This is a genomic window from Enterococcus sp. HMSC072F02 (assembly GCF_001837725.1).
In the GTDB taxonomy this organism is placed as follows: domain Bacteria; phylum Bacillota; class Bacilli; order Lactobacillales; family Enterococcaceae; genus Enterococcus_B; species Enterococcus_B lactis.
Map to the genome: position 1 here is coordinate 1 of NZ_KV833968.1, position 115343 is coordinate 115343.

Below are 115343 nucleotides of genomic sequence, written 5' to 3' on the forward strand. Positions count from 1 at the left end.
GTAAAAGAAGCATGACAATTTATGACAAATCCACGTTTTTTGTAACAGAATGATGTTCATCTCATGTGAAAAATGATGAGGAAATTCACATAATGCAGAAATAATAGGTTTAGAACAAGAGTTCTGATGAGAACAGAAATGTATAAATAACTTGAAAAAAATTGCTATTAATCATCATTTTATTTACACATTGCGTATATTTTTTGTATTTTTGCTTGAGATGTTACAATAAAAGAAAAAGGAGGCGGTTCCAATGAGTAAGAGATACCAGAACATCATGGTAGCAGTTGACGGATCAAGACAATCGATCAAAGCGTTCGCTGAAGCCCTTGACTTAGCAAAGGACAATGAAGCCCACTTATTTATCGTGTCAATCATCAACAAAGTTGAGCTGACCCATAGTGCCTATGCCTTTTCAAAAATCTATGCAGATGAAAAACAAAGAACAGAAGTAGCCATGCTGAAAAAAATCAATGATGCCAAAGAGTTCGGTATTGCTGAGATCCATGCAATAGTTGAAACTGGAGATCCAAGAAATTTGCTTGCCAATGTCATCCCTGGACAAGAAAATATTGATTTGATTGTTATGGGAGCGACAGGAAAAGGAGCGATACAACAAGCACTAGTAGGATCGACCGCTTCTTATGTCGTTTCACATGCCCCTTGCAGTGTATTGGTTGTGAAGTAATTAGATAAGGGAGGAATAGAAAATGGTTCGCCCTCAAGAAGTTCGTGCACCAAAAGAAAAAATAGAAATTTTAGCAATTATTGAAGACGGCACACAAACAAAAAAAGGATACTCGATTGCTTTAATAAAGTGGAAAGGAAAAAAAGGTGTTGCTGTAAGGTGGGATGGAGATAATCAACAAGACAAAGGATTCCCAATCACTGCGAACGGCTACCATCCAGCGTGGTTTGTTCTGCCTGATAAATTTACAGAATTATACAGCTATGATTATGCGAAAACCGTCACATCCCTCAAAGCATTAGACAAATTAGCAGAAGAGCAGCATAAAATGGATGAAAAATAAAAAAGACGAACCAATCAGTCTTTAGAAAACTGACTGGTTCGAGGAGTAAAAAATGAAAAAAGGTTATTTGGGATGAATATAGAATAATGCGTATAGCTTAAATCAAACTTAAAGCCATAAAAAAGGCAAGAGGGTGAGGTAAATGGAAGCAGGAAAAGTTTTACAGGAAGTAAAAGTATTATGTGCAGATAAAAAATATGAAGAAGCAAAAAGTCTGATTGAAAAGAACAAAGAAAATTTGGAAGAAAAATATCCGATTGCACAAGAATTTGTAGAATTAAAACAAGGAACGCTTCTTCACCGATTCAAACATTTTTTTGGTATCACAGAATAGAAAAAAACGATTAAAGATACAGCAAATCTCTGCTGATCTTTAATCGTTTTCTTTTGAAACTGCTAGGATTCAATTCTGATTTTTATATAAAAAATAAATCCAAATGATTAGAAAAACTACTGCAAGCGTCAATTCGATGATGTGTATCACTAATACAGATGTTGTTCCCCAATGTCTAAAAGAAAAAATCTGATAAGTAAAATATACGGCAGGTAAAGAGGCCAGTAAAACTGAAAACTTCTTTTTCGTCCATTTTATGTAATAGAAAAGAATGCTTAGCATAATAAAAAAAGGAATATAAAAAACGAACTGACCGATCGCAATCATACTATTGCCTCCAATAAATAAAGTCCAAGATACAAAATAACACTTTGTGCGTGAAGGCGCAAGCAGTTCTATGGATTTATCCAGTAAAATATGTATTGTTTTTGAATTTATAGGGGAAAATTGCTATAATCAAAGTGAAAGAAGGAGTGGAATTTTCATGGATCATGTAGTGTTAGAAATCGATTTGCATTTAATCAATAATATTCGGGTGATTTACTATGTTGTAAGCAATAGTGTCGAACAACGTGTACTGACGAATAAAATCAATGGTATTTTAGCAAAGAAAGACGTTCACCGATTCAATAACGGTGAAGGTAGTTATTATAGTATCCCAGTAGAAAAAATCATTTATACGACAGTCAAAGTCAGAGAAGATCTGGATACTAAAAAGGCATATGAACCTATTTTTACAACTTATTGATTAACAGCAAATGGAGGAAAAAAATGAATCCATATGAACAACTTATCCAAGATTTGATTGATGGAAAAATCGAAAAAATTGATGTAAAAAGAGAAGAATTGATGGCTTTTCGAGAAGCATGGCTGAAATTGGAGAATCGTAAATATGTGGTAGGAAAAGCATCGCTGAACGGCAATGTGACTTATCATTATGATCCAACACGCTTATTTTAGTAAGGATGATTCAGAAAGAAGAAGGGACTGTGACAAAAATCGTGTCACAGTCCCTTCTTCTGGACAAACGGTGTTCAAGAGACAGCCTATCGGCAATAAGGCTGAACGTCTCTTTCACAACTTCTGATTCCCGGTGTTCCAGAAATGAAAATTCCTACTTATTAAATAGATTTTTGAATTTGTCTTTCACACTGTCGATATTTACGTCTTTTAGAAGATTTTGTGCTTTCTCTTTGTAAGGACCTAGTTGTTCTTTATGTTCTTCGGTAAATCGTTTTGCGCCGTCGAAGTTGCCGCCTTTTATCATTTCCTTGACTTTTTGAAATAATTCTTCTTGATTCATTTTGAACACATCCTTTGCCATCAACTTGATTTTTTAACATGGATAAAGTGAGAAAAACTACATTATCCACACCTCCATAATATCAAATAACGATCATTTTTACTAAAAAAACACTTGTTTCTCGCTTCTAAAGTAGGAGAAAAATCTCCAACTTAGGTCGGATGGAATTTTTCTAATTGCCCCATATACTGAATATATAACAAGGAGGTAGAAAGATGAAAGTGATTAAATATTTGATAGGATTGGCGGCGATTAGTGGTATTTTGCTATTTGGACTGAAATACTATACTGAAGGAAGTTACGGGGAAATCCCTGGTATACTTGATCAACTAAATCCATTAGTTGAAAAAGGTGAGGTCTATGTAAAAACACAAAAACCAGAGGAAGTAAATGAACATGGAACGGCAAGGTATGTTCAAAAAGCTGCTAATGTCGATGGGGAAGAGCGTACAATTGAATTTAATGGACTTTCTGTGTTAAAAGAAAATCATTATTTGAAAATCAGCAATAAAGGAGCGCACATAGAAACGTATGAAGAAGTTCCTAGAGAAAAAGTTCCGGAAAAAGCATTAGCAATTATTGGCTAAATTTACTGTATGAGTGCTACAGATTTAATTGTTAATTATAATAAAATTATGTAAACTATATAATAAATAATAAAAATATTCCAAAAACCCCTGAAAAAAGATTAATCTTTTTTCAGGGGTTCATTTTTTATCAACAAGTCCATCAAATTGGGATGGCAGGGTTCGAACCTACAATTGCTTGATTCAGAGTCAAGTGCCTTACCAGTTTGGCTACATCCCATTTATTCAACAAAATAATCATAGCACTTTTCTAAAAAAACGCAAGTTATTTTTCTTGATCAGATAGTTGTTGTTTTACTCGTAAAAGGCGGCGCACCAGTTTCTTTTCCAATCCAGCAGGAAGGGCAATCCGCTCTGCTACTGACAAGACGGAGTCAAGCAAGTGATATTCTTTGACAGGTTCATTCATGATATGGTAAATGTTTGCTAAACGTTCGATATATTCAAAATGGGTGTACTCCGTTCGAGCGATCAGAAATTTTAATAAATCGATTGCTTTTCCATACTCTTGGTCTCCATAATAGACAAGAGCTTGACGATACAGTTTGATTTCTAGTTCATTGAGGGTAGCAGGTCTGCACCGTTCGTTCCACTCATTAATAGAAACTTTACCTTGAACATTTCCTTTGCGGTCACGGACAAAAATAATCGGAATTTCATTTGGATCCATTTTTTTATGAGTGAATTTTTCCATTATCTGTGCTCCCTTCAAAGGTTCGGTATCTAGAGTATAAGGGATTTTTACTTTAATTACTAGCTTTTCTCCAAAGTTAGCATTTGTCCACCCATTGCAGTGAAAATGGCCGAAAAATCATTGATCGGTACTGCTCGATTTTTTACGCCATAGGGGTCGTTGACGTAAATATTTTCTTTGTCGTATCCAGTGACTACACAAGCATGAACAAGTGGAGTGACTCTTACTTCTCCGTTGTTTGTTGTCCAAGTCATAAAATCAGTTTCATCAGGGACTTCAAAATTGATAGTCACGGAAGTCCATACAGGATTTCCTTTAGATAGAGCTTTTTTGATATCATCTAGTTGAGCGTCTGTTTTTGGAAAAGTATGATAATCCGTTTGGACGATTTGTTGAGCAAGAGAGGCAACAGGAGGGACATAGACGCCCATAGCCCAGTCTCCGCCACTGATATCTCCAACAAATCCTTCATTAGGATCGCCGTGAGTCCCGTCTGCATTGAAAACAAGGACGTAATCCAATTGTTCAGCTAACTGGTTTTTAGTCGTTTCATAACCATAAAAAGATAAAAGCATGGAAAGCGAAGTGACCTCGCAGCCATTTTCTAGAGAAGGAGAGTCAAACTGGCTCTCTAATGGAACATCTAGCAAAACTTCTGCTTTCTCTTTTGTCTTTTTCGTTTTTTGTGTTGAACTTTTTTGTGTAATATTCATTGTATGTTCTGGAGAATGGATATGTAGGTAATAACTTGTACCGCTTAATAAAAGAGTAGCTGTACCTCCTAGAAACAATAGTTTTTTAAATGTTTTTTTCTTCATTGGAAATCTCCCTTTTCAGCTGTTTATCTTTCCTATTATAAGTGTATTTTTATTGGGAAGGGAAGTATTTTATTTAAATATGTAAGAAATAATCAGTTTTTGAGGAATATTATTTATTATTCTAGAACAAATTCTTCTAGATACAACAGCTGTTTTAATTGTGAAAACGAAAACAGTACGCTATAATGCCTGTAAGGTTGATTTTTGACTGTAAACAAAAAATCAAATAATTAAATCTCCAAAAAATAGCAGTTGTAATATGGAGAAAAGTTCCAGCAGTTTAGGAGGATTTTGATGACGGAAGAAATGATTAATTTAGGAGAACAATATGCATGCAAACCAATTGGCTTTACAAAAACGGTCATTGGTGAAGTTGTATCAAAAATGACAAACTGTGCCGTGGTCAAAGTTGCCCAATGTGCTGCAGAGGATCAAGAGTTATTAGATGAAAAAGCAAGCATGGTTGTTGCAAAATATGATACATTTGAATAAAGAAAATAATTGGACGTGCGGCGTGCTGCAAGTCCAATTTCTTTGAGAAGGTAAATCAGTATTCTTTTCCTGTTTTCAGGAGAAGAAAAAGCGAGGCGAGTTGTCATGGTAACATTTTTTACGGTTCTATTGTTTTTATTCGTTGTTGTTATGTTCTTATTTCTTTGGCTGGTTCGAAAAGAAATTATTTATCGGACTGTTCGGAATCGATGGGTTTACTTGGTCATACCATTCTTAGTAGTACTAGTCGTTTGGTACACACTCATCAGTCAGCCTACAGCAGATGAATTGGCAAAAGGGATTTTGTCAGCGATGATTTTTATTAGTTTTTTGTTGGACAGTCGAGGAATTACAGAAGAAGGGCTTGTCTTGAATAGCTTTGATAAAAAAGGTGTTCCTTTTTCTGAAATCAATAAAATCGTGTTGTACCAACCAAAAGGTTCTAAAATTGTAAAAATGAATTTTTTCCGAAACGGATGGCGGGGACCAATGCTGAAATTTTCTGCATCATTAGAAGAATTAGTTCCATTTTTGTCCCAACGCTTGAACGATGAGGCGGAGATTGATATTATGATCGATCCAGAATAAAAAACAGAGGTTACGACAAGATGTTTGTCACAACCTCTGTTTTTTTCAAGTAAAATTATCCGAATACACGGAAGCGATCTGCATCGTTCATATATTCTTTTTCCCCAGCTGGTGTTTCTGGTGAACCGAATACTAATTGTGAACGTAGTTTCCAGTTTGAAGGGATATTCCATTCTTTTGCAACTGCTTCGTCAATAACTGGGTTGTAATGTTGCAAGTTTGCGCCCAATCCTTTATCAACTAATGCTACCCAAGTGTTCGCTGTTGCGATTCCGTTTGATTGTTCTGACCAATCTGGGAAGTTGTCTGCATATAATTCAAATTGTTCTTGTAGACCTTTTACCACGTCAGTATCTTTGAAGAATAATACTGTACCATAACCATTTTTGAAACCAGCTAATTTGTTTTGTGTATTTGGAAAAGCTTCTGCTGGAGTCAATGGGCGAAGTGCTTCTTCAGTGATTTCCCAAAGTTTTTCATGTGCATCTCCGAAAAGAATAACTGCGCGTGTTGATTGAGCATTGAAAGCAGTTGGGCTTTCTTTAATTGCTTCTTTGATCAAAGCTGTCAATTCTTCATTAGAAAGTGAAACGTTACGTCCTAGATGATAGATTGAACGGCGGTTTTTTAAAGTGTCAGTAAAAGTTGTCATATTAAAATTTCTCCTTTGATTTGCGTTTTGCATTTTTTTAATTGATTACGAAATGAAGTATATCATCTTACAAAAAGTAAGTAAATAGATATGCTCACAAAAAATAAGCGAAGTTCAAAAAACAATTTTGATAAGGGAAATCGTTAGAAAAGGATTTCCTTGGTTATCGCTTTCATTGTTGTGTTTGAGGAATTTTTGCTTATTTGAAAAAAACGTCTGATATATAATTATTAAATCTCTATCTTCTTTTTTTTATGATATTGCCATTAAAAATTACTTGTTTTTATAGAAAATTAGTTTATATTTCTTAAATAAGTTTTTTAGTTAAATTTTTCGGTAAAGATGTATAATATTTTCTGAAAATTTAAAGAATTGGGGTATAGATTATGGAAAAACAGCAAGACAAGGGCTTCTTCGGGCAGCCGAAGGGATTGTCAACTTTGTTCTTCACTGAGATGTGGGAACGATTTAGTTATTATGGTATGCGTGCATTACTTATCTATTATATGTACGATACAGTTGCCAACGGGGGACTTGGATTACCACGAGCAACAGCATTAGCTATCATGTCGATATACGGATCTCTGATCTACATGTCTAGTATCGTCGGCGGATGGGTATCTGACCGAGTGTTAGGAGCAAAACGCACTGTATTCTTTGGTGGAGTCTTCATTATGCTTGGACACATCGTCTTGGCTTTACCATTTGGTGTAAGTACATTATTTGTTTCAATGGCATTGATCATTATTGGAACCGCCTTTTTGAAACCGAACGTTTCTGGCATGGTCGGACATCTTTATTCAAAGACTGATTTGCGAAGAGATGCAGGATTTTCGATTTTTTACATGGGTGTCAACTTAGGGGCGTTATTAGCACCACTAATCGTTGGGACAATCGGTCAAGAATATAACTACCATTTAGGGTTCTCTTTAGCTGCTATTGGGATGTTCTTTGGATTATTACAATACATCATCCAAGGGCGCAAGACATTAGACGGAGTGGGTACAACACCACCGAATCCTTTGACAACTGAAGAACGTAAAGGATTCATCCGTAACTTGATCATCGCACTTGTTGTTATCGTTGCAGTATTCGGTGGCGCACAATTAACTGGTCATTTGACAATCGACTTTTTTGTCAATACAATCAGTGTATTAGGGATTATCTTACCGTTGTATTACTTTATCAAAATGTTGACTTCAAAAGATGTAACTGCTGAAGAAAAACCAAGAGTATGGGCGTATATCCCATTATTCCTTGCAGCAATCATTTTCTGGTCATTACAAGAACAAGGTTCATCTATCTTAGCTTTATTTGCTAGTGAACGTACGCAATCTACACTATTTGGTGTGACGATCCAAGCAAGCTGGTATCAATCATTGAATCCGATTTTCATCTTTATTTTGACGCCGGTATTCGTAACAATGTGGACAAAACTTGGCAAACGCCAACCATCTACAGTAGTGAAATTCTCTCTTGGTCTTTTGTTTGCAGGATTATCATACTTACTATTGATGTTGCCAGGTATGCTTTACGGAACAAGTGGAAAAGTAAGTCCATTGTGGTTGTTGGGAAGTTTCTTCATCGTGGTTATTGCTGAATTGTGTCTTTCACCAGTTGGTTTGTCTGTGACAACGAAATTAGCACCACGAGCATTTGAATCACAAACAATCGCTATTTGGTTCTTAGCTGATGCTTCTTCACAAGCAATCAATGCACAAATTGCACGCTTCTACACACCAGGAACAGAATCTGCCTACTTCGGTATTATCGGTGCAGTAGCAATCGTCGGTGGTATCTTGCTATTTACTGTGAAAGAACCAATCAAAAAACTAATGGGATCTATCCATTAATCAACTCATGAAAAGACAGGAATTGCTTATTTGTAGCGATTCCTGTCTTTTTGCGTATACTCAAAAAAGATAGAAATATCAGAACCAAAAAGTATATAATTTGAAGAATATAGAACAAATGTTCAGTATTTTTTGATATAATAAAGAAGCACCGTATCATGTGTTGAAGGAGGAAAAGCATGTCTTTACAATTTATTCTTGGAAACGGGAAAAAAGATCACCGTCAAGTCTTGATTGACGAAGCATCAGCTTGGCTCGACCAAGATGCAAGCAACCAAGTATTTTTCCTTGTTCCCAATTACAGCAAATTCGAACAGGAACAAGAAATTTTAGCGGAGATGCGAAGAAGAAGCGGGAAAAAAGCTTTCAGCACAACAAATGTTCAAGTATTCAGTTTTTACCGTCTGGCTTGGTATTTGCTGCAACAGACAACCCTTCTTACAGGAAATGAATTATCAGAATCCGGATCTGCGATGATCTTGCGACAGATTTTAGAAAAACATGAGGAAGAATTAACGATCTTTCGCGGAGAAATCAATAAAAGAGGATTTATTCGCCAATTGCAAGAACTCTATAGTGAGTTGCGCACAGGGAATATTCAACCGGAAGACTTGATGCTTTTATTTGGTGATTCACCGAATGCAGAAGACCAGCAACTTAAAATGAAAGACTTGAAGCTGATTTTTTCAGCTTATGACAGCGAATTGACCGAACGTGCACTATCAAATGAAGATGCACTGGCTATACTAGCAAATTATATGCAGACACAAGATTTCACCAACGTCCAATTTATCGTCAGCGGTTTTTCCCGAATCAATGGGCAAGAGTATCAATTACTGCAGGCAATGATGGAAAAGGGGCAATTAGTTGTCGATTTATTGTTGGATCGTCCTTATACAGCGGATCTTCCAGAAGTACTTACGCTCTTTCATGAGACTGGAAAGCTTTATTTCCGTCTTTTTCAAAGTGCGAGAGAACGGAAAGTTCCTATATTAGTAGATCGTTTTGCGCCAGAGCAGAATCGTCCGACAGAGCTTCAGTTGCTGCAAACGATGTGGGAAGAGACTTCCAGCCAAAAGAAAGCAACCGTCCGCAAATTAGGGGAACAAGAGGCTCTCCATTTGTGGGAAGCTGAAAATCCAACTGAGGAAGTCCGACAGCTAGCTGTTGAAATCAGACGGCTAGTCAGTGAAGAAAACTACCGTTATCGTGATATCCAAGTACTGACAAAAAATATGTCCTTATATGGAAATATTCTTCGACCAATCTTTCAAGAAATGGCGATTCCTTTTTATATCGATGAAGAACAAATGATGGAAAATCATCCGCTGATTGAATGGGTCAACAGTCTGTTCGCTCTTGACCGATATTCTTATCGACTAAGTGATATTATGCGTTTTTTCAAGACGGAATTGTTCCTATCGATGGAAACAGAAACCGAACTGGATGAATGGAAACAAGAACGAGATGAATTCAGGAAAAAATTGGACATCACAGAAAATGTTGCACTTGCTTATAATTATCAAGGCACTTACTGGACGCGTGAAAAAGACTGGCAGTTTGTGGCGTATGATTTTGAAGCAGAACAGATTGAAGACGTACAGTATCTGGAAGAACAGTCAAATACGATTAGACGATTATTTCAGAAATCTGTACCTGCATTTTTTAAAAAAATAAAGAAAAGTAAAACAGGTCAAGCGGCCGCAAATGTTTTTTATCAATTTTTGATTCAAAGTGGTGTACAGCAACAATTATTGTTTTGGCGTAATCAGGAAGTAGACAGAGGAAACTTAGAAGCGGCAAGAAACCATGAGCAGACATGGGGAGCGCTGATTGATCTGCTGGATGAATATGTAGTCATTTATGGTGAATCGGCTTTTGACTGGTCTCTGTTCCAAGAAATCATTACGAGTGGTCTCGAAAATCTAAGTTATGGTAAAATCCCTACCGCAATCGACCAAGTGCGAATCAACCGTTTGGAATTAGTTCGACCGAATCAAGCTGCCGTCACTTTTGCATTAGGTTTGAATGATCAAGTGTTTCCAGACCGTAAAGAAACAAAAGGATTGTTGTCCAGTGAAGAACGAGAAGTATTAAATCAAGCTTTGCCAGATGGACAGTTTTTATTCGACCCATCAAAAGAAAGTATCTCTTTTGAGCCTTTCCAAGCCTACCTTGTTTTTCTTTCCGGAACGGATCGATTATATCTTAGCTATGCACAAAGCTATGACACAGATGGTTCACTGAAGATGTCTCCTTATTTGCGCAGAATCACAGAATATTTATCAGTTCCCGTCGAGAGAAAAGAGCATTTGACAATCGAAAGCGATCCTGATTGTTATGTAGGAACTTACAGAAGCGGAATCAATACAGTCAATAGGATTTATCGATTAGCTTTAGATGAAAAGAAACCTGTACCAAAACATTGGCAAAAGCTCAAAGAATTAGTACTGAATTCCTCATGGCGCAATTTTGCTTTACAAATCTTTGAAAGTCAGGAACATTTGAATGTGCCTGTTTCGATGCCAGAAAAAATGGCGGAAGAGCTTTATGGAAAAGAAATTTATACTTCGATTTCACGTATGGAGAATTTTTATAATTGTGAATACAAATACTTCATGCAATTTGGGTTGAAATTGAAAGAACGAACTGTTTATGGTTTGACTCCAGCAGCAACAGGTGATTTTTATCATGAATCATTGGATCGTTTCTTCAAGCTACTGTTTTCAAACCAATTATCCTTAGTGAATATGACCGATGCGCAGCGTAAAGACTTTACTGAAAAAGTGCTGCAAGAAGTGTTCGGAGAACTTCGGTTTGAGATATTGGATAGTTCCGCAAGAATGAACTATATCCGCTATCAGTTAGGACAGACGATCCAAAAAGTAGCATGGGCTTTGCAAAAACAGAGCAAAAATACGGGCATGCATCCTCTTCAGACGGAGATTTTATTTGGTCAGATTGCTGGAGCAAAAGGTATCACAGGTCTGGAATTACCGTTGAGTAATGGTGGAAAACTCCACGTTCGAGGAAAAATCGATCGGATCGATGTAGCTTCTGAACAAGAAGATACTTGGTTAAGCGTTATTGATTACAAATCTAGTGGACGTTCATTCGATGTCACAGAAGCTTATTATGGCATGGCTATGCAATTATTGACGTATCTGGACGTAGCATTGATGGATGCGGTACGTTTGACTGGAAAGGCGGCTGTTAAACCAGCAGGATCATATTATTTACATGTTCATAATCCTGTATTGACGGAGACCGATGATGTAGAGAAGAATACATTGAAAAAATTTAGTTATGATGGCGTTTTTGTCGATGATCCCGCTCTTTTAGAAGTACTAGATCATTCACTGGAAGCAAAAGAACAATCACTGATCTATCCAGTGAAAAAAAATGCGAAAGATGAATACCAAAAAGGTAGTTTCAGCAAAGATAAATTTTTCACGGAAGAAGAACTGCAACTGTTCATGGCGCATAATCGGGAAAATATGCGGTTAGCTGGAGATGCAATCACTTCCGGAGAAATCAAACTGAACCCAGCTTATAAAGATAAACAGCGAATTGCCTGTGAATTTTGTCCATTCAGAAGCATCTGTACGTTTGATGTGATGCTGAAAGAAAATAATTACCACCGTCTGGAGAAAATAGATAAGGAAGAAGCACTGCGCAGAATATTGAAAAGGAGTGAAGAAGAGTGAATCAAATTCCTTTAAAACCGCAAAACGAACGATTTACAGATGATCAGTGGCAGGCGATTTTCGATCAAGGAGATAATTTGTTAGTCTCTGCGTCTGCCGGATCAGGTAAAACTACAGTGCTTGTTCGAAGAGTGATTGAAAAATTAAAAATGGGTTTTGATATCGATGAATTACTGATTGTGACATTTACTGAAGCAGCTGCAAGAGAAATGAAAGAAAGAATTCAAGAGGCATTACAAGAAGCGGTCAACAGCGAAAGCGACCCTGTACGAAGACAGCATTTTACTAAGCAGTTAGTTTTATTGCCCACAGCGAATATCTCAACCTTACATGCTTTTTGTCTAACAGTTATTCGACGTTATTATTACTTAATTGATATTGATCCGGTCTTTCGCATGTTAACAGATGAAACAGAAACGATCTTGATGAAGGAGGATGTGTGGGACGAGCTGAGAGAAGCACTTTATGCAGAAAATGATGAACGATTTTTCCAATTAACAATGAATTTTTCTAATGATCGTTCAGATGACGGCTTGACGAATCTGGTATTTTCGCTTTATGAGTTTGCCCGTGCCAACCCTGACCCCAAAAAATGGCTAGAACAGTTAAGCGCTAATTATCGTTTGACTGAGGGGCTAGCGAAATCTCGATTATATCAAGAACAAATCCGTCCTTTAGTTTTGGCAGATGTATACCAATGTGTACAATTATATGAACAGATGACTCAGTTAGCACAAGGTGAAGGATTAGAAAAAATGCATGAGCAAGTAGCTGGAGAACAACAGCAGATCAAAAATATCTATGAAGCTTTCTCGCAAGATCGGTTAGAAGATGCTTATGCTAGTTTGGAACAACTGACTTTTTCAACTTTTAAGAGCAGTCGTAAAGCAGAATTGAAAGAAATATCCAATGAAGTCAAGGGCATGAGGGATAAAGCAAAAAAATTGATTCAGCAGATAAGTAAAAGTTACTTTCCTGTTTCACCAAGCCAAATGGAAGAATTAACGGAAAAAGCACTACCGTTAGTCGAAGAAATGACAAAAGTCACGCAAAGCTTTATGGACGGTTTCAGTATGCGTAAACGGGAAAAAGGCGTATTGGACTTCAATGATCTGGAACATCTAGCGTTGCAGATTCTCACAGAAAAAACGAAAGATGCATGGCTGCCAAGTGAAGCTTCAAAACATTATCGAAAAAAATTCAAAGAAGTAATGGTAGATGAATATCAAGACGTGAACCAATTACAAGAAGCCATTTTATACTGGCTAAGAGAACCTGATGATACAAAAGGAAATATGTTCATGGTTGGGGATGTCAAACAATCCATTTATTCTTTCCGTTTAGCAGATCCTAGTTTATTTATCGGGAAATACGAGAATTTTTCAAAGAAAGAAGGCGGACGTCGGATCGTTTTGGCTGAGAACTTCCGCTCTAGAAAAGAAGTCCTTTCTTTTACGAATCTTATTTTTGAACAACTAATGGATCCAGCAGTTGGTCAAATCAATTATGACGAAGCAGCCAAACTGATACAGGGATTTTCAGACTTTCCAGAGAATGAACAGTTTGAGCCAGAAATCATGATCTATGAAAAAGAACAGGAAGAATCAGAGATCGAGATTCCCACTGACGATATACTGGAGGACAAAACAGAAGGCGAACTTTTTATGACAGGACTGAAGATTCGTCAATTGATTGATTCTTCCTTTATGATTTATGATAAAAAATCAAAGAAAGATCGTCCGATAGAATACAGAGACATTGTTCTCTTGACACCTACAAAAAAGAACAACTTAACAATTTTAGAGATTTTCAAAACATTGGATATTCCTTTGGAGATGAATGATGCTCAAAATTATTTTCAAGCGACAGAAATTCGCACGATGATCTCGTTGCTACAATTAATTGACAATCCCTATCAAGATATTCCGCTTGCAGCTGTATTGCGTTCGCCAGTCGTGGGTTTGATTGAACCAGAATTAGCAAGTATCCGATTAGCCGACCGTGCACATACTTACTATGATGCTGTGCTTGCTTATCAAGCATCAAACGAAGATGAATTAGCGGTTAAGCTGGAACATTTTGGCAAACAACTAGATCATTGGCGAGAACTTGCTCGCCGTTCTTCGATCACTGACTTGCTATGGGATATCTATTATGAGACGGGATATCTAGAGTATGTGGTCGGTCTGCCAGCAGGGGCACAGAGACAAGCCAATCTCTATGCATTGGTCGATCGTGCCAAAGCATACGAGCAAAGTTCTTTCAGAGGATTATATCAGTTCGTGCGTTTCATTGAAAAAATGCAAGAAAAAGACAAAGACTTAGCAGAACCAGTCATTTCAATAGAAGATAATGCTGTTCGCGTAATGACGATCCACGCAAGTAAAGGCTTGGAATTTCCAGTTGTATTTTTGTTAGATATGACGAAAGAATTCAACTTACAAGACTTACGCAATCGGTATGCTTTTGAAGAAAAACTTGGAGCAGGTATTCGCTATATGGATCCTGAAACACGGGTACTGTATGATACGTTACCATTTCAAGCCATCAAATTGGCAAAGCAAAACAAATTGTTATCGGAAGAAATGCGTAAATTGTATGTAGGATTGACTCGGGCAGAACAAAAGCTTTTCATTGTCGGTTCCTATAAAAATAAAGAGCAAATGATCCAAACATGGTCTGAAGCAGCTGATCATGAGGAGTTGGTTTTTGATCCTGAGCTACGTTTGAAGGGCAGAAGCAGCTTGATGAATTGGATTGGTTACGGATTGATCCGTCATCCTGAAATGCAGAAATACTTAGAGGAAGAAGTTTCGACTTCTCTCCTTCAATATTCAAATGCACAGTTTTCCATTTCATGGATGAATCAGCAATCAATCATTGAACAAAGACAGTTGCTTGCTGAAAAAGAACTGGTTAACTTAGATCAGCAGGTGAAAGAAAAGGAAACTGTATTAGCAGATTCGTTACAAAAACGTCTAGCCTATGAATATTCTTATCAGGCTTCTTCGCAAACCACAAGTTATCAATCTGTATCTGAGATCAAACGATTATTCGAAGATCCAGATGATACACAAGAATCACGCTTGACTCTGGAAAGTAGTCAGACAAAGGCAGCATCTCGTCAATTCCGTTATACGCAAGAACAACTAGCAGAACCAAAATTTTTACAAAAAGATCGGCAAGTGTCGGCAGCTGCTGTTGGAACAGCTACCCATGCTTTATTGCAATTGCTGCCATTAGAGATGCCAACTACAGAGAGCATCAATCAAAAGTTGCAGGAATTAGTAAAGAAACGTTTAATAGACGAAAAGGTCGCAAAAAAAGTAGATGTTTCTTCTATTATATGGTTCTTTCAAACAGAACTTGGGCAACAGTTGATTGCCAACAAAGAAAACGTAAAACGGGAACAACCTTTTTCCATGCTGCTTTCTGCTGATGAAGTATTTCAAGACTATCCAAATCAGGAAGATGAGCTATTGATCCACGGAATCGTCGATGGATACTTAGAAGAAAAAGATCATCTCCATATCTATGATTTTAAAACAGATTTCATTTTACATCCGGATGATCCAGCAGAAATAGACGCGATCGTCCAAAAATATCAGGGACAGCTAAGACTTTACCAACAAGCAATGACAGAAGCACTGAATAAACCTGTAGAAAATGTTTTCCTAATTTTACTTCGAGTGAAACGAATCATAAACATTAATAAATAATTATAATTGAGCAAACTTGACTTATATTTTGTAAGGATTATGCTATACTCTGGGAAGAGGTGAGTATGATGGAGCTAACACAGACAGAATTCGTTTTGTGTCCTAAATTTGAAAAAACGTTCTCTATTTTAGGAAAAAAATGGAACGGATTGATTATCGATGTACTACTCGAAAATGGTCCGCAACGCTTTGTCGAGCTTGCGGCAAAAATCCCGATGGTTAGTGATCGGGTATTGGTCGAACGCTTGAAGGAATTGGAAAAAGAAGGAATAGTCACTCGAAACATTGCCTGTAGTGAAAAAAGCCGTTCAGAATATCTCTTGACTGAAAAAGGAGCAGACTTGCAAAAAGCAATGCGTCAAATACAAGTTTGGAGCGAAAAATGGGTCACAGAGGAAGAATGCGGTTGATTTTGTAAAAAAAATCTTGTAAACTATAGTCCATACGAATAAGTAAAAGAACGATGACGAAAAAGAGTAGTTTGGCTAAACCAGTTCAGGGAGATCTGTCACAGACTGAAAACAGGTCCTGTGTTTGAAAAATGAAGTTCACTTTCCGAGTTCGTCTGATCATTATCAGACCGGCAACTGTCGTTAACGAAGTAAGAGTGCGATGTAAGTTTATTTATCGCAAATTAGGATGGTAACGCGAAGACCTCGTTCCTTAACAGGAATGAGGTCTTTTTGTTTTGTATTTGGAATTTAAAGGAGGAACAAGCACATGTCTTTACAAGCACAATTAGAGAGCTTGAAAGAAGAAACAATCGTCAAAATCACGGCGGCACAAGATTTAAAAGAATTAAATCAAATACGTGTTGAAACGTTAGGAAAAAAAGGACCGATCACAGAAGTATTGCGTGGGATGAAAGATCTAAGTCCAGAAGAACGTCCAAAAGTCGGAAGTTTCGCAAATGAGATCCGAGACCTTTTGACAGAAGAAATAGAGCGAAAAAAACAAGTGTTAGAAGAAGAAGCGTTAAATGCGGCTTTGGCAAAAGAAACAGTAGACGTGACATTGCCTGGTAGAAAAGTAAAGCATGGTACACGTCATATCGTGACACAAATCATGGAAGAAATTGAAGATATTTTTGTAGGTATGGGGTATCAGATCGTGGAAGGTTACGAAGTAGAGTCTGACCATTACAATTTCGAACGGATGAACCTGCCAAAAGACCATCCGGCAAGGGACATGCAAGATACTTTCTATATTTCAGACGAGATATTGATTCGGACACATACTTCACCAGTCCAAGCACGGACAATGGAAAAGCATGATTTCTCTAAGGGTGCTCTACGAATGATCTCGCCTGGAAAAGTTTTCCGCAGAGATACAGATGATGCGACCCACAGCCATCAGTTCCATCAAATTGAAGGGCTAGTTGTTGATAAAAACATCACGATGGGCGATCTTAAAGGAACATTAGAAGTCGTAATGAAAAAAATGTTTGGGGAAGATCGTGAAATCCGTTTGCGTCCAAGTTATTTCCCATTTACGGAGCCATCAGTAGAAGTAGATGTCAGTTGTTTCAAATGTGGTGGTGCCGGTTGTAACGTATGTAAATACACTGGATGGATCGAGATTTTAGGAGCTGGCATGGTGCACCCGAATGTGTTGAAGATGTCAGGAATCGATCCAGAAGAATATTCAGGCTTTGCTTTCGGCCTTGGACCAGACCGCGTAGCTATGTTGCGGTATGGAGTGAATGATATCCGTAATTTCTATCAAAATGACTTACGTTTCTTAAGTCAGTTCAAGGGGGAGTAAGAAGATGTTAGTTTCATATAAATGGCTTAATCGTTATTTGGATTTATCGAATGTAACACCAAAAGAATTAGCGGATAAAATGTCTGTAACAGGAATCGAAGTCGAGGGAATCACGGTTCCAGAAGAAGGCTTGAAAAAAATCGTTGTCGGTGAAGTCAAGGAATGTGTACCACATCCAGATTCCGATCACCTTTCTATTTGTCAAGTCGATATTGGCGAAGACGAACTGTCTCAAATCGTTTGTGGAGCGCCTAATGTGAAGGTCGGAATCAAAGTGATTGTTGCGCTTCCTAACTCACGGATTGCTGGAAATGTGAAGATCAAAAAAGGGAAAATGCGTGGTCAAGTATCAAATGGCATGATTTGCTCGTTACAAGAAATTGGCTATTCAGACAGTGTTATACCGAAAGAATACGCTGAAGGTATCTATTATATGCCACAAGAAGCTGTAAATGGCGATCCAGTTTTTTCTTATTTAGATATGGATGATTCGATCATTGAATTGTCTATCACACCAAATCGTGCAGATGCATTGTCAATGCGTGGCGTAGCTTATGAAGTTGGAGCAATCTATCGTCAGACGCCTACATTCGATGACGAGAAATTAGTAGAATCATCACAACTTGCTAGCGATAAGATCCAAGTGACAGTTGAAGATAAAGAAGTCGTTCCTGCCTATCAAATCCGCATCATTGAAGGAGTAAGAATCCAACCAAGTCCTCAATGGCTGCAAAATCTTTTGATGAATGAAGGCATCCGCCCAATCAACAATGTAGTAGATGTGACGAACTATATTTTGCTTTTATTCGGACAACCACTACATGCATTTGACTACGACAAATTGAAATCAAACGAGATCCTTGTCCGACATGCAAAAGAAAATGAGACATTAGTCACGTTAGATGGAGAATCTCGGAAATTGACAACTGACAATCTTGTCATCACTAATGGCAAAGAACCAGTTGCTTTAGCTGGTGTCATGGGTGGATTAGATTCAGAGATCACGAATGAAACAACAACAGTGGCACTGGAATCTGCTTTGTTTGATCCAATTTCGATCCGTCGTACAGCAAAACAATTTAATTTGCGTAGCGAATCTTCTGCACGCTTTGAAAAAGGGATCAACCATGCAACTGTTGGAGAAGCCAGTGAGGTTGCTGCAGCAATGATCGTTTCTCTTGCAGGTGGGGAAGTTCTACAAGGCGCGGTCAAAGGTTCAGAGATTAAAGCAGAAGACGTATCAGTGAAGATTTCACTTGAACGCATCAATCAATATTTAGGAACATCTCTTGTCGTTAAAGAAGTAAATGAGATTTTTGAAGCACTTGGATTTGGCTATGAAGAAAAGGATCATGTTTATTCCGTAGTCGTACCACCAAGACGCTGGGATATCCAAATCGAAGCAGACATTATCGAAGAAGTTGCTCGTATTTATGGATACGACCAGTTGCCATCTACACTTCCAAGTGGAGAAACGGTTGCTGGAAGCTTGTCAAAAGAACAAGAAACTACTCGTAAAATTCGTACAATCTTTGAAGGAAGCGGATTGAGCGAAGCAATCAGTTATGCATTGACAACAGAAGAAAAATCAAGACAGTTTGTTATAAAAGAAAGTAATATTACACGTTTGGACTGGCCAATGAGCGAAGAACGTTCTGTATTACGAATGAATTTGATCAGCGGACTATTAGATGATATCAGTTATAACACTGCTCGAAAAAATACAGAGATTGCTTTATATGAAATCGGTCGGGTATTCTTCCAAGAAAATGATCCGCGCGCACATCTGCCACAAGAAGTAAAACATGCAGCAATCGCTATTTCTGGTGTTTGGGAAGAAAAAGATTGGCAGACGAAAGCACAAAACGTAGACTTTTTCACCATCAAAGGTCTTTTAGAAAACTTATTTGAACAACTAGGTATCCATGAAGATATCCATTATCAAACAGTGACAGAAATAAAAGAAATGCATCCTGGAAGAACTGCTGCGATTTACCTTGGCGAACAATTTATCGGTTTTGTCGGTCAAGTGCATCCGACAATTGCCAAAAGTTATGATATTCCAGAAACATATGTAGCTGAGTTTGATTTATCTGCTGTAGTGGAAGCTGCTCAAAAAGGAATCGTTTTTGAAGCAGTGACAAAATTCCCAGCAGTCAGCCGGGATATCGCTTTGCTTGTAAAAGAAACTGTGACAAATCAGGAATTAACAGAAGTTATCGATTCTGCTGCCGGAAGATTTTTAACAGATATCCAATTATTTGATGTCTATCAAGGAGAAAACATCGAAAAAGGACATAAATCCATGGCTTATAGCCTGACATTCGTCAATCCTGAAGCAACATTGACAGATGAAGAAATCAATAAAGCAATGGATAAGGTAACAAAAGCTTTGACAGAAACGCTTGGAGCAAGTATTCGTTAAAAGTTAGAAGCAAAATAGTTATCAGTCGTCCATGCTTTTGAAAATGTTTTTTTAAAAACACTTTATATAGAGTAGATACTTGAGCAGATCCATCTTCGGTTCTGCTCTTTTTTATTTTTCAGGTAGATTCCATAAATTTCTAAAATCAGAAAAATAGGTAGGTATCGAGCCGTCGTATTCACAGTGAAAGACTATCAATAACACTGCTATGTAAGTATGATAAAAAAGAGAAGATGAAATTGAAAAGGGAGAGTTTTATTACACAAGTAATTAGATTTTAAATGAACAGGAAAATCATTATTTTTATCGCTAATTTTCAAAGAACAGTTTTGGCTATATACTAATAAGAGGTTTATTGGATAAGAAATCATGACATTTAATCTGCTGAATATGGAAAAATGACCGAGGTGGTAATCCCAACCATTTTTTCTTAGTGTATCATTAATTGAATTTCAGACGTTTTGCACATGGCTACTTCAGAGATTAAAGGAGGTGGTAGTGGTGTTCATGTTAGTTGTTCTTGGTCTTTTATTAATAATCGTTGGTATTCAACTTAGAAGAGGCAAATGGTATGGAATAGTTGCTGGGAATACTTTTAAAGATAAACCGATTGAAGTTCAAAAAAAGGTGCATTAGGAGCTTCATCTATTGCTTTTTTTGTAGGAGGCTTTTTACTAATCGTTTATATTTTAATGTTTTTTGATATTCAAACTAGATTTTTAATCATTCCAGTAATTGTAATAGCGATAGTATATTCTTTGTTTACCTTATATAAATATCTTAAACACTTCATTAAATATGGAGAATAAAGGAACTATTTAGTAAGAAAAGAAATAGTAGAAAATCTATAAAAAACTACCAATAAAAATGAGGGGGACACAGCTTTTGGCCCTTCTTTGACGACAGTTGAACAAAATATCCGCACTTGAAAAAGGGAATGTCACTGAAGCTGTGGTCGCCACTCAGCCGATCAATGAATACGAAGATGCATTGAAAAAACTGATCAACTGTGAAAAGCAGTATACGACACTTCTTGAAGAAACCACTCAAGTGATCGACAAACAAGTCGTCACGGACTAAGAACTGGCCAATTATTTCAACTAAAGTGAAAGTCTCTGATTCTGATTTTGAACATCAAAAAACCGAACGATAGAGAGCGTACGCATGCAAGTAAGCAGCTACTCAACTATTGTTCGGTTTTTTGAGTTTGGTAATGATGTCACTAAGATGGATTCACCGGTGTATTAATGGAAGTAATTGATCCCCATTGCTGATTTTACTTCAGAAAGTGTTTGTGCAGCTACTTTAGCAGCTTCTTCACTACCTTTACGTAAGATTTCCATAACAGCTGAAGGATCTTTTTCCAATTCTTCTCGGCGCGCGCGGATCGGTGCAAATTCAGCTTCCAATACATCAATGAGGTATCGTTTGATCTTTACATCACCAAGTCCGCCGCGGCGGTAATGAGCTTTCATTTCTTCAATTGCTTCTTTATCTGTTCCGAATACATCCAAGTAGGTGAAGACCATATTCCCTTCTACTTGTCCAGGGTCTTGTACATGGATGTGGTTTGGATCAGTATACATACTCATGACTTTTTTCTTTAAGACATCGGCAGGATCGGAGATATAAATACCGTTTCCTAACGATTTACTCATTTTGCCATTTCCATCGATTCCAGGTAATCTACCCATTCCTTTTGGTGGGAATACGCCTTTTGGTTCCACCAAGACTTCACCATATGTATGATTGAAGCTTTGTACAATTTCCTGTGTCTGCTCTAGCATTGGTTTTTGATCCTCGCCAACAGGAACGAGATTCGCTTTGAATGCAGTGATATCTGCTGCTTGAGAAACAGGATAGATAAAAAATCCTGTAGGCACGCTTTCACCGAATTTCTTTTGTTCGATTTCTGTTTTGACAGTCGGATTGCGACGAACGCGTCCTACGCTGACCAAGTTCAAATAATACATGGTTAACTCAGCTAATTCCGGAATTTGTGATTGGATAAATAAAGTAGATTTTGCAGGATCTAATCCCACGGCTAAATAGTCTAAAGCAACTTGCAAGACATTGGATGAAACCTTCTCAGGATTTTTAGCATTATCGGTCAGTGCTTGCATGTCAGCAATCATGACAAACAGTTGGTTGTCTTCATCTGCTTGCATAGCCACTCGGGTTTTTAGAGAACCGACGTAATGCCCTAAATGCAGCTTCCCAGTTGGTCGATCTCCCGTTAAAATAATATTTTTCAAAAAAGACACCTCTTTACGATTTGTAAGTCTGAGCACTTAATATCTTACCGTTTTTCCTGACAAGAAACAACAGTTCCTAAGGAAAAAACAAGGAAAGAGGATAAAATAACTAATAGATTAGAAATGAAAGAAATATTTATGGGAGAATAAACGTTCTAAGAAACTTTACAAATTACTAAACTATCAGATATAATGTATTTTATTATACATCTTTAAAAGAAATCTTACTAAATAATAATGGGAGTGTAATTCTATGGCAATGATTAAATTTGATCACGTGGATAAATATTATGGCAAGTTCCACGCATTAAAAAATATCAATCTCGAATTCGAGAAAGGAGAAGTTGTCGTTGTCATTGGTCCTTCTGGTTCAGGAAAGAGCACGATGCTTCGCTGTATCAATGGATTAGAGACGATTTCTTCAGGCAAGCTACTAATTAATGATGCTGACTTGCATGATAAAAGGACAAAATTGACAGAAGTCCGAAAGAATATCGGCATGGTTTTCCAGCATTTCAATTTGTATCCTAATAAAACCGTTCTGGAAAATATTACATTAGCACCAATCAAAGTGTTAAAGCAAGACCAGGCAACTGCAATCAAAAACGCGGAGAAATTTCTGAAAACTGTCAATATGTTAGATAAGAAAGATTCTTATCCTTCCATGTTATCCGGTGGACAACAGCAACGGGTGGCAATCGCCAGAGGTTTAGCGATGAATCCTGAGATGCTCCTGTTTGATGAACCTACTTCTGCTTTGGATCCGGAAATGATTGGTGATGTATTGGACGTCATGAAAAAATTGGCGCATGATGGTATGTCAATGATTGTCGTGACGCATGAAATGGGCTTTGCCAAAGAAGTTGCGGATCGTGTCATCTTCATGGCTGACGGAGAAGTATTGGAAGATAGCAGAAATGTGAGAGACTTTTTCGAAAATCCAAATGAATTCCGAGCACAGCAATTTATCAGTAAAGTTATCAATCATTGATAGGAGGAAAAAGATGCGCAGGTTTAAAAAGATACGCCTGATTTTCCTTTTAGGCATTGCTTTTCTTGCACTAGCCGGATGTAAAGGAAATGGGTTGGCAAATGAAGATATTTTAGAGCGAAGCAAATCTACCAATGAAATCATCTGGGGTGTCAAATATGATACTCGATTATTTGGAATGATGGATATTGAGAGCAGAACCGTACAAGGATTTGATGTAGATATTGCAAAAGCTATCACTGAAAAGATCCTTGGTGAAAATGGAAAAGCGGAATTTGTTGAAGTCACTTCTAAAACGCGGATCCCGTTATTGAAAAACGGAAACATCGATGCAATCATTGCGACGATGACGATCACAGATGAACGAAAAAAACAAGTCGATTTTTCAGATGTCTATTTCGATGCTGGCCAAGCTTTGTTGGTAAAGAAGGGAAGCCGAATCAAAAGTGTAGATGATTTGAATGCTTCTACAACAGTTCTAGCAGTCAAAGGTTCTACGTCGGCTGCGAATATCCGACAGCATGCACCAGATGCAAACATTCTGGAATTGGAAAATTATGCAGAAGCATTTACTGCCTTACAATCTGGCCAGGGAGATGCGATGACTACGGATAATGCGATCTTGTTAGGGATTGCAGATGAAAATCCAGAGTACGAATTAGTCGGCGGAACGTTTACTAATGAACCTTATGGAATTGCAATCAACAAAGGACAAGAAAACTTCTTGAAAGCTGTTAACCAGGCGCTAGAGGAAATGCATGCAGATGGCACATACGATAAAATCTATCAAAAATGGTTTCCAAATGAAACTGAAGGAAAAGTAGAGTAAGGGGGAGAGGCAATGAGCGAATTGATACAGACTTATGGACCAATCTTTGTCGACGGGTTCAAGATCACATTGTTTTCGAGTGTCTTAGCACTTGTGTTTAGTTTGATTATCGGAACGTTGATGGCAATCTTCCAATTATCAAAGAATAAAATAGTGAGTGCCTTAGCAAAGGCATATGTAGAATTTTTTAGAAACATTCCATTATTGATTATCGTGATGTTTTTTTATGTTGTCGTACCGATTTATTGGTTTAATCTAGACGGATTTCAAGCTGGGACGATTGGATTGACTATCTATACATCCGCTTTTATTGCTGAAACGGTACGTTCAGGGATTCAAACCGTACCAAAAGGCCAAACAGAAGCAGGATTGTCTTCTGGATTTACCTATCCAGAAATTATGCGTTATATTGTTTTGCCGCAAGCATTCAAAATCGTTATTCCGCCATTAGGCAACCAATTTATTAATCTTGTGAAAAACTCGTCTATTTTAGCAATCGTAGCTGGTTTGGATTTGATGTATCAAGGAGACTTGATCGCCAGTGAAACATTCAATACCTTCGATACGTATATCATCGTTGGGTTATTTTACTTAGTTATTACGCTGCCGTTATCTTACTTAATGGTTTATCTTGAGAAAAAATGGGCGGTTCGTTCATAGAAGGAGGGGAAATACATGGATTTTAGCGGCGCTTTTTCATGGATGAATGTCCGTTTTTTATTGGAAGGATTAAAGGTTACTGTTGAAGTTTCATTGTTTTCGATCATTTTCAGTTTCTTGATTGGTGGTCTGGCAGGTGTGATTCGTTTTGCGAACATCCCTTTCTTGTCCAAAATCCTTGGTATTGTGATCGATATCATACGAAATCTTCCATTATTATTGATCATTTTCTTCACTTATTTTGCCTTGCCTCAGATTGGTATTCAGATGAACATCTTCTGGTCCACTGTTGCAGCATTGACGATCTTTGAATCAGCTATGCTGTCGGAGATTTTCCGAGCAGGACTTAATGCTGTTCCGAAAGGGCAGATGGAGGCAGGATTGTCAACAGGACTGACTTATGTAGAAACGATGCGGACGATCGTCTTGCCGCAAGCATTCAAATCAATGATTCCGGCAATTGTGAGCCAATTGATTTCACTGATTAAAGATACTTCATTAGCAGTAATCATTTCTTTACCTGAACTTTCTCATCAAGCACGTATTATTTATGGACAGAATACCAATTATGTGCTTCCGATGTTCATCATCATGACACTTATGTATTTCGTGGTGTGTTACGCGCTTTCTCTGCTTTCCGGTTACTTGGAAAAGAGACGGTACAGTTATTAATAGATGATTCTTTTAGCGGTTGTGGCAGACTAAAGTCACAACCGCTTTTCCTCTTTCCATTCGAAAAAAAGAGAGTTTGATTGTTTTAAGCAAGTGAGAGCACTTGAAAATTCACGCTAAAAAGTACACAATAGGGAGGATAGAATTTATTGAAAAAAAGGATGATACGATTGACAGATAATCGCCCTATCGGATTTATTGATTCAGGTGTCGGCGGCTTGACTGTAGTAAAAGAAGCCCTGAAACAATTACCGAATGAAAATATTTTATTTGTAGGAGACACAGCACGCTGCCCATATGGCCCTAGACCCGCGGAACAGGTAATCCAGTATACTTGGGAAATGACGGATTATCTGGTGGAGCAAGGAATCAAGATGCTAGTGATTGCTTGCAATACCGCAACTGCGGTTGCTTTAGAAGAAATCAAAGCTGCTCTTTCTATTCCAGTCATCGGTGTGATCCTTCCCGGTACAAGAGCGGCAGTAAAAAAAACACAAAATAAACAAGTTGGCATTATCGGTACGATTGGTACGGTAAAAAGTCAAGCTTATGAAAAAGCACTGAAAGAGAAAGTGCCAGAATTGACTGTGACAAGTCTTGCTTGTCCCAAATTTGTTTCAGTTGTCGAAAGTAATGAATACCATTCATCTGTGGCAAAAAAAATCGTGGCAGAAACATTAGCTCCGTTAACGACTAAAAAAATCGATACATTGATTTTGGGATGCACCCATTATCCATTATTACGCCCCATCATTCAAAATGTAGTGGGTGAAAATGTTCAACTGATCGATTCTGGAGCAGAAACAGTAGGTGAAGTATCTATGCTACTCGATTATTTCAATTTGAGCAATTCACCGCAAAATGGACGGACATTATGTCAGTTTTATACAACAGGATCTGCTAAACTTTTCCAAGAAATAGCCGAAGACTGGCTTGGAATCGGACACCTAAATGTAGATCATATTGAATTAGGAGGAAATAAGGATGCGTCATGACGGGAGAAAAGCCCAAGAGCTTCGTAAACTGGAGCTTCAAACAAATGTTTTCAAATATCCAGAGGGATCGGTTGTGATCCGTTTTGGTGATACAACAGTTATTTGTTCTGCAACAGTAGAGGATTCTGTACCGCCCTTTTTGAGAGAAACAGGAACAGGGTGGGTAACTGCTGAATACAGTATGCTACCTCGAGCAACGAGTACGAGAAATCGTAGAGAAAGCAGCAAAGGGAAACTTTCTGGTAGAACAATGGAAATCCAGCGTCTTATTGGTCGCTCCTTGCGTGCAGTAATAGACTTGGAAAAGCTGGGAGAGCGTAGTATCATCATAGACTGCGATGTGATCCAAGCGGATGGCGGAACTAGAACAGCTAGCATCACTGGGGCATTCGTCGCGTTGAGACTAGCAATTGAAAAGCTTTTAAGAGAAAAGGAATTGTCAGAAGATCCAATTAAAGAGCATCTTGCTGCAGTTAGCGTAGGGATCTTGCCGGATGGGACTTGCGTGACAGATTTGGACTATCAAGAAGATTCCGCAGCACTTGTAGATATGAATCTCGTGATGACAGAATCAGGAAAATTCGTGGAGATTCAAGGAACTGGAGAAGAAGCAACGTTTGATGGAGAACAGTTGAATGAAATGCTCTTTTTTGGAAAAAACGCGATTGAAGATTTGATCAAAGAGCAAAAACATGCTTTGCTAACAGAATTTGCTCAAGATAATGAGCGGATAGAAGAAACAAAAACAATCATCATTGCGACAAGAAATCCAGGAAAAGCAGAAGAGTTTCGAAATATGTTCAAAGAAGCGGGATATCATGTAAAAACATTACTTGACTATCCTGAATTGCCAGATGTAGAAGAAACTGGCAGCACATTTGAAGAAAATGCCCGATTAAAAGCAGAAACGATTGCACAATTACTTGATCAACCAGTCTTAGCAGATGATTCAGGTTTGAAAGTGGATGCATTAGGCGGTATGCCAGGAATCTATTCTGCACGTTTTGCAGGGGAACAAAAAAGTGATGCGGGGAATAACGCCAAATTATTATATGAATTGACAGATGTACCAGATGAAAAAAGAACAGCACAATTCCATTGTACACTAGTATTCGCGGCACCAAAAAAAGATAGCCTTGTAGTAGAAGCGGAATGGCCCGGTCGAGTAGCCCGTATACCATCTGGCGAAAACGGCTTTGGGTATGATCCTTTATTTATCCCAGAAGGTAAGAAACAAACAGCAGCAGAATTATCGAGCGAAGAAAAAAACAAGATCAGTCATCGGGCTCAAGCAATGAAAAAATTGAGTGCCGAGTGGAAACAATGGCTGGAAGGAGAGAGATAGATGCGGTATTTAGTAGTAAGTGATAATCATGGGGACAGAGATATCCTCGTTGACTTAGTAGATCGCTATCGTTCTGAAGTGGATATCTTTTTCCATTGTGGTGATTCGGAATTAGAAGCTTCTGACCCATTATGGGATACATTCCAAGTGGTTCAAGGTAATTGTGATTATGGACCAGGATTCGAACAGAAAAAAGTGATCCAAACTGGTCAGGATACAGTATTCATGACTCATGGTCATTTATCGAATGTCCGATTTGGTTTGACACAGTTAGCAATCGAAGCTCGAGCTGCAAATGCCGATATGGTATTTTTTGGTCATACCCATCAAATAGGCTGTGAGATGGATCAGAAAATCCTATTTTTGAATCCTGGAAGCATTTCTCAACCTAGAGGCCCGATCCAAATCCCATCATATGCTCTTATTGAAAGTTTAGATGACCAAATTTCTGTTCAATACTATAACCGTGCCCATCAGGCAGTTGAAGAGTTGGCCTTTTCTTTTTCGAGAGAGCGCTGAATAAAAAAACTCTAATTTTTAATAAAAATAAGCTTTATTTTGTGAATTTTGCATCCGGTTTCGGTAAAATAGTAGTGTTGAATGAAATAGAAATGGAGGCCATCAGATGATTGGACCTATAGTAAGAGAAATGCTGCTGGAAAATCAGGAAACGTTTTTGATTCCTGCAGAAAATGTGGCAAATGTTATGTATCATCATCCATTATCCCATGGTTTACTTGTCTTATCGAAGGTCGGTTATTCCAAAATTCCTGTATTAGGAAAAGATGATCACTTTGTAGGACTAGTAAGTTTATCAGATGTGGTCAATAAAATGATTGACTTGCAAACAATCAGCATGGATCCCTTAGAAGGACTAACAGTTGCTGATGTAACAGAAACGGATGTTCCGACGATTGATGAAAATTGGGAACTAGAAGAAGTACTCCATTTGTTAGTTGATTCGCCTTTTTTACCGGTTGTCACAGAAGAACGGGTTTTCAAAGGAATCATCACAAGGAAAGAGCTGCTTAAAGCCGTAAACTTCATGGTGCATGAATTAGAACGTCGCAATATATTGTCTCCAAAAATCGAAGAATTAAAAGAACAAATCGATATTGTGAGCTAAAGAACGAGAAACTGAAAGATAATCAAAAAATAAGTAGAAACAAAAGCGTACCAGTTTTGACTTTATCTTGAAAAAGAGGCTGGGACAGAAGCGTTTAACTCCAAGAAATAAGAAGAAATTCACGAAAATTGCTTTTCAAATTTTTGTGAATTTCAGCTATTTCCGAAGAATTTGCTTCTACTTCCGCCGTTTATACGTGTTTAGAGCGTGGGACAAAAGTGTTCTTTACTTTTGTCCCACGCTCTTTTTAGTGAGATCCGTTGCATCGTTTGACCAAATTATTTTCCGACAGCAATTGGACTGTTCGGAATCGTGAACCCAGAAGCTGTCAATTCTTTGACATAGGAGCTCAAAAACTCTTCTTTTAAGGCATATTGTTTTCCGTTCAATGCGTAGCAGACCGTACGAATAGCAAAATTACTATTACCAAGATCCACTAAACCAAATATGGAAGGTTCAGTTTGAAGCTCTTCTTGGTATTTTTCAGCTAATGTATGATTTACTCGATCAATGATCTCATAGATTTTGTCATATCCTTCTTCAGGAACGATCCGGATATCTAAAAGTACTTGCATATTTGCACGAGAAAGATTGCTGATCGTGGTGATGTTTCGATTCGGGATGAAATGGACAGTACCATCCGTTGCTTTTAGCTGAAGGGTACGGATACCAACAGATACGACGGTTCCTTCAATCGTTAAGTTTGCTAACTTGATGTAGTCTCCAACATCCATCTGTTGTTCCATGATAATAAAAAATCCGGTAATAACATCACTCATGAACCCTTGGGCACCAAGACCGATCGCCACACCTGCAATTCCGGCACCAGCCAAAAGTGATCCGATCGGTACACCGATAGCAGATAAAATTGCATAGATAAAGAAGAAACCAAGGGTATAATGAAAAATAGTATTTAAAAGACTATGTAAAGTCTTTAAGCGGCTCTCGTTTAGAATGGCTTTTTTAGAATACTGATTAAAAGACTTATCAATCAGATATTTTCCCACACGGTGAAGAATCCAAAAAAGGATGATCAAAAAAACCAGATATAAACTTTTTTGGATAAAGGCAGCCAAAATAGCGTCCCAATCAATCCCGTCCCAAAACCGCTGAAACGCATTTACTTTGCTGACAGCTTGATCTGTCAATGTCTCGCCAGAAGAGTCTGTCGTACCGGCAGTTGCTAATAATGAAAACATAAAATCCTCTTTTCTAAAATTTGATTCTTTCTGTATTGTACCAAGAAGTTTTCAAAAAAGGAAATAGCAAAAATAACTATAATGAAGGAAAAAAGCTGAAAATAAAATGACAAACAATATGGATAATGATAAAATGTGGAGAAAATAACGAAGGTGGTAAATATATGCAAATCGATTGGAATAATTTAGGATTTTCTTATATCAAAACTCCTTGGCGTTTCATTGCCAAATGGAAAGACGGACAATGGGAAGAAGGGGAATTGACAGAAGATAATTACCTGACGATTCATGAAGGCTCTCCAGCGCTTCATTATGGTCAGCAATGTTTTGAAGGTCTAAAAGCTTATCGTCGAAAAGACGGGAAGGTCAATCTCTTTCGACCTGAACAAAATAGTCGTCGGATGAATCAAAGTGCTAGACGCTTGCTGATGCCGATGGTCCCTGAAAAAATGTTCGTTGATGCTGTTAAGCAAGTGGTAAAAGCAAATGAAGCTTTCGTGCCTCCGTATGGAACAGGCGCTACATTATACTTGCGTCCTTTACTGATTGGGGTCGGTGAAAACATCGGTGTCCATCCTGCTCCAGAATACTTATTTGTCGTCTTCTGTACGCCAGTAGGAGCGTATTTCAAAGGTGGGCTAAAACCAACGAACTTTATTGTATCTGATTACGATCGTGCTGCTCCTAAGGGAACTGGCGCAGCAAAAGTCGGCGGAAATTACGCAGCAAGTTTACTTCCAGGAACAGAAGCAAAAGAACTGGATTACTCAGATTGTGTTTATCTTGATCCAGCCACACACACGAAAATCGAAGAAGTAGGGGCAGCAAATTTCTTTGGGATTACGAAAGACGGAAAATTCATCACCCCGCAATCGCCATCTATCTTACCAAGTATCACGAAATATTCTTTGCTGCAATTAGCTGAAGAACGACTAGGACTTCAAGCAATAGAAGGAGATATTTTCATTGATGATCTAGATCAATTTGCAGAAGCTGGTGCATGTGGTACAGCGGCTGTTATTTCTCCAATCGGCGGGATTTATCACAATAACAACCTGCATGTATTTTATAGCGAAACGGAAGTAGGACCAGTAACCAAGCGGTTGTATGATGAATTGACAGGTATTCAATTCGGGGACATAGAAGCACCAGAAGGCTGGATTGAAGTCGTGGAATAATTTCAAAGTAATAAGTTGAAAAAACGTAAAAAAGAAAAAATCAGGAAGAGACTTTAAAAAGTTTTTTCCTGATTTTTATATGTTTTACTTTAAAGAATGCAACAAAAGGGTTATGAAAGATGGACACCTTTGTCAACGTAGATAATATCACCGATGATTCCGCTGGAAAGAGGACTAATCAAGAAAGCACAAACATTACCGACTTCTTCGATCGTTACACCTTGCTGATCAGGCGTACGAGATTCAGATAACTGGATCAGTTTTTGATAGTCTTTAACCCCTGTAACAGCTAATGTTTTGATTGCTCCAGCTGAAATACCATTGACTCGGATGCCTTTAGGTGAAAATTCAGCTGCCAAATAACGGATAGCTGCTTCAAGAGAAGCTTTCGCGATACCCATCATGTTATAATTCGGGATTGCGCGCTCTGAACCTAGATAAGTCATGCTAACGATTCCGCTATTTGGTGCAAGAAACGGTTGTGCGTATTTTGATACAGCAATCAAAGAGTAGCTACTGATATCTTGAGCTAATTGATAGCCGTCTCTGGAAATATCAGACACATTTCCAGACAATTCTTCTTTGTTGGCGTAAGCAACTGCATGGACAAGGCCGTGGATCTCTCCAGCATATTCACCGATGGCATTCATTGCTTTTTCGATGCTTTCGTCGCTAGAAACATCACATTCTACAGTGAATGCTTCTTCGCCGACCAATTTGACTAATGATTTTTTCATTCGTTCATTTTGGTAAGTATAGATAATCTCTGCCCCTTGTTTCAACATTGCTTCAGCGCACCCCCAAGCAATGCTTTTTTTGTTAGCGACGCCCATGATGACGATTTTTTTTCCTTCTAGAAATGACATAATGACTCTCCTTTGTTTCTGATAAAAATTTGATAGTCGTAAAAAATAGAAAATAATAGCTAAAATAACTTCTTGATTTCTTAATTATTAGTCAAAATGTTTTGATTGTCAAACTATTTTTTCTTAAATTAAAAAAAGATTGCTAAATATTTAGGAATATGATACTTTGATAGTCAAAGTAATGAAAATGGCAATTGCCTGAAAGAAGGAGTTTAGTTATGTCTTACGTATTATCTGCTACTGAAGTAATGGACTTGATCCCTAATCGTTATCCTATTTGTTATATTGATTATGTAGATACATTAGAACCAGGAAAAAAGATCGTGGCGACAAAAAATGTAACGATCAATGAAGATTTTTTCCAAGGTCACTTTCCTGACAATCCAGTGATGCCGGGTGCGTTGATCCTAGAAACACTGGCACAAGCAGGTTCGATTCTTATCCTAAAATCAGAAGAGTTCCTAGGAAAACGAGCTTATATAGGTGGAATCAATAAGGCCAAATTCCGTCAAAAAGTTGTTCCAGGAGATGTACTGAAATGTCATTTTGAAATCACCAAAATGAAGGGGTCAGTCGGTACAGCGTTATCTGCAGCATATGTAGATGATAAAAAAGTCTGTGAGTGTGAATTCACGTTCATCGTCAACCAAAATGCTTGATCATAAAAAAGTTGTTATAGAAAAATAGAAGGATGCTTACCTGCTTTTTTATGTAAAAAGAAGACGTCTGAATCTAGCACATTTTGTCATATTTGCTAGATTCAGACGTTATTTTTATGTTCTGTTTATTTTGCTTCTTGCAGTATATTGATTTTATCAATTTTTACTTCTTCTTTTGGTTTGTCTGAACTATCTGTTTCGACATTTGCAATAGCATCCACGACATCCATTCCTTCAATCACTTGACCGAAGACAGTGTACTGACCATCAAGGGAAGGATAACCGCCGTTTTTATAAGCATCGATAATCGCTTGAGGGTAATCATCTTTTAAAAGACCATCATGCATGTCATCTGAATTTTGAACGATAAAGAACTGGCTGCCGTTACTATTAGGATCTTGTGAGCGAGCCATAGATAACGCACCTCTTATATTGTAAAGGTGGTTGTTAATCTCTGTCTCAAATCCTTCTCCCCAAATGCTTTCGCCTCCAGTGCCATCGCCTTTAGGATCGCCGCCTTGGATCATGAAATCTTTGATGACGCGGTGAAAAGTCAAGCCATTATAGTAACCATCTTTTGCGTGTGTCATAAAGTTTTCAACTGCTTTAGGTGCATATTCAGGGAATAATTTGATTTTGATTGTGCCTTTATTTGTCACCATTTCGACCAAATCTTCATTTTCAGCTACATCTTTCGTCAATTGTGGCAATTCCAATGCATTCAAATCGACACTACTGGCAGTTGTACTTTCCGCAGTGGATGTACTCTTTGAACTTTCAGCGGATGAATTAGGAGAAGTCGTACTGTTTGCGGAACAACCAGCAAACAATAATGCTGCAGCTAAACTAATACTTAAAATAACTTTATTTTTCTTCATAACTATTCCTTTCCAATTTACTATTTTGTTATCTTTAATGATAACAAAATAGAGGAGAAATACCTACTTAAATTATTGGAATTTATCATTTATTTTAAAAGAAAAAGAAAAGGTGTAGACCATTTGTCTTGTCTTTGCTATAATGTAAGTGGATACAAAAACGAAAAGATGCAGGAGGAAATGGTAATATGGGAAAATTAGGAATCTCGATTTATCCAGAACGATCAACATTTGAAAAGGACAAAGCGTACTTGGATTTAGCTCATAAGTATGGGTATAAACGGGTTTTTACCAGTTTACTGCAAATCAACGACGACAAAGAAAAAGTTCTTTCAGAATTTAAAGAAGTAGTTGATTATGCGAATAGCCTAGGCATGGAAGTAATGGTGGATATCAATCCAGCGTTATTTGAACAGTTGGAGATTTCTTACGATGACTTATCTTTTTTCCATAAGATGGGTGCCTATGGAGTTCGCTTAGATATCGGGTTCACCGGAGCAGAAGAAGCAAAAATGACGCGTAATCCTTTCGGTATCAAAATCGAGATCAATATGAGTTCGGGCACGAATTATGTTGACAACATCATGAGTTATTCGCCAAACACGGATAATTTATTAGGTTCTCATAATTTTTATCCTCATCGATATTCTGGTTTAGGCTACGACCATTTTGTTTTTTGTTCAGAAAAATTTAGAAAATATAATTTGAATACGATGGCGTTCGTCAATTCGCAATCCGCTGAGTTTGGCCCTTGGCCTACACAAGATGGCTTGTGCACACTAGAAGACCACCGAGACCTTGAGGTTGCTACACAAGTGAAGCATTTGATCCTTACAGGGCTGATTGATGATATTTCTATTGGAAATGCGTATGCAAGCGAAGAAGAATTGAAAGAAATGGCAGAAGCTTTTAATGCAGATTATCCAACATTGAAAGTAGATACGGAAGAAGGGATTACAGAAAACGAACGAATCTGCTTATTTGACAACCTCCACAGTTATCGAGGAGATCGCTCAGAGTATATCCTTCGTTCGACGATGACTCGTGTATATTATAAAGAAAAAGATTTTCCACCTCATAATACGCGAGATATGCATCATGGTGATGTGCTGATTGATAATGATGGGTATGGTCAATATAAGGGAGAAACACAAATCGCCTTGAAGGACATGAAAAATGACGGACGGGTCAATGTTGTAGGAAGAATTTCTGATGACGAACTGTTCCTCCTTGACTTTTTGAAACCTTGGTCAAGCTTTAAATTAATTGAAAATAAAAAATAGATAATGAGTTGCTGCAGAAATAATCCGCTAGAAATAGCCAATTATTTCTGCTTTTTTATTTTGTTTTTTTATAGGTTATAAAAATGAACATTGCATAGTAGAGATTCTTTGATTATACTAATTCAAGGTTAGATGAAAAAAGAGAAATGAGATGGATAATTTATGAAACTTTGGATGAAAATCCTTCTAGGCGTTGCCCTAGTTCTAATCGTTGCGCTATTGTTTGCAGGGAATTATTTTTATAATTATGCTGTCGTGCCGTCTGAGAAAGACTTTTTAGATGAAGATACACCAGGTACAACACAGACCTCCAAAGAAACGGATGCACATAAGTGGTTTAGTTCAAAAGAGAACCGAAGAAATTGGACAATCACTTCGAAAGACGGTCTGAAATTATCAGCGATTTATCTTCCTGCTGAAACGAAAAGTGAAAAAACAGCTCTAGTTGCTCATGGCTACATGGGAGATGCTGAAACAATGACCAATTATGCAAAGATGTTCCATGATATGGGCTACAATGTCCTTGTTCCTGATGCAAGAGGGCATGGAAAAAGCGAAGGGGATTATATTGGATTTGGATGGCCAGAGCGCAAAGACTATGTGCAGTGGATCAACAAAGTGTTAGAAGAAAATGGAAACTCGCAAGAAATCGTTCTGTATGGTGTCAGCATGGGGGCAGCAACTGTCATGATGACTAGCGGAGAAAAATTACCAAATAACGTAAAAGCAATTATTGAAGATTGCGGTTATTCTTCTGTCCATGATGAGCTTGCGTATCAGCTAGACGATATGTTTAGTCTTCCAGCATTTCCGCTTATGCAAGTAACGAGTCTAGTGACAAAAGTCCGTGCCGGCTACTTTTTCGGTGAGGCAAGTGCAGTGGATCAATTGAAGAAAAACCAGCGTCCAATGCTATTTATACATGGAGACGCAGACACATTTGTACCATTTGAAATGTTGGATAAGGTCTATCGTGCAACGAAGGGACCAAAAGAAAAGTATGTTGTAAAAGGAGCCGAGCATGCGGAAGCATACAAGACAGATCCTGAAAAGTATCAGCAAGTAGTCCAACAGTTTTTAAGCCAATATGTTCATTGAACTAGTTTAAATGCAAGAGGATAAAAAGAAACAAGCCTTTGACTGGATCCAGTCAAAGGCTTGTTTTATTGTTTGATTTATTAAATTACAAGTTAGCGAATTTTTCTAGTAAGCGAATCATTTGGCAAGTGAATCCGTACTCATTGTCATACCATGCAACAGTTTTGACAAGTTGGAAATCGCCAGCAGTTGTTACTTCTGTTTGGGTTGGGTCAAAGATCGATCCTTGAGTTGTGCCAATGACATCGCTAGAAACGATTTGACGGTCATCATACCCAAATGAAGGATTGTCAACTGTGTGTTTTTTGATTGCTTCATTTACTTGATCAGCAGTTACTTTGGTTTTCAATACTGAAACTAATTCAGTTAATGAACCATCAACGACTGGAACACGTTGCGCATGTCCTTGTAATTTTCCTTGTAACTCAGGGATAACTAAGCCGATTGCTTTTGCAGCACCAGTAGAATGTGGAATAGTGTTGTCAGCAGCTGAACGAGCAGCACGTAAATTACCGCCTCTTACTGGTCCATCTAACAGCATTTGGGTTGAAGTGTAGGCATGGACTGTTGTCATTGTACCAACTTCGATCCCAAATTCATTATTCAAGAAATAAGCCATAGGTGCTAAACAGTTTGTTGTACATGAACCTGCTGAGATGATTCGGTCGTTTTCATCTAATGTATCATCATTGACGTTATAGACGATGGTTTTCATTGCACCAGCTGGGGCAGAAATAACTACTCGTTTGACACCAGCATCTAAATGTGCTTTTGCTTTTTCTTCAGATGTATAAAAACCAGTACATTCTAGTACGATATCTACACCGTTTTCTTTTACCCAAGGGATTTTGCTTGCGTCGGGTTCTGCATAAACACGCGTTGCTTCGCCATCCACTACGATTGAGTCTTCTGTTGCAGTAACTGTGCCAGGATAAGTACCGTGAGTAGAGTCAAATTGCAATAATTGTGCCAACATAGTTGGACTTGTTAAGTCGTTGATTGCTACTACTTCAATATCATCTGATACTTCTTTGATGCGGCGGAAAGCCAGACGGCCGATACGCCCAAATCCGTTAATACCTACTTTTACTGTCATATCAAAAGTTCCTCCTTTATTAGGGGTGCTATGAAACGGCATCCTCAATTAATACAATTAATACACTGTTATTCTGCTACGCAAAGCATATTTTGTCAAAAAATTATACTCGATAGCAGAAAAATGGTTGGAAACCTTACCAAATAATAAAAAAAGAAGAAGGCAATCAATCTTTTTGCTGAAATGATAGACAAAAACAGATTTCACCGATAAAATAAGGAAGACTTTTGTTTATTGTGGAAATTCAGGCAGTCAAATAAATAAATTGAATAATAGGAGGACTTAATTATGTCCATGTTTTTAGATCAAGTAACGATCGATGTGAAAGCTGGCAAGGGCGGAGACGGAATGGTTGCATTTCGTCGCGAAAAATACGTTCCTGACGGCGGACCGGCTGGTGGAGACGGTGGTCGTGGCGGTGATGTCATCTTGGTCGTCGATGAAGGTTTGCGTACATTGATGGACTTTCGTTTTAATCGCCATTTCAAAGCGCAGCCAGGTGAAAATGGAATGAGTAAAGGGATGCACGGCCGTGGTTCAGAAGATACCTATGTGAAAGTACCGCAAGGAACCACTGTCCGAGATGCAGAGACTGGTGCTCTTTTAGGAGACTTAATTGAAAATGGTCAAACACTAGTTGTGGCGAAAGGGGGACGTGGCGGACGAGGAAATATTCGGTTTGCCTCTCCTCGGAACCCTGCACCGGAAATTGCTGAAAACGGGGAACCAGGACAAGAACGAAAAATCGAACTGGAATTGAAAGTATTGGCAGACGTTGGGCTTGTAGGCTTTCCATCTGTTGGAAAATCGACTTTGCTATCTGTGATTTCATCTGCTCGTCCAAAGATCGGCGCTTATCATTTCACGACACTAGTCCCTAACTTGGGAATGGTTACTACAAGTGATGGCAGAAGTTTTGCCGCAGCAGACTTGCCAGGGTTGATTGAAGGAGCTTCGCAAGGTGTTGGGCTAGGTACACAATTCCTTCGTCATATCGAAAGAACGCGAGTTATTTTACATGTGATCGATATGAGCGGGATGGAAGGACGAGATCCTTACGAAGACTATCTTGCCATCAACAAAGAATTATCTACTTACAACTTACGCTTGTTAGAGCGTCCGCAAATCATCGTGGCTAACAAAATGGATATGCCGGATGCACAGGAAAACCTAGTGAAATTCAAAGAACAGCTGAACAAGGAAAAAGAAGACGAATTCGCTGATGATATCCCAGTATTTCCAATTTCTGGAGTGACTCGACAAGGATTGGATGCGTTATTGAATGCTACAGCAGACTTGTTAGAAGTAACGCCAGAATTCCCATTGTACGAGGAAGAACTGGAAGAAGAAACTGTACACTATGGATTCAATCCAGAAGGTCCTGAGTTCCAGATCAATCGTGATTCAGATGCAACGTGGATCTTATCTGGTGAGAAGATCGAAAAATTATTCCAAATGACGAATTTCGATCATGATGAAACGGTAATGCGTTTTGCTCGTCAATTACGTGGTATGGGTGTGGATGAGGCACTTCGAGCACGTGGGGCGAAAGATGGCGACCTTGTCCGTATCGGTGAATTTGAATTTGAATTTGTCGAATAGGCAAACAAATAAAAACAAATACCAAAAAATATAGATTCAAATCTAAGGGGAGTATGGCTGAGGCCATTCTCCTTTTTTATTAGGTAGAAAAGAGTGCTTTTCTTTTCTTATTTTACAATTAAAGGTAAAATAAATAACAAGAAGGTATGAAAGGGGCGTTTTCAATGAGCAAGCGAGTAATCATTTTAAATTTTCAAGTAGAAAGCCAAGCATATCAGGCATTTTCAGAAATCAAAAAACTCCATGCTGTTCGTTCGATCAAAGGAGAACAGATGGCCGTTGTCAGCCATGATCCCAATGGAACCCATCAATTCAAAATAGAAGATTTTATCGACTTTACTGGTAATAACAAATCTTCTACTGGTGGTTTGATTGGTATGTTGGTTGGCGTATTAGGTGGGCCGCTAGGGATTCTATTAGGATGGTTTGCTGGAGGGATGATCGGTGCGACACAAGATGCAAAAGAAATAAAAGATGCTCAGACTGTGTTCGACTTTGTAGGAAATAAAATCGGTGAAGGAGCTACAGGACTGATTTTGATTGCGGATGAAGAAGACAATCGTCCATTGAATCAATTAGTGATGATGGAATTAGGCGGAGAAATCACCCGTTTGGATTATGAAGATGTCGAAAAAGATGTGCATGATGCGAAGGAAGCCGAAAAGCAGGCGAAAGAAGCTGCCCAAAAGACTTGGGAGGACAAACATCCGCAATCTTCCGATGACAATGAGAGTTCCGAATCTTCAAATTAATAAAAACAGCAGAGAATCTCAAAAGGATTCGCTGCTGTTTTTACAATGGAGTTTAAAGGAGTTTAAAGAAAACGTTATCACAGAAGAACATTATTTTTATTTGAAGCCTTTCTCGACTTACGGTTGATTATCCTATCTTTTTCCCCTAAAATTAAAGAGGAACTTAAAGAAAGTCAGGTAGATTATGGAATTACAATTTTTAGGAACAGGCGCAGGTGTTCCTGCAAAACATAGAAATGTGACAAGCATAGCATTGAAACTTTTAGACGAACGTAATGAAGTTTGGTTATTCGACTGTGGTGAAGGCACGCAAATGCAGATTTTGCGAACGACTATCCGTCCGAGAAAAATCGGAAAAATTTTCATTACACATTTACACGGCGATCATATTTTTGGGCTTCCCGGACTCATCAGCAGCCGTTCATTTCAAGGTGGGGATACGCCATTAGAGATTTACGGGCCAAAAGGGATAGAGGAATACATAAAAGTCTCTTTAGGCATTTCGCAAACACGGTTAAGTTATCCGCTGAAATTCATCGAGTTAAATGAAACAGACCCGATTTTTACTGATCAGCAATTTTCTGTTTATGCAAAAAAACTAAATCATGGAATCGACAGTTTCGGTTATCGTGTGGTTGAACATGATCATAAAGGAGAATTGCAGGTGGATCGTCTGAAAGAATTAGGCATTCCCGCTGGACCACTGTACGGCAAGCTAAAGCAAGGGGAAACGATCCAACTAGAAGATGGTCGGACGATCAATGGAAAAGATTTCGTAGGCCCAAATAAAAAAGGGCGGATCGTGACTATTTTGGGGGACACGAGAAAAACACATAATTCTGTTGTGCTTGCGGAAAACAGTGATATTCTGGTACATGAAAGCACATTTAATAAAGATGAAGCAAGAATGGCGCATAACTATTTCCATTCCACGACTCATCAAGCTGCTGAAGTAGCAAAAGAAGCGCAGGCAAAACGGTTGTTGCTTACTCATATCAGTGCAAGATATTTAGGAAAAGCAGCTCTAGAGCTTGAAAAAGAAGCAAAAGAAGTGTTTGAAAACACAACGATCATGAAAGATTTTGATAGCATTGAGATACCATTTCGTGAGGAGGATGAGGCATGAATTTAGAAGATAAAGTTGTTTTAGTAACAGGTAGTTCAGGTGGTCTAGGCGCGCAAATCTGTTATGAAGCAGCAAAGCAAGGAGCAATCGTTATAAGTTGCGCACGAAGAATGGCATTTGTAGAAGGTGTCAGAGACGAGTGCAGACGCTTGAGTGGCAAAGAGGCTTATGCTTTCAAAGTAGACGTCAGCGATCCTTATAGTGTGGATGAACTATATGAAAAAGTAATGGAAGAAGTTGGACGTGTCGATATTCTGGTAAACAATGCTGGTTTTGGTATTTTCGAGGAATTCCTTACATTCGATCTCGGAAAAGCGTACGATATGTTTGAAGTCAATATCTTAGGAATGATGGTTTTGACACAAAAATTTGCGATCAATATGGCAGAAAGAAGACAAGGACATATTATTAATATCGCCTCAATGGCTGGGAAAATGGCAACTGCAAAATCAACGGTTTATTCTGCCACGAAATTTGCAGTCCTTGGCTTTTCCAACGCCTTGCGATTAGAATTGAAACCACTTGGTGTAGCTGTTACGACAGTAAATCCAGGTCCAATCGAGACAGATTTCTTTGACAAGGCTGATCCAAGCGGAAGCTATTTGGAAAAAGTCGGGCAAATCGTTTTAGAACCTACTAAGTTGGCAAAAATGATTGTCCGCAATATGAGACATCCAAAACGGGAAATCAATCAACCGTTTATTTTAGAAGTTGCATCAAAATTTTATACGCTGTTTCCAACGATTGGTGATTATTTAGCCAGCGGAATTTTTAACAAAAAGTAGGTGGAGGAATTGAAAAAGCAAAGCAATGTGATTCTTGGATTTATCTTAGTTTTGATTATTGTTCTTTTTGCTGTATTGAACAATAAAAATGTCCCTGTAAGTTTTGGCTTCACTTCCTTTTCTGCACCGTTGATCTTAGTGATCATCGGTTCTGCGCTGATTGGTGCACTGATCGTATTCTTGACTGCTTCGGCAACACTATGGCAGCAAAAAAAGCAAATCAAGCAGCTGACTCAGGAAATATCAGAATACCAAACAGATCTGCAAAAGAAAATTGAAGAAGCAAAAGAAGAACAGCAACGCGAGTTTAGAAACGAACGCGCGGAGTTGGAAGCTGCTTACCAGGCGGAATTACAAGCGAAAACAACACAAATCAGTCAATTGAAAGCGCCGGAAGAACAAAAAACGCAAGTACCAAAACAAAGCTTCAATTATTTTGACTAATAGGGATATTTCATAAATGGTCGTATAAAAGATCGGGTCCTGCTGAACATCAGTCTAGCGGATCTGATCTATTTTTATTCTTTCTTTCTGCTTTTTTTTGCTGATTTCCTTTGCTATAATAACTAAGTTAGGAGTGAGAAAGTGAGACAAGCAAATTTTGATTGGAAGTTAAGCGAGACAGAGCCTTCTGAATCCTTTCTCCAAATGATCCGTGAACTGAAATTATCTCCATTTGTCGGTAAGTTACTGTGGCAAAGAGGTTACCATGAGGAAGAGGATATCAACCGATTTTTACATCCAAAGGAACAAGAACTACATGATCCGTATCTGATGCACGATATGGATAAAGCAATCAGTCGAATACAAGAAGCTGTAATCAGTGGAGAAAAAATCCTCGTTTATGGTGATTATGATGCAGACGGAATCACCAGTGCAACGGTAATGAAAGAAACACTGGAATTACTTGGCGCAGAAGTAGAAGTATTTTTGCCAAATCGATTTGAGCACGGGTATGGACCAAATCGATCGGTATACCAAGAAAAGATCGAAAAAGGCATCCAGTTGATCATCACTGTTGATAACGGGGTAGCAGGAAATGATGCAGTAGCATATGCACAGCAAGCTGGTGTAGACGTGATCATTACAGACCATCACGAACTACCTGAGAAATTACCAGACGCCTATGCGATTGTTCATCCTCGTCATCCAGCGGGGCAATATCCATTTCCAGATCTGGCAGGAGTCGGAGTAGCATTCAAAGTAGCTTCTGCATTGTTGGAAGAACCACCTGCAGAATTTTTGGATTTAGTAGCGATAGGAACAATCGCCGATTTAGTTTCATTGACTGATGAGAATCGAATCCTTGTTTCATTAGGAATCGATGCCATCCATCATTCAGAACGGATAGGACTTCAGGCGCTGTTTGAAGAAAGCGGCATAAAAATGAGGGATGCAGACGAAACAACGATCGGCTTTTCGATTGCGCCCAGACTAAATGCCATTGGTCGAATGGGCGACCCGCGACCTGCCGTTTCATTGCTTGCAACGTTTGACGAAGAAGGGGCATCCATTCAAGCAAAAAAATTGAATGAAATCAATGAAGAAAGAAAAGCAATCGTAGAGCAGATAACAGAAGAAGCATTAGCAATGGTCAATAAGGAGAATCATATCCATCTATTGGTAAACCGAGGATGGCATGAAGGTGTTTTAGGTATTGTTGCAGGAAAAATAATGAACGAAACTGGTAAACCAACGCTTGTTCTTACTTTAAAAGAAGACGGATCAGCTAAAGGTTCTGGACGTAGTGTTGAAGCCTTGAACCTTTTTGAAATGCTTGACCAGATGCGGGATCTATTTACTTATTTTGGAGGACATCATGCAGCAGTCGGGTTAACGATGCCAAGTGAAAATGTCACAATACTACAGGAGAAGATGAACCAATATATAGTCGATCGTCAAATCGATTTGACAAGAGGACCTGAATTAAGAATTGATGAAGTGCTACTTCCGAATGAAGTAACAGTAGAGCGTATTGATGAACTAAAATTATTAGCGCCATTTGGTACAGATAATCCTTTACCTCAATTTTTATTTCGGCAAGTCCAAGTAGCGAATGTCAAAAAAATCGGAGCAAACCAACAGCATCTGAAATTTGTCCTTTCCGATGAATCTAGTCAGCTTGATGCGGTCGCTTTTGGTTTTGGAACTCAAGAAGAAGAACTGCTGAATAATCTAGTAGATGTAGTAGGAAAGCTTTCGATCAATGAATGGAATGGACGTAAGAAACCACAACTGATGGTATCTGATTTTGCAGTAGGTGGTCTGCAGGTATTTGATTGGCGGGCAAAACGTTTCCGTGAACAGAGCCGAACATCTGAAGACAGTCTTTATTTAGCTTTTGATTCTTCGACGTTGAAATTCGTGCCGGAGCGCATCCAAGAAACGGCGATTGTTTTCGAAGGAATGGACTTTATACAAGCAGTAATTGAAAAAAGAAAACCGAAATCTCTGGTTATTATGGATTGTCCAGATGATTTAGCAAAGCTGAAAGAAGTCTTTGGGTCTTATTCATTCAATCGTGTTTATCTGATGGGGATTTCACCTGATGAGGCTTATTTGAATGGGGTAGGCACAAGAGAACAGTACGCAAAATTGTTTAAATTGATCCATTCTCAAGAACGAATAGATATACGTCATAAAATAAAAGCAGTAGCTCAATATTTGAGTATCCCTGAAAAATTATTAATTTTTATGATACAGGTGTTTTTTGAATTGAAATTTGTTACAATAGAGAACGGTGTTTTACAAAAAGTCGCCAGCCCAGAAAGTCATCCTTTGACTGAGAGCAAATTATACCAGCGGCGGCTAAATAAAATCAAAGTTGAGGAATTTTTGCTTTTGAGCGATATTCCTACCATAAAGAAATGGTTAACAACCTAGGAGGAAACAAAGAGTGGATTTAAAAGATTATATTGCCAGTATTCCCGACTATCCGTCAAAAGGAATTGTGTTCAGAGATATTTCCCCGCTGATGGCAGATGGTGATGCTTATCGGGAAGCTACGAAGCAAATCGTAAATTATGCAAAAGAAAAACGAATTGATATGGTAGTTGGACCAGAAGCACGTGGGTTCATCGTAGGATGTCCTGTTGCTTATGAGTTAGGAGTCGGTTTTGCACCAGTCCGCAAAAAAGGAAAATTACCTCGAGAAACCATCGAAGTGACTTATGGATTAGAATATGGAACAGATACATTGACATTGCATAAGGATGCCATTAAACCAGGTCAGCGTGTGCTGATTTGTGACGATTTGCTGGCTACAGGTGGAACGATCAAAGCGACAATCGAACTGATCGAACAATTAGGTGGTGTAGTCGTAGGCTGCGCATTTTTAATCGAATTGATGGATCTCCATGGACGCGACAAAATCAAAGGATACGACATTATTACATTAATGGAATATTAAGCAGAAAAAGCGATTTATGATTTATAATTTATAAAGAAGCGATTTTGAAGCGACCCTCAAAAGTCAGATAGGCACTCTGACGCTTGAGGGTCGCTATTTTTTTATAAATGGAGCCAGTCAAAGTCCAGTAAAAGTTCGAAAAAAAGGATGTGACCGTTTTTTGTCACACCCTCGTAAAAGTTTAACTTTTTGTCTTTTGAACAATTAGCAGTCAATCCTCATTATGATTGCCTGGATCTGTAGTAGGGTTCATGATAGAAATGATCTTCATGAATTCTGCGCCGCTCAGATTGACGGTACTTCTTTTCATCCCACAACATGAACCACAAAGTAAATAACGGAACAAACACAAGTAAAGCTGGACGTATGCCGAAATTACCAATAATAATACCTAAAAACAAAACAGTTAATACTAAGCCAAGACGTCTCATTGATTTCATGAATTCTCACCTCGTTAATTTATGCGAACAATTGTTCGTATATTTAGTATACGAATATTTGTTCGGTTTGTAAAGAGGGAAGCGATAAAAATTTGAAAGAAGAAGAACTTGGGCGAAAAAAGAGTTTGAGACAATGGTCTCAAACTCGGTTTTAAAAAATTTCTTTTTTAGTACTAATTAATAGATATGACTACGATAAAGCCCTACTACTCGTCCTAATATAGATACTTGATCTAAAATTATTGGTTCGAGTAAGTCGTTTTCAGGTTGAAGACGGAAGTAGTTTTTTTCTTTATAGAATCGTTTGCAAGTCGCTTCATCCTCTGCAGTCATTGCAATGACGATATCACCGTTTTGTGCAGTTTCCTGCTTCCGAACGATCACGTTGTCGCCATCCAAAATTCCAGCATTGATCATACTATCTCCACGAATCGTCAGCATAAAGAGACTGCCTTCTTCAGAAGAAAGATTAGGAGGGATCGGAAAGAAGTCCGAAGCATCCTCTACTGCTAAAATTGGTTCTCCAGCTGTTACTACGCCAAGTACTGGAATAGTTGTTGGACGAATCCCAATCTTTTCTAAACCTTGTTTTGTCAACTCGATTGCACGAGGTTTCGTCGGATCTCTTTGGATAAACCCTTTTTTTTCAAGCCGTGCAAGATGACCGTGAACAGTAGAAGTAGAAGAAAGCTGAACAGCTTCCCCGATTTCACGGACAGTTGGCGGGTATCCTTTTTGGGTTACTTGTTCATGGATATAACGTAAGACTTCAATTTGTCTTGATTCAGTTTGTCGGGCCACAAGGTACACCTTCTTTCACTTGATAAATAAATAGTACCATATAAAAAGCGCTAAATCAAACGAATGTTCGTATTTTATTTAGTTTATCTAGTTGTTTTTTTTTCAGTTTTTATATAATATGAAGGAGAGTAAAAGGAGGGCTGAGCATGCTGTCACCTGAAAAAATAGAGCGGATCAATGAACTTGCACGTAAAAAGAAGGAAAATGGTCTCTCGAAAGCCGAAGAACAAGAACAAATCAACTTGCGTAAAGAGTATTTGGAAGCTTTTCGTTCCGGTATGCGTCATCATATCGAAGGAATGAAAGTCGTCGATCCTGAGGGCAATGACGTGACCCCGGAAAAATTAAAAGAAATCCAAAAGAAAAAAGGCTTACACAACCGAAATGACAACTTTTAGTAAAAAATACTGAAAATGATTGCTTTTTCGTTTGACATCTTATAGAATGAGAGTGTAAGAAATAAAGGTAAAAAAAACCTAAATTAATAGGAGGGGTTATTTTGTTTGACAAAATTGACCAACTTGGCGTTAACACAATTCGTACATTAAGTATTGAAGCAGTCCAAAAAGCAAACTCAGGACATCCTGGATTGCCGATGGGCGCAGCACCTATGGCATATGCGTTATGGACAAAACACCTGAAAGTAAATCCAACGACATCGAAAAATTGGGCTGATCGCGACCGTTTCATTCTTTCAGCAGGACATGGGTCAGCAATGTTATATAGTTTACTTCATTTAGCTGGCTATCAAGTGACAATTGATGATTTGAAACAATTCCGTCAATGGGATTCTAAGACACCGGGACATCCTGAAGTCCATCATACAGATGGTGTAGAAGCTACTACAGGCCCATTAGGCCAAGGAATTGCAATGGCTGTTGGTATGGCGATGGCAGAAGCACATCTTGCAGCCACTTATAACAAAGAAAACTTCAACGTAATGGATCACTATACGTATGCAATTTGTGGGGATGGAGACTTGATGGAAGGAGTCTCTCAAGAAGCAAGTTCGATGGCAGGTCATATGAAGTTAGGTAAATTAATCGTTTTATATGATTCAAACGATATTTCATTAGATGGTCCAACTTCAAAAGCGTTCACAGAAAATGTTGGTGCTCGTTATGAAGCATATGGCTGGCAACATATCTTAGTGAAAGACGGAAATGACCTAGAAGCAATCTCTAAAGCGATTGAAGAAGCAAAAGCTGAAACAGATAAACCAACGTTGATCGAAGTAAAAACAGTCATCGGCTACGGTGCTCCTAAAGAAGGAACATCTGCTGTTCATGGTGCTCCTCTTGGTGAAGATGGTATCAAGATGGCTAAAGAAGTTTACGGATGGGATTATCCAGACTTCACTGTTCCCGAAGAAGTAGCTGCCCGCTTCCATCAAACAATGATAGAAGAAGGACAAAAAGCGGAAGATGCGTGGAATGAAATGTTTGCCAATTATAAAAAAGCTTATCCTGAATTAGCACAACAATTTGAAGATGCCTTTGATGGAAAACTGCCAGAAAACTGGGATGCAGAATTGCCAACTTATGAAGTGGGAAGCAGTCAAGCAAGCCGTGTTTCAAGTAAAGAAGTCATCCAAGAATTATCGAAAGCTATACCAAGTTTCTGGGGTGGTTCAGCAGATTTATCAGGTTCCAATAATACAATGGTAGCTGCTGATAAAGATTTTACTCCTGAACATTATGAAGGACGTAACATCTGGTTTGGCGTTCGCGAATTTGCGATGGCTTCGGCTATGAATGGTATCCAACTTCATGGCGGAACTCGTATCTATGGCGGAACATTCTTTGTCTTTGTCGATTACCTAAGACCAGCTGTTCGTTTAGCAGCGATTCAACATACGCCTGTTGTTTACGTTTTGACACATGACTCCGTTGCTGTCGGAGAAGACGGACCAACACACGAACCGATTGAACAATTAGCTTCTGTTCGTTGCATGCCTGGTGTCCAAGTGATTCGTCCAGCAGACGGAAATGAAACACGTGCTGCTTGGAAAGTGGCGATGGAGACTAGTGATGCGCCTACTATCCTTGTATTGAGCCGCCAAAACCTTCCTGTATTGCCTTCTACAAAAGAAGTAGCAGATGAAATGGTCAAAAAAGGCGCATACGTTCTTTCTCCAGCTAAAGGAGAAACACCAGAAGGTATTTTGATTGCAACTGGCTCTGAAGTTGATTTAGCCGTGAAAGCTCAAAAAGAATTGGCAGAAAACGGGAAAGATGTTTCTGTTGTCTCTATGCCAAGCTTCGACCTGTTTGAAAAACAATCTTCTGAATACAAAGAAAGCGTACTTCCTAAAGCAGTGAAGAAACGCGTGGCGATCGAAGCTGCTGCATCATTCGGATGGGAACGCTATGTGGGTACAGAAGGAACAACGATTACCATCGATCATTTCGGTGCATCTGCTCCTGGTGCTAAAATTTTAGAAGAGTTTGGATTTACAGTAGAAAATGTTGTGAATACGTACAATCAATTATCATAGACACCAATCATTGTTTGAATGATAAAGACAGCTGTCTGCAAGTTGGAGGCAGCTGTTTTTTATGTGGTGGTAAGAATAAATCAATGTTACTTTTCGTTTTCTTTTATATTACATTTAAATGACAAAACAAAGAATTCTTCGGATTAGTTTGTGTTTCTTGAGAATTAAAAGTATAATTTAATTAATTAAGTTTGTTTTAAGAAGAGAACTTTTTAGTAAGTTTTTTTATTTTGAGGAGGAATTTGAATGCAAGAGCTGAAGACCCGCAGTGCCCGACACCATAGACCTAAAAGAAACATGGTGATCAATAAAAAAGCGATTGCTCCTTTAATTGGAACGAGTCTTTTAGTTGGGCCGATGATGGTTACAGCGGTACCGCAAAGTGTTCATGCAGATGAACAAGGATCTCAAACAGTTGCTGATCCTCAAGCGTTTATCGATCAAATCGGCTGGTCTGCATCAGAAGTTGCTGCAAGTAATGACTTGTATGCTTCAGTCATGATCGCTCAAGCGTTGTTGGAAAGTGCATATGGTACTTCCGGATTAGCTAGTGCGCCCAATTATAATTTGTTCGGTGTAAAAGGAAGCTATAACGGACAGGTCGTTTATATGGCAACCAAAGAATATGTAAACGGACAATGGGTAACGATGAATGAACCATTCCGAAAATATTCTTCTTATTGGGAATCCTTCCAAGACCACGCAAATGTTCTTCGTTCAACCAGTTTTTCAACAGGCGATTATCATTATGCTGGTGTATGGAAAAGCAATACAACAAGTTTTTATGATGCAACAGCGTACTTGACAGGTCGTTACGCTACTGATCCAGATTATGGAACCAAATTGAACTCATTGATTAATACTTATAATTTAACCCGTTTTGATACACCATCAACTGGTTCGGCGACAACAACAACTACAAGTACAACAACAACAACTACTACGACGACTTCAACGTCATCATCATCGTCGACAACAGGTACGGATACAAATAGTAGTCAAACATATACAGTTGTATCAGGAGATACGCTATGGGATATTGCACAAAAATTTGGCATGTCTGTTGATGATCTAATGGCGAAAAACGGCATGTCCATGTCCAGTTATTCTTTATTAGTCGGACAAGAACTAAACGTGTGATTTAGATAAAAAGGCAAAGAAACGACCATATCTGGTATATCTTTGTCTTTTTTTTTACTAGTCAAAGACGAATCACTCGCCAGAAATGAACAGATTGTATTATGATAAGTAGGGAAGAGCAAAGACAAGGAGGAATTGAAGATGACAGCTATCTATAACTCAGTCACCGAATTGATTGGTAAAACGCCAATCGTCAAATTAAATAAACTCGTACCAGAAGATTCAGCAGATGTATTTGTGAAACTTGAGTTTTTTAATCCAGGAGGAAGTGTAAAGGACCGGATTGCTCTAAGTATGATAGAAAAAGCGGAACATGATGGATTACTGAAACCAGGAGATACTATCATTGAACCTACCTCCGGAAATACAGGAATCGGATTGTCGATGGTAGGAGTCGCGAAAGGATATAAAGTCATTATCGTGATGCCTGAGACGATGAGTATCGAAAGACGTTTATTGATGAAAGGATACGGCGCAGAGTTGATTCTGACGCCTGGTGTGGATGGTATTTCTGGATCCATTAGAGAAGCAGAACGTTTAGCAAAAGAAAATGGCTACTTTTTACCATTACAATTTGAAAATGAAGCAAATCCTCTTGTACATGAAAAAACGACTGGTCCAGAGATTCATCAAGCCTTTGGAGTAAATGGATTGGACGCTTTTGTCGCAGGTATCGGGACAGGCGGGACAATCACTGGCGCTGGCCGAGAATTAAAACGTGTGTATCCAAAAATCGAATTAGTAGGGGTAGAACCGGCAGAATCTGCCATTTTAGAAGGAAAAGAAGCGGGTCCTCACAAGATCCAAGGAATCGGTACAGGATTTGTCCCTAAAACACTGGATACCTCTGTATATGATAAAGTCCTTTCCGTGACTGGTGACGAAGCGATGGAAACAGCTAGAGAAGTCGGACGAAAAGAAGGGATTTTAGTTGGTATCTCATCTGGTGCTGCAATTGCTGCCGCATTAAAAGTCGCAAAAGAACTAGGGAAAGGCAAAAAGGTATTAGCAGTCGTTCCCGACAATGGTGAACGTTATTTATCTACAGCCCTTTACCAAGAAATGTAAGTAAACTTGTTTCTCTATAAATAGGTTTATGTGGAAGGCTTTTACAGATGAAAAGAGAAAACACAAAAATCTATGATAAGAAAAGAGTTAGTTGAATAGAGACGTAGAATGGTGAACATGACTGTTTTACGTCTTTTTTTCATTAAAATACAATAAAATTGAATTTTCTTTTCATGTTAAGTGGATTTTAAAATGTAAAAATAGTATGATAAGACGAGAATAACAACGTGGGGTGTTTACATGGAAAATAAGTTAGTCGAAGAGGTTATCGAAAAGTTAAAAAAAGAGAACATTCGAATCACACCTCAACGGTATGCGGTTTTAGAATATTTGATTGAACATCATTCCCATCCAACAGCTGATGAGATTTATAAAGCACTTGAACATCGTTTCCCAAACATGAGTGTTGCGACCGTTTACAACAATCTTCGTCTGTTTACTTCGATTGGATTTGTTCAAGAAATGAAGTACGGCGATGCTTCTAGTCGCTTTGATTTCAGCTCAAAGCGTCACTATCATGTGATTTGCGAAAACTGCGGTAAGATCGTTGATTTTCATTACCCAGGGTTAGAAGATATAGAAATGGCTGCGAGTAGGCTGACTGATTTTGAGATTAACGAACATCGGTTGGAATTGTATGGACTTTGTCCAGACTGTAAAGAATCAGCAAAAAAGGCACAAATGTAAAACAGTTTCTACAAGTGTTACACTTAAAAAAGCTGGCTACGTAAAAAAACGCTAGCTTTTTTTATTTTTTTGTCTTTTATTCACAAGGACAAACGTTAAAGTGAATGTTATCACAATGAGGATCTTGCTAACAATGGATTTCTATGATTGTAAATGAGTAAAACTACAAATAAACCTTTGTGAATTCACAAGCATTAAACTGTTGTATCCGTTTTATTTCTGTTATAGTAATTTTGTCGAAGGACAAAATGTTAATCGGAGGGACCATAAATGAAAGTAGTAGTAATTGGCTGTACTCATGCAGGTACTGCAGCTGTAAAAAGTATTTTAAAAAATCATCCAGAAGCAGAAGTGACAGTGTATGAAAGAAATGACAATATTTCTTTCTTATCTTGCGGTATCGCACTTTATGTCGGCGGAGTAGTAAAAGACCCAGCAGGCTTGTTCTACTCAAACCCTGAAGAATTATCTTCATTAGGAGCAACAGTTAAAATGGAACACGATGTAACAGACGTCGATACAGAAAACAAAACAGTGACGGCAAAAGATCTGAAAACAGGAGAAACAGAAACGGTTTCTTATGATAAATTAGTAATGACAACTGGTTCATGGCCTATCATCCCACCGATTAGTGGAATTGATGCAAAAAATGTACTCCTATGCAAAAACTACAACCAAGCAAATGAAATCATTGCACAAGCGAAAGAAGCAAAACGTGTAGTAATCGTTGGTGGTGGGTATATCGGTATTGAATTAGTCGAAGCTTTTGTCGAATCTGGAAAACAAGTAACATTGATTGATGGGTTAGATCGCATCTTGAACAAATATCTAGATAAACCATTCACAGATATCCTAGAAAAAGAATTGACAGACCGTGGTGTCACTCTTGCATTAGGTGAAAATGTTACTGAATTCATCACAGATGAAGAAGGAAAAGTGAAACAAGTAGCTACACCAACAGATACATTTGATACAGATATGGTCATTTTATGTGTGGGCTTCCGTCCAAATACAAAACTGATCGAAGGAAAAGTAGAGACACTGCCAAACGGGGCAATCAAAGTAAATGAATACATGCAAACAAGTGATCCAGATATTTTTGCCGCTGGAGATTCAGCAGTAGTCAACTACAATCCAAGTGGCACACAAAACTATATTCCTCTGGCAACAAATGCCGTGCGCCAAGGATTGCTTGTAGGAAATAACTTGACAGAGCATAAAATGGCGTATCGTGGGACTCAAGGAACTTCAGGACTTTATCTCTTTGGCTGGACGATTGGCTCGACAGGAGTGACCAAAGAAAGCGCAACATTGAACGATCTAGAAGTCCAAGCAACGGTATTTGAAGACAATTATCGTCCAGAGTTCATGCCGACTACCGAAAAAGTAATGATGGAGTTAGTTTATGAAAAAGGCACAAATCGTATCGTTGGTGCTCAGTTCATGTCTAAATACGACATTACGCAATCAGCAAATACTATGTCTTTAGCTGTTCAAAATAAAATGACTGTAGAAGATCTTGCTCTTTCAGACTTCTTCTTCCAACCACATTTTGACCGTCCTTGGAATTACTTGAACCTACTTGCACAAGCAGCGCTAGGCGAAATCGAAACAGCACAATAAAGAAAGACAGACGAGAGCGGTTAGGAAAAAGCTGTTTAGTTTTGACTAAATACCGTTTATTTTGGAAAAAGGGTTGTGACGTATTTTTTGTCACGACCCTCTGTCTTTTTGTGAAAAGTACAATTAGTTGTCTTTCTTCGCATTTTTTGTCACAATAAGCAACAAAGATAAAGTTGTTACGTAAAAGAACAAGCAGTTTTACTTGAACTTGAAAAGAAAGGTGAGAAAGAAGATGAATAAAGAATATTTTGTCCAACAAGATGCATTTTTAGAAGATTATAAAAATGTTGCGAAGGAGTCGACGATCAATATAGATGAGTTGGCGGAGCAAGTGCTCTCTCAATTGAATGAAACACAAGAGGAATATTATACGATGCCAGCAGAAGATGCGAAAGATAATGCTTCTCATCGTTTTCCTTTCAGTCGGCGTATCTACTCAGATGAAAATGACGGCACGTTGAATACGGAGTACACATATGAAGGACAGCCGTATGAACTAGAAACAGAAGATGATGTTTAAACACCGTTTATTCGGAAAAAGGGGTTATGACATTTTTGTCAAACCCCTTTTTTCTTGATTTCATTCTCTTTTTTACTACAAAAATCCTTTTAACTTTGTTGTTTAGGAAACAAAAAAATAATATAATGAAAGAAAAAGAAGGTGTAGAAATGGATAAAAGACAGCTGCTAATAGAAGAATATCTGGATTTAGCTAATGAGATTATTCATCGTAATAAACCAGAAATGGAAAAAGAATTTGCAGGATTTACGCTAAATGAACTAGAAGTGATTGAACATATCGGGAAAATCCCTGATCCTAACGTGACAAAATTAGCGAATGCTAGTTATATGACTAGAGGAGCCATCAGTAAGCTAACAAAAAAACTGATAGCCAGAGGGATCATAAACACTTATCAAAGCGAAGAGAATAAAAAAGAAATCTATTTTCAATTGACGCCAATCGGACAAAAAATAAAGAATAGACACGAGCAACTACATCAAAAATGGGTCCAGCGAGATGCTGCTGTATTTGAAAATATGTCAAAAGAAGAATTTGACACAGTATTTCGTTTTATCGGTCGATACAGAGAATTTATACGGAGTAGCAAATGAAACTAATGTTTTATATTGTAATAATAATAGGCAAAGATTATAAGCAAAAACCCGAATATCGTCGGAAGAACTGGTGCTGCGGCATAAAGCTGTCCTGCGATTAGCGGGCCGATGACGCGCGATAGAGATTGTATACTTTGGGTACCGCCCATTACAAGACCTTGCTGGTTTTCTGAAACAGAATTGGATAGTTGGCCATTGAATACAGGAGTAAAAATAGAATCGCCGAAACCATAACAGATAATCCCAAATAAAAACAAAACCGGCAGTAGAAGAATTCCAGATAATGTGATGAATAGATAGGCGAGGATTTCACTGCACATTCCTATTCTTGTGATCTGCTGTTCTGAAAATTTTTTGAGCAATCGAGGCATAATGAATAATTGCGAGACAATATCCAAGATTCCAATCAAAGAGAAGCTTAAACCAACCAACCCCGCTTTCCACTGAAAGGTGTCAATCGAAAATTGAGAAAAGATAGATTGCAGAGAGCCAGCCGCTAACCAAACAGCAAAACCGACTGTCAATAAAGGAATAACGGATGAAATCTTGAATAATTGTTGTAATTGGTGAAAAGGTCTTACATGGGAGAAACTTAAATCTACTGAACGTTTTTTTATTGGAAGGCTTTCTTGCATAAATGTGTAGCCATAAACGGCATTTAAGAAAGTAAAGAGTGCTCCAATAAATATAGGAACAGAATTTCCCAATTCAGCTAATAGACCACTTATAATAGGACCAAGCGTTGTTCCTATACCGACTAAAGCACCCATCCATCCAAAAACTTTGGTTCTTTCATTAGGTTCCGTGATGTCGGCAAAGTAAGCATATAAGGTGGAGATTTCTCCTGCTGTCAATCCTTCAATGATACGACCAAGGAACAACATCCATATCGAATTTCCTAAACCAAAAATCAAATATCCAATACTTGATCCTAATAAACTGATAATAAGGATCGGACGACGCCCGAAATGATCACTTAAGCTACCGAGAATGGGGGCAGATAAGAAGGCAGCTAGAGCATGAACAGACATGAGCAAAGTGATATAGAAAGCTTGCTGATGTGCGGAGTGGGAATAAGGAAGCACTAAAAAAGGAAGTACAGGACTGACGATAGTAAATCCTAATCCAGTGAATAAGACAGAAATATATCCAAAAACTTTAGAATGTTTATTTGTGAAACTGAACATTTAAAAAACTCCTTTATACAATAATGTTAACTCGGAAACAAAAAAAGTGTACAGTAATTTTGTTTCCTTGTCAACATTATGAGGAGCAGCGAAATCTACTTGACTTATTTATTCCGAAAAGTGAAAATGCACATCAAAAAAATAAACAAACAAAAATCAAGTAGACGACACTATAAATCTGACCGATCAGTGAAGCAATAGAAAAGAAACCTGTTCTTGCTTCCCATGTTTTTTTTACGTATACTGTGATTGAGCGGAGGAGAAATCATGTTGAATTTAGAAAAATACTTAAGTGCTGGACAAACAGTCATATCTAATCTTTTACTTAAAAATTATCATAGGATCGGTCTGCAATCTGAAGAATTTTTATTTGTTCTACAGTTGCACATGGCACAGCTTGAAGGAGATACTTTCCCTGATTTGCAGATGATTGCTATAGATATGGGAATCAAACAAGACCAGATTTTTCAAATACTGGATCGTCTCGTAACAAATGGATTTATCAAGATAGAAACGACGAATGTCAATGGTAAAAAAGCAGATCGATATAATCTTTACCCTATTTATGATCAATTAGGTGAGTATTTAAAAACACAAGAAAAAAAATACGAAGAAAAAATACAAGAAAAAGAAATCCAGTCAGTGTATCAATTATTTGAACAAGAATTTGGACGCCCGCTTTCTTCGATCGAGTTCCAGCGGATTGGTCAATGGCTAGAAGAAGACCATTATCAGCCGGAAATTTTGAAGCTAGCACTACGGGAAGCCGTATTGAATCAGGCTTATAGTTTTAATTACATTGACCGCATTTTGCTATCGTGGGAAAGAAAAAATCTACGTACAAAACAGCAAGTAGAAGAAGACCAAAAACGAAGGAAACAGCAACTTCTTCAAAGAGAAGTAGAACAGCCGACTCAACAAGAAGAATTGCCAAAAGTTTCGCTGAAAAATTGGTTGGAGGAGTAGCAGAATATGTTAAGCAAACAAAAGACGATGGAAGCTCTAGAAACGATGTATGAAATGTTCCCAGAAGCACACGGAGAACTGAAACACAATAATCCATTTGAGTTATTGATTGCAGTGATCTTAAGTGCCCAAGCGACAGATGTATCAGTAAATAAAGCAACGCCAGATTTGTTTGCCTCCTTCCCGACACCTGATGCATTAGCAGATGCTTCAATCGATGAAATCATCCTCAAAATAAAAACGATTGGTTTGTATCGTAACAAAGCAAAAAATATCAAAGCGTGTGCGCAGCAGCTGATTGAACGTTTCGACGGACAAGTACCAACGACAAGAGAAGAATTGATGTCTCTTCCTGGCGTGGGCAGAAAAACGGCAAATGTCGTATTAGGAGATGCATTCGGGATACCAGCAATCGCAGTAGATACCCATGTTGAGCGTGTTTCAAAACGACTGAGGATCTGCAAACTAGATGCCTCGGTCATGGAAGTAGAAGAAACACTGATGCGGAAAGTGCCGCAAGAATTATGGGTAAAGACACATCATACACTGATTTTTTTCGGTAGATATCATTGTACAGCAAGAAATCCTAAGTGTGAGGTGTGTCCTTTGCTATCAATATGTCAAGATGGGAAAAATCGGATGCGCCTAAAAGAAAAGACGCTAAAAAAGAAACCACGCCTGTAGACGTGGTTTCTTTTTTCTATCTGTTTCCAGAAGCTGAGGTGCTACTGGATGGTGTATGGTCATTTGCAGCATCCGCTTCGCTAGTTGCTGGTTCACTGGAAGAAGGAAGAGTAGATGAAGACGGCGTCGAGCTTTCTTCAGATGAAGAAGAAGGAACCGTCGTTGATGACGCTGGCTCACTTGTCTCTGCTGTCGTGCTTTCTGTTGAGGACTCAGCGGTTGATTCACTTTGACTAGTAGAGCTAGTTTGAGTCGTCGTCTCTGTTGTTGAGCTTTCAGGAGCCTGGACATAGCTGGAAGAAGGAATAGTTGTTGATGGCGCAACTGTATTTGATTTCACTGTATATTGATCCTTATAGTACAGTTCACCGCCCACACGAATCAAACCGCTTGGCATCTCCCAGTCTGTATTTGTCACGTTAGCTGAAACATATTGCATAAGCTCGCGATAAACATCAGAGGCCACGTGTGACGATTCTGAAGTGACAGGTGTCATTTTCTTGTTGTAACCTGTCCACACGGAAATCGAATAATTTGGTGTATAGCCCGCAAATAGGATATCTGGATATACACCAGAAGAAATACCAAGTTTCGCATATTCGTCATCTGTATAATTTGATGTTCCGGTCTTACCGGCTTGATATAACCCAGCGATTTGCGCATTCGTACCAGTACCTTCAGTGATTGTATCTTTTAAAATGTCTGTGATCATATAAGCTGTTTCTGGAGACATGGCTGTTTTTCCATCAGGTTCATAAGTTTCTTCTGTACCGTCTTGGAAGACGATTTTATTAACATATTGAGGTTTGTAATAGGTTCCTCCATTGGCGAAAGCCGCATAGGCTGCTGCCATTTTTAAGGAAGAAGCTCCGTATTTTGTCCCATCTTGTTCTTCCGTATTACTAGAGATCGCATTCGATTGATGGATCGTGCTGTATTCGATCCCAAGATTTTTTAAGAAAGAAGCCACTTTATCTGAACCGACTTCATTGAATAATTTGACTGCTGGAACATTACGGGATAAGTAAAGTGCTTGGCGTAAAGTAATGGTGCCCATATATTGATTATCCCAGTTTCCTACAGGAGTAGAAGTGCCTTCATAGTTATACGGCGCATCAGTGATAGTTTTTCCAGTAGAATATTTCAAATATTCAAAAGCTGGTCCGTAATCTGTGACAGGTTTCATCGTAGAACCAAAATCACGGGAAGTATTCACTGCTAAGTTGTTGCCTAAAGTCACGTCTTCTGCGATGTGACGCCCGCCAATCTGGGCTTTGACTTTCCCAGTATTTGTGTCGATAAGCGTGGAGGCAACTTGCATCTCGTCGTCTGGATAAGAGACATACTGATCCGTATTGACGATATCATATAGTTTCTTTTGAGCATCCAGATCCAAATTCGTATAAATCTCTAAACCGTCTGTGTAGACATTCTTATCTGTTTTTTCTTGTACTTCATTGATGACTTCTTTGACATAATTATCGACGATCTTAGTGTTGTCATCAGATTGAGTTAGCTCTTGCAAACCATCCGTTACCGGTACATTGACAGCTTGATCATATTCTGTTTGAGAGATTTTTTCGTTTTGAAGCATCGTATACAAAACAGTATCTCGTCTTTTCTTCGCCTGATCGGGATAAACATAAGGATCATAGGCAGAAGGGGCTTGCGGCATTCCAGCAAGCAATGCTGTTTGTGGTAAAGAAAGTTCTGATAGTTTCTTACCAAAGTACATCTCAGAAGCTGTTTCCATCCCGTACAAACCATTTGACATGTACACTTTATTTACGTAGTAGGTCAAAATTTCTTGTTTCGATTTTTTCTGTTCCAATCTTACAGCCATCCACGCTTCTTGAGCCTTACGTTTCAGGGTCTGATCCTCGGCGCTGGTGGAGAAGAAGGACAGTTTGATCAATTGTTGTGTCAAAGTACTTCCGCCTTGTAGACCGCCAGAGGTGAAATTAGAAAGGGCAGAACCGATGATCCGAATAGGGTCAACCCCGATATGTTTATAAAAACGCCGATCCTCTACTGACACGATCGCATCTTCCAATGTTTTCGGTAATTCATTTGCAGAAATCTTTTCTCGCTTTTCCGCACCTAGATCTTCGAATAATTCGCCATCTTGTGTATATAATTTGGAAGATACGGTAGCGTCCAATTTTTTATCTGTCAATTCGGGTGCATCTTTTGCGTAATACCAGAACAGTCCTACACCTGCTAAAAAGAGGATACAGAAAAACGAGAGGATGCCTAAAAGGATTTTAATAAATAATCCTTTTTTATATGGTCCAGAAGTCTTCCCAGAACCCTTGCCAGAATTCTTCTTCACACTCTTTTTAGGAGTAGGCTGTTTCTGTCGTCTAGAGCTTCTAGTTTGTTCATTTGCCATTCTTGCTTTCTCCTTCAATAGATAATGTTGATAAATAGAAGTCAACCGCGTCCAAATAAGGAATCCGCGGAGAAATACCAGTTTTGATCTCTATTCCTAGTTCTTCGATCAATGATAAAGGCAGTGATTTGCGTCCTTTTTCCTTTTGAGCATCCCAGTAAGCAATCAAATGAACACTATTCAAATAAAAACAGCGTTTCAATGTCGAAAACCATAATAAGACAAAGCAGACTCCTTTTTGTTCGAGGCATGCTTTCATGTGTTCGATTTGATGGGCATGGAAGTTTTTAAAGGGAAACGATGTTTTGTTCTTGGTTTCTTTTGCTTCAAAGTCCAAGTAAAAGCCTCGATAGACGCCATTATAGTCTGTGGTTGAGGCTTGGGTAAAGTAGGCTTCTTTGATTACAGCAGCGCTTCTCTTAGGATAGTCTACTTTCACGATTTGGATAGGGGTAGGCTTTTTATGGATAACTGCCAACCCGCGGGAAAGATAATACTCATTACTTTCATTGATTGCTTCTTCAAAGCGCATCCCCCGATTGCCGAATTCGGTGATTTGTTTTCTTTTTTCTTGAATTTTTTCGACGGGAGAGGCATTCTTATAATAAGGTTGGCCGTTTGGATAGCGCAATACCATCTTTAATCACACTCCTAGGCCACATTATAGCAAAAAAGCAGATAGAAAGAAAAGGAATCTGAGATGGATAAGTCAAAAGTAATCTATGTGTCTGGGTATCGAAGTTTCGAACTCGGTGTTTTTAAAGAAAATGACCCTAAAATCCAAGTTGTTAAAAATGTTTTAAAAAGGGAACTCCGCCAGTTAGCAGAAGAAGGGGTGGAATGGGTACTTGTCAGTGGGAATTTGGGCGTTGAACTATGGACCGTGCAAACAGTAGCGGAATTGAAAGAAGAATATCCGGAACTTTCCATTGGTATTTTGTATCCTTTTGCTGATTTTGGTAATAACTGGAATGAAGGGAACCAAGAGAAAAAACAATTAGCAGAGCAATTAGCAGATTATGTCGAAGCTGTTAGCCATCAACCCTACCAATCACCTAGTCAGCTAAAGAATCATACTCGTTTTATACTTGAACATACAGTAGGCTGTCTGCTGATCTATGATGAAGAATTCCCTGGGAAAACGAAGTATTTTTTTGAAGATGCACAGAATTACCAAGCGGATCATCCCTACGAAATTCGGCTGATCAGCATGGACGATCTTCAAAATTTTAGTGAATAATCGATATTGTGTTTGATTTATCAACTTTTTTCCTATACAATGAAAAAGGTAGAAATGTTATTACGTAAATGAAAACTAGAGGTGTAAATATGGCGAATTTGGTTTATAGTCCTAAAGACATTTTACAACAAGAATTCAAAACAAAAATGCGCGGCTATGATCCCCTTGAAGTTGATGAATTCTTAGACAATATCATCAAAGATTATGAAACTTACAGCAAAGAACTCCTTGCTTTACAAGAAGAAAACGATCGATTGAGTGCAAAAGTAGCTCAATTATCTAAAACTCAAGGAGCAGCTCAAACACGTGTGCAGCAAACAGAAGTACCGAAGAGCGCAGCAGTAACCAATTTCGATATCTTAAAACGCTTGTCAAACCTTGAACGTGAAGTATTTGGTAAAAAGCTTGATCAACAAGCAAGTGCAGTTAAACCAGCACAACCTAATCCAAATAACTACACAAATGCAGATACAAGCTTAGATGATAATGAAAAAACACGTCAATTTTAATTTTTGACTAATGAATTTGCGGTTTTCGGGTAATCGCGGTCTGACTTGATCAGGCTGAGGAAAGTCCATGCTCGCACAGGCTGTGATGCCTGTAGTGTTCGTGCTTAGCGAAAACATAAGCTAAGGTACTCTTTGGAGTAACGGCAGGAAAACAAGCTAAGGCTTCGGCTATGCTTAAGTATCCTTGAAAGTGCCACAGTGACGAAGCGGCTGGGGAAACCCATCCGGTGGAACGCGGTAAACCCCTCGAGCGAGCAACCCAAACAATGGTAGGGGCGCTTTTTGTTTGGAAGAAGAACAAGACAAAAAGGCAGTACAACTGCAGATAGATGGTTACCACTTTGCTTTTTCTCCCTGGAAAAGCAAAGTACAGAACATGGCTTATAGAAAACCGCAAACATCAGGGAATAAGGTCGTGACAAAAGTATTTTGTTCTTATTACAAAACAGACTTTTGTGTCACCGGTTATTCGGAGTTTGAGTAAAAGCGTGGGGTAGGACTGACTGATGTCCCACCCCCCCTTTTTTTATAAATAAGGAGATTATGTATGGAAAAAAACAGGAAATTCAACCTCGTCGCAACTGCGGCAAGCGGTCTCGAAGCACTGGTTGGTAAAGAATTAAGAGATCTTGGAATTGAATGCCAAGTTGAGAACGGACGTGCACGATTTGAAGGAACAATGGAAACAATCGCTACAGCTAATTTATGGTTACGTACAGCAGATCGAGTAAAAATCGTGGTTGGGGAATTCGATGCGTATACGTTTGATGAATTGTTTGAAAACGTAAAAGCATTGCCTTGGGAAGATTTTCTTCCACTAGATGCAGCTTTCCCTGTAGCTGGAAAATCAATCAAGTCGAAACTATATAGTACGCCTGATTGCCAGGCAATCACAAAAAAAGCAATCGTTGAACGTCTTCGCACGTATTATCATCGTCCAGCTTCTGTTCCGCTGACGGAAACAGGCGCACATTTCCAATTGGAAGTAGCTTTGCTGAAAGACCATGTGATGCTAACTTTGGATACGACAGGACCAAGTTTATTCAAACGTGGTTATCGCTTAGAAAAAGGTGGTGCACCATTGAAAGAAAACATGGCGGCCGCGCTTGTGATGCTGACAAATTGGCGGAAAGATCGTCCATTTTATGATCCTGTATGTGGTTCAGGTACGCTTTGTATTGAAGCAGCCTTAATAGGCCATAATATCGCACCAGGATTTAATCGTGAGTTTGCTTGCGAATCTTGGGACTGGTTCAGTCAGGAAATCATGGAAAATGTTCGATCAGCTGCAGAAGAAAAAGCAGATTATGATATTGTATTAGATATTACTGGTTCAGATATCAATGGACGAATGATTGAAATTGCCAAAGCCAATGCTGAAGAAATCGGACTAGGCTCTTCGATTGTCTTTAAACAACAAGCAGTGAAAGACTTCAAGACAGATAAAGAATATGGGGTCATCGTTGCTAATCCGCCATACGGAGAACGACTAGGAGAAGAAGAAACCGTTCGAAAATTATATAAAGAAATGGGCGATGTATTCCGTCCATTAAAAACATGGAGTAAATATATCTTGACTAGCGACTTAGCGTTTGAGGAATTTTACGGACAAAAAGCAACCAAAAAAAGAAAATTGTATAATGGTGCTTTGCGTACGGATCTGTTCCAGTATTGGGGAACTCGTCCGCCTAGAAAAAAAGAGAAAGACGAATAATCTGACTAATTGATTCATTCAATTGGATGTTTGGAGGAATAGGGAATGAAAGAAAAAGAGTTTTTACAAGAAGTAAAAGAAATCAATCTTCTACAACAAGCTTTAGGAATCCTCGATTGGGATACACAAACAGGTATGCCAGAAAAAGCTAGTGAATACCGGAGTGAAGTAGATAGCTATCTTTACAGTATTTATTTTTCAAAAAAGATCGGTCCAAAAATTAAAGAAGCCATTCGCTATTTTTCTGAACATCCGGAAGAATTATCGGAAGTCGGAACGTCCGTTTTTGACAAAGTAAAAGAAGAGTATGATTTAGAACATCGCGTACCGGAAGATCTCATGAGAAAATATACAGCTGCTGTTTCTTCCGCTCATGGTCAATGGCAAAAAGCTAGAGAAACACAACAGTTTTCTGATTTTCAAGAATCATTGAACCAAAATATCGAATTGACAAAACAATTGATACCTTATTGGAAAAAAGAAGAAAAGACAGATTATGATGTTCTACTTAACCAATATGAACCTGGGATGACTGTTGAAATCCTCGATAAGGTATTTGATCAACTCAAAGAAGGAATTCTTACGATCCGCCGTGCGCTCCAAGAAAAAGGGACGGAACCTGAAACAGACTTCTTAAATCGGAGAATGACAAAGGAACAACAGAAGAGATTTGTAGTAAAAGTGATCGAACAACTTGGTTATGATTTTAGTCGTGGTCGTCTAGATGACACTGTCCACCCATTTATGACTGGAATCAATCCAAATGATGCACGGATCACGACACGCTGGAACGAAACAGATTTCAAAATGGCTGTTTTTGGAGTGATCCACGAGGCTGGTCATGGAATGTATGAACAAGACATCGATGATAAATATGCTTATACACCGGTTTATCAAGGCACATCAATGGGTATTCATGAATCACAATCGTTGTTTAATGAGATCATTGTGGGAAGTAGTCGCAGCTTCTGGAAAAAGCAATATCCTTTCTTCCAGGAATGTGCAGAAGGAACATTCGATGATATTCCTTTTGACAAGTTTTATCGTTCATTGAAACATACACAATCAAGTTTGGTTCGTATCGAGGCAGACAGTTTGACTTACCCTCTCCATATCATCATTCGTTATGAAATCGAAAAAATGATTTTCAATGAAGGCGTAGGTGTTGCTGAATTACCTGAAATATGGAATCAAAAATATGAAGAGTATCTGGGAATACGACCAACAAATGATGTGGAAGGTATCCTACAAGACGTTCATTGGTCGGGTGCAAGCTTTGGTTATTTTCCATCTTATGCATTGGGGTACATGTATGCGGCACAATTACTTCATTCTTTGCAGCAAGAAATAGATGTGGAAAATGTTCTAGCGTCAGATGATTACTCTCCAATCAAAAATTGGATGTCAGAGCATATCCATCAATATGGTGCATCTAGAAAGCCAAATCAATTGATTATGGATGCAACGCATGAACCACTTAATCCGCAATATCTGATCGATTACATGAGAGAGCTATATTTCAATGTATATCAAGTAAAATAAAACCTATTTATAAAGATAGCTGGAATTCATCTAATCGATTAGATGTTTTCAGCTATTTACTTAAGAAAGAAGTGGACTGGATGGATAAATTACAAGTAATCGCTGATTATAGCATGGAAAAATTAGCACATGATCAAACGGGACATGGAAGCGATCATACCAAAAGAGTCGTCAAGCTAGCAGAGAGAATTTTGGATACGGAACCGCAGGCAGACCGTTTTGTGACGCTTGCAGCAGCTTACTTGCATGATACGATTGATGATAAAGTCGTTAAAGATGAGAACGAAGCAAAGCAACAGCTTCGTGTATTTCTTCGCTCTTTGCCAATCACAGAGGAACAGATTTCAATGATTTTTGCCATTATCGAAAATATGTCCTTTTCTAAAAATCTCTCTGAAGCAGTCGAACTATCTTTGGAAGGGAAGATCGTTCAAGATGCTGATCGTATCGAAGCGTTAGGAGCAATCGGCATTTTGCGAACTGCTTATTTCGGTGGAGGACACGGACACCCGATTTTTGATTCTGAACTGTATCCACAAACATTCAAGGATAAAAAAAATTACCGAAAAGGCACGACAGTGATCAATCATTTTTATGAAAAACTGTTCTTGTTACCTGATAAAATGAACACTGATTACGGATACAAAGAAGCCAAACGTAGAGAAGGCTTTATGCGTGAATTTTTAGAAGAATTTTTTCTAGAGTGGTCTATTGACGATCCATCTTTCACACCAGAAAATTGGATCAAAAATAACAAAAAATGATGGAGATTGTGACCGAGGAGTTGGCAGGAGAACACCGTTTATTCGGAAGAAGGGACTGTGATAAGACATTTATCACAGTCTTTTTTCAAATTCAATATAAATATTTTGTGAAAAAATGATCAGATAATAAGATTAAAAATTGCTGATAAATAAAGATGAAAGCTTTTTGCTTATTTTTTTATTTTTTATTGGTCTATGCGATAAATAGTTTAAAAATTCAGAATATACTAGATTTTATCTAGCTAGCTTCCAACAATGGTTTTGTTGTGTTTTCTTTCTAGGTAAATCAATATACCACCATTATTTAAAAGTTAACTTTTCATACTATCCAAGTTCTTGGAAAGTAAAAAGATGCAGTAAATAAAAAATATGGTTAAATAACTCTCATAATTAATGTAAGCGTTACCAATCGTGTGGCATACTTGCTTCGTAGATGAATGACAAGATATATGTTTGGGATGTTCTGCAAGACAGATGAATATGGAGGTGGAGACCATGTCTTCCAAAGAGTTAATGACGTATTTGGAGAGAGAATTGGAGCAACTGAAAGAAAAGGGATTGTACAACACGATCGATATACTAGAAAGCGAAAATGGTGCTTGTATCATCGTAGACGGAAAAAAGATGATCAATCTGGCATCCAACAATTATCTCGGGTTTGCCAATCACAAAGAATTGAAGAAAGCATGTATTGAAGCAACTGAAACTTATGGCGTAGGAGCAGGTGCAGTCCGAACAATCAATGGCTCGCTGAAGATCCATCAACAATTAGAAGAAAAAATCGCAGAATTCAAAGGGACAGAAGCTGCAATCGCCTTTCAATCTGGATTCAACTGTAATATGGGCGCTATCTCTGCAGTAATGACAAAAGAAGATGCTATCTTATCGGATGAATTAAACCATGCATCTATCATTGATGGATGTCGTTTATCCGGAGCAACAATCATCCGAGTCAAACATCAAGATATGGAAGACCTTGAGAATAAAGCAAAGGAAGCCGTAGAAAGTAAGAAATATAAAAAAATCATGTATATCACAGATGGGGTTTTCTCCATGGATGGAGACATTGCACGATTGCCGGAAATCATCCCAATCGCCGAAAAATATGGACTCATCACCTATGTAGATGATGCGCACGGCTCAGGTGTAACTGGAAAAGGTGCAGGAACCGTCAAACATTTTGGATTAAGCGACAAAATTGATATGCAAATGGGTACGTTATCGAAAGCTGTAGGTGTTGTTGGGGGTTATGTAGCTGGTTCAAAAACACTGATTGACTGGTTGAAAGCCAGAAGCCGGCCATTTCTATTTTCTACCTCGCTAACTCCTGGAGCAGCTGCATCTGCGTTGGCTTCGATCTTTTTGATGCAAGAACATCCGGAACTTGTCGAAAAAGTTTGGGAAAATGCTAATTATTTTAAAGAAGAATTGAAAAAAGTCGGCTATAACATCGGTGTGTCTGAAACACCTATCACTCCAGTTATTTTAGGAGATGAAAAAGTGACTCAGACTTTCTCTAAGAAACTGATCGAACATGGGATTTATGCTAAACCAATCGTTTATCCAACTGTTCCTCTGGGGACAGGTAGAATCAGAAATATGCCGACTGCGGAACATACAAAGGAAATGCTTGATGAAGCAGTAGCGATTTATCAAAAAATAGGAAAAGAAATGGAAATTATTTAACTAATTTATTTTTTTCGCATATTTAAAATTAGAGAACATGTTCACGCATATATTGTTAATCATCTGAAGATAGTAGTAAAAAAAGATCAGGGAGGATCATCATGAAAAAAGTATTGGTGACAGGATGTTTAGGACAAATTGGTTCAGAGTTGATCACGCGGCTACGTCAAGAACTAGGCAGTGAAAATGTCATTGCGACAGATATACGCATGCCTGAAGTCATTGGGAAAAACGATATCTTTGAGATCCTAGATGTAATGGATTACGAAAAAATGCGCAGCATAGCAGAACAATATCAAGTGGACACATTGATCCATTTGGCTGCTCTTTTGTCAGCTGTTGCAGAAGCAAAACCACAGTTAGCATGGGATTTGAACATGACTGGGCTGGTCAATGCATTGGAAGTCGCTAGAGAATTCCAGCTGAAATTTTTTACGCCAAGTTCAATCGGCGCGTTTGGTCCAAATACTCCAAAAGATCATACCCCACAAGACACTCTTCAGCGCCCTACAACCATGTACGGGGTAACGAAGGTAGCTGGAGAACTACTATGTGATTATTATTATGTGAAATATGGCGTAGATACTCGTGGTGTCCGTTTCCCTGGATTGATTTCTTATGCGACCTTGCCAGGAGGCGGTACGACAGACTACGCAGTCGATATTTATTATTCAGCAATCAAAGAAGGAAAGTACACTAGTTTTATTGATCAAGGTACATCAATGGATATGATGTATATGCCAGATGCGATCGATGCCATTATAAAGCTCATGAACGCAGACCCTAATCGACTAGTTCACCGAAACGCCTTTAATATATCGGCAATGTCTTTTGAGCCTGAAGAAATCAAAGCATCTATTCAAAAAATCATACCAGATTTTGAAATGGATTACGATGTCGATCCTGTGCGTCAATCGATAGCAGAATCTTGGCCAAACTCACTAGATGTTTCTTGTGCGCAAGAGGAATGGGACTTTTCACCAAAATACGATTTAGATGCAATGACAAAGGATATGTTGGAAAAACTGAGAGAAAAATTAGCAGAGACGGTATAAAACAAGAACTATAGCCAAAAAGGTTTCTATACTTTTTGGCTATGGTATGTAAGGAGGTAAGTAATGGAAGAATATCAAGCCACGCCAATAAAGGAAGTAAAAACGGAAAATGAATTGAAGCGTACGATGGGTTTTTTCACTGCTTTATCGACTGTTATGGGCACAGTGATCGGTGCAGGGGTGTTTTTCAAAGCCGCAAGCGTAGCAGAAGTAACAGGTACCGTCAGTTTGCATATGTTTTCCTGGTTTCTAGGTGGTGTGATTTCTGTTTGTGCAGGACTGACAGGAGCTGAATTGGCTGCGGCTATTCCTGAAACAGGCGGGATGATCAAATATATCGAACGGATTTATGGAAATACAGCAGCATTTTTACTTGGCTGGGCTCAAGTCGTGATTTATTTTCCAGCAAATGTAGCAGCCTTGTCGATCATTTTCGGTACACAGTTCGTCAATTTATTTGATCTTTCCCAGTCGATGATTGTTCCTGTAGCTGTTACAGCTGCTGTATCGATCATGCTGATCAATTTTTTAGGTTCTAAAGCTGGAGGAGCTTTTCAGTCGATTACGCTTGTCTGCAAACTCATTCCTTTGTTTGTGATCGTTATTTTTGGTTTATTCAGACAAGAAGGAGTAGACTTCCAACTGTTTCCGATCCAAGCAGGAGAAAACCTTTCATTTTTCTCTGCTTTGGGAGCTGGCTTACTAGCAACGATGTTCGCATACGACGGTTGGATACACGTAGGAAATATTTCGGGAGAATTGAAAAAGCCGGCGAAAGATTTGCCAAAAGCCATTTCTTTAGGAATCATCGGAATCATGATCGTTTATTTATTAGTAAATGCGGTTTTCTTAAAAACTGCGTCTATCGACGGAGTCGTAGGAAACAGCAATGCGGCAAGTGATGTTGCAAAAATGATTTTTGGCGGCTTTGGTGGAAGACTAGTCACAGTTGGTATCTTGATTTCTGTTTATGGAACTATCAATGGCTATACTCTTACTGGAATGCGTCTTCCTTACGTTATGGCAAAAGAAAACAACCTGCCTTTTAGCAAGCTTTTTGCTAAACTTCATGATAAAACTAAAGTTCCTGTAGCCGCGGGTATCTTAGAGCTAGTCATCGCTATTGGCATGATGATGGTCGGTGGTTTTGATACACTAACAGATATGCTGATCTTTGCCATTTGGATTTTTTATACGATGGTCTTTGTTGGTGTCATCCTTCTTCGTAAAAAAGAACCTGATCTGATTCGACCATATAAAGTTCCAATGTATCCGTTTATCCCATTAGTAGCAATCATTGGAGGAACCTTTATTGTATCAAGCACACTTATCACTCAAACTTTTTTAGCTTCGATGGGGATTGCATTGACACTTGCTGGTGTCCCGTTTTACCTTTATTTGAAACGTAGATAGCAAAAAATGATTTGAAATTCATTGGAAACAAACTTTTGACCATAAATACCCGTTAAGAAATTAAGTCATTTCTACCAAGGAGGATCTTATGGAAATAAACTGGTTGCAAGAAGCACAAAAGAGAAAAGAGATGTTGCTAGAGGATTTAAGTGAATTGCTACGCATCAATAGTGTAAGGGATATCGAACATCAGACAGATGAATATCCACTAGGTGCTGGTCCTGCTTTAGCATTGAAAAAAGTACTGTCATTTGGGGAAAGAGATGGCTTCAGAGTTAAAAACATTGATAATCTAGCCGGACATATAGAATATGGGGAAGAAACAGCAGAAGCACTTGGTATCTTAGGACATGTAGATGTCGTACCGCCAGGAGAAGGGTGGGCAACTGATCCGTTCGAACCAATCGTCAAAGAAGGGAAATTGTTCGCAAGAGGTTCAAGTGATGACAAAGGTCCTTGTATTGCTGCCTATTATGGGATGAAAATTATCAAAGAACTGCAATTATCAACATCGAAAAAAATTCGATTCATTTTCGGAACAGATGAAGAGAGTGAGTGGATAGGTATCCATCATTATATGGAAAAAGAAGAAATGCCAGCATTTGGATTTTCGCCAGATGCCAATTTCCCAATCATTAATGGTGAAAAAGGGATTTTATCTTTCGAGCTGAGTTTTTCTTTGAAGGAAGAAAAGGCAGACAAAATGCAACTGAAAAGATTCTCTTCTGGTTTGCGTGCAAATATGGTACCAAGCGAGGCAATAGCCGTCTTGGAAATTCCTGATTTGGAAAAGTTATCTTCTTTAGAAGCTGGATATACAAAATATCTAGATGACAAAAAATTGAAAGGGACTTTTGAATATAAGGAAGGAGAAGCATCCTTCGTTCTGTATGGAAAAGCTGCACATGCCCAAGAACCAAAATTTGGTATCAATGCGGGAACTTATCTCGCCGACTTTTTGCATCAATATCCATTAGACAGCTCAGGATCTGCTTATCTTTCTGTCATTGCCAATTATCTGCATGAAGACTTTAATGGGCATCGGTTAATGGTCGATTATGAAGGTGACGTGATGGGAAAAGTGACTTCAAGTGCTAATGTATTCATTTATCAGCAAGAAGGAGAGAAAAAGATCATTCTTAATATTCGTCATCCAAAAGGGATTACAAAAGAAAAAATTCAAGAATCCTTGCTGACTGTCCTTCAAAATGAATCAGTATCAATTTCGATAATTGGAGATATCAAGACTCCGCATTATGTTTCAGGAGATGATCCATTCATCCAAACATTATTGTCTGTTTACGAAAAACATACTGGGGAAAAAGGTTATGAACAAACAATTGGTGGAGGTACGTATGGACGAATCTTGGAAAAAGGATGTGCGTACGGTAGTTTATTTCCTGGTAGAGAAAATGTAATGCATCAGCCAAATGAATATATGTACGTAGAAGATATCTTGAAAGCAACAGCTATTTACGCTGAAGCAATCTACCGTTTGGTTAAATAAACGTATTCATAGAAAAAACGTTACCAATCAGTCGTAACTATTTTCACACTCGTAACGTTTGTATCCTTCAGTAAAAAAGAATATTCATGAAAGTTTGAAAGATTGCAGAGAATAAGACGGCAATTTCCTTGAAGTAAAGAAGCTTCTAAAAATAAAAATGAACCAGATGATAGAAAAAGCTTGTTTTTCTTTCATCTGGTTTGAAAAAGGAGGAGAATAGATGCCAAAAGAAAAACATTCTAGATTAGATAAAGTGTTAGATACAGTAGAAAAACTAGGGAACAAGGTGCCCCATCCAGCTATTATATTCTTAATTTTGATCGTTATTGTAGGAGTACTGTCTCATATTTTTTATCTAATGGGTCAACACGTTACGTTTGATGCTATTAATGCTGAAACAGGAGCACTAGAGCTTACTACTACACATGTAAAAAGTTTGTTGAGTGGTGAAGGGATCCGTTTTATGTTGACTTCGATCGTCTCAAATTTGATGAGCTTTCAGGCTCTTGGAGTCACTTTAGTGGCGATGGCAGGCGTAGGATTGTAGGATTTGCAGAAGAGGTTGGCTTAATCGGTGCGATGATTCGAAAGCTGGTAAAGGTAGTACCAAAATCTAGTCTGACAGCGGTACTAGTACTTCTTGGCGTAATGTCGAGTATTGCCTCTGATGCTGGGTATCTAGTATTGATTCCATTAGGTGCAGCAGTATTTTATAAAGTCGGGCGGCATCCTTTAGCAGGTTTATCTGCGGCCTTTGCAGGTGTTTCAGGAGGATTTGGTGTCAACTTAGTTATTACGCCAGTGGATGGAATGCTTACCGAAATATTAAATGATGCAGTACATATCATTTATCATTAATCCATCCTATTCTGTTGATTTAATGGCAAATTTTTATTTTTCGATTGCATCAACCATCTTAGTAGTGATTGTTTCCACTATCATTAACGAAAAACTCATTGAACCTCGCTTAGGAACTTTCCAAGAAAAAGGAATGATTGCTAACGATGAGATTACCGATGAATCGAAAGGCTTACATTGGGCTTTTTGGGGATTTACAGTGGTACTGGCATTTATCGTGTTGATTACGATACCAAGTGGTGCCCCACTTCGCCATCCTGAAACTGATGAATTGATTGGTTCTACACCTTTTATGGATAGTTTAATCGCTTTGATCTTGATTTCATTTTTGATTCCAGGGATATGTTTTGGAAAGGCAGTTGGAAAAGTCAAATCCAGTTTGGATGTAGTAAATCCGATTATTAAAGTATTCAGCAACTTAGGCGGGATGATTTTCTTATTGTTAATCATTAGCCAATTCATTTCATATTTCAATTTTACTAATTTAGGTACTGTTTGGGCAGTCAATTCAGCCACAATTATTGAAGATATGAATTTGAGCAGCTTAGCCTTGTTACTTAGTTTCTTAGCACTAGCACTTATTCTTGATTTTATTTTAGTGGGAGCGATACCAAAATTTGCTATTTTAACCCCAATATTTGTTCCATTACTCTATCAGTTGGGAGTAGCTCCAGAAGCTGTTTTGGCTGCTTATCGAGTAGCTGATTCTCCTGTCAATATTATCACGCCACTGATGCCGTATTTTGCTTTGATCGTTACATTTGCCACGAAATATCAAAAGAAAACCGGTGTCGGAACGATTATTTCCATAATGCTACCACATGCTGTAAGTCTAACTATCACATGGATCATTTTATTTATTCTCTATTATGTATTCCAGCTACCGCTAGGACCAGGGATCGGTATGCATTTGAATTGAGAAAACAGGCAGAAACCGGGTTCAACCGATTTCTGCCTGTTATTTTGCTTTGCGTAAGAGAAATATTCGGCGTACACTGCGATAAATATTTAATAAAACCAAGCAACCAGAAATGAAAATGGGAAGCCAAATCAGATAGACAGGGTAGCCAATCATTTTAGACAAAGCATGTGGAGTCATTTTATCCATTTCAAAAAGCGCTTGCTGCCAAGTCTGAAGGTTGAAGACAAGCATGAAACCTGAAATAATCAGGAGAATAAATCCTAAATAATGAATCGTAGTTCTTTTTCTTACATAAGCAATTGTTGCATAAAGGAACAGTAAAAAAATAGGTACGCCAAAAACAAAGTACATATTCAGCATCTCGACACCCCCTTTGAGTTTATCTTACTTTACTTTGAAAGAAATGAGAAATAATAGCCTCGTTACTTGCTTGAAACAGCAAAGGACTGCTAAGATAAGGGAGATACAAAGAATCAAGGAGGAGTCACATGGCAAGTTATATCGAACCGATTCGTTTTGCGCTGGTTGTTTTTCCATTTTTAGCCTTAGCGATTTCATCTGTTTTTTTTATTTATGAATATCGAAAGTATGGAACATTTCTAGTAACAAGGGCAGTTATTTTGTATTCCTTTGTTTTCTATTTATTGTGTGCATACTTTCTGGTAATCTTACCACTTCCGGCAAAGGAGACGGTTGCCCAAATGACAGGACCAAAGATGGAGCTGCATTTATTTGCTTCATGGCAACATTTCAGAGACAACACGGTATTGGTATTATCTGAACCTAGTACCTATCTGCCGGCGATGAAGCAGAGTGTGTTTTTGGAACCAGCTTTTAATGTTTTATTACTCATACCATTTGGCATTTATTTAAGATATTATTTCCGGCTTTCCTTTATGAAAACGATGATTGCTAGTTTCTGTCTATCACTATTTTTTGAGCTGACGCAGCTAAGTGGCCTTTATTTTATCTACCCAAGACCATACCGCTTATTTGATGTGAATGATTTAGTGACAAATACATTGGGTGGAATCATTGGTTTTGTTGCTACGCCGTTATTTACATTTATGCTTCCTACGAGAAGACGGATGGATGAACTTTCTTATGAAAAAGGAAAAACTGTCTCGTTGACACGACGTTTGGTCGCTTATTTGATCGACTGGACATTTTTATCTATTGTCAATTTTATCGCAGCGATTTTCTTTAAACTTGCGTTCGATTCAGGGACAGTTACTTCTCATATCTGGTGGCTTTTATTGGAAGTAGGGCTATACTTTATGATTGTACCGTTTATAACCAATGGATGGACACTTGGGAAAAAAGTTGTACGCATCCGCTTGGTGGAGCAAGACCGCGAGCGAATTTCTTTGAAAGCATTGATCATCCGCTATGGGTATCTATATTTTCTTTTTTATGGTTTAAGCTGGTTGGGGCAGTTGCTTCAGCAAATCATGAATTCGACAACGAATACGGTGTTGCAGATGAGTGCAGTATTCATTTCTCTCGGTGTCTTGCTACTGCAAGGTATTTTTATTTTAAATATCTTGCTATCATTTTTGAGAAAAAAACGGATTCTGTTTTATGAAAAAGCTAGTCACACATATACCGTTAGCACGATTACTCAAACAAAGGATGATGATTCTCGAAATTAGCTGAGCAAAAATACTTTGTCTATGTTATAATGCCAAAGTCGTGATAATTTAAAGAGAAGAGGTGCACGAATGAATAATTTTGATATATTTCGCTTCAAACCATTTATCAATGAAGCGTTAGCCGCAAAGGGCTTCAAACAGCCCACAGAGGTCCAGGAACGTTTGATTCCTTTAATTGCAAAAGGAAAAAATATCATTGGGCAATCTCAAACTGGTACAGGAAAAACACATACGTTTTTGTTGCCGTTGTTTGAAAAAATCAATGCAGATAAAGAGGAAGTACAAGTTGTTATTACAGCTCCAAGTAGAGAACTGGCTGCACAAATTTATGAAGCAGCTACACAAATCGCTAAATTTTCTACACCGGAGATCCGTGTTTCGAATTTTGTCGGGGGGACAGACAAACAGCGTCAGTTAAACCGTCTGCACCATCAGCAGCCACAGGTCGTAGTAGGCACGCCAGGTAGAATATTAGACATGATGAATGAACAAGCGTTGAAGATTCACACAGCATTTGCATTTGTTGTTGATGAAGCGGATATGACATTGGATATGGGTTTTTTAAATGAAGTAGACCAAATTGCAAGTCGGTTACCAGAAAAATTGCAGTTCTTAGTCTTTTCTGCCACTATTCCAGAAAAACTGCGTCCATTCTTGCGAAAATATATGGAGAATCCAATCATTGAAGAAATCAAGCCGAAAGCAGTTATTTCTGAAGATATCGAAAATTGGCTGATCTCAACAAAAGGTAAAGATGAGAATCAAATGATTTATCAACTGCTGACGATTGGTCATCCTTATTTAGCAATCGTATTTGCCAATACAAAACAGCATGTGGATGAAATTGCTGATTATTTGAAAAACCAAGGATTGAAAGTAGCAAAGATTCACGGGGACATCACACCAAGAGAGAGAAAACGAGTGATGCGACAAGTACAGAATCTGGAGTATCAATATGTTGTAGCGACTGATTTAGCTGCTAGAGGAATCGATATCGAAGGTGTTTCTCATGTTATCAATGCAGAAATCCCGGAAGATCTGGACTTCTTTATCCATCGTGTCGGACGTACTGGACGTAATGGTTTAAAAGGAACGGCCATTACGTTGTATTCACCAAACGATGAACAAGCCATTGATGCGATCGAGAAATTAGGCGTCTCATTTGAACCGAAAGAAATCAAAAATGGTGAAATCGTTAAAACATATGATCGTAATAGACGTACCAAACGAGAAAAATCAAAGGATGTATTAGACCCAACTCTGATTGGACTTGTGAAGAAGAAAAAGAAAAAGATCAAGCCTGGTTATAAGAAAAAAATCGATTGGGCAATTGCAGAAAAAAATAAAAAAGAACGCAAAATCGAACGCAGACAGCAAAGTCGTATTGCTCGTAAAAATAAGAAAAATTCGCATAAATAAAAAACAAGAGATTGTGACACGCCTTTTGTCACAGTCTCTTGTTTTTAAGCGAGACTTTTTTCCATTCCGATACAAAGTACTTCATCTTCAATAAAAGGTTTCGTGCAAGTATGATACCCTTGTTTTTCATAAAAATCTACAGCCGTCATTTCAGCTACTACATAACTAGTCTGACAACCTTCTGACATCGCCCGTTTTTCTGCAGCTTCAAGCAACTGACCGCCTAACCCTTTTCCTCGGTATTCTTTTGCTACGCAAAAGCGTTCTGGCTTGAAGCAAGTAGGTGTTTTCTTTTCATAACGCAATGTGGCTACTGGTCTTTTTTTATCAAGAAATAGATAATAGTTTTGTTGCGGGATATCTTTTCCGTCGAATTCTAGTTCTGCAGGAATTCCTTGTTCTAATACAAAAACTTGATATCTCAAAAAGCAGCTAGCTGCGCGGATCCATTCATCTGCGCCAACTATTTTTTTCATCATATTCCTCCTTATCATGAATAACAGAGATGTATTGATTTCTTTATCCTTATCGTACCAAAAAATATGGAATATGACCAAAAGGAAATAAAAATAGGTAATTGAGATATTGACAGTGATTGACAGAATGCGTATACTTATTAAAGTACGAAAAGGACATGATTTGTTTTTTTAAGACTCACAGAAAATTCTTTCTTGGCTGAAAAAAGAATAGTCACTAATCAAATTGCTCCCTTTTTCTATTTTGGTAGAAATACCGACGCAGCTCAGCGTTATCGAGTTTAAGAGGTAATGATTACACATCATTGCAATCAAGGTGGTACCGCGAGTTTTCGTCCTTGGCTGTAATGGTGTTTTTTTGTATTTAATTTATAGAAAGCAGGTAATAATGATATGAAACAATTAAGTAGTGCACAAGTTCGACAAATGTTTCTTGATTTCTTCCAATCTAAAGGACATACAATTGAACCTAGTGCGTCTTTGATCCCCGTGAACGATCCAACCTTATTATGGATCAACTCTGGTGTTGCAACATTGAAAAAATATTTTGATGGTTCAGTTGTACCAGAAAATCCAAGAATCACAAATGCCCAAAAGTCTATTCGAACAAATGATATCGAAAATGTCGGTAAAACAGCACGTCACCATACGATGTTTGAGATGCTGGGCAATTTTTCTATTGGTGACTATTTCAAAAATGAAGCCATCCACTGGGCATGGGAATTTTTGACTGATCCAAAATGGATGGCATTCGATCCAGAAAAACTTTATGTAACAGTTTATCCAAAAGATACAGAAGCAAAACGCATCTGGCATGAAGAAGTCGGTCTACCGTTAGATCACATTATTGATGTAGAAGACAACTTCTGGGATATCGGTGCAGGCCCATGTGGACCAGATACAGAAATTTTCTATGACCGAGGAGAAGCTTATAACGATTTAGCAGAAGATGATCCTGAAAACTATCCAGGAGGAGAAAATGAACGTTATTTAGAAATCTGGAACTTGGTATTTTCAGAATTCAACCATAAACCTGATAATACATTTGAACCACTTCCTCATAAAAACATTGATACGGGCATGGGATTGGAACGTATGGTCTCAATCGTTCAAGATGCGCCCACGAACTTTGAGACAGATTTGTTTATGCCTATTATCCACGCCGTAGAAAAGCTAAGCAAACAAGTAAAATATGGTGAAAACCCAGTAACAGATATCTCTTACAAAGTAATCGCAGATCATATTCGGGCCCTTTCATTTGCTATTGGCGATGGTGCATTACCATCGAATGAAGGAAGAGGGTATGTCTTACGCCGTTTGCTTCGTCGCGCGGTCATGCATGGGAAAAAATTAGGTATTGAACAAGCATTCTTATATCGTTTAGTCCCTGTCGTTGGGGAAATCATGGTAAGTTATTATCCTGAAGTACTTCAACAAAAAGAATTTATTGAAAAAGTTATCCGTACAGAAGAAGAACGTTTCAATGAAACAATCAATGAAGGATTGGAAATCTTGAATCAAGTGATCCAAGAAGTGAAAAACGAAAACGGTACGACTCTATCAGGAAAAGACATCTTCAAATTATACGACACATATGGCTTCCCAGTAGAATTAACGGAAGAAGTGGCAGAAGATGAAGGACTGAAAGTTGATCATGCTGGTTTTGAAAAAGAAATGGACGCACAACGTGAACGTGCTCGCTCTGCCCGTAGTACAGAAAAATCAATGGGTGTACAATCTGCTTTATTGACAGATATCAAAGTAGAAAGTAAATTCATCGGATACACGGAGCAAGAATCAGATAGTCAATTATTGGTCATCGTAAAAGGCGAATCTCTTCTGAATGAAATCGCAGAAGGTGAAGCTCAAATGATCTTTGACCAAACACCTTTTTATGCAGAAATGGGTGGCCAAGTAGCAGACCAAGGTTGGATCATGGATGAAGCAGGAGAAATCGTTGCAGTTGTTACAGATGTTCAAAAAGCGCCTAATGGTCAATTTATGCACACAGTAGAAGTAAAAGCACCAATGAGCGAAGGACAAACTTATCATCTATTGATCGATCAATCGATGCGCAACCGTATCATCAAAAACCATACAGCAACCCATTTACTGCACAAAGCATTGAAAGAAGTACTTGGCGAGCATGCAAATCAAGCTGGTTCTTTAGTCGCTCCTGGACATTTACGATTCGACTTTACCCATTTTGGTCAAATCACTTCAGATGAATTAGCTGAAATGGAAAGAATCGTCAACGAAAAAATCTGGGAAGCTATCCCAGTTGAAACAATTGAAACAGATATCGATACAGCCAAAAATATGGGTGCAATGGCTTTGTTTGGTGAAAAATACGGACATGACGTTCGCGTAGTCAATATTGGCGGTTGGTCAATCGAACTGTGCGGAGGCACACATGTAGCAAACACAGAAAACATCGGAATCTTCAAAATCGTTTCTGAATCAGGAATTGGTGCAGGCGTGCGACGAATCGAGGCTGTAACAAGCAAAGAAGCGTATGAACTACTTGAAGAAGAAGAAAAACAACTAAAACAAGTAGCAACAATTGTTAAATCACCTCAATTGAAGGAAGTTGTTTCAAAAGCGGAACAATTGCAACAGCAAGTAAGAGAGCTACAAAAGGAAAATGAACAATTAGCTAGCAAGTTAGCGAATCAACAAGCCGGTGATGTATTCAAGAATCCAGAAAGGATCAATGGAAAAACAATCATTGCAGCACAAGTAAAAGTGAAAGACATGAATCAGCTGCGTCAATTAGCTGACCAATGGAAACAAAAAAATATTTCAGACATTCTTGTTTTAGCAAACGAACAAGAAGGAAAAGTCAGTCTGCTAGCGGCAATGACGAAAGAATCAAATGAAGCTGGACTAAAAGCTGGCGACTTGATTAAAGCAATCGCACCGAAAGTAGGCGGTGGCGGTGGTGGACGTCCAGATATGGCACAAGCTGGTGGGAAAAATCCTGCTGGTATTCCAGATGCACTTAAAGCTGCGAAAGAATGGCTTGCGCAACAATAGACCGTTTATGTTTGATAGAAAAAAACAACTGTTCAATCATTGAACGAAACACGATCATGGGGGCGAAGACAAATAGTCTTGCCCTCATACTTTTTTCGATGGAATAGAAGAGCGCATCTAATCAAATGGTCGATTTCGGATGGTCTTTAGTTGACGAAAGTGACAGAAATTTTTACGATTAGTATAAATAAAAGGGGTGAAAAAAATGAATAGCAGAAATAAAACCTTTCGACTAGTCTTACGTGCTATCTTATTAGCAATCATCATCGTACAAGCTATGGTACCTTGGCTTGGCTTTATTCCATTAGGGTTCATTAGTTTAACGATTATTCATATTACAGTAATTATTGCCGCAGTAGTATTGGGTCCAAAAGATGGGATGGTAATTGGCCTGTTTTGGGGAATTGCTACAATTGTCCGTGCCTACGCCATGCCGACAACGCCATTTGATACATTGGTATTCACGAACCCGATTATTTCGGTAGTTCCCAGAGTGCTTGTTGGCTTAGTAGCTGGTTTGGTTTTCCACTGGATTTATCAAAAAAATAAATCAATAACGATCAGCTCGGTCTTTGCAGGGGTATTATGTTCATTGGTCAATACAGTCTTAGTGTTAGGATTCATGGGATTATTTTATACAGGTGCAACGGCAGATGCCTATGGTGTAGATTCTGCTCTTTTATTTAAAACCTTAGCAGGAGTTGCAGCAATCAATGGGATACCTGAAGCAATAGGAGCGGGAATCATAACACCATTACTAGCAAAAGCGTTATTTGCAGCAACGCCATTAAAACCAGAATAACGGCCATCTTTGAATGAATAGTAGGACGCATGATAGATGGAAAAAGGAAGAGAGGAGAGGAAAAGAATTGTCCTCTCCATCTTTTTACCTGAGCAACAAGCAAACAAGAAGGGGTAAAAAACTTGGTTAAGAAACAAGAAGAAAAAAAGAAACAAATACCGCAACAGCGGACAAAAAAAGGAGTACTAGCTGGCATATTAGGATTGGTTACGAATCTAATCTTGTTTGTCTCTAAGCTAATGATCGGACTTTTTTCAGGGAGTGTCTCCATTATGGCTGATGCAGTGAATAGTCTATCAGACACTGCTTCATCTATATTGACTTTGATTGGATTTAAAATTGCTGCAAAGCCAGCGGATCAGGAACATCCTTATGGACATGAACGTTTCGAATATATCAGTGGGTTATTTGTTTCGATCATCATTACTTATGTAGGATTTCAATTTTTAGAGTCATCCGTTGAAAAAATCATCCATCCAGAAAATGTCTCTTTAGCACCCATCGTCTTTTTTGTCCTGATCATTTCCATCTTTTTGAAATTTGCACAAGGAAAAATGTACCAGGTTATTGCACGATCCATTGATTCTGAAACATTGAGAGCTACAGCAACAGATAGTTATAATGATGTCTTTACTACACTGGCTGTATTGCTTTCAGCAGCAATCGAATGGGTAACTGGATGGCGTATCGATGGATATATCGGTTTTGCTTTAGCATTATATATCCTTTATAGTGGTTTAACGATGCTTCGGAATTTTGTATATGAGCTATTAGGTAGTCGCCCAACGTCAGCAGAGATTGAAGAAATGGAAGAACACTTGAATGCCTGCGACGATATACTTGGCTATCATGATTTGCTGGTGCATAACTATGGACCCAATAAACGCTTTGCATCAGTCCACATCGAAGTAGATGAATCAATGAATTTGAATGAAGCACATAAGATTATTGACCTGATAGAAAAAGACTTCAAAAAGTCTTTAGACGTAGAACTTGTCTGTCACTTGGACCCAATGCCTGTTGATAACGAAAAATACTATAATATCTTGCATCAATTAAAGCAAATTCTTTTTGAAACAGGTAGAGGGCTCGATATACATGATTTTAGAGTCATCCATCAAGGGAAAACATTGCAGTTTGACGTAGTTGTTCCTGAAAAATTCCAATTTGATGATACAGAACTCGAAAGAATTTTACGTATTCAAATAGAAGAAAAAATCGGAGATTATCATTTGGAAATCACTTTTGATCACAATTATCTTTTGTATTAAAGACAAGACACTAAAAAGACTCTTTAAAGTTTTTTCTTCGAAGAGTCTATTTTTCTTTTAATTGTTTTTGTAGGGCTTGTCGTGCGAGGTTATCTGCCCCTTTGTTTTTGTTTTCGGGCAACCATTGTAGGATTAACAAGGAAAAGTCGGGCAGAAGTTCTTTGATTTTTTGGAGATAGGGAAGGAAAAGCTCGTTTTTCGTTGTGTTTTTATCGACTGTAGAAACCAGTGTTTTGCTGTCTGAAAAACAGAAAATCGTTTCATTCTGTAAACCCTTATTCTTTAGAAATTCTAAAGTTTTTAAAAAGACTTCGAACTCTGCTTGATGGTTTGTCCCTACAGAAAGGGGAATAGATAGCTGTTCTTGTTTACCTTGATAGACAATCAAGATCCCTCCTCCGCTAGGTCCAGGGTTGCCTTTTGTAGAGGCATCAATGTATACTTTTAACATAAAAAGAGATTCTCCTTTTTGTTCAAATTAATGTTATGGTAAGATTATATCATTACTGAATCGGTGAGAGGTTAGAGAATGAAAAAAAATATTCGATGGCAGCCTGAATTGGCACATACGATCATCTATTGGTCATTGACCTTGATCATTCTGTTTTTTAGTCTGATTCTTTCTTTAGAAAACACAGGTCCGTATTGGAAAAGCAATATTGTTTTAGGTGTTTTTCTTGTTTTTCTATTTCTAGGATGGCGGCGTTCTTTTATTTTAAAATCCAACTCGGTCATCATACGCTATGCTGCTTTTTGGAAAGACCGGGAAATAACTGTCGGACAGATTCGATCTTTGACACCGACTAATACAGGAGTACAAATGACATTGCAAAATGAGAAAGCCCCATCTGTTTTTATGATGCGAAAAAAAGATCAAGTGGTTCTTTTTGATCATCTTGAAAAAAGTGGGCCTAAAGTAGGACCATCTTCTCAACAGCAAAGAAATAATACCCCATATACGAAAAATAGAAAAAGTTAATTTTAAAAAATAGGCCCTGAAGAAATGAATCTTTGTAGGAAAAGAAAAGAGTGAGACGTACGGATCAACCCGTTAAGCGTCTCACTCTATTTGATTATCTAAATCAATGTATACTGGATTCGGAAGTGTGAACACTGCCTTTCTTGACATGGGCAGCTTGTGTTCCTCGATTCCCCTCGATGATCTCAAATTCGACCACTTGATTTTCTTCCAAAGTTTTGAATCCCTCTTCTTCAATCGCAGTAAAATGTACAAAAATTTCTTCTGTGTCATCATAACTGATAAAGCCGTATCCTTTTTTGTTGTCAAACCATTTTACAATTCCTGTGGTCAAAGCACTCACGACCTTTCTAAAGTCTGATCATAGCCTTCATTATAAAGAGTATTTATAAGTACGTCAAATAAATTAAAAACCCGTAATTTAATGTTTTTTTTCTGAATAAAACAAGGTATAATTGGCATATCTTAACAAAGAAGGTATTTTTTTAAATAAAGTTCGTGAAAAGGGGTAATCAAATGAAGAGTGATCTGCAAATTTCACAAGAAACAGATCTAGAACCGATTATTGAAGTAGCTAGTAAATTAGATCTTAAGGAAGACGATTTGGAACTGTATGGGAAATATAAGGCGAAAATCAATTTTTCTGGAATCAATCGCTCAAAGGATAACGCTGAAGGGCATTTGATCTTAGTTACTTCCATCAATCCAACACCAGCTGGCGAAGGAAAGTCAACAATCACTGTAGGGTTAGGAGACGCGCTCAATAAAATCAATAAAAAATCTGTTATTGCATTGCGAGAACCCTCACTTGGTCCTGTGATGGGAATCAAAGGTGGTGCTGCAGGCGGAGGATATGCACAGGTATTGCCTATGGAAGATATCAACTTGCATTTTACTGGTGACATGCATGCTATCACAACAGCTAATAATGCATTATCTGCTCTTTTAGATAATCATATTCATCAAGGAAATGAATTGAACATCGATGCTCGCCGAGTGATTTGGAAACGGGTAGTTGATCTCAATGATCGTGAACTGCGTAAAGTAATCGTTGGCTTGGGTGGGCCAATCCAAGGTGTCCCAAGAGAAGATGGGTTTGATATCACAGTTGCTAGCGAAATCATGGCTATCTTGTGTCTTGCGGCAGACCTCGAAGATTTAAAGGCTCGTCTTGCAAGAATCGTTGTCGGCTATACATTTGACCGTCAGCCTGTGACTGCTGGAGACTTGAAAGCAGAAGGCGCTCTGGCATTACTGCTGAAAGATGCCATCAAACCGAATCTTGTACAAACAATTTACGGAACACCAGCTTTTGTCCACGGGGGACCGTTTGCCAATATCGCCCATGGCTGCAATAGTATTTTAGCTACCAAGACAGCATTGAGATTAGCAGATTACGTTGTCACAGAGGCAGGATTTGGTGCAGATCTTGGCGGAGAGAAATTTTTAGATATCAAAGTACCTAACTTGAAAAAAGCGCCGGATGCAGTGGTGATCGTCGCAACAATCCGCGCATTGAAAATGCATGGCGGAATGAAAAAAGATGAACTTAAAAATGAGAATCTTGACGCTTTGAAAATAGGTTTTGCAAATTTAAAACGTCATATACGTAACATGGAACAATACCAACTCCCTGTGATCGTTGCAATCAATGAATTCGTAACAGATACAGATAGTGAACTTACACTGCTGGAGCACTTGTGCGAAGATCAGGGAATCCTTGCTAAAAGAGCAAGTATATGGGCAAATGGAGCAGAAGGTGGCGTTGATTTAGCAGAAGCTGTGGTACGATTGATTGATAGAAAAGAAGCTGATTACAAGCCATTGTATCTCCTAGAAGAAACGATACAAGAAAAGACTGAAACAATCGTCAAGAAAATCTACGGAGGAAATGGTGTTGTTTTTAGTAAAAAGGCGCAAAAACAAATAGAAGAATTTACGAAAAATGGATGGGATAATTTGCCGATTTGTATGGCGAAAACCCAATATTCATTCTCTGATGATCCTTCATTGCTAGGCGCACCTGAAGATTTCACCATCACCATCCGAGAAATCATCCCAAAAGTAGGGGCAGGATTTTTAGTAGCCTTAACTGGGGATGTTATGACGATGCCTGGTTTGCCTAAAAAACCTGCTGCATTAAATATGGACGTGACAAACGACGGAGAAGTATTTGGTTTGTTTTAAGCTTGATTATAATCTACCGTATACTAAATGACTTTCATTAAACATAAGAGGAGCTGTATTTTGACTACAGCTTCTTTTTTTGAAGGTGTCAAGAGATTAATTGTGTTTGCACTAGGATCATTCTTTTTCTTTATTGTATTTTGAGCTATACTAAAGCATAATAGGAGGGTACGATGAAAACGACATTTATAAGAAAAACCGGTTTTTACGGTATGGGCAGCTCGATTCAATTAAGAATCAATAATGAAAAACGCAGTTTTCTCAATCATGAACAAAAGATAACGCTTGATCTGGAAGTTCCCTTTACGATGCAGGTCACCTTTTATTGGCTAAAAAGCCCCGTTTATACAGTGAAAGAAGCAAAGCCTGTTTATGTGATCACAATGAATAGTTTGATTCTTCAAATCTACCCGTTCTTATTTCTGGCAACTGGGTTGGGGGCCGTTTTCCTACAAAATCTATTTTTCAGTTTTTTTGCAGTTGTCGTGATGTTTGCGTTCTTTTTCTATATAAAAAACCGGGCATATTTGATCAAGGAGGAAAATTATGGCAAACTCTGATCTTTTTTTAATCAGTTTCAATCGAATCGAAAAATGGATGAGAGACGAGATGGGAAATGCACGAAACATGGGATTTACCGAACTTGTCAGACGCCTAGCTCAAAGAAAACAATTGATGATCAGAAAATATGAAGATGATCTTTTACAGCTTGCTCAGTTAAGGAATGCAATCGTCCATGACCGAATCGCCGTCGATTTTGTCATTGCAGAACCAAATGATTGGACAGTCAAGCGAATCCAGCTGATCGAACAAGAACTGATACGCCCAGAAACCGTACTACCTCGATTTGCAAAACGTGTAACCGGTTTTGAGCAAGATCTTCCGCTACTTGAACTGTTAAAGATAGTAGCAGAAAAAAGGTATTCACAGTTTCCGTTATATAATAAAGGAAAATTTGTAGCATTGATTACTTTACGGAATATCGGATTTTGGCTAGCAAAAGAAAGCCAAAAAGGTCCTGTTGATTTAACAAATAAACGAGCATTGGATTTGATTATCCAAAATGGGAAGTACACAAATTATCATTTTGTTCCAGCTAAAACACATATTTACGAGGTTGAAGCGATGTTTCGTGAGCAAGGAACTTTGGAAGCCGTACTTATCACTAAAGATGGTAATCTGCTTGGGATCATACGACCTCGCGATATTTATAAACAAATAGAAAAGGATTGATTTTTTGTTAATTATTTATTGGATATTCAGCGCTCTGCTAGTGGGAGTGGATCAGCTGGTCAAATGGTGGATCACTGATAATTTAGCGCTTGGAGAGACGAAAAGTCTTATACCAGGTATATTGTCACTGAATCATATTCGAAACACTGGAGCCGCATGGAGTATGCTAGAAGGGAAGATGTGGTTCTTTACTATAGTGACACTCATTGCAGTCGTTGTGATTCTCACATTGATGATTAAAAATCGTGAAAAAGGTAATCGCTGGTTCATGATTGGATTGAGCCTGATTCTAGCTGGTGCGATAGGTAACTTTATTGATCGTCTCCGACTTGGCTATGTAGTAGATATGTTTCAAACAGACTTTATGAACTTTCCAATTTTCAATGTAGCAGATGTGACACTTGTATGCGGAGTGATCTGTATATTAATTTATATTATTTTAGATGAAAAGGATCAAAGAAAAAAATGACAGAACTTAAAACAACGATTTATCATGAATCTGGTAGGATCGATAAAGTATTGACTAATCTATTCAGTAATTACAGCCGTTCGCAAATTCAATTGTGGCTGAAAGAACGTGCGGTTTCTGTCAATGGAGAACCAGTCAAAGCAAATTACAAAGTAAAACAAGGAGACGAGATCACTGTCTTGATCCCTGAACCAGAAACATTAGATGTTGTCCCAGAGAACATCCCGTTGACCATTGTTTACGAAGATGAAGATGTCGCGGTAATCAATAAACCCCAAGGAATGGTCGTTCATCCTTCAGCAGGTCATACGCATGGTACAATGGTCAATGCGCTGATGTATCATGTCAAGGATCTTTCTACGATCAACGGAGTTATCCGACCGGGTATCGTCCACCGAATCGACAAAGATACTTCAGGTTTGCTGATGGTTGCCAAAAATGACCAGGCACATGAATCATTAGCTAAGCAATTAAAAGATAAGACTTCTTTACGTAAATATGTTGCTTTAGTCCATGGAGAGATTCCTCACGAAAAAGGCACGATCAATGCGCCAATCGGCCGTTCGAAAGAAAACCGAAAAATGCAGGCGATAAGAGAAGATGGAAAGCCAGCTGTCACGCATTTTACTGTATTGGAACGTTTTGAAGGATTTACTCTAGTTGAATTAAAACTGGAAACTGGAAGAACACATCAGATCCGCGTGCATATGAAGTATATCGGTTATCCGTTAGCTGGAGATCCAGTATACGGACCGAAGAAAACTTTGAAAGGCAATGGTCAGTTTCTCCATGCGCAAATGTTAGGTTTTACGCACCCGACTACAAACGAAAAGATGATCTTTGAAGCACCTCTTCCAGAAGTTTTTGAAAAAACTTTAGAAAAATTAAGAAAAAACATTGCATTTTAATTTAGATAACGGTATAGTAATTAACAACGAAAGCATAAAACTTAATAGAATTCCTTTAAGTTTAGTCCCGTGAGGCTAAGAAGGGTGGGAGCAAGGATACGTATGGTGCGCCATAAAGTAAATTGCTCATTGACATAGTATAGCTATCAGTGTATCAGTATACGCTCAGTCTAAACATCCCTCCTGTCCTTTTAGGGCAGGAGTTTTTTTATGCAAAAAAGTAGGGGGAATGAAAATGCAAGCAAAAGAAGTAGTAGATCAGGTAACGATGAAGCGAGCATTGACTCGAATTACTTATGAGATTATCGAGAGAAACCATAGTATCCAAGATATCGTATTGGTAGGTATCAAAACACGAGGAATCTACATTGCATCAAGAATCGCTGAACGTCTGAAGCAGCTAGAAGATATCGATATTCCTGTAGGAGAACTAGATATCACTTTATACCGAGATGACAAAAAAGAAAATCCAGAAGAACCGGAACTTCATTCTTCTGACATCCCAGTTTCCTTAGAAGGAAAAGAAGTTATTTTGATTGATGATGTTTTGTATACAGGACGAACGATTCGAGCGGCAATGGACGCAGTAATGGATTTTGGCAGACCAAGAAAAATTTCATTAGCAGTTCTAGTAGATCGTGGGCATCGAGAATTGCCAATCCGTGCAGATTATGTTGGGAAGAACATTCCAACATCTCGGGCGGAAGAGATTTTAGTAGAGATGCAAGAGCTTGATGGACAAGATCGCATCATGATTTTGAAAGAGGAAGATTAGAGGAGAGAGAAACATGTCGGAGAAAAAAGGATTTCATAATGATGACGTGGTGTTAGATATCCACGATCGCCCAACCCCAGGACATTGGGTTGGATTAAGTTTACAACACTTGTTCACGATGTTCGGAGCAACCGTGTTAGTACCTATCTTAGTAGGGATCGATCCAGGTATCGCACTAGTCAGTTCAGGACTAGGTACATTGGTGTACTTATTTACTACTAAAGGAAAGATACCTGCGTACTTAGGAAGCAGCTTCGCTTTCATTGCAGCGATGCAGCTTTTGATGAAAACAGATGGTTATCCAGCGATTGCACAAGGAGCAGTCACAACTGGATTAGTCTACTTGATTGTTGCGCTGATCATCAAAAAGATCGGTTCAGCATGGCTAGATAAAATCTTGCCTCCGATCGTCGTCGGCCCAGTCATCATGGTTATCGGGTTGGGACTTGCGGCAAATGCAGCAACAAATGCTATGTATAATCAAGGCACATATGATTTCAAGTATATTGCCGTAGCACTGATCACATTAGGATTGACCATCTTCTTCAACATGTGGCTAAGAGGTTTTCTCGGATTGATTCCGATTTTACTAGGTATTATTAGCGGGTACATCGTAGCCTTGCTGTTTGGAATCGTGGATACTAAGCCAATCGTAGACGCTGCCTGGTTTGCTGTTCCTAACTTTGAGATTCCATTTTTACAATATGAACCAAAGCTATATCTTGGAGCAATCACAACAATGGCGCCCATCGCTTTTGTGACGATGACAGAGCATATCGGCCATCTTATGGTATTGAATAAACTAACTAAACGTAATTTCTTTGAAGAACCGGGTCTTCATAAGACGTTGACAGGTGATGGCTTAGCACAAATCGTAGCAGCCTTCGTTGGTGGACCTCCTGTAACAAGTTACGGCGAAAACATTGGTGTTCTGGCTATCACACGCGTCCATAGCGTGTTTGTGATTGGGGGAGCTGCAGTTTTTGCAGTCGTTTTGGGATTCGTAGGAAAATTAAGCGCTTTGATTTTAAGTATCCCTGGACCAGTCATCTCAGGAATCAGTTTTATCTTGTTTGGTGTCATTGCAGCAAGCGGAATGAAGATTTTGATCGAGAACAAAATCGATTTTGACAAAAAGAAAAATCTGTTGATTGCTTCAGTTATACTAGTAGTAGGAATTGGCGGACTTGTCTTTGAAGTAGGCACATTTACATTGTCGGCAATGGCGTTAGCAACTGTACTTGGCATCGTTTTAAATCTTATCTTACCAGAAACTTCACGAAGCGAAGAAAACTAAGGAGGAAACATTATGATCATCAAATCAGAACGTATCAGTTTAAAGCATTTATTGACCGTTGAGGCACTTAATGACCAAGAAGTTATGGGCTTGATTCGCAGAGGGCAAGAATTCAAGCAAGGGGCTAATTGGACTCCGCAAAAGCGCCAGTACTTTGCTACAAACCTCTTTTTCGAAAATAGTACCCGCACACATAAAAGTTTTGATGTAGCGGAGAAAAAACTAGGGCTTGAAGTGATTGAATTTGAAGCAAGTACAAGCTCTGTCCAAAAAGGAGAAACGTTATACGATACAGTACTGACGATGTCTGCATTAGGTGTAGATGTAGCGGTCATCCGTCATGGTGATGAAAACTATTATGACGAACTGATACAAAGCAAAACCATCCAGTGCTCGATTATTAATGGGGGAGACGGAAGCGGACAGCATCCAACCCAATGCTTGCTTGATTTGATGACCATTTATGAAGAATTTGGACACTTTGAAGGACTGAAAGTTGCCATTGTAGGGGACATCACCCACTCTCGGGTAGCGAAATCCAATATGCAGATGTTGAAACGCTTAGGTGCACAAGTATTCTTCTCAGGTCCTAGAGAATGGTACGACGATGAATTCGAAGTATACGGACATTATATGCCATTGGACGAACTACTAGATCAAGTTGATGTCATGATGATGCTTCGAGTGCAACACGAACGCCATGATGGAAAAGAAAGCTTCTCAAAAGAAGGCTACCATCAGGAATATGGTTTAACAGTTGAACGTGCGAAGAAGCTGCAAAAACATGCAATCATTATGCACCCAGCACCAGTTAACCGCGATGTGGAATTAGCTGATTCATTAGTGGAAGGATTACAGTCACGAATCGTTCAACAAATGAGCAATGGTGTCTTTGTCAGAATGGCAATCTTAGAAGCAGTGCTAAATGGAAAAGCGTAATTATAGGAGGATGGAAAAATGAAAACACTCATTAAAAACGGTCAGATCAATACACGAAAAAATATGACGACACCAGCAGAAATTTGGATAGAAGATGGGCGAATCAAAGCAATCGGTACAGGATTCTCAGAAGCCGAATTTGATGAAGTGTTTGATGCAAAGGGACAATTGATCACACCTGGTTTAGTGGACGTCCATGTCCATTTGAGAGAGCCAGGATTTACATACAAGGAGACGATCGAAGCTGGAACTCGCTCAGCTGCACGTGGTGGTTTTACTACTGTATGCGCGATGCCGAATTTAAATCCTGTACCTGATAAGGCAGAAAAGCTGAAACAAGTATATGACATCATTAGAAAAGATGCAGTTGTGAAGGTATTACAGTATGCGCCAATCACAGAAAATCTGCGAAGTGAGAAATTAGTTGATCAAGAAGCACTGATTGAAGAAGGTGCTTTTGCTTTCACAAATGACGGTGTAGGTGTCCAAACGGCTGGAACGATGTATCTGGCTATGAAAGAAGCTGCGAAAAACAATAAAGCACTAGTAGCCCATACAGAAGACGAATCTTTATTATTTGGCGGTGTTATGCATGCTGGCAAGAAGGCAGAAGAACTGGGTCTTCCCGGGATCTTAAGTGTAACCGAGTCTTCTCAAATCGCCAGAGATCTGTTGCTAGCTGAAGCAACTGGTGTTCATTACCATGTGTGCCACGTATCTACTAAAGAGAGTGTCCGAGTAATCAGAGACGCAAAAAAAGCAGGAATCCACGTAACAGCGGAAGTTTCGCCCCATCATCTTATTTTGATCGATGAAGATATTCCCGAAGATTTCGGCTTTTGGAAAATGAATCCACCGCTAAGAGGACGGAAGGACAGGGAAGCCTTGATCGAAGGTTTGCTTGACGGCACGATCGATTGTATCGCTACAGATCATGCCCCACATGGATTAGAAGAAAAAAGCCAAAGCTTCATGAAATCGCCATTTGGCATAGTAGGAAGCGAAACAGCATTCCAACTGATCTACACTCATTTTGTAGAAACTGGACAATTCACATTGGAACAAGTAATCAATTGGCTGGCAGTTAAACCGGCTGAGATTTTTGGTTTGAATGCAGGAACGCTGACAGTCGGCGCACCCGCTGATGTAGCAATTTTTGATATTACAAAAACTTGCACGATCGATAAAGAAGACTTTTTATCAAAAGGGGAAAATACACCTTTTATCGGCTGGAAAGTAAAAGGTGAAACACAAATGACTTTTGTCAACGGAAAACTTGTGTGGCAGAAGGGAGAATAAAAATATGGAACGTTTGCTTATATTAGAAGATGGAACAGTTTTCGAAGGAAAAGCTTTTGGCGCGGATGCAAATGTCTTCGGAGAAATCGTTTTTACAACAAGTATGACTGGTTATCAAGAAACCATCACCGATCAAAGTTTCAACGGTCAAATCATTACATTTACCTATCCTATGGTGGGCAATTATGGGGTAAATAGAGATGATTATGAATCGATTTCTCCAACATGCAAAGGAGTAGTAGTAAAAGAGCACGCGCGTGTAGCTTCAAACTGGCGAAACCAAATGACGCTAGATTCATTTTTGAAACAAAAAGGGATTCCTGGAATATCAGGTATCGATACGCGCGCCCTTACTCGTAAAATCCGTGAAGTCGGAACGATGAAAGCAAGTATCGTTGATGCTGGAGATTCCTTCGAACATGCATTTGATCAGCTGAAAGCAACCGTTCTAGCAACCAATCAAGTGCAGCAAGTCTCCACTAACAAACCTTATCCAAGTCCAGGAACAGGACGGAAAGTTATCGTCATTGACTTCGGCTTGAAACATAGTATTTTACGAGAATTGAGTAAAAGAAACTGTAACCTCACAGTACTTCCCTATAACACAGATGCCGAGACGATTTTAGCGTTATCACCAGACGGAGTCATGCTGACGAATGGACCTGGTGATCCAAAAGATGTGCCAGAAGCAATCGAAATGATCAAAAAAATCCAAGGAAAAGTACCGATTTTTGGTATTTGTCTTGGTCACCAGTTATTTGCTTTAGCCAACGGTGCAGATACCTATAAAATGAAATTCGGACATCGAGGATTAAATCACCCGGTACGAGAAGTAGCGACCGGAAGAATTGATTTTACTTCTCAAAATCATGGCTATGCAGTCGATGAAGCCACGATTGATTCAGAAAAACTCATCGTAACCCATGTAGAAGTAAATGACGGAACAGTAGAAGGAGTCAAACACAGAGATTATCCCGCTTTCAGTGTGCAGTTTCATCCAGATGCTGCTCCTGGTCCGCACGATGCACTACATTTATTTGATGAATTTATGGAAATGATGGATGCAGGAAAGGAGCAGTAAACAGATGCCGAAACGTACAGATATCAAGAAAATTATGGTGATTGGATCTGGTCCGATCATCATTGGTCAAGCCGCAGAATTTGACTACGCAGGAACACAAGCTTGCCTTGCTTTAAAAGAAGAGGGATATGAAGTGGTTTTAGTAAATTCTAATCCTGCGACGATCATGACGGACAAAGAAGTGGCAGATCAAGTATATATCGAACCGATCACACTTGAATTTGTATCAAGGATTCTTCGAAAAGAGCGTCCAGATGCTCTCCTTCCAACTTTAGGCGGACAGACAGGCCTCAATATGGCAATGGAGCTGGCAGCATCAGGTATTTTAGAAGAATTGAACATAGAACTTCTAGGAACGAAGCTTTCTGCGATCGATCAAGCAGAAGACCGTGATTTATTCAAACAGTTGATGAAAGAATTGAATCAGCCAATCCCCGAGTCTGAAATCGTCAATACAGTAGAAGAAGCTGTAGCGTTTGCAAATAAAATCGGCTACCCCGTCATCGTTCGTCCAGCCTTTACTTTAGGCGGGACTGGTGGAGGCATGTGTGAAAATGAAGAAGAATTACGAATAGTCTCAGAAAATGGATTAAGTCTTTCCCCAGCTACCCAATGTTTAATTGAACGAAGTATTGCGGGTTTTAAAGAAATTGAATATGAAGTGATGAGAGATTCGGCTGATAATGCAATCGTTGTCTGCAACATGGAAAATTTTGACCCAGTGGGTATCCATACAGGTGATTCTATCGTGTTTGCTCCTAGCCAGACATTGTCTGACCATGAATATCAAATGCTTCGTGATGCTTCTCTTTCGATTATTCGAGCACTTAAGATCGAAGGAGGCTGTAACGTCCAACTTGCTCTTGATCCACATAGCTTTAATTATTATGTGATTGAAGTCAATCCGCGTGTTTCTCGTTCATCGGCGTTAGCAAGTAAGGCGACTGGCTATCCGATCGCTAAGCTAGCTGCTAAAATAGCGCTTGGATTAACATTAGACGAAATGAAAAATCCTGTAACAGGAACGACTTTTGCAGAATTTGAACCTGCATTAGATTATGTTGTAGCTAAAATTCCTCGCTGGCCGTTTGATAAGTTTGAAAACGGAGAACGGCTTTTAGGTACGCAGATGAAAGCAACTGGTGAAGTGATGGCTATCGGTCGGAATATCGAAGAGTCTTTATTGAAAGCTGTGCGTTCTTTAGAAATCGGTACACACCATATCGAACTTCCTGAGTTGGCAGACATCACGGACGATGACCTAATCCAAAAAGTGGTTCGAGCACAAGATGATCGCCTGTTTTATGTAGCTGAAGCTATTAGACGAGGGTACACCATAGAAGAATTGGCAGATTTGACAAAAATCGATTTATTCTTTTTAGATAAACTGTTGCATATCGTAGAAATTGAACAGCAGTTGAAACAGCAGCCGTTGGATGACAGGATATTGAAAACAGCGAAACAAAACGGTTTTACAGACAAAAAAGTGGCGGAGCTGTGGGAAATAAGCGAAGAAGCCGTTCGCCAGATGAGAAAAGAAAATGACTTGATTCCTGTATATAAAATGGTTGACACTTGTGCAGCGGAATTCGAATCAAAAACACCTTATTTTTATAGTTCCTATGAATATGAAAATGAAAGTTCACGATCAGAAAAGCCCTCAGTTCTAGTACTGGGATCTGGTCCTATCCGTATCGGACAAGGAGTTGAATTTGACTATGCGACTGTGCATTCTGTCAAAGCAATCCAGCAGGCAGGATACGAGGCAATCATCATGAACAGCAATCCGGAAACAGTTTCTACTGACTTTTCTATTTCGGATAAATTATATTTTGAGCCATTGACCTTCGAAGATGTGATGAATGTGATCGAGCTAGAACAGCCGATAGGAGTAATCGTTCAATTCGGTGGTCAGACAGCAATCAACTTAGCCGAACCTTTGACTACTGCTGGTGTAAAAATCTTAGGGACAACGATTGAAGACTTGGATCGTGCGGAAAATCGTGATTTATTCGAGCAAGCGCTGAAAGAGTTGGATATTCCGCAACCTTTAGGGGATACTGCTACAAGTAAAGAAGAAGCCGTGGTTATCGCTTCGAGAATTGGTTATCCAGTACTTGTTCGTCCAAGCTATGTATTAGGCGGGCGTGCGATGGAAATCGTTGAAAATCAGCGAGATTTAGAAGACTACATGGAACATGCTGTGAAAGCTTCTCCAGAACATCCAGTACTAGTGGACCGCTATTTGCTTGGTGGCGAATGCGAAGTGGATGCGATTTGTGACGGTGAAACAGTACTCATTCCAGGGATCATGGAACATATTGAGCGTGCCGGTGTCCATTCAGGGGATTCAATGGCTGTGTATCCACCTCAAACATTATCTGAATCAATCAAGAAAACGATCGAAGACTACACGATCCGTTTAGCATTAGGTTTGAACTGTGTCGGGATGATGAATATCCAGTTCGTCATCCATGAAAATGAGGTTTATGTGATCGAAGTCAATCCTCGAGCAAGTCGGACTGTTCCATTCTTAAGTAAGGTGACAGGAATTCCAATGGCACAAATTGCGACGAAAGCTATTTTGGGAGAGAAATTAAAGGCACTTGGTTATGAAAACGGACTTTATAAGGAAACAAAAGAAGTCCATGTTAAAGCGCCCGTCTTTTCTTTTACTAAATTGCAGAAAGTCGATACTTACTTAGGGCCTGAAATGAAATCGACTGGAGAAGTAATGGGGTCTGACAGACAATTAGACAAAGCTTTGTACAAGGCATTCGAAGCTTCTGGATTACACTTGCCTGAATATGGAGCCGTATTGTTTACGATTGCGGATGAAACAAAAGAAGAAGCACTAGAGTTGGCTAAACGTTTTACAGAAATCGGCTATAGTATGATAGGAACGAAACATACAGCTGCCTATTTCGAAAAACATGGTTTGGTTGTTGAAACAGTTGCGAAAATTTCTGAGGAAGCAGCAGAAAAAAATGTAGTCGACTTAATACGAGATGGTAAAACACAAGTGGTTGTCAATACGATTGATAAAGATCGGGGAAATGCTTCTAAAGACGGCTTCATTATCCGAAGAGAAGCAGTCGAACATGGTATTCCGTTGTTTACTTCTTTAGACACAGCAGATGCGATCGTTCGAGTGATGGAATCCCGTGCATTTTCAACCAACCCTATTTAACGGTGTATACATGTTAAGACCGAAAGAAGAAAATCCGTTACAGGAGGGGACAGATGAAACAAGAAATGATGGAAATCGTTCAGCAAAAACAGCTGGCACCAAAGATTTTTGAAATGACATTAAAAGGTGATCTAGTAAAAGAAATGCAGCAACCAGGACAGTTCTTGCATATCCTCGTGCCGCGTGCAGACTTGCTGCTACGCCGACCGATTAGCTTGAATCATATCGATCACGAGACAAATACTTGCCGTATTATCTATCGGGTGGAAGGTGAGGGGACTAGCGTTTTCTCTACTCTTTCTGCCGGAGACTATTTAGATGTTATGGGCCCTTTAGGTAATGGCTTTGATTTATCTGATCTTCATACAGGAGACGAAGTATTTATAATCGGTGGAGGAATCGGTGTCCCGCCTCTGTATGAGTTATCAAAGCAGTTAGTCAAAAAAGGGATCAAGCCAACGCACTTTTTAGGTTTTGCCACACATGAAGTCGTTTATTATGAAAAAGAATTTAATCGTCTTGGAGAAACAAGAATCGCTACTGACGATGGCACATACGGTATGCACGGAAATGTCGGTAATTTATTATTAGGAACGAAGACGAAACCTACAGCAGTTTTTGCATGTGGTTCAAACGGGTTATTGAAGACAGTGGAACAGCTGTTTTCTTCGCATCAAAATGTCCAGTTATCATTAGAATCCCGCATGGCATGTGGGATAGGGGCTTGCTATGCTTGCGTTTGTCATACGCCGGAAGATGAAACAGGAACAAAAAGTGTGAAAGTTTGTGACGAAGGACCGATTTTTAAAATAGGAGAGGTAATTATATGAATGAGAATCCTTTAGCAGTCAAACTTCCTGGCCTAGAATTAAAAAATCCTATCATGCCAGCAAGCGGCTGTTTCGGTTTTGGCAAAGAATATGGAAAATACTATGATTTGAATCAGCTTGGTTCGATCATGGTCAAGGCAACGACTCCAAATGCTCGCTTTGGCAATCCCACACCGAGAGTGGCGGAAACACCATCTGGCATGTTGAATGCGATTGGTTTACAAAATCCTGGTCTAGACGTTGTTATGAATAAACTTCTTCCAGAATTAGAGGAGTACAATGAGTTACCCATCATCGCAAATGTTGCTGGTGCTTGTGAAGAAGACTATGTAGAAGTTTGTAGCAAAATCGGCGAAGCGCCAAATGTGAAAGCAATCGAGCTGAATATTTCCTGTCCAAATGTCAAGCATGGCGGTATCGCTTTTGGAACAGATCCTGACGTTGCTTTTCAATTAACACAAGCAGTAAAGAAAGTTGCTTCTGTTCCTGTCTATGTCAAACTATCTCCCAATGTGACAGACATCGTTCCAATCGCTCAGGCAATCGAAGCTGGAGGGGCAGATGGATTTACAATGATCAATACACTACTTGGTATGCGGATTGACCTTAAGACAAGAAAACCAATTTTAGCCAATCAAACAGGTGGACTATCCGGACCAGCAATCAAGCCTGTCGCTATCCGTTTGATTCATCAAGTGGCAAGTATATCCAATCTTCCAATCATTGGGATGGGCGGCGTGCAGACAGTGGACGATGTTCTTGAGATGTTTATGGCTGGAGCAAGCGCTGTAGCTATAGGGACTGCGAATTTCACCGATCCCTATATCTGTCCTAAACTAATCAAAGAGCTCCCAGTGCGAATGAACGAACTAGGTATTGAGTCACTGGAAAGATTAATCAAAGAAGTGAGAGAGGAACGTGAACGATGAACCAACTAAACCAACGACCAATCATTGCATTAGATTTTTCAACTTGGCAAGAAGTAGAAGACTTTCTTCTTTTTTTCCCAGAAGAAGAAAAATTGTTTGTGAAAATCGGAATGGAATTGTTCTACCAAGAAGGACCTGAAATCGTACGTTATTTAAAAGATGCTGGTCACGATGTGTTTTTAGATCTGAAACTTCACGATATTCCGAATACGGTCGAAAAAGCAATGCGGGGACTGGCAAAGCTTGGTGTTGATGTCACATGTGTTCATGCAGCTGGCGGTATTCGCATGATGGAGGCGGCAATGCGTGGATTAGAAGAAGGAACGCCAGAAGGTGGGAAACGTCCCCTACTTCTAGCTATCACTCAACTTACCTCTACAAGTGAAGAGGAGATGCATGCAGACCAACTAATCGAAGTTCCTTTAGAAAAAAGTGTGATCCATTACGCTAACTGTGCCAAAAAAGCAGGATTAGATGGTGTGGTTTCTTCTGCTTGGGAAGTAGAAGCGATCAAAGAAACGGCGGGAGATGAATTTGTTTGCTTAACTCCAGGGATAAGACCAGAAGGAACAGTCGTAGGAGATCAGACAAGAATAGTCACACCTTCTCAAGCAAGAGAGATTGGCTCAACTTTCATCGTTGTGGGACGACCAATCACACAGGCAACTGATCCTTATGAAGCATACCGAGCGATTCAAACAGAATGGAGCCAACCTAAAATGAATGTAGAACAAAGTATCGCAAAAGATCTATTAGAGATTGAAGCAGTATTTTTAAATCCAAGTAATCCTTTTACTTGGGCAAGTGGAATCAAAAGCCCCATTTACTGTGATAACCGAATCACGATGAGCTATCCAAAAGTCCGAAAAGAGATCGCAAAAGGCTTAGCAAGAAAAATCAAAGAAGCTTTCCCTGAAGTACAAGTAATTGCTGGAACTGCAACGGCAGGAATTCCTCATGCTGCATGGGTAGCGGAAATATTAGACTTGCCAATGGTCTATATTCGAAGTAAGGCGAAAGATCATGGGAAAGGCAACCAAATCGAAGGGCGTATAGTTGAAGGTCAGAAGATGGTTGTGATCGAGGATCTGATTTCTACAGGAGGTAGCGTCTTGGAAGCAGCTGAAGCAGCAAAAAGAGAAGGTGCAGCTATCCTTGGTGTTGCAGCTATCTTTACGTATGAGTTGCCAAAAGGAAAAGCAAATTTCGAAAAAGCCGAAATCCCTCTTATGACGTTGACCAATTACTCTGTATTGATCGAAGCAGCTTTAGAAGATCGTTATATCGATGAGCAAGAATTAACTCTGCTAAAAGAATGGAAAAAAGATCCTGAAAATTGGCAGTTTTAAGTACAAAAATACTTAGATAATTGAAGAAATAAAGCTATATTATTTTGAATATTTCTAAATTACCATTTCTCTACACCGTTATATTTTTTAAGGATACAGTTTATGTAACTGTATCCTTATTTTTTTCATAACCCTGCATGGATGATTTGGATGAGGAGATACATCCATAAAATACATATGCATGATCTTCAATAGCGCTGATTACACAAAGTATGAACGACTTCAACGAGTCAAAAACAGCCCCTCAACTGTGTTCCTATCCCACAGTCGAGAGGCTATTTTTGTTTTATATATGTAGAAAAGCAGTTCAACACTTTTACAAAATAGATTGAACACTTATCAGTAAATGATAAAAGTGTTGGGAAATAGTTGTAACTATAGCTTTTACAGGCTGAACAGAAGTTGGCACGGTATTTGCTTTATATAAAACTGTCAGCGAGGAGGAAATAAAAATGAATACGATTATTCTAGCTAGTCATGGCGCATTATCTCAAGGTCTAAAACAAACAGCTGAAATGATCTTGGGACCTGCCACTAATATTTATGCATTATCGGCTTATCGCGATGAAGATGAGCCGATAGAACAACAAATACAAAGTATAGTTTCAAAATTAGGAAAAGAAAATCTATTTATTCTCACAGATATCTTAGGAGGAAGTGTCAATAATGAAATGATAGGACTGTTAAAGAAAGAGCCAGCAATACGCTTGATCACAGGAATGAATCTACCCTTAGTGATTTCAATCGCCACGCAAGTTAACCCAATTGCTGCTGCAGATTTAGAATTGATTATCGAAGAAAGTCGGCAGTCATTGATTGATTGCAATCGATTACTAAAAAAATCAAATGAAGGAGGAGATGATCTATGATCAAGTTCATTCGTATCGATCACCGATTGTTACATGGACAAGTGGTGTTTTCTTGGAGTAAATCTTTACAAATCAACCGAATTCTGGTGGTCAATGATGAAGCAGCCAATGATGAATTTAAAAAAATGTCTTTAGAACTATCAAAACCTCAAGGAATCAAACTCAATATATTTACCGTTGAAAATACCTTGACAAAAATATCTAAAATAGAAGCATTGAGTGAAAACATCATGATGATCTTTGGAAATACCAAGGATGTTCGTCAGTTTTGCGAAAGTTACTCAAACGTTAAGGAAATCAATTACGGAGGCATCATAAAAAAAGAAGGATCAAAACAATTCAGTAATGCTATCTTCTTGACTGAAAATGAGATAGAAGATGCGAAAGTACTAAAATCAATGGGCATCAAACAGTTCATGCAACAGGTTCCAACCTCCAAAAAAGAGGATTTGAATACAATGATTTAAAAAGAAAGGAGTTTACGTTATGTTGTTTCAATCGATTGCCTTAGGTCTGGTCGGAATCATGTGCATCTTGGACTCTAGACTACTAGGGAGGATGAATTTTGAACGGCCTTTAATCGTGAGTACGTTAGTTGGGTTAGTATTAGGTGACTTGGAAAAAGGTTTGTTGGTTGGTGCTTCTCTGGAATTGATGTCGCTTGGTCTGGTAAATATCGGAGCAGCAGCGCCACCGGATATGAATATGGCGTCCATTATTGCTACAGCTTTTGCTATTCTATCTGGCTCCAATGCTGAAACTGCTCTGACTATTGCCATTCCAATCTCTGTATTAGGACAAATGCTTGGAATATTGATGCGGACGGTACTCTCAAATCTGACACATTGGGCAGATAATTTAATCAATGAAGGAAAGTTCAGCAGAGCACGACGGATCCACATAATCTATGGTACGGTCTTATATTCACTGATGTATTTTATCCCTATCTTTTTAGCTGTTTACTTTGGAACAGATTTAGTGAAAAATATCGTGAGCAGTATCCCAGTATGGTTGACAAATGGTCTGACTTTAGCAAGCAAAATTTTACCAGCATATGGTTTTGCTTTGTTGTTACAAACGATGTTGACGAAAAAAATGATCCCGTTTTTATTACTTGGTTTTCTAATCACAGCTTACTCCGGATTAAGCATCACAGGTATCGCAGCTTTTGCTTGCATTGTGGCCTTTGTGATGGCACAAGTCAAATTCAATGGTAAAGATAATAGGACAGCAGTAAGCGAACCTGATCCTTTAGATGATTTATAGAAAGGAGTTTTTTTATGACTAAGAAAGATCAAAATAGTTGGAAGTATTGGCAATTTTTCTGGCGTTCGTGGGCAATACAAGCTTCGTGGAATTACGAACGACAAATGAATATGGGATTTATGTATGGTATTGCACCAATCATCGATAAAATCTATGACAAGCCAGAAGACAAACAAAAGAAAATCGATGCTTATGAGCGGCACATGGCTTACTACAATTGTACGCCGCAAACAAGTTCATTCGTTTTAGGACTAACAGCATCTATGGAAGAACAATATGCCGAAGATCAAGAGAATTTCAATCCGGAAACCATCAGTGCTTTGAAGACTTCGCTTATGGGCCCTTTGTCAGGAATCGGAGACTCTTTCTTCCAAGGAACCATACGTGTTTTGGCCTTTGGCTTTGGAATCAATCTCGCTCAGCAAGGTAGTATCTTAGGCCCTATCTTGGCCATTATCATCTCCTTCATTCCGTCCTTTTTCGTTACATATTATGGCGGAAAAATTGGTTATAATACTGGGAATAAATATTTAGCGAAACTGTATCAAGAAGGTTTGATGGATAAAGTGATGTATGTTTGTACGATTATCGGTTTGATGGTCATTGGAGCCATGATTGCTAGTATGATTGGGATCACCACGCCGCTAAGATTCGGCAAGGCGTTTGTTTTACAGGATGTTTTAGATAATATCATGCCCCAGTTGATTCCTTTAGGGCTGACGTTTTTTATGTATTGGTTGTTGCAAAAGAAAGTTCGGACCGGTTTGATGCTCACTATTTGTATCGCTGGTGGTGTTTTACTAAGTTTATGCGGGATTTTTAATTAAGGGACCAACCTAATTTAGGTTAAAAATAAATAGTATGAGGAGGAATTCAAACATGAATTCAACATTAAGTCCAAAAGATATCGTCAAAGAAATCATCTCGAACAAAGAGGTGGAGTCCATCGTATTTGTCGGCTGTGGTGCATCGAAAGCAGATCTATATCCAGCAAAATATTTTTTAGAACAAAACGCAAACAAATTACGTATCAGCCACTTTACGGCAAATGAATTCAATTATGCGACACCTCGCTCGATCAACGATCATACTGTAGTTATTTCAGCTTCATTGGGAGGTACGACTCCTGAAACTGTTCAAGCTAACGCAGTAGCGAAAGAACAAGGTGCCACAGTTATTAGTTTAACACATAGCGTAGATTCTCCGTTAACGAAAGACGCAGACTATGTGATTTATCATCGTTTCACAGAAGATTACGCAGCAAAACTAGAAAAAACAGGTTACTGCTTAGAACTTGCAGTTGAACTACTAAATCAGATCGAAGGATATAAAGACTACGATAAGATGATGGATGGTTTCGACAAAATTTATGATTTGTCGCAAGAAAGTGCAAAGGGAGCACGTCTACAAGCAAAAAAATTCGCCGAACGTTTCAAAAATGAAAAGGTGATATATGTTATGAGTTCAGGAGCGACTCATGAAGTTGCGTATTCCACTTCTATTTGTTTAATGATGGAGATGCAATGGATTCACTCTGGTACTTTCCATTCTGGTGAATTTTTCCATGGTCCATTTGAAATCACGGACAAAGACGTACCATTTATCTTATTGATGAATGATGGTCGTACGCGTCAAATGGATGCCCGAGCACTGACTTTTTTGAATCGTTTCGATGCAAAAATAGAAATTGTAGATGCACTGGATTGGGGACTGTCTGCCCACATTGCGAAAGAGGTTCTTGATTACTTCAATCCATTCGTCATCACAGCAGTATTCCGCGTCTATGCAGAAGAATTAGCTGAAGTACGCCAGCATCCACTGACAAAGCGTCGTTATATGTGGAAATTAGAGTATTAAACTAGAGCTGAGGCCAAGTGCCTCGGCTTTTCTTCCCTTGCATTGAAAAGGGTTTCTTATTCTCGTACAATTGATTGAGCAAGAGTAAATTGGGTGGTGTTGATCATGAACAAAAAAGTAGAAAAATATTTAAAAGAGCTGACAAAAAATTACAGTGAGCATCATGCAGAAGATTTTTCAGCTTTATCAATTAGCGAAAATGTCGGTTTGAATCGAAGTACAACAAGCTTCTACTTAAATCAAGGAATGAAAGAAGGAGTATTGGTCAAGGTCAAGAGTTACCCCGTCTCTTTTTTACATGTTGAAGCTTTAGCTGAACTTGGCATTTTTCACAGAGAATCTGAATATGAAACTTGGGAAGACTTATTTGCAGCAGAAAAAGCCAATGCATTAGAAACGGTGATTGGAGCAAATGGCAGCTTAAGAGAAGCAGTTGATCAAATAAAAACAGCAGTACTTTATCCTGGGAATGGGTTACCTATTCTTTTATCGGGCAATAGCGGTTCAGGAAAAACATTTTTAGCAGAAAAAATCTATGAATATGCTGTAGCAGAAAAGGTCATCCCAAAAGATGCTCCGTTTATCTCTTATAATTGTGCCCAATATTTCAACAATCCTGAACTCTTGTCTTCTGCTTTGTTTGGCCATGTCAAAGGAGCATTTACCGGAGCAGAAAAAGAACATATTGGATTGATAGAAAAGCTGATAATGGCGTATTATTTTTGGATGAGGTTCACCGCTTAAGTGATGAAGGGCAAGAAAAGCTTTTTACATTTATGGATACAGGAGAAATTTCACCGATGGGGGACAATGCAATCAGACATAAAGCAAACGTCCGTATGATATTTGCAACAACTGAGAATGTCTATCAAACATTTTTGCCGACCTTTATTCGCCGTTTGCCAGTGATTGTCATGTTGCCGAATTATGAACGTCGTCCGCAATCAGAACGTATGCAACTGATAGACACATTTTTTATCAATGAAGCGAATATTTTGTCAAAACGCATCGATGTAAGTTATCAACTAGTGGACTTTTTGCTTAATAGTGACTTAGAAGGCAATGTAGGGAAGATAAAGAACATCGTGAAATATGTCTGCGGTAGTGCGTACGCCAAAAACCAAAATAGTCTGTCTATTCGAGTTCGTTTGAAGGATCTTCCAACTGAAAATACCATGCAGCTAAAAGAGCAGCTAAAAAAAACGATTAAAGCTTTATCAGACCGCCAATATTTGCCGCATACAGCTAACCAAGTCTTTTTAGAATCTTCAGAAGTCAGGCAAATCAGACAGTTATTTGAAAAAATAGTGCAAATGTATCAAAAAGTTGAAAAGCAAGAATTAATGATCAAAGATTTTATTGATCATACGGTAAATCGAATCAATCATTTGATGGACGAGTTTATTTTTAAAGATAGTTATTCGAAAGAAGAATCATTTTATTCTGTACTAACCTATCAGATACGAGAAACTTTTGATTGGATGCATGAAAACTACGGATTGGAACAAGATGGTAATCGTGTGATTGCCCTAGCACAGTATCTCTACCATAAAAACAACACAGATATGATTGCAGAAAATCATGAATGGCAAAGTGTCAAAGACAAGTTGTTAGAATTGGTTTCGAGTTCCATAGATACTTCTTATTGGTATGCTAAAAAAGTACTAGGACATATTTCTCGACAATTAGATCAAGATTTTAAAGAGGAAGATTTGATTTTTATTTCCTTTTATTTTCATGGGTTGCAGATCACGCTAGGAGAAAAGAAAATCAAGAGTATCATTTTAGCTCATGGTTATTCTACTGCTAGCAGTATGGCGAACGTAGGCAATCGGATACTGAAGCAGAATATCTTTCAAGCTTATGATATGCCAATCAATATCACGTTAGCTAAAGTAGAAGAACAAGTTATTCGCTTTATCAATGATCATCAAACGGACGCCGGGTTGATTTTATTAGTAGATATGGGGTCGTTGAACGAAATCGGAAAAAAGCTAGCAGATAAAATACGTGGTCCACTGCTGATTATCGATTATGTCTCTACGCCTCTTGTATTGGAGATTGGGCAGTTGATTCAAAGACAAATGTCTATCGCAGAAATCAGCCAAAAAATCGATATAGAAAACAAAGTAAAAAAACAACTAATACTACCAAAAAAAGAAAAAACACAGGCAATCTTAACTTGCTGTTACACCGGAATAGGTTCAGCTACTCAAATACAAGAGATTTTGGAATCTTGTTTAGAAAATCATTGCAAAGAATTGACGATTATTCCGTATGATTACAAAAAATTGCAAAAAAATAAAATGTATGAGGATCCTTTCCAAATATATGAAGTATTGATGATTGTAGGAACAGAAGATCCCAAAATCGAACAGGTTCCTTATATTGGTCTTGATCATTTAATTAACGGTGAAGATGTTGAGAAGTTCATTTCAATTCTACAAGATTATTTTGACATACGTGATAAAGATTTAAAAGAACAGCTGATGTTCAGTTTTTCAATTAATAAAATCATCGAAAATTTAACGATTTTGGACGCAACCAAACTGTTGCGTTTAGTGCAAAGTGCTGTATCCGTAGCTGAGGAAACCTTAGAGATCACTCTATCTAATAGTAAGTTGTTTTTACTATACCTACATTGCTGCTGTATGATTGAACGAATTTTAAGGAAAGAAAGTGTGGATGAACAAGAAGATATAGAGGAATATACGACTCAAGCAGGTGCAGAAATGGAACAGATCCATCGTGCCTTTTTCGAAATAGAGAGTGAGTATACTATCAAGATTTCCACGTTGGAATTACGATTGATTCATGAAATTATTTATGGATAGGAGGAAGGTTTGTGAATTTAGGCATGATTTTTGATATGGATGGTGTCTTAATTGACTCAGAAAATTTTTATTTTGATCGACGTATGCAATTTTTCAAAGAAAAAAACATCCTACCAGGTTCGACGAATAAGTTGGATTTCGTTGGACTGACAGAAAATGGGATTTGGGAAGTATTGGTCTCAGAAAAAGACCAACGAGCTGATCTTAGAAAAGAATACCTTGCGTACCGGGAAAAACATCCTATTGACTTTAAAATAGCACTGCGAAAGGGTGCGGAAGACATCTTGGATTATTTAAAAAAGAAAAGTATCAAAATTGCTCTTGCTTCTTCTTCTCCTCAAAGAGAAATCGACAAAATGCTGACACAGAATGCTTTAGCACCATACTTCGATTTTGTCATTTCAGGAGAAAAGCTATCTAAAAGCAAACCACATCCAGAAATTTATCAAATCGCAGTAAATGCATTGGATGGTAGACATTGCATCGCAGTAGAAGATTCTCCTGTTGGTATTGCGTCAGCAAAAGCAGCTAATTTATATACGATTGCATTAAAGCAAGATCTGCCCCTTGATCAGGCACAAGCAGATATCGTGATTGATGACTTGAACGATATCATTCAAATAATCGAAACTTACGATATAGATTGATTCAACTATCTGAAAAAGATTTAATGCCCCGAAACTTCGTGAAATTTTTGAACAAGAATCTTAAGCATATAATTAATTGATTGTGAGAAAAAATGGCTATCAATCGATATAAAAACAATCCAAAAACTGATTGCGAAAAGTATCTTTTCATCAGATATGAAAAGAAACTTCTATCGTGATCAGTTTTTGATTTTTGCAAAATTTATTTTGCTAAGACTAAATAGCAGAGAAAAGAGAATAATCTCTTCTCTGCACTCTATTCTATCGAGAGTTTCTCTATTTTTTGGTAAGCGAGCTGTTGCGAAAATGGAAAAGAGCGGAAATGTTGCGAATGTCAGTTATTTAATGATATGATATTCGGAAAAAGAAATCTCAAAGGGAGGTAACTTTTATGGGATTGAATGAATTTATTTTAGGATTGAACAATTTAGAGACGATCACAAGGGCACCTGGTTTTTTTAAATATACGGAGCATACAGTCGCAGCACATTCGTATCGTGTAGCATCTATTGCGCAAGTTCTAGGAGATATTGAAGAAGCAAATGGGCAGCCAATCGATTGGAAACTGCTCTATGAAAAATCACTGAATCATGACTACACAGAACGTTTTATTGGTGATATCAAAACACCAGTGAAATATGCAAGCAAAGAATTAAGAGGGATGCTGCAAACAGTTGAAGAAAAAATGACGGACGAATTCATCAATCAAGAGATTCCAGCTGAGTTCCAAGAAGTTTATCGCCGTCGGTTGTTCGAGGGAAAAGATGAAACTGTAGAAGGAGAACTATTAGCCATTTCAGATAAGGTTGACCTTCTTTATGAGTCTTTTGATGAAATCATCAAAAATAATCCAGAAAAAGTTTACAAGGAGATGTTCATTGAGGCAGTGACGACTATCAAAAGCTTTGAACATCGGCCTTCTGTTCAGTATTTCTTTAAAGAGATATTTCCGGAACTATTGAACCAGGAATTTTATGGAAAAGAGGCGTTTTTAGAAACTGTCTCAACGATTGTAAAGAAAGAAGAAAAATAAAAACGATATGAGATGCAGGGGGAAGTATAGTTGAAAAAGAATATGGATGTCGAATGGGGCTATTCTGGAGACAGAGGTCCGGAAAATTGGGCGAATTTATGTGATTGGTTTGCGAGAGGTGCGGAATTTCCGTTGCAGTCACCTATTCATTTAACAAAAGGTGAAGAAATAAAAATGAAAGGAGAGACACTTTCGTTTCATTATCAAAAGCAACGCTTCACTGACAAGGAATTCAAAAATACGATTCATTTAGTACCTTTTGATCAACTCAGTTATGTAGAGTTCAAGAAAGAACGCTATTATTTGACAGATATTCATTTCCACTTACCATCAGAACATATCATCGACGGGAAACAGGAAGATATTGAGTTTCATTTTGTTCATATGAACAGCAAAAAAGAGAATCTGGTCGTGGGCGTCATGTATCAGTTAATGGAACAGGAAGGTTGGTTTTATAATCAAGAAAATGGAGAGAGATGGAATTTAGAAAAACATGAACACTGGGTAAATCCAGATGTCTTTTTTCCAGAGAAAAAAAGCCATTTTCATTATGTAGGTTCATTGACAACTCCACCTACCAGCGGACCAATCCAATGGTTTGTGATGGATCATGTAGAAAAATTGAACCAAGAGTTTCTTCTACCCTTCAAAGGGCAGTATGCACAGCCGAACAACCGACCAATTCAACCCTTGAATGGAAGAGAAATTTATTATTTTGAGGAGTTTGAGCAATGAATATTCAACAAATGAAATATGTGGTCGCTGTGGCAAATAATGGTAGTTTCAGAGAAGCTGCAAAGAAAATGTTTGTTTCACAACCAAGTCTTTCAGCTGGTATCAAAGAATTAGAGACCGAGTTAGGAATCACGCTATTTACTCGAACGAATCGAGGTGCATATTTAACAGAAGAAGGACAAGATTTCTTAAATCGTGCCGAAAAAATCTTGGTTCAGCTTGATACATTAGAAAGTCACTATCTAACGAGTGAAAAGAGAGAGAATTTTTCAATCGCTGCCCAGCATTATGATTTCTTAGGTCCTTTGACCGCACAGCTACTCGAGGAATTCAAAGATGAAATCAAACAATTTCGGATCATGGAGACGACGACGGCGAGAGTGATCGAAGAAGTCAAAGAGCAGCACAGTGAAATCGGCATTATTTATATGAACGAGCATAATCAAGCTGGTATCAGAAGATATTTGCAACAAGGAGAACTAAGTGGCCGCAGCATTGGAAAATTTAAAACACACATTTTTTTAAGGCATGGACATCCGCTAGCTACACACGCAGAGATCACAAAAGAAGAATTGTTATCTTATCCTCAAGTTCGTTTTACACAGGATGGAAATAATTTTCCGTATTTTTATGAAGACCTTATCGAGATTCCTGATCAAGAAACAGTGATCTATACCAGTGATCGAGGGACTTTGATGAATATCGTTCTTGAAACTGATGCGTACGCTTCAGGGTCTGGTATTGTGATTGGAGGAATTCGTGAGCACTTGCGGTTAATTCCTTTAGCAGAAGGCGAGCTAAATGAATTTTATATCATTTATTCGGCAAAGCGCCCGCTCAGTGAAATCGCTCAAAGATTTATCAAAGAGCTTCCTCGGTTACTGGACCAACAGAATTAAGAAAAGCAGACGGAACATCTGACTGATATTAAGTAGAAAGAACAGCCAAACAAAACAGTTTATTCGAAATAAGGGGTTGTGACACGAATTTTGTCACAACCCCTCTTTTTATAGAAAGCAATTTATAACTGATTGCTTTTATGAAAAAGTACGAAAATATGATTCTAAGAAAATACATTCATTACCCGTTTTGTTTCATAGCTATAATTTTCTCTTCTTCTGGTGTCACGATGACTGTTTTCTGATTTTCATAAATGACGTAACCAGGTTTGGCACCATTTGGCTTGCGGATATGCTTCACTTGTACAAGATCAACTGGTACTTGGGCAGAATATCGATATTTTGAAAAATAGGCAGCTAACTCGGCAGCTTCGGTAATTGTTTCATCTGAAGGTTGATCACTTTTGATGATGACGTGCGAACCAGGGATATTTTTTGCATGGAGCCAATAGTCGGTTTTCTTAGCTGTTTTCATTGTCAGCTGGTCATTTTGAAGGTTGTTTTTACCAACAAGAATGAGCGTTCCGTCAGAAGAAAAGTATTGATCAGGCTGAGATGGTTTCTTTTTCTTTTGTTTTTTCTGTGTCTTCTTTTTCAAATAGCCCTCAGCAGTCAATTCTTCTTTGATTGCTTCGATATCCATCGGACCGGCAATTTCCAGTTGAGACAAGACAGATTCAAGATATTGGATTTCATCTTTGGCTTCTTGGATTTGTTCGCCAATCAACTTAACGGCATTCTTCAGCTTTTGGTATCGATGAAAATATTTCTGTGCATTTTGATTTGGCGTCAACGCCGGATCTAATGCTATTTTGATTGGCCGGTCTTCTTCATAATAATTAGGTAAAACAACTTCTTTTGCGCCACGTGGTACTTGTGTCAGAAAAGTAGTAAGTAGTTCGCCATCTCTACGGTAATTCTCAGCGTTTTCGGATTCTTTGAGTGTTTGTTCACGTTTTTTCAATTTATTTTTATTTCGTTTTAGTTCATTTTCGATTTTTCGGATCAGTTCTCCGCCTTGTTGTTTTGCCCGATCTTTCTCCGCTTTTTCGTGATAATAGCTATCTAATAATTGACTGAGTGTTGGATAAGTTGTCACAGCAGATGCTTGTTCGGAAAATACCTGATAAACAATCGGCGTAAAGAAATCTTTATTTGTCGTTTCGTAAAAAGTAGGGTCTGGGTGATTGATGATCGATGAGAAAAATTCGTCCCAAACAACCATTTTTTCATTAGGACGTTCAAGCAATCTCTTGGTCAGCTCTTGAGCAGTATCGAAACCGATTCCCTGAAACTGATATTGGATTGCTTTTGGTTCTAGTTCAGTTTGAGAAAGTCGCTGGAAGATTTTTTCTTTATCGGAGCTAAATGGGTTCAAGACCTCTTGTTTTGGCGGAGCAATGTATTCTACGCCGGGAAGCAAAGAACGATAAGTGTTTTGAGAGCTTCCTATGTGTTTGATCGCGTCCAATATTTTTCCAGTTTCTTGATTAACTAAGACGATCGTACTATGACGCCCCATTAATTCAACGATCAATATGATATTCTGTAAATCGCCCAACTCGTTGCGCTTAGCAAAGTGAAAATGGATCACTCGATCGTTTTCGATTTGTTCGATGCTTTCTAAAATAGCACCATCCAAATACTTTCGAAGCATCATCACGAAGTTAGGCGGATTATCAGGATTCTGATAATCGATTTGGGTAATCTGTACACGAGCATAACTAGGGTGCGCAGATAATAATAATCGATGGTTTTTGCCGCGTGAACGAATCACCAGCACGATTTCATTTTCATAAGGCTGATGGATTTTCGAGATCCGGCCAGATAGTAACGTTTCACGCAATTCGTTGACCATCGCATGGGTAAATACACCATCAAAGGACATGGTTCATTCCTCATTTCTTTTCATAAGTATATTCATTATAACGAAAAAAAGAAGAAAAACCAATTTGGCCGAATAGTGAAGCAAAAGTCTAGAAAAAATTGGACTAATTACATAAAAAACAGTGTTTTTATCGTTGAAATCCAAATTTTTAGGTATAATAAAAAATAGGAGAAAAAGTAGAAAAGAAGGTGTTTGTTATTTGGGAAGCAGTTAAATCGAGAGTACAAGAAATGAATGATCATTTCTCAGTGTCATTCGCAGAAAATCCAATTAAGTATTTTCGACGTCTTGTGTTTCTGCTCATCTTATCATTGCTACTAACAATTGCGATGTTTTTGTTGCCGGAAAAAATCCGAGAAGAGCAAGTAAATAGTCTCGTTTATTCATCCATACCAACCAGCAAATTAAAACCTTTTGATTACAGTCAAGCGGATCAGAAAATCAAACAAAGCCGAGCGATATCGGTGATGTTCAGCAAACCGAACGGGAAAACCTATCAGGATATGCTGGATGTCTTTAATGACCCTGAGCTTATGGAAGAATTGAATCGACCGATCTTTTATTATCCGATCGTTTATGACGTACATGAACTGGAACAAAAATATAACATACGAACGGATGAAGTGACATTTATTTTCTTTGATGGAGGAAAAGAAGCAAATCGGATAACTGCGGGTAAGGGAGGAATAACTGATTTTGATAAGGAGTTGATCCCTGAGCTGAATCGACTACCGTTAGCCAATATCAAACAATTAGAAGAAGAAATGGATAGAACAGGAACAGCTTCCCCAAATGCCGAGACTGCTAATTGAGTTGTTAACGTGATGAAATGGTGGCTCTATATAGCGCTATTTTTAATTATCAGAACAAGTGATGTTTGATCTTCAAAATAACAAATGAAAAAAATAAAAAATATAGTTGACGAAATTCAAAAATTCGATTAGACTTAAATCAATTCTTAAGGAAAGGGTGACCTGTAATGAACTTATCAAAACGTATTTCAGCAGAGAACAAAAAAAATTGGCGCAGCTGGCGTAGATAAGTTGTATTAATGGTGAAACTTTCCCATAGATACAACTTTTTAGAGTGCATTTCTAAAGCTTGTATCTATGCTAGACATGAACATTGACTGCCGCATAGATCCTATCTATGCGGTTTTTTGTGTAAAGACAATGACCGTTTTGGCCATTGTCTTTTTTTGTAGACTGGATAATTGCCTGATTTTAATAAATAAAAAGATTGACTTTGCAGGAGGAAAAAATGAAAAACAAACGTTTAATAACAGTTGTAGTAATTATTTTAGTTTATTTAGCAGGTGCATTTATTTATGGAAAAGCCTCAGGAGAAAAAGAAAGTACTTCGACGAACCAGACAAAAAAAACAACAGTTGTCGGGGTATTGCAATATGTGAGCCATCCGGCATTAGATGAGATTTATCGAGGGATCAAAGATGGTCTGAAAGAAGAAGGATTAAAAGAAGGAGAAAATCTTGAAATCAAATTTCAAAATGGACAAGCCGATCAGAGCAAGCTAGCCACAATGAGTCAACAGCTAGTACAATCCGATCCTGATGTTTTGATCGGAATCGCAACGCCTGCTGCTCAATCATTAGCAAACACGACTTCGTCGATTCCCGTTGTATTAGGTGCTGTAACGGATCCTGTGGGGGCTGGATTAGTTGGTTCTTTAGAGAAACCTGGTGGAAACGTGACAGGTGTTTCTGATCAGCCACCTGTTGCTTCACAAATCAAGCTTGCTTCTGATTTGCTGCCAAATGCAAAAAAAGTCGGGATCTTGTATGCTTCTTCGGAAGATAATTCAAAATACCAAGTAGCACAAGCGGAAGAAGCTGCAAAAAAAGAAGGGTTAGAAGCAGTAAAATATGCGGTGCCTTCCACTAATGAGATTGCACAAACGGTACAAGTGATGAGCCGACAAGTCGATTTTATCTATGTTCCATTAGACAATACGATTGCCAATGCTATGCAGACAGTGGTTAAAGAAGCGAATAAAGCAAATATCCCCGTCATTCCTTCTGTTGATACAATGGTAGAACAAGGCGGACTAGCAACAATCGGGATCAATCAATATCAATTAGGGCTTCAAAGCGGTAAGATGGCGGCAAAACTTGCGAGCGGAAAAGAAAAACCGGAAACGATACCTGTTTATATGTTTGATCAAGGGGATACAGTGATCAATCAATCTCAGGCTGATCACTTAGGAATCACTATTCCTCAATCGATGAAAGAAAAAGCCAAAATCATTACAGATGAGTCGCAACAAGAAACATCTAAGGAGGATGACAAATGATCGTATCAGCTATTTCACAAGGCATGCTTTGGGCAATATTAGGATTAGGGATTTTCATGACCTATCGGATCTTAGATTTTCCTGATATGACGACAGAAGGGTCCTTCCCATTAGGTGCTGCTGTCTGTGTGACAGCTATCACTCATGGGGTAGCACCGATTTTAGCTACGTTATTGGGCGTAGGTGCTGGTATGGTAGCAGGACTCATTACAGGGTTACTTTATACAAAAGGAAAGATACCGGTTATTCTAGCAGGGATTTTAGTGATGTCAGGATTGAACTCAGTTATTTTGTTTGTGATGCGAACACCAAATCTATCTTTATTGAATCATCCGATTCTACAAGACAGCTTTCATCGCTTTGGATTACCTGATTACTTTGACACAGTCCTTCTTGGCTTCATCTCTTTGGGCATCTTGATTGCTGTACTGCTATTCTTCTTCAATACAGATTTAGGTCAAGGCTATATTGCGACAGGAGACAACGAAACGATGGCTCGGTCGTTAGGGATAAAAACCGATCGTATGAAAATTTTAGGTTTGACTTTGTCGAACGGTGTCATTGCATTATCCGGTGCGCTGATTGCCCAGAATGACGGATATGCAGATGTAAATAAAGGGATTGGAGTGATCGTCATCGGTCTTGCTTCCATCATCATCGGTGAAGTGATTTTCCAAGAATTGACGCTAGCAGAAAGATTGATTGCTATTGTTGTCGGCAGTATCATTTATCAACTATTGATTTTAGTAGTAATCAAACTAGGGTTTGACACGACTTATCTGAAGTTGTTCTCCGCTATCATCTTAGCTATTTGTCTGATGATCCCGCAATTGAAGAAAGCACTGAACTTAAAAACGGGTTTTGAGAAGGAGGCATAGTAATGACAGATATATTGACAATCAAAAACGGCAGAAAAGTCGTAAACAATGGAATGAATGAAGAGAAAGTACTATTGGATGAAATCAACCTTACAATCAGAGAAGGGGACTTTATCACTGTTCTTGGCGGGAATGGTGCTGGAAAAAGCACACTGTTCAATACCATCGCTGGTACGCTTCAACTCAGTCAAGGATCGATCTCTTTTAAAGATCAGCTGATTACAAAAGATTCAGAAGAAAAAAGAGCACGATTCCTTTCTCGGGTTTTCCAAGACCCTAAGATGGGAACGGCTCCCCGGATGACTGTAGCAGAAAATCTGCTACTTGCACAAAAAAGAGGGCAAAAGCGGAAATTCCGTTTACGTAACTTGAAAAATCAAAAAGAAGATTTTTTCAGACTATGTCAAGAAGTCGGTAATGGCCTAGAACAACATTTGGATACTCCAGCAGGGGAATTATCTGGCGGTCAACGCCAAGCATTAAGTTTGCTGATGGCGACGATCACGGCTCCTGAATTACTGTTATTAGATGAACATACTGCCGCTTTAGATCCTAAAACAGCTAAAGCATTAATGCAGTTAACAAATCAGCGGATCAATGAACAAAAATTGACTTGTCTCATGATCACGCATCGAATGGAAGACGCCTTGAAATACGGAAATCGTCTGATCGTACTCCAAAAAGGAAAAATTGTTCAGGATCTTTCTAAAAAAGAAAAGCAACATTTGACAATGGGCGACCTTTTGCAGTTCTTTGAAGAAGTAGTAGATTGATTTCGACAGAAAGTCTCCTTTCAGTAGAAGGACTTGAAAACTCATTGACATCTTCCTTTGATTCATCCTATACTTAAAACAATAAACAATTGGAACATATTTGGGTGTTTTGTAGGATCACGTAGTCAATGATTTTAACAATTAAATAGAATATTCTTTGCTCTGACAAGTGAACGATGAGAAAAGAATTTGCTACTTTGCCACCTAGACGTTTCGTACTTTTTCGTATCAAACGCTAAGTGGCTTTTTTTATTGAAGTAAGAACAAAGGAGGAATAAGATGATTTCTGGACAAACCAAATTAGCTGGACTCTTTGCTGATCCAGCTTCTCACAGTTTATCTCCATTGATGCACAATACTGCTTTTGAAGCAAACAACATCGATGCGGTGTATTTAGCTTTCAAAGTAAACCCAATGAATTTGAAGCAAGCAGTCGAAAGTATACGAACTTTTGATATGTTAGGTGTGAACCTTTCGATGCCGAATAAAACAGCGGTTATTCCTTATCTGGATGAGGTAAGCCAGGAAGCACAATTGATTGGAGCAGTGAATACGATCGTGCACGAAAAAGGTCGTTTGATTGGCTATAATACCGATGGTGCGGGCTTCATGCAATCCGTACAAGAAGCTGGGATTTCGGTCAAAAAGAAA

The 115343-nt window shown here is 38.6% G+C and carries 112 protein-coding genes, 1 tRNA gene, 1 other RNA gene and 2 pseudogenes (1 of these 116 running past the window's edge); 95 read left to right on the forward strand and 21 right to left on the reverse strand.

The annotated features are described in order from the left end of the window. The first annotated feature begins 253 nt into the window (after positions 1-253). The 3 genes from HMPREF2731_RS10270 to HMPREF2731_RS10280 all read left to right on the forward strand — a co-directional run bounded on the left by HMPREF2731_RS10270 (position 254) and on the right by HMPREF2731_RS10280 (position 1365). A complete protein-coding gene (locus HMPREF2731_RS10270) occupies positions 254-688 on the forward strand; it encodes a universal stress protein (RefSeq protein WP_070872904.1) in 435 nt (144 codons plus the stop codon). A 22-nt stretch (positions 689-710) separates the two neighbouring features. Continuing rightward, positions 711-1031, forward strand: a complete 321-nt coding sequence (locus HMPREF2731_RS10275) for a hypothetical protein (RefSeq protein ID WP_002292931.1) — start codon at positions 711-713, stop codon at positions 1029-1031. Between the two features lie 142 nt (positions 1032-1173). Further along, on the forward strand, positions 1174-1365 hold the full coding sequence (locus HMPREF2731_RS10280; protein ID WP_002292933.1) for a hypothetical protein: 192 nt from the start codon (positions 1174-1176) through the stop codon (positions 1363-1365). A gap of 69 nt (positions 1366-1434) precedes the next feature. Here the strand turns inward: HMPREF2731_RS10280 and HMPREF2731_RS10285 are convergent, their stop codons facing one another. Next, on the reverse strand, positions 1435-1692 hold the full coding sequence (locus HMPREF2731_RS10285) for a glucose uptake protein (RefSeq protein ID WP_070872906.1): 258 nt from the start codon (positions 1690-1692) through the stop codon (positions 1435-1437). 157 nt (positions 1693-1849) lie between these two features. Between HMPREF2731_RS10285 and HMPREF2731_RS10290 the strand changes: the two genes are divergently transcribed. Beyond that, positions 1850-2113: a hypothetical protein gene (locus tag HMPREF2731_RS10290; RefSeq protein ID WP_002292935.1), complete on the forward strand. Its 264-nt coding sequence runs from the start codon at positions 1850-1852 to the stop codon at positions 2111-2113. Between the two features lie 23 nt (positions 2114-2136). Continuing rightward, entirely contained in the window at positions 2137-2325 is a 189-nt protein-coding gene (locus tag HMPREF2731_RS10295; protein ID WP_002288067.1) for a hypothetical protein, read from the forward strand. A 154-nt stretch (positions 2326-2479) separates the two neighbouring features. Here HMPREF2731_RS10295 and HMPREF2731_RS10300 read toward each other — a convergent pair whose 3' ends face one another. After that, the gene (locus HMPREF2731_RS10300) at positions 2480-2668 is read right to left on the reverse strand and encodes a hypothetical protein (RefSeq protein ID WP_070872907.1); all 189 of its coding nucleotides are present in this window, start codon (positions 2666-2668) and stop codon (positions 2480-2482) included. Between the two features lie 215 nt (positions 2669-2883). Between HMPREF2731_RS10300 and HMPREF2731_RS10305 the strand changes: the two genes are divergently transcribed. Then, entirely contained in the window at positions 2884-3255 is a 372-nt protein-coding gene (locus tag HMPREF2731_RS10305; RefSeq protein WP_002292938.1) for a YxeA family protein, read from the forward strand. 147 nt (positions 3256-3402) lie between these two features. Here HMPREF2731_RS10305 and HMPREF2731_RS10310 read toward each other — a convergent pair. From HMPREF2731_RS10310 to HMPREF2731_RS10320, 3 genes are all read right to left on the reverse strand, one after another. Then, positions 3403-3475 (reverse strand) — tRNA-Gln (locus tag HMPREF2731_RS10310). A 45-nt stretch (positions 3476-3520) separates the two neighbouring features. Continuing rightward, positions 3521-3949 (reverse strand): hypothetical protein, encoded by a 429-nt coding sequence (locus HMPREF2731_RS10315; protein ID WP_002292939.1) that lies wholly within the window; start codon positions 3947-3949, stop codon positions 3521-3523. Between the two features lie 59 nt (positions 3950-4008). Next, entirely contained in the window at positions 4009-4767 is a 759-nt protein-coding gene (locus tag HMPREF2731_RS10320) for a C39 family peptidase (protein WP_070872909.1), read from the reverse strand. 294 nt (positions 4768-5061) lie between these two features. On the opposite strand from HMPREF2731_RS10320, the gene HMPREF2731_RS10325 reads away from it, so the two are divergent. Next, a complete protein-coding gene (locus tag HMPREF2731_RS10325; protein ID WP_002288059.1) occupies positions 5062-5259 on the forward strand; it encodes a hypothetical protein in 198 nt (65 codons plus the stop codon). 105 nt (positions 5260-5364) lie between these two features. Continuing rightward, entirely contained in the window at positions 5365-5847 is a 483-nt protein-coding gene (locus tag HMPREF2731_RS10330; RefSeq protein WP_002292941.1) for a hypothetical protein, read from the forward strand. A 55-nt stretch (positions 5848-5902) separates the two neighbouring features. On the opposite strand, the gene HMPREF2731_RS10335 is transcribed toward HMPREF2731_RS10330, so the two are convergent. Continuing rightward, complete coding sequence (locus HMPREF2731_RS10335; RefSeq protein ID WP_002309425.1) at positions 5903-6499, reverse strand: nitroreductase family protein; 597 nt, start codon at positions 6497-6499, stop codon at positions 5903-5905. Positions 6500-6885: 386 nt separating this feature from the next. Between HMPREF2731_RS10335 and HMPREF2731_RS10340 the strand changes: the two genes are divergently transcribed. The 8 genes from HMPREF2731_RS10340 to HMPREF2731_RS15125 all read left to right on the forward strand — a co-directional run bounded on the left by HMPREF2731_RS10340 (position 6886) and on the right by HMPREF2731_RS15125 (position 21047). After that, the gene (locus HMPREF2731_RS10340) at positions 6886-8352 is read left to right on the forward strand and encodes a peptide MFS transporter (RefSeq protein ID WP_002309423.1); all 1467 of its coding nucleotides are present in this window, start codon (positions 6886-6888) and stop codon (positions 8350-8352) included. A gap of 179 nt (positions 8353-8531) precedes the next feature. Continuing rightward, positions 8532-12059 carry a PD-(D/E)XK nuclease family protein gene (locus HMPREF2731_RS10345; RefSeq protein WP_002309421.1) on the forward strand — a complete coding sequence of 1176 codons (3528 nt, stop codon included), beginning with the start codon at positions 8532-8534 and terminating at the stop codon, positions 12057-12059. Further along, complete coding sequence (gene addA / locus HMPREF2731_RS10350) at positions 12056-15778, forward strand: helicase-exonuclease AddAB subunit AddA (RefSeq protein ID WP_070872911.1); 3723 nt, start codon at positions 12056-12058, stop codon at positions 15776-15778. The genes HMPREF2731_RS10345 and addA overlap by 4 nt, the downstream gene beginning before the upstream one ends. A 68-nt stretch (positions 15779-15846) precedes the next feature. Further along, positions 15847-16188 carry a winged helix-turn-helix transcriptional regulator gene (locus tag HMPREF2731_RS10355; protein ID WP_002292948.1) on the forward strand — a complete coding sequence of 114 codons (342 nt, stop codon included), beginning with the start codon at positions 15847-15849 and terminating at the stop codon, positions 16186-16188. A gap of 310 nt (positions 16189-16498) precedes the next feature. Further along, positions 16499-17542 (forward strand): phenylalanine--tRNA ligase subunit alpha, encoded by a 1044-nt coding sequence (gene pheS / locus HMPREF2731_RS10360; RefSeq protein ID WP_002292949.1) that lies wholly within the window; start codon positions 16499-16501, stop codon positions 17540-17542. 4 nt (positions 17543-17546) lie between these two features. Then, on the forward strand, positions 17547-19967 hold the full coding sequence (pheT, locus tag HMPREF2731_RS10365; RefSeq protein ID WP_002309416.1) for a phenylalanine--tRNA ligase subunit beta: 2421 nt from the start codon (positions 17547-17549) through the stop codon (positions 19965-19967). A gap of 501 nt (positions 19968-20468) precedes the next feature. Continuing rightward, on the forward strand, positions 20469-20603 hold the full coding sequence (locus tag HMPREF2731_RS15380; protein WP_002292952.1) for a hypothetical protein: 135 nt from the start codon (positions 20469-20471) through the stop codon (positions 20601-20603). Between the two features lie 270 nt (positions 20604-20873). After that, the gene (locus HMPREF2731_RS15125) at positions 20874-21047 is read left to right on the forward strand and encodes a hypothetical protein (RefSeq protein ID WP_002309415.1); all 174 of its coding nucleotides are present in this window, start codon (positions 20874-20876) and stop codon (positions 21045-21047) included. 164 nt (positions 21048-21211) lie between these two features. On the opposite strand, the gene trpS is transcribed toward HMPREF2731_RS15125, so the two are convergent. Then, on the reverse strand, positions 21212-22222 hold the full coding sequence (gene trpS / locus HMPREF2731_RS10370; protein WP_002309414.1) for a tryptophan--tRNA ligase: 1011 nt from the start codon (positions 22220-22222) through the stop codon (positions 21212-21214). 253 nt (positions 22223-22475) lie between these two features. On the opposite strand from trpS, the gene HMPREF2731_RS10375 reads away from it, so the two are divergent. The 8 genes from HMPREF2731_RS10375 (at position 22476) to cbpB (ending at position 28840) form a co-directional block, all read left to right on the forward strand. Further along, positions 22476-23213 (forward strand): amino acid ABC transporter ATP-binding protein, encoded by a 738-nt coding sequence (locus HMPREF2731_RS10375; protein ID WP_070872912.1) that lies wholly within the window; start codon positions 22476-22478, stop codon positions 23211-23213. Between the two features lie 13 nt (positions 23214-23226). Next, entirely contained in the window at positions 23227-24042 is an 816-nt protein-coding gene (locus HMPREF2731_RS10380; protein ID WP_002313815.1) for a transporter substrate-binding domain-containing protein, read from the forward strand. A 12-nt stretch (positions 24043-24054) separates the two neighbouring features. Then, complete coding sequence (locus HMPREF2731_RS10385; RefSeq protein ID WP_002313814.1) at positions 24055-24702, forward strand: amino acid ABC transporter permease; 648 nt, start codon at positions 24055-24057, stop codon at positions 24700-24702. Between the two features lie 15 nt (positions 24703-24717). After that, positions 24718-25374: an amino acid ABC transporter permease gene (locus tag HMPREF2731_RS10390; RefSeq protein WP_070872914.1), complete on the forward strand. Its 657-nt coding sequence runs from the start codon at positions 24718-24720 to the stop codon at positions 25372-25374. Positions 25375-25535: 161 nt separating this feature from the next. Further along, positions 25536-26369, forward strand: coding sequence for a glutamate racemase (gene racE, locus HMPREF2731_RS10395; RefSeq protein ID WP_002316225.1), 834 nt, complete (start codon positions 25536-25538; stop codon positions 26367-26369). Then, positions 26359-27714 (forward strand): ribonuclease PH, encoded by a 1356-nt coding sequence (gene rph, locus HMPREF2731_RS10400; protein ID WP_002309406.1) that lies wholly within the window; start codon positions 26359-26361, stop codon positions 27712-27714. The genes racE and rph overlap by 11 nt, the downstream gene beginning before the upstream one ends. After that, positions 27715-28233: a metallophosphoesterase gene (locus HMPREF2731_RS10405; protein ID WP_002309405.1), complete on the forward strand. Its 519-nt coding sequence runs from the start codon at positions 27715-27717 to the stop codon at positions 28231-28233. It abuts the gene before it with no gap. A 106-nt stretch (positions 28234-28339) separates the two neighbouring features. After that, complete coding sequence (gene cbpB / locus HMPREF2731_RS10410; RefSeq protein ID WP_002309404.1) at positions 28340-28840, forward strand: cyclic-di-AMP-binding protein CbpB; 501 nt, start codon at positions 28340-28342, stop codon at positions 28838-28840. Positions 28841-29118: 278 nt separating this feature from the next. Here cbpB and HMPREF2731_RS10415 read toward each other — a convergent pair whose 3' ends face one another. Then, positions 29119-30039 carry a mechanosensitive ion channel family protein gene (locus HMPREF2731_RS10415; protein ID WP_002313813.1) on the reverse strand — a complete coding sequence of 307 codons (921 nt, stop codon included), beginning with the start codon at positions 30037-30039 and terminating at the stop codon, positions 29119-29121. A gap of 125 nt (positions 30040-30164) precedes the next feature. On the opposite strand from HMPREF2731_RS10415, the gene HMPREF2731_RS10420 reads away from it, so the two are divergent. Then, the gene (locus HMPREF2731_RS10420; RefSeq protein ID WP_002316226.1) at positions 30165-31217 is read left to right on the forward strand and encodes a branched-chain amino acid aminotransferase; all 1053 of its coding nucleotides are present in this window, start codon (positions 30165-30167) and stop codon (positions 31215-31217) included. 110 nt (positions 31218-31327) lie between these two features. Here HMPREF2731_RS10420 and fabI read toward each other — a convergent pair whose 3' ends face one another. Continuing rightward, complete coding sequence (gene fabI / locus HMPREF2731_RS10425) at positions 31328-32083, reverse strand: enoyl-ACP reductase FabI (RefSeq protein WP_002309397.1); 756 nt, start codon at positions 32081-32083, stop codon at positions 31328-31330. Between the two features lie 218 nt (positions 32084-32301). On the opposite strand from fabI, the gene fabZ reads away from it, so the two are divergent. Then, entirely contained in the window at positions 32302-32742 is a 441-nt protein-coding gene (gene fabZ, locus HMPREF2731_RS10430; protein WP_002309395.1) for a 3-hydroxyacyl-ACP dehydratase FabZ, read from the forward strand. Between the two features lie 125 nt (positions 32743-32867). Here the strand turns inward: fabZ and HMPREF2731_RS10435 are convergent, their stop codons facing one another. Continuing rightward, positions 32868-33620, reverse strand: coding sequence for a peptidylprolyl isomerase (locus tag HMPREF2731_RS10435; protein WP_070872916.1), 753 nt, complete (start codon positions 33618-33620; stop codon positions 32868-32870). 188 nt (positions 33621-33808) lie between these two features. Between HMPREF2731_RS10435 and HMPREF2731_RS10440 the strand changes: the two genes are divergently transcribed. Both HMPREF2731_RS10440 and HMPREF2731_RS10445 read left to right on the forward strand, forming a co-directional pair. Further along, complete coding sequence (locus HMPREF2731_RS10440) at positions 33809-34903, forward strand: DUF871 domain-containing protein (RefSeq protein WP_002313810.1); 1095 nt, start codon at positions 33809-33811, stop codon at positions 34901-34903. Between the two features lie 162 nt (positions 34904-35065). Then, positions 35066-36001 (forward strand): alpha/beta hydrolase, encoded by a 936-nt coding sequence (locus HMPREF2731_RS10445; RefSeq protein ID WP_002313809.1) that lies wholly within the window; start codon positions 35066-35068, stop codon positions 35999-36001. An 85-nt stretch (positions 36002-36086) separates the two neighbouring features. Here HMPREF2731_RS10445 and gap read toward each other — a convergent pair whose 3' ends face one another. Then, complete coding sequence (gap, locus tag HMPREF2731_RS10450; RefSeq protein ID WP_002309387.1) at positions 36087-37097, reverse strand: type I glyceraldehyde-3-phosphate dehydrogenase; 1011 nt, start codon at positions 37095-37097, stop codon at positions 36087-36089. Between the two features lie 288 nt (positions 37098-37385). Between gap and obgE the strand changes: the two genes are divergently transcribed. The 7 genes from obgE to HMPREF2731_RS10485 all read left to right on the forward strand — a co-directional run bounded on the left by obgE (position 37386) and on the right by HMPREF2731_RS10485 (position 44771). Beyond that, complete coding sequence (gene obgE, locus HMPREF2731_RS10455; RefSeq protein WP_002313807.1) at positions 37386-38699, forward strand: GTPase ObgE; 1314 nt, start codon at positions 37386-37388, stop codon at positions 38697-38699. A gap of 164 nt (positions 38700-38863) precedes the next feature. Beyond that, positions 38864-39451 carry a hypothetical protein gene (locus HMPREF2731_RS10460; RefSeq protein ID WP_002309384.1) on the forward strand — a complete coding sequence of 196 codons (588 nt, stop codon included), beginning with the start codon at positions 38864-38866 and terminating at the stop codon, positions 39449-39451. A 184-nt stretch (positions 39452-39635) separates the two neighbouring features. Continuing rightward, the gene (gene rnz, locus HMPREF2731_RS10465) at positions 39636-40577 is read left to right on the forward strand and encodes a ribonuclease Z (protein ID WP_002313806.1); all 942 of its coding nucleotides are present in this window, start codon (positions 39636-39638) and stop codon (positions 40575-40577) included. Next, complete coding sequence (locus HMPREF2731_RS10470; RefSeq protein WP_002313805.1) at positions 40574-41362, forward strand: SDR family NAD(P)-dependent oxidoreductase; 789 nt, start codon at positions 40574-40576, stop codon at positions 41360-41362. Before rnz ends, HMPREF2731_RS10470 begins: the two co-directional genes overlap by 4 nt. Further along, positions 41363-41806 carry a lipopolysaccharide assembly protein LapA domain-containing protein gene (locus HMPREF2731_RS10475; RefSeq protein ID WP_002309380.1) on the forward strand — a complete coding sequence of 148 codons (444 nt, stop codon included), beginning with the start codon at positions 41363-41365 and terminating at the stop codon, positions 41804-41806. It begins immediately after the preceding gene. A gap of 141 nt (positions 41807-41947) precedes the next feature. Beyond that, a complete protein-coding gene (recJ, locus tag HMPREF2731_RS10480) occupies positions 41948-44245 on the forward strand; it encodes a single-stranded-DNA-specific exonuclease RecJ (protein ID WP_070872918.1) in 2298 nt (765 codons plus the stop codon). 13 nt (positions 44246-44258) lie between these two features. Next, entirely contained in the window at positions 44259-44771 is a 513-nt protein-coding gene (locus HMPREF2731_RS10485) for an adenine phosphoribosyltransferase (protein ID WP_002295813.1), read from the forward strand. Positions 44772-44992: 221 nt separating this feature from the next. Here HMPREF2731_RS10485 and HMPREF2731_RS10490 read toward each other — a convergent pair whose 3' ends face one another. Further along, positions 44993-45211, reverse strand: coding sequence for a hypothetical protein (locus HMPREF2731_RS10490; protein ID WP_002297436.1), 219 nt, complete (start codon positions 45209-45211; stop codon positions 44993-44995). Positions 45212-45388: 177 nt separating this feature from the next. Beyond that, positions 45389-46012, reverse strand: coding sequence for a transcriptional repressor LexA (lexA, locus tag HMPREF2731_RS10495; protein WP_002309378.1), 624 nt, complete (start codon positions 46010-46012; stop codon positions 45389-45391). A 146-nt stretch (positions 46013-46158) separates the two neighbouring features. Here lexA and HMPREF2731_RS10500 point away from each other — a divergent pair, with 146 nt between their 5' ends. The 8 genes from HMPREF2731_RS10500 to HMPREF2731_RS10535 all read left to right on the forward strand — a co-directional run bounded on the left by HMPREF2731_RS10500 (position 46159) and on the right by HMPREF2731_RS10535 (position 54140). Further along, entirely contained in the window at positions 46159-46410 is a 252-nt protein-coding gene (locus HMPREF2731_RS10500) for a DUF896 family protein (RefSeq protein WP_002295816.1), read from the forward strand. 101 nt (positions 46411-46511) lie between these two features. Further along, positions 46512-48509 (forward strand): transketolase, encoded by a 1998-nt coding sequence (gene tkt, locus HMPREF2731_RS10505; RefSeq protein WP_002313803.1) that lies wholly within the window; start codon positions 46512-46514, stop codon positions 48507-48509. 246 nt (positions 48510-48755) lie between these two features. Continuing rightward, positions 48756-49649: a glucosaminidase domain-containing protein gene (locus HMPREF2731_RS10510; RefSeq protein WP_002309375.1), complete on the forward strand. Its 894-nt coding sequence runs from the start codon at positions 48756-48758 to the stop codon at positions 49647-49649. 141 nt (positions 49650-49790) lie between these two features. Then, positions 49791-50717: a cysteine synthase A gene (gene cysK, locus HMPREF2731_RS10515; RefSeq protein WP_002309374.1), complete on the forward strand. Its 927-nt coding sequence runs from the start codon at positions 49791-49793 to the stop codon at positions 50715-50717. A gap of 240 nt (positions 50718-50957) precedes the next feature. Further along, complete coding sequence (locus HMPREF2731_RS10520; RefSeq protein WP_002289542.1) at positions 50958-51404, forward strand: Fur family transcriptional regulator; 447 nt, start codon at positions 50958-50960, stop codon at positions 51402-51404. A 270-nt stretch (positions 51405-51674) separates the two neighbouring features. Continuing rightward, entirely contained in the window at positions 51675-53027 is a 1353-nt protein-coding gene (locus HMPREF2731_RS10525) for an NADH oxidase (RefSeq protein ID WP_002309372.1), read from the forward strand. A gap of 232 nt (positions 53028-53259) precedes the next feature. Further along, positions 53260-53547, forward strand: a complete 288-nt coding sequence (locus HMPREF2731_RS10530) for a DUF5960 family protein (protein ID WP_002309371.1) — start codon at positions 53260-53262, stop codon at positions 53545-53547. 149 nt (positions 53548-53696) lie between these two features. Next, a complete protein-coding gene (locus HMPREF2731_RS10535; RefSeq protein ID WP_029743112.1) occupies positions 53697-54140 on the forward strand; it encodes a MarR family winged helix-turn-helix transcriptional regulator in 444 nt (147 codons plus the stop codon). A 2-nt stretch (positions 54141-54142) separates the two neighbouring features. Here the strand turns inward: HMPREF2731_RS10535 and HMPREF2731_RS10540 are convergent, their stop codons facing one another. Next, complete coding sequence (locus tag HMPREF2731_RS10540; RefSeq protein WP_070872920.1) at positions 54143-55330, reverse strand: MFS transporter; 1188 nt, start codon at positions 55328-55330, stop codon at positions 54143-54145. Positions 55331-55597: 267 nt separating this feature from the next. Here HMPREF2731_RS10540 and HMPREF2731_RS10545 point away from each other — a divergent pair, with 267 nt between their 5' ends. Together HMPREF2731_RS10545 and nth are read left to right on the forward strand one after the other, a co-directional pair. Further along, the gene (locus tag HMPREF2731_RS10545) at positions 55598-56296 is read left to right on the forward strand and encodes a DnaD domain-containing protein (protein ID WP_002313799.1); all 699 of its coding nucleotides are present in this window, start codon (positions 55598-55600) and stop codon (positions 56294-56296) included. A gap of 6 nt (positions 56297-56302) precedes the next feature. Next, positions 56303-56980, forward strand: a complete 678-nt coding sequence (gene nth / locus HMPREF2731_RS10550) for an endonuclease III (protein WP_002309365.1) — start codon at positions 56303-56305, stop codon at positions 56978-56980. A 16-nt stretch (positions 56981-56996) separates the two neighbouring features. Here the strand turns inward: nth and HMPREF2731_RS10555 are convergent, their stop codons facing one another. Further along, complete coding sequence (locus HMPREF2731_RS10555) at positions 56997-59372, reverse strand: PBP1A family penicillin-binding protein (protein WP_070872921.1); 2376 nt, start codon at positions 59370-59372, stop codon at positions 56997-56999. Further along, on the reverse strand, positions 59362-60009 hold the full coding sequence (gene recU, locus HMPREF2731_RS10560; RefSeq protein ID WP_002309362.1) for a Holliday junction resolvase RecU: 648 nt from the start codon (positions 60007-60009) through the stop codon (positions 59362-59364). Before recU ends, HMPREF2731_RS10555 begins: the two co-directional genes overlap by 11 nt. A 63-nt stretch (positions 60010-60072) precedes the next feature. Here recU and HMPREF2731_RS10565 point away from each other — a divergent pair, with 63 nt between their 5' ends. The 13 genes from HMPREF2731_RS10565 (at position 60073) to HMPREF2731_RS15395 (ending at position 72579) form a co-directional block, all read left to right on the forward strand. After that, a complete protein-coding gene (locus tag HMPREF2731_RS10565; protein ID WP_002309361.1) occupies positions 60073-60612 on the forward strand; it encodes an SLOG family protein in 540 nt (179 codons plus the stop codon). Between the two features lie 89 nt (positions 60613-60701). After that, a complete protein-coding gene (gpsB, locus tag HMPREF2731_RS10570; RefSeq protein WP_002313798.1) occupies positions 60702-61121 on the forward strand; it encodes a cell division regulator GpsB in 420 nt (139 codons plus the stop codon). A gap of 21 nt (positions 61122-61142) precedes the next feature. Continuing rightward, an RNA gene (gene rnpB, locus HMPREF2731_RS10575) (RNase P RNA component class B) lies at positions 61143-61510 on the forward strand. A 158-nt stretch (positions 61511-61668) separates the two neighbouring features. Further along, positions 61669-62835: a THUMP domain-containing class I SAM-dependent RNA methyltransferase gene (locus HMPREF2731_RS10580; RefSeq protein ID WP_002309357.1), complete on the forward strand. Its 1167-nt coding sequence runs from the start codon at positions 61669-61671 to the stop codon at positions 62833-62835. 45 nt (positions 62836-62880) lie between these two features. Then, on the forward strand, positions 62881-64377 hold the full coding sequence (locus tag HMPREF2731_RS10585; protein WP_002309354.1) for a carboxypeptidase M32: 1497 nt from the start codon (positions 62881-62883) through the stop codon (positions 64375-64377). Between the two features lie 80 nt (positions 64378-64457). Next, positions 64458-65141 (forward strand): HD domain-containing protein, encoded by a 684-nt coding sequence (locus HMPREF2731_RS10590; protein ID WP_002313797.1) that lies wholly within the window; start codon positions 64458-64460, stop codon positions 65139-65141. 495 nt (positions 65142-65636) lie between these two features. Next, a complete protein-coding gene (locus tag HMPREF2731_RS10595) occupies positions 65637-66827 on the forward strand; it encodes a glycine C-acetyltransferase (protein WP_070872923.1) in 1191 nt (396 codons plus the stop codon). 101 nt (positions 66828-66928) lie between these two features. Next, complete coding sequence (locus HMPREF2731_RS10600) at positions 66929-67882, forward strand: L-threonine 3-dehydrogenase (RefSeq protein ID WP_002309349.1); 954 nt, start codon at positions 66929-66931, stop codon at positions 67880-67882. A 63-nt stretch (positions 67883-67945) separates the two neighbouring features. Continuing rightward, complete coding sequence (locus tag HMPREF2731_RS10605; protein ID WP_070872925.1) at positions 67946-69295, forward strand: APC family permease; 1350 nt, start codon at positions 67946-67948, stop codon at positions 69293-69295. Positions 69296-69383: 88 nt separating this feature from the next. Continuing rightward, on the forward strand, positions 69384-70802 hold the full coding sequence (pepV, locus tag HMPREF2731_RS10610) for a dipeptidase PepV (protein WP_070872927.1): 1419 nt from the start codon (positions 69384-69386) through the stop codon (positions 70800-70802). 220 nt (positions 70803-71022) lie between these two features. Next, entirely contained in the window at positions 71023-71349 is a 327-nt protein-coding gene (locus tag HMPREF2731_RS15385) for an AbgT family transporter (RefSeq protein ID WP_256337601.1), read from the forward strand. Positions 71350-71381: 32 nt separating this feature from the next. Next, positions 71382-71660: an AbgT family transporter gene (locus tag HMPREF2731_RS15390; RefSeq protein ID WP_256337602.1), complete on the forward strand. Its 279-nt coding sequence runs from the start codon at positions 71382-71384 to the stop codon at positions 71658-71660. Continuing rightward, on the forward strand, positions 71635-72579 hold the full coding sequence (locus HMPREF2731_RS15395) for an AbgT family transporter (protein WP_256337603.1): 945 nt from the start codon (positions 71635-71637) through the stop codon (positions 72577-72579). Before HMPREF2731_RS15390 ends, HMPREF2731_RS15395 begins: the two co-directional genes overlap by 26 nt. A 39-nt stretch (positions 72580-72618) precedes the next feature. Here HMPREF2731_RS15395 and HMPREF2731_RS10620 read toward each other — a convergent pair whose 3' ends face one another. Further along, positions 72619-72942, reverse strand: a complete 324-nt coding sequence (locus tag HMPREF2731_RS10620) for a hypothetical protein (RefSeq protein WP_002313792.1) — start codon at positions 72940-72942, stop codon at positions 72619-72621. Between the two features lie 128 nt (positions 72943-73070). On the opposite strand from HMPREF2731_RS10620, the gene HMPREF2731_RS10625 reads away from it, so the two are divergent. Beyond that, positions 73071-74234 carry a VanZ family protein gene (locus HMPREF2731_RS10625; RefSeq protein WP_070872928.1) on the forward strand — a complete coding sequence of 388 codons (1164 nt, stop codon included), beginning with the start codon at positions 73071-73073 and terminating at the stop codon, positions 74232-74234. Between the two features lie 69 nt (positions 74235-74303). Then, positions 74304-75653, forward strand: coding sequence for a DEAD/DEAH box helicase (locus HMPREF2731_RS10630; protein ID WP_002309341.1), 1350 nt, complete (start codon positions 74304-74306; stop codon positions 75651-75653). 44 nt (positions 75654-75697) lie between these two features. On the opposite strand, the gene HMPREF2731_RS10635 is transcribed toward HMPREF2731_RS10630, so the two are convergent. Then, positions 75698-76129 (reverse strand): GNAT family N-acetyltransferase, encoded by a 432-nt coding sequence (locus HMPREF2731_RS10635; protein WP_002309339.1) that lies wholly within the window; start codon positions 76127-76129, stop codon positions 75698-75700. A gap of 393 nt (positions 76130-76522) precedes the next feature. Between HMPREF2731_RS10635 and alaS the strand changes: the two genes are divergently transcribed. From alaS to HMPREF2731_RS10650, 3 genes are all read left to right on the forward strand, one after another. Continuing rightward, the gene (gene alaS / locus HMPREF2731_RS10640) at positions 76523-79165 is read left to right on the forward strand and encodes an alanine--tRNA ligase (protein WP_002313789.1); all 2643 of its coding nucleotides are present in this window, start codon (positions 76523-76525) and stop codon (positions 79163-79165) included. Between the two features lie 205 nt (positions 79166-79370). After that, positions 79371-79967, forward strand: a complete 597-nt coding sequence (locus HMPREF2731_RS10645; RefSeq protein WP_070872930.1) for an ECF transporter S component — start codon at positions 79371-79373, stop codon at positions 79965-79967. Positions 79968-80089: 122 nt separating this feature from the next. Next, entirely contained in the window at positions 80090-81238 is a 1149-nt protein-coding gene (locus HMPREF2731_RS10650; protein WP_002309334.1) for a cation diffusion facilitator family transporter, read from the forward strand. Between the two features lie 46 nt (positions 81239-81284). Here HMPREF2731_RS10650 and HMPREF2731_RS10655 read toward each other — a convergent pair whose 3' ends face one another. Then, complete coding sequence (locus HMPREF2731_RS10655; RefSeq protein ID WP_002309332.1) at positions 81285-81689, reverse strand: ribonuclease HI family protein; 405 nt, start codon at positions 81687-81689, stop codon at positions 81285-81287. A 78-nt stretch (positions 81690-81767) separates the two neighbouring features. Between HMPREF2731_RS10655 and HMPREF2731_RS10660 the strand changes: the two genes are divergently transcribed. Further along, positions 81768-82217 (forward strand): EbsA family protein, encoded by a 450-nt coding sequence (locus HMPREF2731_RS10660; protein ID WP_002309331.1) that lies wholly within the window; start codon positions 81768-81770, stop codon positions 82215-82217. A 103-nt stretch (positions 82218-82320) separates the two neighbouring features. Here HMPREF2731_RS10660 and HMPREF2731_RS10665 read toward each other — a convergent pair whose 3' ends face one another. Then, entirely contained in the window at positions 82321-82551 is a 231-nt protein-coding gene (locus tag HMPREF2731_RS10665; protein WP_002309330.1) for a cold-shock protein, read from the reverse strand. Positions 82552-82733: 182 nt separating this feature from the next. On the opposite strand from HMPREF2731_RS10665, the gene HMPREF2731_RS10670 reads away from it, so the two are divergent. The 26 genes and pseudogenes from HMPREF2731_RS10670 to HMPREF2731_RS10790 all read left to right on the forward strand — a co-directional run bounded on the left by HMPREF2731_RS10670 (position 82734) and on the right by HMPREF2731_RS10790 (position 108843). Then, positions 82734-84404 (forward strand): formate--tetrahydrofolate ligase, encoded by a 1671-nt coding sequence (locus HMPREF2731_RS10670; RefSeq protein WP_002313787.1) that lies wholly within the window; start codon positions 82734-82736, stop codon positions 84402-84404. A gap of 173 nt (positions 84405-84577) precedes the next feature. Continuing rightward, positions 84578-84964, forward strand: coding sequence for a hypothetical protein (locus tag HMPREF2731_RS10675; RefSeq protein ID WP_002309328.1), 387 nt, complete (start codon positions 84578-84580; stop codon positions 84962-84964). Next, positions 84951-85637, forward strand: coding sequence for a CBS domain-containing protein (locus HMPREF2731_RS10680; RefSeq protein WP_070872932.1), 687 nt, complete (start codon positions 84951-84953; stop codon positions 85635-85637). Before HMPREF2731_RS10675 ends, HMPREF2731_RS10680 begins: the two co-directional genes overlap by 14 nt. Before the next feature lie 4 nt (positions 85638-85641). After that, the gene (gene lspA / locus HMPREF2731_RS10685) at positions 85642-86106 is read left to right on the forward strand and encodes a signal peptidase II (protein ID WP_002309326.1); all 465 of its coding nucleotides are present in this window, start codon (positions 85642-85644) and stop codon (positions 86104-86106) included. Continuing rightward, the gene (locus HMPREF2731_RS10690; RefSeq protein ID WP_002309325.1) at positions 86103-87014 is read left to right on the forward strand and encodes an RluA family pseudouridine synthase; all 912 of its coding nucleotides are present in this window, start codon (positions 86103-86105) and stop codon (positions 87012-87014) included. The genes lspA and HMPREF2731_RS10690 overlap by 4 nt, the downstream gene beginning before the upstream one ends. A gap of 235 nt (positions 87015-87249) precedes the next feature. After that, positions 87250-87789: a bifunctional pyr operon transcriptional regulator/uracil phosphoribosyltransferase PyrR gene (pyrR, locus tag HMPREF2731_RS10695; protein ID WP_002295862.1), complete on the forward strand. Its 540-nt coding sequence runs from the start codon at positions 87250-87252 to the stop codon at positions 87787-87789. Between the two features lie 13 nt (positions 87790-87802). Further along, positions 87803-89086, forward strand: a complete 1284-nt coding sequence (locus HMPREF2731_RS10700; protein WP_002309324.1) for a solute carrier family 23 protein — start codon at positions 87803-87805, stop codon at positions 89084-89086. Between the two features lie 12 nt (positions 89087-89098). Further along, positions 89099-90025 carry an aspartate carbamoyltransferase catalytic subunit gene (locus HMPREF2731_RS10705; RefSeq protein WP_070872934.1) on the forward strand — a complete coding sequence of 309 codons (927 nt, stop codon included), beginning with the start codon at positions 89099-89101 and terminating at the stop codon, positions 90023-90025. 18 nt (positions 90026-90043) lie between these two features. Continuing rightward, a complete protein-coding gene (locus HMPREF2731_RS10710; RefSeq protein WP_002313786.1) occupies positions 90044-91324 on the forward strand; it encodes a dihydroorotase in 1281 nt (426 codons plus the stop codon). Positions 91325-91328: 4 nt separating this feature from the next. Then, on the forward strand, positions 91329-92405 hold the full coding sequence (locus HMPREF2731_RS10715; RefSeq protein ID WP_002309321.1) for a carbamoyl phosphate synthase small subunit: 1077 nt from the start codon (positions 91329-91331) through the stop codon (positions 92403-92405). Positions 92406-92409: 4 nt separating this feature from the next. Beyond that, complete coding sequence (carB, locus tag HMPREF2731_RS10720; protein ID WP_070872936.1) at positions 92410-95595, forward strand: carbamoyl-phosphate synthase large subunit; 3186 nt, start codon at positions 92410-92412, stop codon at positions 95593-95595. A gap of 53 nt (positions 95596-95648) precedes the next feature. Further along, on the forward strand, positions 95649-96425 hold the full coding sequence (locus HMPREF2731_RS10725) for a dihydroorotate dehydrogenase electron transfer subunit (RefSeq protein WP_002309317.1): 777 nt from the start codon (positions 95649-95651) through the stop codon (positions 96423-96425). Further along, positions 96422-97354, forward strand: a complete 933-nt coding sequence (locus HMPREF2731_RS10730) for a dihydroorotate dehydrogenase (protein ID WP_002309316.1) — start codon at positions 96422-96424, stop codon at positions 97352-97354. The genes HMPREF2731_RS10725 and HMPREF2731_RS10730 overlap by 4 nt, the downstream gene beginning before the upstream one ends. After that, positions 97351-98064, forward strand: a pseudogene (gene pyrF / locus HMPREF2731_RS15400) (orotidine-5'-phosphate decarboxylase); the annotation flags it as partial. The gene HMPREF2731_RS10730 and the pseudogene pyrF, both read left to right, overlap by 4 nt. 9 nt (positions 98065-98073) lie before the next feature. Further along, positions 98074-98703, forward strand: coding sequence for an orotate phosphoribosyltransferase (gene pyrE / locus HMPREF2731_RS15405; RefSeq protein WP_029680876.1), 630 nt, complete (start codon positions 98074-98076; stop codon positions 98701-98703). Positions 98704-99155: 452 nt separating this feature from the next. Further along, the gene (locus HMPREF2731_RS10745) at positions 99156-99572 is read left to right on the forward strand and encodes a PTS sugar transporter subunit IIA (RefSeq protein WP_002309312.1); all 417 of its coding nucleotides are present in this window, start codon (positions 99156-99158) and stop codon (positions 99570-99572) included. Then, positions 99569-100039, forward strand: coding sequence for a PTS sugar transporter subunit IIB (locus HMPREF2731_RS10750; protein ID WP_002309310.1), 471 nt, complete (start codon positions 99569-99571; stop codon positions 100037-100039). Before HMPREF2731_RS10745 ends, HMPREF2731_RS10750 begins: the two co-directional genes overlap by 4 nt. A 19-nt stretch (positions 100040-100058) precedes the next feature. Next, positions 100059-100838, forward strand: a complete 780-nt coding sequence (locus HMPREF2731_RS10755) for a PTS mannose/fructose/sorbose/N-acetylgalactosamine transporter subunit IIC (protein WP_002313784.1) — start codon at positions 100059-100061, stop codon at positions 100836-100838. 14 nt (positions 100839-100852) lie between these two features. Next, positions 100853-101665: a PTS system mannose/fructose/sorbose family transporter subunit IID gene (locus HMPREF2731_RS10760; protein ID WP_002309306.1), complete on the forward strand. Its 813-nt coding sequence runs from the start codon at positions 100853-100855 to the stop codon at positions 101663-101665. A 52-nt stretch (positions 101666-101717) separates the two neighbouring features. Further along, complete coding sequence (locus HMPREF2731_RS10765; protein ID WP_070872938.1) at positions 101718-102695, forward strand: SIS domain-containing protein; 978 nt, start codon at positions 101718-101720, stop codon at positions 102693-102695. Between the two features lie 105 nt (positions 102696-102800). Then, positions 102801-105529 (forward strand): annotated as a pseudogene (locus HMPREF2731_RS10770) (sigma 54-interacting transcriptional regulator). An 11-nt stretch (positions 105530-105540) separates the two neighbouring features. After that, positions 105541-106176 carry an HAD family hydrolase gene (locus HMPREF2731_RS10775; protein ID WP_002309302.1) on the forward strand — a complete coding sequence of 212 codons (636 nt, stop codon included), beginning with the start codon at positions 105541-105543 and terminating at the stop codon, positions 106174-106176. A 75-nt stretch (positions 106177-106251) separates the two neighbouring features. Continuing rightward, positions 106252-106530, forward strand: a complete 279-nt coding sequence (locus tag HMPREF2731_RS15565) for a hypothetical protein (RefSeq protein WP_073490441.1) — start codon at positions 106252-106254, stop codon at positions 106528-106530. A gap of 37 nt (positions 106531-106567) precedes the next feature. After that, on the forward strand, positions 106568-107209 hold the full coding sequence (locus HMPREF2731_RS10780; RefSeq protein ID WP_002288886.1) for a YfbR-like 5'-deoxynucleotidase: 642 nt from the start codon (positions 106568-106570) through the stop codon (positions 107207-107209). A 42-nt stretch (positions 107210-107251) separates the two neighbouring features. After that, a complete protein-coding gene (locus tag HMPREF2731_RS10785) occupies positions 107252-107944 on the forward strand; it encodes a carbonic anhydrase family protein (RefSeq protein ID WP_002316248.1) in 693 nt (230 codons plus the stop codon). Further along, on the forward strand, positions 107941-108843 hold the full coding sequence (locus HMPREF2731_RS10790) for a LysR family transcriptional regulator (RefSeq protein ID WP_002309299.1): 903 nt from the start codon (positions 107941-107943) through the stop codon (positions 108841-108843). Before HMPREF2731_RS10785 ends, HMPREF2731_RS10790 begins: the two co-directional genes overlap by 4 nt. 181 nt (positions 108844-109024) lie before the next feature. Here the strand turns inward: HMPREF2731_RS10790 and efbA are convergent, their stop codons facing one another. Further along, positions 109025-110731, reverse strand: a complete 1707-nt coding sequence (efbA, locus tag HMPREF2731_RS10795; protein WP_002313779.1) for a fibronectin-binding protein EfbA — start codon at positions 110729-110731, stop codon at positions 109025-109027. Between the two features lie 188 nt (positions 110732-110919). On the opposite strand from efbA, the gene HMPREF2731_RS10800 reads away from it, so the two are divergent. The 5 genes from HMPREF2731_RS10800 to aroE all read left to right on the forward strand — a co-directional run. Then, a complete protein-coding gene (locus tag HMPREF2731_RS10800; protein WP_002309297.1) occupies positions 110920-111543 on the forward strand; it encodes a thioredoxin domain-containing protein in 624 nt (207 codons plus the stop codon). Positions 111544-111991: 448 nt separating this feature from the next. Further along, positions 111992-113041, forward strand: coding sequence for a tryptophan ABC transporter substrate-binding protein (gene trpX / locus HMPREF2731_RS10805; protein ID WP_070872939.1), 1050 nt, complete (start codon positions 111992-111994; stop codon positions 113039-113041). Beyond that, positions 113038-113919 (forward strand): ABC transporter permease, encoded by an 882-nt coding sequence (locus HMPREF2731_RS10810; protein WP_002309295.1) that lies wholly within the window; start codon positions 113038-113040, stop codon positions 113917-113919. Before trpX ends, HMPREF2731_RS10810 begins: the two co-directional genes overlap by 4 nt. Positions 113920-113921: 2 nt before the next feature. Next, positions 113922-114692 (forward strand): ABC transporter ATP-binding protein, encoded by a 771-nt coding sequence (locus HMPREF2731_RS10815; RefSeq protein WP_002313778.1) that lies wholly within the window; start codon positions 113922-113924, stop codon positions 114690-114692. A 279-nt stretch (positions 114693-114971) separates the two neighbouring features. Then, positions 114972-115343, forward strand: the beginning of a protein-coding gene (gene aroE / locus HMPREF2731_RS10820) for a shikimate dehydrogenase (RefSeq protein WP_002309292.1). Its footprint extends 483 nt past the window's final position; the window shows 372 of its 855 coding nt (coding positions 1-372); its start codon is at positions 114972-114974; its stop codon lies off the right edge, out of view.

Excerpts from the sequence above, each read along its gene's own strand:
- HMPREF2731_RS10270 (WP_070872904.1), top strand. The coding sequence starts at position 254 with ATGAGTAAGAGATACCAGAACATCATGGTAGCAGTTGACGGATCAAGA.
- HMPREF2731_RS10275 (WP_002292931.1), top strand. The coding sequence starts at position 711 with ATGGTTCGCCCTCAAGAAGTTCGTGCACCAAAAGAAAAAATAGAAATT.
- HMPREF2731_RS10280 (WP_002292933.1), top strand. The coding sequence starts at position 1,174 with ATGGAAGCAGGAAAAGTTTTACAGGAAGTAAAAGTATTATGTGCAGAT.
- HMPREF2731_RS10285 (WP_070872906.1), bottom strand. The coding sequence starts at position 1,692 with ATGATTGCGATCGGTCAGTTCGTTTTTTATATTCCTTTTTTTATTATG.
- HMPREF2731_RS10290 (WP_002292935.1), top strand. The coding sequence starts at position 1,850 with ATGGATCATGTAGTGTTAGAAATCGATTTGCATTTAATCAATAATATT.
- HMPREF2731_RS10295 (WP_002288067.1), top strand. The coding sequence starts at position 2,137 with ATGAATCCATATGAACAACTTATCCAAGATTTGATTGATGGAAAAATC.
- HMPREF2731_RS10300 (WP_070872907.1), bottom strand. The coding sequence starts at position 2,668 with ATGAATCAAGAAGAATTATTTCAAAAAGTCAAGGAAATGATAAAAGGC.
- HMPREF2731_RS10305 (WP_002292938.1), top strand. The coding sequence starts at position 2,884 with ATGAAAGTGATTAAATATTTGATAGGATTGGCGGCGATTAGTGGTATT.
- HMPREF2731_RS10315 (WP_002292939.1), bottom strand. The coding sequence starts at position 3,949 with ATGGAAAAATTCACTCATAAAAAAATGGATCCAAATGAAATTCCGATT.
- HMPREF2731_RS10320 (WP_070872909.1), bottom strand. The coding sequence starts at position 4,767 with ATGAAGAAAAAAACATTTAAAAAACTATTGTTTCTAGGAGGTACAGCT.
- HMPREF2731_RS10325 (WP_002288059.1), top strand. The coding sequence starts at position 5,062 with ATGACGGAAGAAATGATTAATTTAGGAGAACAATATGCATGCAAACCA.
- HMPREF2731_RS10330 (WP_002292941.1), top strand. The coding sequence starts at position 5,365 with ATGGTAACATTTTTTACGGTTCTATTGTTTTTATTCGTTGTTGTTATG.
- HMPREF2731_RS10335 (WP_002309425.1), bottom strand. The coding sequence starts at position 6,499 with ATGACAACTTTTACTGACACTTTAAAAAACCGCCGTTCAATCTATCAT.
- HMPREF2731_RS10340 (WP_002309423.1), top strand. The coding sequence starts at position 6,886 with ATGGAAAAACAGCAAGACAAGGGCTTCTTCGGGCAGCCGAAGGGATTG.
- HMPREF2731_RS10345 (WP_002309421.1), top strand. The coding sequence starts at position 8,532 with ATGTCTTTACAATTTATTCTTGGAAACGGGAAAAAAGATCACCGTCAA.
- HMPREF2731_RS10355 (WP_002292948.1), top strand. The coding sequence starts at position 15,847 with ATGGAGCTAACACAGACAGAATTCGTTTTGTGTCCTAAATTTGAAAAA.
- pheS (WP_002292949.1), top strand. The coding sequence starts at position 16,499 with ATGTCTTTACAAGCACAATTAGAGAGCTTGAAAGAAGAAACAATCGTC.
- pheT (WP_002309416.1), top strand. The coding sequence starts at position 17,547 with ATGTTAGTTTCATATAAATGGCTTAATCGTTATTTGGATTTATCGAAT.
- HMPREF2731_RS10375 (WP_070872912.1), top strand. The coding sequence starts at position 22,476 with ATGGCAATGATTAAATTTGATCACGTGGATAAATATTATGGCAAGTTC.
- HMPREF2731_RS10380 (WP_002313815.1), top strand. The coding sequence starts at position 23,227 with ATGCGCAGGTTTAAAAAGATACGCCTGATTTTCCTTTTAGGCATTGCT.
- HMPREF2731_RS10385 (WP_002313814.1), top strand. The coding sequence starts at position 24,055 with ATGAGCGAATTGATACAGACTTATGGACCAATCTTTGTCGACGGGTTC.
- HMPREF2731_RS10390 (WP_070872914.1), top strand. The coding sequence starts at position 24,718 with ATGGATTTTAGCGGCGCTTTTTCATGGATGAATGTCCGTTTTTTATTG.
- racE (WP_002316225.1), top strand. The coding sequence starts at position 25,536 with ATGATACGATTGACAGATAATCGCCCTATCGGATTTATTGATTCAGGT.
- rph (WP_002309406.1), top strand. The coding sequence starts at position 26,359 with ATGCGTCATGACGGGAGAAAAGCCCAAGAGCTTCGTAAACTGGAGCTT.
- HMPREF2731_RS10405 (WP_002309405.1), top strand. The coding sequence starts at position 27,715 with ATGCGGTATTTAGTAGTAAGTGATAATCATGGGGACAGAGATATCCTC.
- cbpB (WP_002309404.1), top strand. The coding sequence starts at position 28,340 with ATGATTGGACCTATAGTAAGAGAAATGCTGCTGGAAAATCAGGAAACG.
- HMPREF2731_RS10415 (WP_002313813.1), bottom strand. The coding sequence starts at position 30,039 with ATGTTTTCATTATTAGCAACTGCCGGTACGACAGACTCTTCTGGCGAG.
- HMPREF2731_RS10420 (WP_002316226.1), top strand. The coding sequence starts at position 30,165 with ATGATAAAATGTGGAGAAAATAACGAAGGTGGTAAATATATGCAAATC.
- fabI (WP_002309397.1), bottom strand. The coding sequence starts at position 32,083 with ATGTCATTTCTAGAAGGAAAAAAAATCGTCATCATGGGCGTCGCTAAC.
- fabZ (WP_002309395.1), top strand. The coding sequence starts at position 32,302 with ATGTCTTACGTATTATCTGCTACTGAAGTAATGGACTTGATCCCTAAT.
- HMPREF2731_RS10435 (WP_070872916.1), bottom strand. The coding sequence starts at position 33,620 with ATGAAGAAAAATAAAGTTATTTTAAGTATTAGTTTAGCTGCAGCATTA.
- HMPREF2731_RS10440 (WP_002313810.1), top strand. The coding sequence starts at position 33,809 with ATGGGAAAATTAGGAATCTCGATTTATCCAGAACGATCAACATTTGAA.
- HMPREF2731_RS10445 (WP_002313809.1), top strand. The coding sequence starts at position 35,066 with ATGAAACTTTGGATGAAAATCCTTCTAGGCGTTGCCCTAGTTCTAATC.
- gap (WP_002309387.1), bottom strand. The coding sequence starts at position 37,097 with ATGACAGTAAAAGTAGGTATTAACGGATTTGGGCGTATCGGCCGTCTG.
- obgE (WP_002313807.1), top strand. The coding sequence starts at position 37,386 with ATGTCCATGTTTTTAGATCAAGTAACGATCGATGTGAAAGCTGGCAAG.
- HMPREF2731_RS10460 (WP_002309384.1), top strand. The coding sequence starts at position 38,864 with ATGAGCAAGCGAGTAATCATTTTAAATTTTCAAGTAGAAAGCCAAGCA.
- rnz (WP_002313806.1), top strand. The coding sequence starts at position 39,636 with ATGGAATTACAATTTTTAGGAACAGGCGCAGGTGTTCCTGCAAAACAT.
- HMPREF2731_RS10470 (WP_002313805.1), top strand. The coding sequence starts at position 40,574 with ATGAATTTAGAAGATAAAGTTGTTTTAGTAACAGGTAGTTCAGGTGGT.
- HMPREF2731_RS10490 (WP_002297436.1), bottom strand. The coding sequence starts at position 45,211 with ATGAAATCAATGAGACGTCTTGGCTTAGTATTAACTGTTTTGTTTTTA.
- HMPREF2731_RS10500 (WP_002295816.1), top strand. The coding sequence starts at position 46,159 with ATGCTGTCACCTGAAAAAATAGAGCGGATCAATGAACTTGCACGTAAA.
- HMPREF2731_RS10510 (WP_002309375.1), top strand. The coding sequence starts at position 48,756 with ATGCAAGAGCTGAAGACCCGCAGTGCCCGACACCATAGACCTAAAAGA.
- cysK (WP_002309374.1), top strand. The coding sequence starts at position 49,791 with ATGACAGCTATCTATAACTCAGTCACCGAATTGATTGGTAAAACGCCA.
- HMPREF2731_RS10520 (WP_002289542.1), top strand. The coding sequence starts at position 50,958 with ATGGAAAATAAGTTAGTCGAAGAGGTTATCGAAAAGTTAAAAAAAGAG.
- HMPREF2731_RS10525 (WP_002309372.1), top strand. The coding sequence starts at position 51,675 with ATGAAAGTAGTAGTAATTGGCTGTACTCATGCAGGTACTGCAGCTGTA.
- HMPREF2731_RS10530 (WP_002309371.1), top strand. The coding sequence starts at position 53,260 with ATGAATAAAGAATATTTTGTCCAACAAGATGCATTTTTAGAAGATTAT.
- HMPREF2731_RS10535 (WP_029743112.1), top strand. The coding sequence starts at position 53,697 with ATGGATAAAAGACAGCTGCTAATAGAAGAATATCTGGATTTAGCTAAT.
- HMPREF2731_RS10540 (WP_070872920.1), bottom strand. The coding sequence starts at position 55,330 with ATGTTCAGTTTCACAAATAAACATTCTAAAGTTTTTGGATATATTTCT.
- HMPREF2731_RS10545 (WP_002313799.1), top strand. The coding sequence starts at position 55,598 with ATGTTGAATTTAGAAAAATACTTAAGTGCTGGACAAACAGTCATATCT.
- nth (WP_002309365.1), top strand. The coding sequence starts at position 56,303 with ATGTTAAGCAAACAAAAGACGATGGAAGCTCTAGAAACGATGTATGAA.
- HMPREF2731_RS10555 (WP_070872921.1), bottom strand. The coding sequence starts at position 59,372 with ATGGCAAATGAACAAACTAGAAGCTCTAGACGACAGAAACAGCCTACT.
- recU (WP_002309362.1), bottom strand. The coding sequence starts at position 60,009 with ATGGTATTGCGCTATCCAAACGGCCAACCTTATTATAAGAATGCCTCT.
- HMPREF2731_RS10565 (WP_002309361.1), top strand. The coding sequence starts at position 60,073 with ATGGATAAGTCAAAAGTAATCTATGTGTCTGGGTATCGAAGTTTCGAA.
- gpsB (WP_002313798.1), top strand. The coding sequence starts at position 60,702 with ATGGCGAATTTGGTTTATAGTCCTAAAGACATTTTACAACAAGAATTC.
- HMPREF2731_RS10580 (WP_002309357.1), top strand. The coding sequence starts at position 61,669 with ATGGAAAAAAACAGGAAATTCAACCTCGTCGCAACTGCGGCAAGCGGT.
- HMPREF2731_RS10585 (WP_002309354.1), top strand. The coding sequence starts at position 62,881 with ATGAAAGAAAAAGAGTTTTTACAAGAAGTAAAAGAAATCAATCTTCTA.
- HMPREF2731_RS10590 (WP_002313797.1), top strand. The coding sequence starts at position 64,458 with ATGGATAAATTACAAGTAATCGCTGATTATAGCATGGAAAAATTAGCA.
- HMPREF2731_RS10595 (WP_070872923.1), top strand. The coding sequence starts at position 65,637 with ATGTCTTCCAAAGAGTTAATGACGTATTTGGAGAGAGAATTGGAGCAA.
- HMPREF2731_RS10600 (WP_002309349.1), top strand. The coding sequence starts at position 66,929 with ATGAAAAAAGTATTGGTGACAGGATGTTTAGGACAAATTGGTTCAGAG.
- HMPREF2731_RS10605 (WP_070872925.1), top strand. The coding sequence starts at position 67,946 with ATGGAAGAATATCAAGCCACGCCAATAAAGGAAGTAAAAACGGAAAAT.
- pepV (WP_070872927.1), top strand. The coding sequence starts at position 69,384 with ATGGAAATAAACTGGTTGCAAGAAGCACAAAAGAGAAAAGAGATGTTG.
- HMPREF2731_RS15385 (WP_256337601.1), top strand. The coding sequence starts at position 71,023 with ATGCCAAAAGAAAAACATTCTAGATTAGATAAAGTGTTAGATACAGTA.
- HMPREF2731_RS15390 (WP_256337602.1), top strand. The coding sequence starts at position 71,382 with ATGATTCGAAAGCTGGTAAAGGTAGTACCAAAATCTAGTCTGACAGCG.
- HMPREF2731_RS15395 (WP_256337603.1), top strand. The coding sequence starts at position 71,635 with ATGCAGTACATATCATTTATCATTAATCCATCCTATTCTGTTGATTTA.
- HMPREF2731_RS10620 (WP_002313792.1), bottom strand. The coding sequence starts at position 72,942 with ATGCTGAATATGTACTTTGTTTTTGGCGTACCTATTTTTTTACTGTTC.
- HMPREF2731_RS10625 (WP_070872928.1), top strand. The coding sequence starts at position 73,071 with ATGGCAAGTTATATCGAACCGATTCGTTTTGCGCTGGTTGTTTTTCCA.
- HMPREF2731_RS10630 (WP_002309341.1), top strand. The coding sequence starts at position 74,304 with ATGAATAATTTTGATATATTTCGCTTCAAACCATTTATCAATGAAGCG.
- HMPREF2731_RS10635 (WP_002309339.1), bottom strand. The coding sequence starts at position 76,129 with ATGAAAAAAATAGTTGGCGCAGATGAATGGATCCGCGCAGCTAGCTGC.
- alaS (WP_002313789.1), top strand. The coding sequence starts at position 76,523 with ATGAAACAATTAAGTAGTGCACAAGTTCGACAAATGTTTCTTGATTTC.
- HMPREF2731_RS10645 (WP_070872930.1), top strand. The coding sequence starts at position 79,371 with ATGAATAGCAGAAATAAAACCTTTCGACTAGTCTTACGTGCTATCTTA.
- HMPREF2731_RS10655 (WP_002309332.1), bottom strand. The coding sequence starts at position 81,689 with ATGTTAAAAGTATACATTGATGCCTCTACAAAAGGCAACCCTGGACCT.
- HMPREF2731_RS10660 (WP_002309331.1), top strand. The coding sequence starts at position 81,768 with ATGAAAAAAAATATTCGATGGCAGCCTGAATTGGCACATACGATCATC.
- HMPREF2731_RS10670 (WP_002313787.1), top strand. The coding sequence starts at position 82,734 with ATGAAGAGTGATCTGCAAATTTCACAAGAAACAGATCTAGAACCGATT.
- HMPREF2731_RS10675 (WP_002309328.1), top strand. The coding sequence starts at position 84,578 with ATGAAAACGACATTTATAAGAAAAACCGGTTTTTACGGTATGGGCAGC.
- HMPREF2731_RS10680 (WP_070872932.1), top strand. The coding sequence starts at position 84,951 with ATGGCAAACTCTGATCTTTTTTTAATCAGTTTCAATCGAATCGAAAAA.
- HMPREF2731_RS10690 (WP_002309325.1), top strand. The coding sequence starts at position 86,103 with ATGACAGAACTTAAAACAACGATTTATCATGAATCTGGTAGGATCGAT.
- pyrR (WP_002295862.1), top strand. The coding sequence starts at position 87,250 with ATGCAAGCAAAAGAAGTAGTAGATCAGGTAACGATGAAGCGAGCATTG.
- HMPREF2731_RS10700 (WP_002309324.1), top strand. The coding sequence starts at position 87,803 with ATGTCGGAGAAAAAAGGATTTCATAATGATGACGTGGTGTTAGATATC.
- HMPREF2731_RS10705 (WP_070872934.1), top strand. The coding sequence starts at position 89,099 with ATGATCATCAAATCAGAACGTATCAGTTTAAAGCATTTATTGACCGTT.
- HMPREF2731_RS10710 (WP_002313786.1), top strand. The coding sequence starts at position 90,044 with ATGAAAACACTCATTAAAAACGGTCAGATCAATACACGAAAAAATATG.
- HMPREF2731_RS10715 (WP_002309321.1), top strand. The coding sequence starts at position 91,329 with ATGGAACGTTTGCTTATATTAGAAGATGGAACAGTTTTCGAAGGAAAA.
- carB (WP_070872936.1), top strand. The coding sequence starts at position 92,410 with ATGCCGAAACGTACAGATATCAAGAAAATTATGGTGATTGGATCTGGT.
- HMPREF2731_RS10725 (WP_002309317.1), top strand. The coding sequence starts at position 95,649 with ATGAAACAAGAAATGATGGAAATCGTTCAGCAAAAACAGCTGGCACCA.
- HMPREF2731_RS10730 (WP_002309316.1), top strand. The coding sequence starts at position 96,422 with ATGAATGAGAATCCTTTAGCAGTCAAACTTCCTGGCCTAGAATTAAAA.
- pyrE (WP_029680876.1), top strand. The coding sequence starts at position 98,074 with ATGAATGTAGAACAAAGTATCGCAAAAGATCTATTAGAGATTGAAGCA.
- HMPREF2731_RS10745 (WP_002309312.1), top strand. The coding sequence starts at position 99,156 with ATGAATACGATTATTCTAGCTAGTCATGGCGCATTATCTCAAGGTCTA.
- HMPREF2731_RS10750 (WP_002309310.1), top strand. The coding sequence starts at position 99,569 with ATGATCAAGTTCATTCGTATCGATCACCGATTGTTACATGGACAAGTG.
- HMPREF2731_RS10755 (WP_002313784.1), top strand. The coding sequence starts at position 100,059 with ATGTTGTTTCAATCGATTGCCTTAGGTCTGGTCGGAATCATGTGCATC.
- HMPREF2731_RS10760 (WP_002309306.1), top strand. The coding sequence starts at position 100,853 with ATGACTAAGAAAGATCAAAATAGTTGGAAGTATTGGCAATTTTTCTGG.
- HMPREF2731_RS10765 (WP_070872938.1), top strand. The coding sequence starts at position 101,718 with ATGAATTCAACATTAAGTCCAAAAGATATCGTCAAAGAAATCATCTCG.
- HMPREF2731_RS10780 (WP_002288886.1), top strand. The coding sequence starts at position 106,568 with ATGGGATTGAATGAATTTATTTTAGGATTGAACAATTTAGAGACGATC.
- HMPREF2731_RS10785 (WP_002316248.1), top strand. The coding sequence starts at position 107,252 with ATGGATGTCGAATGGGGCTATTCTGGAGACAGAGGTCCGGAAAATTGG.
- HMPREF2731_RS10790 (WP_002309299.1), top strand. The coding sequence starts at position 107,941 with ATGAATATTCAACAAATGAAATATGTGGTCGCTGTGGCAAATAATGGT.
- efbA (WP_002313779.1), bottom strand. The coding sequence starts at position 110,731 with ATGTCCTTTGATGGTGTATTTACCCATGCGATGGTCAACGAATTGCGT.
- trpX (WP_070872939.1), top strand. The coding sequence starts at position 111,992 with ATGAAAAACAAACGTTTAATAACAGTTGTAGTAATTATTTTAGTTTAT.
- HMPREF2731_RS10810 (WP_002309295.1), top strand. The coding sequence starts at position 113,038 with ATGATCGTATCAGCTATTTCACAAGGCATGCTTTGGGCAATATTAGGA.
- HMPREF2731_RS10815 (WP_002313778.1), top strand. The coding sequence starts at position 113,922 with ATGACAGATATATTGACAATCAAAAACGGCAGAAAAGTCGTAAACAAT.